Annotated in this window: 99 protein-coding genes, 1 tRNA gene and 2 pseudogenes (2 of these 102 only partly in view); 42 read left to right on the top strand and 60 right to left on the bottom strand. The window is 70.9% G+C overall.

The features are described 5' to 3' along the window. Positions 1-1,817 carry the 5' portion of an APC family permease gene (locus AC57BS_RS19505; RefSeq protein ID WP_496413104.1) on the bottom strand. The gene continues 235 nt to the left of window position 1, outside the view, so the window shows 1,817 of its 2,052 coding nt (coding positions 1-1,817); the start codon lies at positions 1,815-1,817; its stop codon lies beyond the left edge, outside the window. Between the two features lie 56 nt (positions 1,818-1,873). Here AC57BS_RS19505 and AC57BS_RS19500 point away from each other — a divergent pair, with 56 nt between their 5' ends. Then, positions 1,874-2,536 carry a potassium channel family protein gene (locus tag AC57BS_RS19500; RefSeq protein ID WP_496413103.1) on the top strand — a complete coding sequence of 221 codons (663 nt, stop codon included), beginning with the start codon at positions 1,874-1,876 and terminating at the stop codon, positions 2,534-2,536. Between the two features lie 17 nt (positions 2,537-2,553). Next, positions 2,554-3,219 carry a potassium channel family protein gene (locus tag AC57BS_RS19495; RefSeq protein WP_496413102.1) on the top strand — a complete coding sequence of 222 codons (666 nt, stop codon included), beginning with the start codon at positions 2,554-2,556 and terminating at the stop codon, positions 3,217-3,219. Between the two features lie 16 nt (positions 3,220-3,235). Here the strand turns inward: AC57BS_RS19495 and AC57BS_RS19490 are convergent, their stop codons facing one another. Genes AC57BS_RS19490 through dut form a run of 4 tightly spaced genes read right to left on the bottom strand, consistent with a single transcriptional unit; the run spans position 3,236 to position 5,449 of the window. Continuing rightward, a complete protein-coding gene (locus tag AC57BS_RS19490) occupies positions 3,236-3,952 on the bottom strand; it encodes a DUF3159 domain-containing protein (RefSeq protein ID WP_496413101.1) in 717 nt (238 codons plus the stop codon). Beyond that, a complete protein-coding gene (locus AC57BS_RS19485) occupies positions 3,949-4,311 on the bottom strand; it encodes an OB-fold nucleic acid binding domain-containing protein (protein WP_496413100.1) in 363 nt (120 codons plus the stop codon). The genes AC57BS_RS19490 and AC57BS_RS19485 overlap by 4 nt, the downstream gene beginning before the upstream one ends. A gap of 3 nt (positions 4,312-4,314) precedes the next feature. Then, positions 4,315-4,974, bottom strand: a complete 660-nt coding sequence (locus AC57BS_RS19480) for a DUF3710 domain-containing protein (RefSeq protein ID WP_496413099.1) — start codon at positions 4,972-4,974, stop codon at positions 4,315-4,317. Positions 4,975-5,020: 46 nt separating this feature from the next. After that, a complete protein-coding gene (gene dut / locus AC57BS_RS19475; RefSeq protein ID WP_496413233.1) occupies positions 5,021-5,449 on the bottom strand; it encodes a dUTP diphosphatase in 429 nt (142 codons plus the stop codon). A 117-nt stretch (positions 5,450-5,566) separates the two neighbouring features. Between dut and AC57BS_RS19470 the strand changes: the two genes are divergently transcribed. From AC57BS_RS19470 to AC57BS_RS19460, 3 genes are all read left to right on the top strand, one after another. Next, the gene (locus AC57BS_RS19470; RefSeq protein ID WP_496413098.1) at positions 5,567-6,025 is read left to right on the top strand and encodes a DUF3093 domain-containing protein; all 459 of its coding nucleotides are present in this window, start codon (positions 5,567-5,569) and stop codon (positions 6,023-6,025) included. A gap of 9 nt (positions 6,026-6,034) precedes the next feature. Continuing rightward, positions 6,035-6,367, top strand: a complete 333-nt coding sequence (locus AC57BS_RS19465; protein ID WP_496413097.1) for a DUF4235 domain-containing protein — start codon at positions 6,035-6,037, stop codon at positions 6,365-6,367. Between the two features lie 446 nt (positions 6,368-6,813). Then, entirely contained in the window at positions 6,814-7,539 is a 726-nt protein-coding gene (locus tag AC57BS_RS19460) for a helix-turn-helix domain-containing protein (RefSeq protein WP_496413096.1), read from the top strand. Positions 7,540-7,631: 92 nt separating this feature from the next. Here the strand turns inward: AC57BS_RS19460 and AC57BS_RS19455 are convergent, their stop codons facing one another. The 3 genes from AC57BS_RS19455 to AC57BS_RS19445 all read right to left on the bottom strand — a co-directional run bounded on the left by AC57BS_RS19455 (position 7,632) and on the right by AC57BS_RS19445 (position 10,043). Continuing rightward, on the bottom strand, positions 7,632-7,922 hold the full coding sequence (locus tag AC57BS_RS19455; protein WP_056600397.1) for a DUF4193 domain-containing protein: 291 nt from the start codon (positions 7,920-7,922) through the stop codon (positions 7,632-7,634). A gap of 202 nt (positions 7,923-8,124) precedes the next feature. Next, entirely contained in the window at positions 8,125-8,934 is an 810-nt protein-coding gene (locus AC57BS_RS19450) for an inositol monophosphatase family protein (protein WP_496413095.1), read from the bottom strand. Next, the gene (locus AC57BS_RS19445; RefSeq protein WP_496413094.1) at positions 8,931-10,043 is read right to left on the bottom strand and encodes a ferrochelatase; all 1,113 of its coding nucleotides are present in this window, start codon (positions 10,041-10,043) and stop codon (positions 8,931-8,933) included. The genes AC57BS_RS19450 and AC57BS_RS19445 overlap by 4 nt, the downstream gene beginning before the upstream one ends. Before the next feature lie 24 nt (positions 10,044-10,067). Between AC57BS_RS19445 and AC57BS_RS19440 the strand changes: the two genes are divergently transcribed. Both AC57BS_RS19440 and AC57BS_RS19435 read left to right on the top strand, forming a co-directional pair. Further along, entirely contained in the window at positions 10,068-11,258 is a 1,191-nt protein-coding gene (locus AC57BS_RS19440) for an MFS transporter (protein ID WP_496413093.1), read from the top strand. 9 nt (positions 11,259-11,267) lie between these two features. Further along, complete coding sequence (locus tag AC57BS_RS19435; RefSeq protein ID WP_496413092.1) at positions 11,268-12,590, top strand: D-arabinono-1,4-lactone oxidase; 1,323 nt, start codon at positions 11,268-11,270, stop codon at positions 12,588-12,590. 21 nt (positions 12,591-12,611) lie between these two features. On the opposite strand, the gene AC57BS_RS19430 is transcribed toward AC57BS_RS19435, so the two are convergent. After that, on the bottom strand, positions 12,612-13,247 hold the full coding sequence (locus AC57BS_RS19430; protein ID WP_496413091.1) for a trimeric intracellular cation channel family protein: 636 nt from the start codon (positions 13,245-13,247) through the stop codon (positions 12,612-12,614). A gap of 107 nt (positions 13,248-13,354) precedes the next feature. Between AC57BS_RS19430 and sepH the strand changes: the two genes are divergently transcribed. Then, on the top strand, positions 13,355-14,317 hold the full coding sequence (sepH, locus tag AC57BS_RS19425; RefSeq protein WP_496413090.1) for a septation protein SepH: 963 nt from the start codon (positions 13,355-13,357) through the stop codon (positions 14,315-14,317). A 4-nt stretch (positions 14,318-14,321) separates the two neighbouring features. Then, positions 14,322-15,158, top strand: a complete 837-nt coding sequence (locus AC57BS_RS19420; RefSeq protein WP_496413089.1) for an MOSC domain-containing protein — start codon at positions 14,322-14,324, stop codon at positions 15,156-15,158. Here the strand turns inward: AC57BS_RS19420 and AC57BS_RS19415 are convergent, their stop codons facing one another. Next, the gene (locus tag AC57BS_RS19415; protein WP_496413088.1) at positions 15,159-15,986 is read right to left on the bottom strand and encodes a sulfurtransferase; all 828 of its coding nucleotides are present in this window, start codon (positions 15,984-15,986) and stop codon (positions 15,159-15,161) included. It lies immediately after the preceding gene. Between the two features lie 55 nt (positions 15,987-16,041). Here AC57BS_RS19415 and AC57BS_RS19410 point away from each other — a divergent pair, with 55 nt between their 5' ends. After that, positions 16,042-16,704, top strand: a complete 663-nt coding sequence (locus AC57BS_RS19410; protein WP_496413087.1) for a thymidine kinase — start codon at positions 16,042-16,044, stop codon at positions 16,702-16,704. 15 nt (positions 16,705-16,719) lie between these two features. Here the strand turns inward: AC57BS_RS19410 and AC57BS_RS19405 are convergent, their stop codons facing one another. From AC57BS_RS19405 to AC57BS_RS19395, 3 genes are read right to left on the bottom strand one after another with little or no spacing between them, the layout of a single operon-like run. Next, complete coding sequence (locus tag AC57BS_RS19405; protein ID WP_496413086.1) at positions 16,720-17,859, bottom strand: alkaline phosphatase family protein; 1,140 nt, start codon at positions 17,857-17,859, stop codon at positions 16,720-16,722. 9 nt (positions 17,860-17,868) lie between these two features. Next, positions 17,869-18,450, bottom strand: a complete 582-nt coding sequence (locus AC57BS_RS19400; protein ID WP_496413085.1) for a DUF5998 family protein — start codon at positions 18,448-18,450, stop codon at positions 17,869-17,871. A gap of 23 nt (positions 18,451-18,473) precedes the next feature. Further along, positions 18,474-21,197 (bottom strand): bifunctional acetate--CoA ligase family protein/GNAT family N-acetyltransferase, encoded by a 2,724-nt coding sequence (locus tag AC57BS_RS19395; protein WP_496413084.1) that lies wholly within the window; start codon positions 21,195-21,197, stop codon positions 18,474-18,476. A 220-nt stretch (positions 21,198-21,417) separates the two neighbouring features. Between AC57BS_RS19395 and AC57BS_RS19390 the strand changes: the two genes are divergently transcribed. The 5 genes from AC57BS_RS19390 to AC57BS_RS19370 all read left to right on the top strand — a co-directional run bounded on the left by AC57BS_RS19390 (position 21,418) and on the right by AC57BS_RS19370 (position 27,460). After that, positions 21,418-21,867 carry a GIY-YIG nuclease family protein gene (locus tag AC57BS_RS19390; RefSeq protein WP_496413083.1) on the top strand — a complete coding sequence of 150 codons (450 nt, stop codon included), beginning with the start codon at positions 21,418-21,420 and terminating at the stop codon, positions 21,865-21,867. Positions 21,868-21,975: 108 nt separating this feature from the next. Next, the gene (locus AC57BS_RS19385) at positions 21,976-24,465 is read left to right on the top strand and encodes a DNA gyrase/topoisomerase IV subunit A (RefSeq protein ID WP_496413082.1); all 2,490 of its coding nucleotides are present in this window, start codon (positions 21,976-21,978) and stop codon (positions 24,463-24,465) included. Positions 24,466-24,469: 4 nt separating this feature from the next. Then, complete coding sequence (locus AC57BS_RS19380) at positions 24,470-25,183, top strand: LppX_LprAFG lipoprotein (protein WP_496413081.1); 714 nt, start codon at positions 24,470-24,472, stop codon at positions 25,181-25,183. Next, positions 25,180-26,946: an MFS transporter gene (locus tag AC57BS_RS19375; RefSeq protein ID WP_496413080.1), complete on the top strand. Its 1,767-nt coding sequence runs from the start codon at positions 25,180-25,182 to the stop codon at positions 26,944-26,946. Before AC57BS_RS19380 ends, AC57BS_RS19375 begins: the two co-directional genes overlap by 4 nt. Before the next feature lie 19 nt (positions 26,947-26,965). Continuing rightward, complete coding sequence (locus AC57BS_RS19370) at positions 26,966-27,460, top strand: beta-class carbonic anhydrase (RefSeq protein WP_496413079.1); 495 nt, start codon at positions 26,966-26,968, stop codon at positions 27,458-27,460. A 164-nt stretch (positions 27,461-27,624) separates the two neighbouring features. Here the strand turns inward: AC57BS_RS19370 and AC57BS_RS19365 are convergent, their stop codons facing one another. The 4 genes from AC57BS_RS19365 to AC57BS_RS19350 form a co-directional block, all read right to left on the bottom strand. Next, on the bottom strand, positions 27,625-29,139 hold the full coding sequence (locus AC57BS_RS19365) for an aldehyde dehydrogenase family protein (protein ID WP_496413078.1): 1,515 nt from the start codon (positions 29,137-29,139) through the stop codon (positions 27,625-27,627). A 61-nt stretch (positions 29,140-29,200) separates the two neighbouring features. Continuing rightward, on the bottom strand, positions 29,201-30,784 hold the full coding sequence (locus AC57BS_RS19360) for a GMC family oxidoreductase (RefSeq protein WP_496413077.1): 1,584 nt from the start codon (positions 30,782-30,784) through the stop codon (positions 29,201-29,203). Between the two features lie 177 nt (positions 30,785-30,961). Then, on the bottom strand, positions 30,962-31,480 hold the full coding sequence (locus AC57BS_RS19355; RefSeq protein WP_496413232.1) for a GNAT family N-acetyltransferase: 519 nt from the start codon (positions 31,478-31,480) through the stop codon (positions 30,962-30,964). Beyond that, positions 31,480-33,552, bottom strand: coding sequence for a DNA gyrase/topoisomerase IV subunit B (locus AC57BS_RS19350; protein WP_496413076.1), 2,073 nt, complete (start codon positions 33,550-33,552; stop codon positions 31,480-31,482). Before AC57BS_RS19350 ends, AC57BS_RS19355 begins: the two co-directional genes overlap by 1 nt. A gap of 257 nt (positions 33,553-33,809) precedes the next feature. On the opposite strand from AC57BS_RS19350, the gene AC57BS_RS19345 reads away from it, so the two are divergent. The 3 genes from AC57BS_RS19345 to AC57BS_RS19335 all read left to right on the top strand — a co-directional run bounded on the left by AC57BS_RS19345 (position 33,810) and on the right by AC57BS_RS19335 (position 35,468). Beyond that, positions 33,810-34,034 carry a DUF7455 domain-containing protein gene (locus AC57BS_RS19345; protein ID WP_496413075.1) on the top strand — a complete coding sequence of 75 codons (225 nt, stop codon included), beginning with the start codon at positions 33,810-33,812 and terminating at the stop codon, positions 34,032-34,034. Between the two features lie 130 nt (positions 34,035-34,164). Further along, complete coding sequence (locus AC57BS_RS19340) at positions 34,165-34,641, top strand: DUF456 domain-containing protein (RefSeq protein WP_496413074.1); 477 nt, start codon at positions 34,165-34,167, stop codon at positions 34,639-34,641. After that, entirely contained in the window at positions 34,641-35,468 is an 828-nt protein-coding gene (locus tag AC57BS_RS19335; protein WP_496413073.1) for an EamA family transporter, read from the top strand. Before AC57BS_RS19340 ends, AC57BS_RS19335 begins: the two co-directional genes overlap by 1 nt. Positions 35,469-35,472: 4 nt before the next feature. On the opposite strand, the gene AC57BS_RS19330 is transcribed toward AC57BS_RS19335, so the two are convergent. After that, positions 35,473-36,015: a hypothetical protein gene (locus AC57BS_RS19330; RefSeq protein WP_496413072.1), complete on the bottom strand. Its 543-nt coding sequence runs from the start codon at positions 36,013-36,015 to the stop codon at positions 35,473-35,475. 81 nt (positions 36,016-36,096) lie between these two features. On the opposite strand from AC57BS_RS19330, the gene AC57BS_RS19325 reads away from it, so the two are divergent. Further along, entirely contained in the window at positions 36,097-37,254 is a 1,158-nt protein-coding gene (locus tag AC57BS_RS19325; protein ID WP_496413071.1) for a CapA family protein, read from the top strand. Here AC57BS_RS19325 and AC57BS_RS19320 read toward each other — a convergent pair. The 4 genes from AC57BS_RS19320 to AC57BS_RS19305 form a co-directional block, all read right to left on the bottom strand. Beyond that, a complete protein-coding gene (locus AC57BS_RS19320; protein ID WP_496413070.1) occupies positions 37,251-38,240 on the bottom strand; it encodes a M28 family metallopeptidase in 990 nt (329 codons plus the stop codon). The two genes, AC57BS_RS19325 and AC57BS_RS19320, sit on opposite strands and share 4 nt — an antisense overlap. 69 nt (positions 38,241-38,309) lie before the next feature. Next, on the bottom strand, positions 38,310-39,386 hold the full coding sequence (locus AC57BS_RS19315) for an SdrD B-like domain-containing protein (protein ID WP_496413069.1): 1,077 nt from the start codon (positions 39,384-39,386) through the stop codon (positions 38,310-38,312). Between the two features lie 171 nt (positions 39,387-39,557). Further along, complete coding sequence (locus AC57BS_RS19310) at positions 39,558-41,057, bottom strand: RNA polymerase sigma factor (RefSeq protein WP_496413068.1); 1,500 nt, start codon at positions 41,055-41,057, stop codon at positions 39,558-39,560. Between the two features lie 136 nt (positions 41,058-41,193). Next, positions 41,194-41,724: an HhH-GPD-type base excision DNA repair protein gene (locus tag AC57BS_RS19305; protein ID WP_496413067.1), complete on the bottom strand. Its 531-nt coding sequence runs from the start codon at positions 41,722-41,724 to the stop codon at positions 41,194-41,196. Between the two features lie 17 nt (positions 41,725-41,741). Here AC57BS_RS19305 and AC57BS_RS19300 point away from each other — a divergent pair, with 17 nt between their 5' ends. Both AC57BS_RS19300 and AC57BS_RS19295 read left to right on the top strand, forming a co-directional pair. After that, entirely contained in the window at positions 41,742-43,244 is a 1,503-nt protein-coding gene (locus tag AC57BS_RS19300; RefSeq protein ID WP_496413066.1) for a recombinase family protein, read from the top strand. 171 nt (positions 43,245-43,415) lie between these two features. Further along, a complete protein-coding gene (locus AC57BS_RS19295; protein ID WP_496413065.1) occupies positions 43,416-44,090 on the top strand; it encodes a recombinase family protein in 675 nt (224 codons plus the stop codon). A 74-nt stretch (positions 44,091-44,164) separates the two neighbouring features. Here the strand turns inward: AC57BS_RS19295 and AC57BS_RS19290 are convergent, their stop codons facing one another. The 4 genes from AC57BS_RS19290 to AC57BS_RS19275 all read right to left on the bottom strand — a co-directional run bounded on the left by AC57BS_RS19290 (position 44,165) and on the right by AC57BS_RS19275 (position 46,817). Next, on the bottom strand, positions 44,165-44,491 hold the full coding sequence (locus AC57BS_RS19290) for a histone-like nucleoid-structuring protein Lsr2 (protein ID WP_496413064.1): 327 nt from the start codon (positions 44,489-44,491) through the stop codon (positions 44,165-44,167). Positions 44,492-44,764: 273 nt separating this feature from the next. Further along, positions 44,765-45,298, bottom strand: a complete 534-nt coding sequence (locus AC57BS_RS19285) for a Pycsar system effector family protein (protein ID WP_496413063.1) — start codon at positions 45,296-45,298, stop codon at positions 44,765-44,767. An 85-nt stretch (positions 45,299-45,383) separates the two neighbouring features. Continuing rightward, a complete protein-coding gene (locus AC57BS_RS19280) occupies positions 45,384-45,989 on the bottom strand; it encodes a type II CBASS E2 protein (RefSeq protein WP_496413062.1) in 606 nt (201 codons plus the stop codon). A gap of 12 nt (positions 45,990-46,001) precedes the next feature. Further along, complete coding sequence (locus AC57BS_RS19275) at positions 46,002-46,817, bottom strand: adenylate/guanylate cyclase domain-containing protein (protein WP_496413061.1); 816 nt, start codon at positions 46,815-46,817, stop codon at positions 46,002-46,004. Between the two features lie 607 nt (positions 46,818-47,424). Here AC57BS_RS19275 and AC57BS_RS19270 point away from each other — a divergent pair. Next, positions 47,425-48,405, top strand: coding sequence for a hypothetical protein (locus AC57BS_RS19270; RefSeq protein ID WP_496413060.1), 981 nt, complete (start codon positions 47,425-47,427; stop codon positions 48,403-48,405). A gap of 104 nt (positions 48,406-48,509) precedes the next feature. On the opposite strand, the gene AC57BS_RS19265 is transcribed toward AC57BS_RS19270, so the two are convergent. The 4 genes from AC57BS_RS19265 to AC57BS_RS19250 all read right to left on the bottom strand — a co-directional run bounded on the left by AC57BS_RS19265 (position 48,510) and on the right by AC57BS_RS19250 (position 53,294). Then, positions 48,510-49,391 carry a DUF4238 domain-containing protein gene (locus AC57BS_RS19265; protein WP_496413059.1) on the bottom strand — a complete coding sequence of 294 codons (882 nt, stop codon included), beginning with the start codon at positions 49,389-49,391 and terminating at the stop codon, positions 48,510-48,512. Between the two features lie 90 nt (positions 49,392-49,481). Further along, entirely contained in the window at positions 49,482-50,330 is an 849-nt protein-coding gene (locus tag AC57BS_RS19260; protein WP_496413058.1) for a hypothetical protein, read from the bottom strand. Between the two features lie 1,391 nt (positions 50,331-51,721). Next, the gene (locus AC57BS_RS19255; RefSeq protein ID WP_496413057.1) at positions 51,722-52,084 is read right to left on the bottom strand and encodes a recombinase family protein; all 363 of its coding nucleotides are present in this window, start codon (positions 52,082-52,084) and stop codon (positions 51,722-51,724) included. Between the two features lie 907 nt (positions 52,085-52,991). After that, a complete protein-coding gene (locus AC57BS_RS19250) occupies positions 52,992-53,294 on the bottom strand; it encodes a hypothetical protein (RefSeq protein WP_496413056.1) in 303 nt (100 codons plus the stop codon). A gap of 620 nt (positions 53,295-53,914) precedes the next feature. Here AC57BS_RS19250 and AC57BS_RS19245 point away from each other — a divergent pair. After that, a complete protein-coding gene (locus AC57BS_RS19245) occupies positions 53,915-55,000 on the top strand; it encodes a hypothetical protein (protein WP_496413055.1) in 1,086 nt (361 codons plus the stop codon). Here AC57BS_RS19245 and AC57BS_RS19240 read toward each other — a convergent pair. The 4 genes from AC57BS_RS19240 to AC57BS_RS19225 form a co-directional block, all read right to left on the bottom strand. Further along, complete coding sequence (locus tag AC57BS_RS19240; protein ID WP_496413054.1) at positions 54,997-56,502, bottom strand: TRM11 family SAM-dependent methyltransferase; 1,506 nt, start codon at positions 56,500-56,502, stop codon at positions 54,997-54,999. The two genes, AC57BS_RS19245 and AC57BS_RS19240, sit on opposite strands and share 4 nt — an antisense overlap. Position 56,503: 1 nt before the next feature. Next, positions 56,504-57,679 carry a DNA methyltransferase gene (locus AC57BS_RS19235; protein WP_496413053.1) on the bottom strand — a complete coding sequence of 392 codons (1,176 nt, stop codon included), beginning with the start codon at positions 57,677-57,679 and terminating at the stop codon, positions 56,504-56,506. A 297-nt stretch (positions 57,680-57,976) separates the two neighbouring features. Then, positions 57,977-58,546: an HhH-GPD-type base excision DNA repair protein gene (locus tag AC57BS_RS19230; RefSeq protein ID WP_496413052.1), complete on the bottom strand. Its 570-nt coding sequence runs from the start codon at positions 58,544-58,546 to the stop codon at positions 57,977-57,979. A 230-nt stretch (positions 58,547-58,776) separates the two neighbouring features. Then, positions 58,777-59,178 (bottom strand): universal stress protein, encoded by a 402-nt coding sequence (locus AC57BS_RS19225; RefSeq protein ID WP_496413051.1) that lies wholly within the window; start codon positions 59,176-59,178, stop codon positions 58,777-58,779. A gap of 125 nt (positions 59,179-59,303) precedes the next feature. Between AC57BS_RS19225 and AC57BS_RS19220 the strand changes: the two genes are divergently transcribed. Then, on the top strand, positions 59,304-59,774 hold the full coding sequence (locus AC57BS_RS19220) for a hypothetical protein (RefSeq protein ID WP_496413050.1): 471 nt from the start codon (positions 59,304-59,306) through the stop codon (positions 59,772-59,774). Positions 59,775-59,846: 72 nt separating this feature from the next. On the opposite strand, the gene AC57BS_RS19215 is transcribed toward AC57BS_RS19220, so the two are convergent. Both AC57BS_RS19215 and AC57BS_RS19210 read right to left on the bottom strand, forming a co-directional pair. Then, a complete protein-coding gene (locus AC57BS_RS19215) occupies positions 59,847-61,310 on the bottom strand; it encodes a glutamate-cysteine ligase family protein (protein WP_496413049.1) in 1,464 nt (487 codons plus the stop codon). Between the two features lie 53 nt (positions 61,311-61,363). Continuing rightward, complete coding sequence (locus tag AC57BS_RS19210) at positions 61,364-62,359, bottom strand: DUF4192 domain-containing protein (RefSeq protein ID WP_496413048.1); 996 nt, start codon at positions 62,357-62,359, stop codon at positions 61,364-61,366. 187 nt (positions 62,360-62,546) lie between these two features. Here AC57BS_RS19210 and AC57BS_RS19205 point away from each other — a divergent pair, with 187 nt between their 5' ends. Together AC57BS_RS19205 and AC57BS_RS19200 are read left to right on the top strand one after the other, a co-directional pair. Next, positions 62,547-63,848, top strand: a complete 1,302-nt coding sequence (locus AC57BS_RS19205) for a DNA polymerase IV (RefSeq protein ID WP_496413231.1) — start codon at positions 62,547-62,549, stop codon at positions 63,846-63,848. A 631-nt stretch (positions 63,849-64,479) separates the two neighbouring features. Further along, entirely contained in the window at positions 64,480-65,445 is a 966-nt protein-coding gene (locus AC57BS_RS19200) for a sigma-70 family RNA polymerase sigma factor (protein WP_496413047.1), read from the top strand. A 7-nt stretch (positions 65,446-65,452) separates the two neighbouring features. Here the strand turns inward: AC57BS_RS19200 and AC57BS_RS19195 are convergent, their stop codons facing one another. From AC57BS_RS19195 to AC57BS_RS19180, 4 genes are all read right to left on the bottom strand, one after another. After that, entirely contained in the window at positions 65,453-66,772 is a 1,320-nt protein-coding gene (locus AC57BS_RS19195; protein ID WP_496413046.1) for a glycoside hydrolase family 3 protein, read from the bottom strand. 40 nt (positions 66,773-66,812) lie between these two features. Beyond that, the gene (coaE, locus tag AC57BS_RS19190) at positions 66,813-67,409 is read right to left on the bottom strand and encodes a dephospho-CoA kinase (protein ID WP_496413045.1); all 597 of its coding nucleotides are present in this window, start codon (positions 67,407-67,409) and stop codon (positions 66,813-66,815) included. Positions 67,410-67,425: 16 nt separating this feature from the next. After that, a complete protein-coding gene (locus AC57BS_RS19185) occupies positions 67,426-68,703 on the bottom strand; it encodes an aspartate aminotransferase type Ic (RefSeq protein ID WP_496413044.1) in 1,278 nt (425 codons plus the stop codon). Between the two features lie 135 nt (positions 68,704-68,838). Beyond that, the gene (locus AC57BS_RS19180) at positions 68,839-69,801 is read right to left on the bottom strand and encodes a GlxA family transcriptional regulator (RefSeq protein ID WP_496413043.1); all 963 of its coding nucleotides are present in this window, start codon (positions 69,799-69,801) and stop codon (positions 68,839-68,841) included. A gap of 93 nt (positions 69,802-69,894) precedes the next feature. Between AC57BS_RS19180 and AC57BS_RS19175 the strand changes: the two genes are divergently transcribed. The 3 genes from AC57BS_RS19175 (at position 69,895) to AC57BS_RS19165 (ending at position 73,503) form a co-directional block, all read left to right on the top strand. Continuing rightward, entirely contained in the window at positions 69,895-70,053 is a 159-nt protein-coding gene (locus tag AC57BS_RS19175; RefSeq protein WP_496413042.1) for a hypothetical protein, read from the top strand. Between the two features lie 64 nt (positions 70,054-70,117). Further along, positions 70,118-71,410: a class I adenylate-forming enzyme family protein gene (locus tag AC57BS_RS19170; RefSeq protein WP_496413041.1), complete on the top strand. Its 1,293-nt coding sequence runs from the start codon at positions 70,118-70,120 to the stop codon at positions 71,408-71,410. A gap of 131 nt (positions 71,411-71,541) precedes the next feature. Then, positions 71,542-73,503, top strand: a complete 1,962-nt coding sequence (locus AC57BS_RS19165) for a GTP-binding protein (protein WP_496413040.1) — start codon at positions 71,542-71,544, stop codon at positions 73,501-73,503. A 43-nt stretch (positions 73,504-73,546) separates the two neighbouring features. Here the strand turns inward: AC57BS_RS19165 and AC57BS_RS19160 are convergent, their stop codons facing one another. The 3 genes from AC57BS_RS19160 to AC57BS_RS19150 form a co-directional block, all read right to left on the bottom strand. Then, positions 73,547-74,389, bottom strand: a complete 843-nt coding sequence (locus AC57BS_RS19160; protein WP_496413039.1) for a patatin-like phospholipase family protein — start codon at positions 74,387-74,389, stop codon at positions 73,547-73,549. Between the two features lie 112 nt (positions 74,390-74,501). Next, on the bottom strand, positions 74,502-75,983 hold the full coding sequence (gene rpsA / locus AC57BS_RS19155) for a 30S ribosomal protein S1 (RefSeq protein WP_496413038.1): 1,482 nt from the start codon (positions 75,981-75,983) through the stop codon (positions 74,502-74,504). Positions 75,984-76,214: 231 nt separating this feature from the next. Next, complete coding sequence (locus tag AC57BS_RS19150) at positions 76,215-77,117, bottom strand: phosphotransferase family protein (protein ID WP_496413037.1); 903 nt, start codon at positions 77,115-77,117, stop codon at positions 76,215-76,217. A gap of 66 nt (positions 77,118-77,183) precedes the next feature. On the opposite strand from AC57BS_RS19150, the gene AC57BS_RS19145 reads away from it, so the two are divergent. Further along, on the top strand, positions 77,184-78,002 hold the full coding sequence (locus AC57BS_RS19145; RefSeq protein WP_496413036.1) for a class I SAM-dependent methyltransferase: 819 nt from the start codon (positions 77,184-77,186) through the stop codon (positions 78,000-78,002). A 26-nt stretch (positions 78,003-78,028) separates the two neighbouring features. Continuing rightward, positions 78,029-79,300 (top strand): SGNH/GDSL hydrolase family protein, encoded by a 1,272-nt coding sequence (locus AC57BS_RS19140; RefSeq protein ID WP_496413035.1) that lies wholly within the window; start codon positions 78,029-78,031, stop codon positions 79,298-79,300. 30 nt (positions 79,301-79,330) lie between these two features. Here the strand turns inward: AC57BS_RS19140 and pgfA are convergent, their stop codons facing one another. Together pgfA and AC57BS_RS19130 are read right to left on the bottom strand one after the other, a co-directional pair. Beyond that, positions 79,331-80,320 carry a cell envelope lipid trafficking protein PgfA gene (gene pgfA, locus AC57BS_RS19135; protein ID WP_496413034.1) on the bottom strand — a complete coding sequence of 330 codons (990 nt, stop codon included), beginning with the start codon at positions 80,318-80,320 and terminating at the stop codon, positions 79,331-79,333. An 86-nt stretch (positions 80,321-80,406) separates the two neighbouring features. Continuing rightward, positions 80,407-81,138 carry a class I SAM-dependent methyltransferase gene (locus AC57BS_RS19130; protein WP_496413033.1) on the bottom strand — a complete coding sequence of 244 codons (732 nt, stop codon included), beginning with the start codon at positions 81,136-81,138 and terminating at the stop codon, positions 80,407-80,409. Between the two features lie 35 nt (positions 81,139-81,173). Between AC57BS_RS19130 and AC57BS_RS19125 the strand changes: the two are divergent. Continuing rightward, positions 81,174-82,268, top strand: a pseudogene (locus AC57BS_RS19125) (acyltransferase family protein); the annotation flags it as partial. Between the two features lie 20 nt (positions 82,269-82,288). On the opposite strand, the gene AC57BS_RS19120 reads toward AC57BS_RS19125, so the two are convergent. Next, positions 82,289-86,440, bottom strand: coding sequence for an alpha-(1->3)-arabinofuranosyltransferase domain-containing protein (locus AC57BS_RS19120; protein ID WP_496413032.1), 4,152 nt, complete (start codon positions 86,438-86,440; stop codon positions 82,289-82,291). Continuing rightward, complete coding sequence (locus AC57BS_RS19115) at positions 86,437-87,189, bottom strand: class I SAM-dependent methyltransferase (protein WP_496413031.1); 753 nt, start codon at positions 87,187-87,189, stop codon at positions 86,437-86,439. The genes AC57BS_RS19120 and AC57BS_RS19115 overlap by 4 nt, the downstream gene beginning before the upstream one ends. A 16-nt stretch (positions 87,190-87,205) precedes the next feature. On the opposite strand from AC57BS_RS19115, the pseudogene AC57BS_RS19110 reads away from it, so the two are divergent. Then, positions 87,206-88,372 (top strand): annotated as a pseudogene (locus AC57BS_RS19110) (acyltransferase family protein); the annotation flags it as partial. A gap of 65 nt (positions 88,373-88,437) precedes the next feature. Here the strand turns inward: AC57BS_RS19110 and AC57BS_RS19105 are convergent. Together AC57BS_RS19105 and AC57BS_RS19100 are read right to left on the bottom strand one after the other, a co-directional pair. After that, positions 88,438-92,127, bottom strand: coding sequence for an alpha-(1->3)-arabinofuranosyltransferase domain-containing protein (locus AC57BS_RS19105; protein ID WP_496413030.1), 3,690 nt, complete (start codon positions 92,125-92,127; stop codon positions 88,438-88,440). A gap of 47 nt (positions 92,128-92,174) precedes the next feature. Beyond that, positions 92,175-96,293 carry an alpha-(1->3)-arabinofuranosyltransferase domain-containing protein gene (locus AC57BS_RS19100; RefSeq protein ID WP_496413029.1) on the bottom strand — a complete coding sequence of 1,373 codons (4,119 nt, stop codon included), beginning with the start codon at positions 96,291-96,293 and terminating at the stop codon, positions 92,175-92,177. A 101-nt stretch (positions 96,294-96,394) separates the two neighbouring features. On the opposite strand from AC57BS_RS19100, the gene AC57BS_RS19095 reads away from it, so the two are divergent. Then, complete coding sequence (locus tag AC57BS_RS19095) at positions 96,395-97,114, top strand: class I SAM-dependent methyltransferase (protein ID WP_496413028.1); 720 nt, start codon at positions 96,395-96,397, stop codon at positions 97,112-97,114. Here the strand turns inward: AC57BS_RS19095 and AC57BS_RS19090 are convergent. Beyond that, the gene (locus tag AC57BS_RS19090) at positions 97,108-97,920 is read right to left on the bottom strand and encodes a class I SAM-dependent methyltransferase (protein WP_496413027.1); all 813 of its coding nucleotides are present in this window, start codon (positions 97,918-97,920) and stop codon (positions 97,108-97,110) included. The two genes, AC57BS_RS19095 and AC57BS_RS19090, sit on opposite strands and share 7 nt — an antisense overlap. A gap of 78 nt (positions 97,921-97,998) precedes the next feature. Here AC57BS_RS19090 and AC57BS_RS19085 point away from each other — a divergent pair, with 78 nt between their 5' ends. Then, positions 97,999-99,162: a glycosyltransferase family 4 protein gene (locus AC57BS_RS19085; protein ID WP_496413026.1), complete on the top strand. Its 1,164-nt coding sequence runs from the start codon at positions 97,999-98,001 to the stop codon at positions 99,160-99,162. A 78-nt stretch (positions 99,163-99,240) separates the two neighbouring features. Here AC57BS_RS19085 and AC57BS_RS19080 read toward each other — a convergent pair whose 3' ends face one another. Both AC57BS_RS19080 and AC57BS_RS19075 read right to left on the bottom strand, forming a co-directional pair. Continuing rightward, positions 99,241-99,384, bottom strand: a complete 144-nt coding sequence (locus tag AC57BS_RS19080; protein ID WP_224744984.1) for a hypothetical protein — start codon at positions 99,382-99,384, stop codon at positions 99,241-99,243. Between the two features lie 54 nt (positions 99,385-99,438). Beyond that, positions 99,439-101,220, bottom strand: a complete 1,782-nt coding sequence (locus AC57BS_RS19075) for an MmpA family trehalose lipid delivery protein (RefSeq protein WP_496413025.1) — start codon at positions 101,218-101,220, stop codon at positions 99,439-99,441. A 92-nt stretch (positions 101,221-101,312) separates the two neighbouring features. Between AC57BS_RS19075 and AC57BS_RS19070 the strand changes: the two genes are divergently transcribed. Beyond that, positions 101,313-102,578, top strand: a complete 1,266-nt coding sequence (locus AC57BS_RS19070) for a lipopolysaccharide biosynthesis protein (RefSeq protein WP_496413024.1) — start codon at positions 101,313-101,315, stop codon at positions 102,576-102,578. A 104-nt stretch (positions 102,579-102,682) separates the two neighbouring features. Here the strand turns inward: AC57BS_RS19070 and polA are convergent, their stop codons facing one another. Further along, positions 102,683-105,385, bottom strand: a complete 2,703-nt coding sequence (gene polA, locus AC57BS_RS19065) for a DNA polymerase I (protein ID WP_496413023.1) — start codon at positions 105,383-105,385, stop codon at positions 102,683-102,685. A gap of 85 nt (positions 105,386-105,470) precedes the next feature. Here polA and AC57BS_RS19060 point away from each other — a divergent pair, with 85 nt between their 5' ends. Beyond that, entirely contained in the window at positions 105,471-105,938 is a 468-nt protein-coding gene (locus tag AC57BS_RS19060) for a hotdog fold thioesterase (protein WP_496413022.1), read from the top strand. Positions 105,939-105,952: 14 nt separating this feature from the next. Here the strand turns inward: AC57BS_RS19060 and AC57BS_RS19055 are convergent, their stop codons facing one another. Beyond that, positions 105,953-106,522 carry a GNAT family N-acetyltransferase gene (locus AC57BS_RS19055; RefSeq protein WP_496413021.1) on the bottom strand — a complete coding sequence of 190 codons (570 nt, stop codon included), beginning with the start codon at positions 106,520-106,522 and terminating at the stop codon, positions 105,953-105,955. Between the two features lie 213 nt (positions 106,523-106,735). Between AC57BS_RS19055 and AC57BS_RS19050 the strand changes: the two genes are divergently transcribed. Genes AC57BS_RS19050 through AC57BS_RS19040 form a run of 3 tightly spaced genes read left to right on the top strand, consistent with a single transcriptional unit; the run spans position 106,736 to position 109,162 of the window. Next, entirely contained in the window at positions 106,736-107,578 is an 843-nt protein-coding gene (locus AC57BS_RS19050) for a basic amino acid ABC transporter substrate-binding protein (protein ID WP_496413020.1), read from the top strand. Positions 107,579-107,585: 7 nt separating this feature from the next. After that, the gene (locus AC57BS_RS19045; protein WP_496413019.1) at positions 107,586-108,410 is read left to right on the top strand and encodes an amino acid ABC transporter permease; all 825 of its coding nucleotides are present in this window, start codon (positions 107,586-107,588) and stop codon (positions 108,408-108,410) included. Between the two features lie 2 nt (positions 108,411-108,412). Next, positions 108,413-109,162 carry an amino acid ABC transporter ATP-binding protein gene (locus tag AC57BS_RS19040; RefSeq protein ID WP_496413018.1) on the top strand — a complete coding sequence of 250 codons (750 nt, stop codon included), beginning with the start codon at positions 108,413-108,415 and terminating at the stop codon, positions 109,160-109,162. 160 nt (positions 109,163-109,322) lie between these two features. On the opposite strand, the gene AC57BS_RS19035 is transcribed toward AC57BS_RS19040, so the two are convergent. The 6 genes from AC57BS_RS19035 to AC57BS_RS19010 form a co-directional block, all read right to left on the bottom strand. Then, positions 109,323-110,042: an ABC transporter ATP-binding protein gene (locus AC57BS_RS19035; protein ID WP_496413017.1), complete on the bottom strand. Its 720-nt coding sequence runs from the start codon at positions 110,040-110,042 to the stop codon at positions 109,323-109,325. Next, positions 110,032-110,814, bottom strand: coding sequence for an ABC transporter ATP-binding protein (locus tag AC57BS_RS19030; RefSeq protein WP_496413016.1), 783 nt, complete (start codon positions 110,812-110,814; stop codon positions 110,032-110,034). Before AC57BS_RS19030 ends, AC57BS_RS19035 begins: the two co-directional genes overlap by 11 nt. Continuing rightward, the gene (locus AC57BS_RS19025) at positions 110,807-111,940 is read right to left on the bottom strand and encodes a branched-chain amino acid ABC transporter permease (protein ID WP_496413015.1); all 1,134 of its coding nucleotides are present in this window, start codon (positions 111,938-111,940) and stop codon (positions 110,807-110,809) included. The genes AC57BS_RS19030 and AC57BS_RS19025 overlap by 8 nt, the downstream gene beginning before the upstream one ends. Continuing rightward, a complete protein-coding gene (locus tag AC57BS_RS19020; RefSeq protein ID WP_496413014.1) occupies positions 111,937-112,926 on the bottom strand; it encodes a branched-chain amino acid ABC transporter permease in 990 nt (329 codons plus the stop codon). The genes AC57BS_RS19025 and AC57BS_RS19020 overlap by 4 nt, the downstream gene beginning before the upstream one ends. Positions 112,927-113,036: 110 nt before the next feature. Next, a complete protein-coding gene (locus AC57BS_RS19015; protein WP_496413013.1) occupies positions 113,037-114,200 on the bottom strand; it encodes a branched-chain amino acid ABC transporter substrate-binding protein in 1,164 nt (387 codons plus the stop codon). Between the two features lie 235 nt (positions 114,201-114,435). After that, complete coding sequence (locus AC57BS_RS19010; protein ID WP_496413012.1) at positions 114,436-115,065, bottom strand: ANTAR domain-containing response regulator; 630 nt, start codon at positions 115,063-115,065, stop codon at positions 114,436-114,438. 37 nt (positions 115,066-115,102) lie between these two features. Between AC57BS_RS19010 and AC57BS_RS19005 the strand changes: the two genes are divergently transcribed. Both AC57BS_RS19005 and AC57BS_RS19000 read left to right on the top strand, forming a co-directional pair. Beyond that, positions 115,103-115,185, top strand: a tRNA-Leu gene (locus AC57BS_RS19005). A gap of 40 nt (positions 115,186-115,225) precedes the next feature. Further along, on the top strand, positions 115,226-115,343 hold the 5' end (the start) of the coding sequence (locus AC57BS_RS19000; RefSeq protein WP_496413011.1) for a transcriptional regulator. It continues 662 nt past the right edge of the window; the window shows 118 of its 780 coding nt (coding positions 1-118); it begins with the start codon at positions 115,226-115,228; its stop codon lies off the right edge, out of view.

The following is a 115,343-nucleotide window of genomic DNA, read 5'->3' as shown; positions in this document are numbered from 1 at the left end:
TCCGGGATGTAGACCGCCACCACGCCGCGCGGGCTGGCCCGGCGGATCTCCTGGGTGTACTCCACGATCGGGCGCACGACCTCGCGGTAGGGCGAGTGCAGCACCTTGAGCGGGATGTCGAGGTGGCGCTCGTCCCACTCCTCGAGCAGGCGGTTGGTCGCGCGCGGGTCGATGCTCACGTAGATCGCCTCGAGCACGTTGGGCCGGGTGGCGCGGGCGAAGGCGAGCGCGCGCAGCGTCGGCTTGTGCAGCTTGGAGGCCAGGACGATCGCGTGGACGCGCGTCGGCATGACCTTGTCCTGCTCGTCGGCCGCGAGCTCGAGCTCGACGCGCGCGTAGTGGCGTCCGATCGCCTGCATCACCACGAAGAAGAAGCCCATCGCCAGGATCGTGATCCAGGCGCCGGCGAGGAACTTGGTGATCAGCACGATCACCAGCACGACCGCCGTCATCCCGAGGCCGAACGTGTTGATCGCGCGCGAGCGCATCATCCGACGGCGCACGGCGGGGTCGCGCTCGGTGCGCAGGTGCCGCGTCCAGTGGCGGATCATGCCCAGCTGGCTGAGGTTGAACGAGACGAACACGCCCACGATGTAGAGCTGGATGAGCTTGGTGGTCTCCGCGTCGAAGACCCAGATCAGCAGCATCGAGAGGCCGGCGAGGAACACGATGCCGTTGCTGTAGGCGAGGCGGTCACCGCGCGAGCCGAGCGACCGCGGCGCGAGCCCGTCGTGGGCGAGGATCGAGCCGAGCACCGGGAAGCCGTTGAAGGCCGTGTTGGCAGCCAGGACGAGGATGATGCCGGTGACGGTGACAACGAAGTAGAAGCCCGGCGGGAAGTGGTCGAAGACCCCCGCGGCGATCTGCGAGATCACCGGGTGCTGCTCGTAGCCCTCCGGGACCGCTCCGCCGGACGCCGTACGGAGGCGGTCGAGCTCATGCGGGTCGACGTAGCGGATCGTCATCTGCTTGGCGAGCACGATGACGCTCATCATCATCGTGATCGCGATCAGACCGAGCATGAGCAGCGTGGTCGCGGCGTTGCGGCTCTTGGGCTTGCGGAAGGCCGGCACGCCGTTGCTGATCGCCTCGACGCCCGTGAGCGCTGCACAGCCGGAGGAGAACGCACGCGCCAGGAGGAACATCAGGCCGATCTGGGTGAGCGGCTCCTCCCACCCGGGCTGCGGCGCGATCTCGAGGTTCGCGCTCTCCGCATCGGGCAGGTCGCCCGACAGCAGGCGCAGCAGGCCGTACGCGCACATGCCGAGGATCGCCACCATGAACAGGTAGGTCGGCACGGCGAAGAACGAGCCCGACTCGCGCACGCCGCGCAGGTTCATCGCGGTCAGCAGCGCCACCGCGACCACGCCGACCGTGGCCTCGTGCCCGATCAGCAGCGGGATCGCGCCGGCGGCGTACTGGGACGCCGACGAGATCGACACGGCGACGGTGAGCACGTAGTCGACCAGCAGGGCGCTCGCGACGGTCACGCCGGCGTTGCGCCCGAGGTTGACGGTGGCGACCTCGTAGTCACCGCCCCCGGACGGGTAGGCGTGCACGGTCTGGCGGTAGCTGGCGATCACGGTGAGCATCACCACCGCGACGGCGAGGCCGATCTTCCACGACCAGACGTAGGTCGACGCGCCGGCGATGGCCAGCATGATGAAGACCTCGTCGGGGGCGTACGCGACCGAGGAGAGCGCGTCGCTGGCGAACACCGGCAGCGCGATGCGCTTGGGCAGCAGGGTCTCGCCCAGCTGGCTGCTGCGCAGCTTGCGGCCCAGCAGGATCCGCTTGGACACGTCGCCGACACTCACGGGCGGCAAGCCTAGACCCGCAGCGGCAGATATCCCCGCTGGGATACGGTTCCGGTGTGCACGTCGTGATCATGGGCTGTGGCCGCGTCGGGTCGACGCTCGCCCGCAGCCTCGAGGACCGCAACCACACGGTGTCCGTCATCGACAGCGAGCCCGACTCCTTCCGGCGCCTGGGCCCTGAGTTCAACGGCGACAAGGTCACCGGCTACGGCTTCGACCAGCAGGTGCTGGAGAAGGCCGGGATCCGCCGGGCGGACGCTTTCGCCGCGGTCTCCAGCGGTGACAACTCCAACATCATCGCCGCGCGCGTCGCCCGCGAGACGTTCGGCCTGCAGCAGGTCGTCGCCCGCATCTACGACCCGGGCCGCGCCGAGGTCTACCAGCGCCTCGGCATCACGACCGTCGCCACGGTCAAGTGGACCGCCGACCAGATCCTTCGCCGCATCCTGCCCGCCGGCGCCGAGCCCGACTTCCGCGACCCGTCCGGGACCATCCGGGTCGACCACGTGCCGGTGCCCGAGGCGTGGGTCGGCAACCGGACCGTCGAGTTCCAGATGCAGTCCCGCAGCCGGATCGCGTGGATCGACCGGCTCGGCGAGGGCATGCTGCCCACCCGCGAGACGGTCCTGCAGGAGGGCGACATGCTCCACCTCGTCATCCGCGAGGAGAACGCCGCCCACGCGTACGCCGTGCTCGAGGCCGGCCCCGAAGACGACTGAAGGAGCACAGCACACACATGCGCGTCGCCATCGCCGGAGCCGGAGCCGTGGGTCGTTCGATCGCGCGAGAGCTGATCGAGAACGGCCACCAGGTCCTGCTCATCGACAAGAACCCGTCATCGATCCGTCCCGAGCGCGTGCCCAACGCCGAGTGGCTCCTCGCCGACTCCTGCGAGCTGTCCTCCCTCGCGGAGGCCCAGCTCGGCAAGTGCGACGTGGTCATCGCCGCCACCGGCGACGACAAGGCCAACCTCGTGACCTCGCTGCTGGCGAAGACCGAGTTCGGTGTGCCACGCACGGTCGGCCGGGTCAACCACCCCAACAACGAGTGGCTGTTCACCGAGGCCTGGGGGGTCGACGTCAACGTCTCGACGCCGCGCATCATGTCCGCCCTCGTGGAGGAGGCCGTCTCGATCGGCGACCTGGTCCGTCTCTTCACCTTCCGGCAGGGCAACGCCAACCTCGTCGAGCTCACCCTGTCGGCCGACTCGCCCTACGTCGGGACGCCCGCCGGGCTGGTGCCCTTCCCCGAGAACTGCGCGCTCGTGACGATCCTGCGCGACGGTCAGGTCTACACCCCCGAGGCCGAGCAGCCCCTCGAGTCGGGCGACGAGCTGTTGTTCGTGGTGCCGGCCGAGGTCGAGACCGAGCTCGAGCAGCTGCTCTCCCCCGGACACGTCTGAGCGACCGCGGGACTCCTCAGGCCGGGGTGGCGTCCGGCGCGACCGGCGTCTTGTTGCGCGAGAGCAGCCAGACCATGGAGCCCAGCGCCGCGATCTGGAGCGGCCAGCCCAGGACGAGCTTGAGCACGGCCAGGGCCGCGACCGCCGCGTCCGGGTCCATCGAGCCCGAGCTCCCGGCCAGCCAGATGGGCGCCTGGATGACCACCCGGAGAACGCACGGCGCCACCAGCAGCCAGGTGAGCCGGTTGCAGAGCCGCACGATCTGCTTGTCGGAGTGCCAGGCGGTCGGGTCGCCGGTGATGCTGCCGACCATGAACCCGACCAGCGGCCAGCCGATCAGGCAGGTGAAGGCCAGCACCACGGCGTACCCGCCGTTGTAGAGCAGGCCCGGGAGGAAGTAGGCGAGCGCCTGGTCCTGCTCCGACCCGCCGGACGCCGCAGAGCGCTGGACGAAGAACCAGCCGATGCCGATGCCGATCAGCGCGTTGACGACGAACTGCACCGTCGAGCGCTGCACCAGACGGACGAGCAGCAGCACGAGCGCCGCCCCGATGCTCACCGCGAGGGCACGGTCGAGGTCGCGCATCGTCAGCCAAGTGACGGTGAACAGGATCGTGGGCACCGCCGCCTCGGCCATGCCGCGGCGGCCGCCGAGCGCCTTGGAGAGCTGCATGCGCACGACCGCCTCGACGGTGTCCGTCCCGGGCGGGTGGTGGCCGGTGGTGCCGCTCACGGGCGCAGCTCGTAGCGCGGGTTGAACATGATCGGTACGCCGCCCTGGCGCCCGATGCAGCCGGCGACCGTCATGGATCGGCCGGGATCGACGCCGCTGATGCGACGTCGGCCGAGCCACACGACGGTGATCACGCCCGAGCCGTCGTCCAGCTCGGCCTCCAGCGCCGGTACGCCGCCGCGGGGGCGCAGCGTCACGGTGCGGAGGACACCGTTGACGACGACGTGCTCGCGCTCCGGGGCGTCGGCGATGGCCAGTGCCTCCGTCGTCGTGTGCGACTCACGCAGGTCGCGCTGGTGCGCCTCGGAGCTGTCGGCCCACTTCGAGAGGGCCTGCCGCAGCCGGCTCTTCTCGCCCATGGCTCACCTGACCCGGCGGGCGTCGTCCGGCAGGGTGACCGGCAGGGGCTCGCCCACCGGCATCGCCTGCTCGCCGCGGCGTACGACGACCTGTGCGAGCGCGTCCTCCCACTCCGAGGTGGCGTCCGGGTCGAGCGCGGGCCGGCCGAGGAAGGATGCGCGCAGCATCCAGCGGTCACCGTTGATCCCGAGGATGCGCGAGGGCTGGGTCGCGGCCGTGCCGTCGGGCCGCTTCACCGGCATCTGGCAGACCAGCTCGGTCCCCCATCGACCCTCGCGCTCGGTCGCATGACCCCCACGGCGCACCATGTCCGCGGCGATCTGCGGTCGCACGTCGGACCAGAGGTCGCCGTTGCGGGGCGCCGCGAACGCCTGGAACTCGCATGCGCCGTCGGACCCGGCGAGCATCACCGCACGGACCTGACCGGTCTTCTCGTCGACCTGGAGGCGCAGCTCGCGCTCGGCGATCGCCGGCACCAGCAGGGAGCCGAGGTCGGCGCGCTCGATGCCGTCGCCCTCGACCTGGGCGACGTCGAACGGACCCGATGTTCCCGCACTCGCGGTTCCCTCGGCCGCGGCACGGACGCCCTCGTCCGGGGCGCTCCGGTCTGCGGCTTCCTCCGCGGACGCCTGGGCGGCCTCTGCCTTGCGGCGGAACTTCACGTCAGCACTCCTTCGATCAGCGCTCGTCTCGACACGGGCCCCCGGCTCACGCGCGCGAACCGGTACCCGTAGAACCGTAGCCCCCGGCGCCCCGGACCGACTCCGGCAGCACCCCCACCTCGACGAACCGCGCTCGCTCGAACCGCTGGATCACCAGCTGTGCGATCCGGTCGCCGCGCCTGAGCACCACTGGCTCGACGGGATCGTGGTTGATGAGCAGCACCTTGATCTCGCCCCGGTAACCGGCGTCGACCGTGCCAGGCGCGTTGACGATGGACAACCCGTGCAGAGAGGCGAGCCCGGACCGCGGGTGCACCAGCGCGACGTACCCGTCCGGCAGGGCGATCGACAGGCCAGTCGGCACCAGCGCGCGCTCGCCGGGCGCGAGCTCGACGTCGACAGCGGCGTGCAGGTCGGCGCCTGCATCCCCAGGGTGGGCGTACGACGGGACCGGCAGGCCGGGATCGAGTCGCACGACGGCGACGTCGAGGTCGGGAGCGGGGCCGAGATCACGGGCCAGGTCACGGGCGAGGTCGGGCGCTTGGGTTGGGTCGTGGTCGGGCACGAGGACTGAATCTATAGGCTCTGCGCCGTGGACTACGCCGAACGCCTCACCGTTCCGCTGCGCTGGTGGGCGCAGGGCACGATGCTCGTGGCGTCCCTGTGGCTCGCGCTCGTCGTCGCCGTGCCCGAGGCCCTCGCATGGTCGATCAGTGCCGCCGCGCTCGCTCTCATGGTGGCGCTGTTCCTGGCGTACGGGCGCGCCCGGGTCGCCGTGGACGGGACGACCTTCCGCGCCGGGCGTGCCCACATCCCGCTCGACCTCGTGGGCGAGGTCACGGCGCTCGACGCGGCGGGCGTACGCCGTCAGGCCGGTGTGGACGCCGACGCCCGAGCACATCTCGTGCTGCGGCCGTACCTCAAGCGAGGCGTCCGCGTGGACATCGCGGACCCGGCCGACCCGACGCCGTACTGGCTCGTCAGCTGCCGCCGACCCGACGCGCTCGTCTCAGCCTTCGAGGCGGGGCGGGCTCGCCGAACCGCTGGGTAGGGTGACGACATGGCGTCTTCCTCCAAGGACAACAGCAGCAAGTTCTACGCGGCGTTCTCGCTCGCCGCAGCCCTCGGTGCGGCGGCGGTGGCCAAGAAGGGACTGAACTCGACCTGGCGCGCCGCGACCGGCAAGAACCCGCCCGCCAACCCGGCGGACCCCGACGTCAGCCTCGCTGAAGCGATCATGTGGGCCGCGCTCAGCGGGACGCTGATCGGCGTCGCCCGGATGCTGGCGGCGCGACGCGCTGCGCACTACTACACCCGCTCGACCGGCCACCTGCCCCCGCAGCTCCAGAAGGACGACCAGGACGCCTCCAAGGCTCCTGCTCCCCAGTCCTGACCCCGTCCTGATTCAGTCCTGACCGACCCTGGGGTGAGGCTCCGCTCGTACGTCGGAGTCCCGGGGCCCCTGCCCATGATCGGTCACCGCCGTTCGCGGCACCCCGAGACCGCCGGTGCGTCCTGGGCGGCCTCGCGCCCGCCGGCGTCCTGGACGCTCCCTTGCCCGTGAGTCTCTGAGGGACTCACGGTCCGCGCGGGCCTCTGCCGCGGTCCCTTGCCGGTGAGTCTGTAAGCGACTCATGGGCAAGGGCCGCTGGCGCCTTCGCGCGCGGGAGGGGCTGGCGGTGCCGAGGGTGGGCCGTGAAGTGTCCACAGGCGCTGTCCGTGGCGGCGTGTGCGGGGTGGGTGTGGATGACGGGTGCGGGGTGTCGGTCGTGGGGCGTGGGATGGGGGTACGAGGCGCCCCGACGGGCGGGGGCCGTGCGCCGAGAGGGTGGAGCGATCGTGAGCGAGGAGAACGGGGACGACAAGCGCCGGGACGAGCGTGGGGACGAGCGTGGGGCCGAGCCGGTCGGCGCGCCGGTGGGTGGGCCGGAGCGGGATGCGATGGTGAACTGGTCCGAGGCCGAGCGGGAGTGGTGGTGGATGGGGCCGTTCGCGGGCCGGGTGCCGGGGCTGGTGCGTCGGGTCAGACGGATCCTGGATGTCTCGCAGCGGGGGCTGGCGGCGTTGTTGGGGGTCTCGCAGTCGGTGGTGGCGCGGTGGGAGACCGGTCGGACGAGTCCGCGGGCTCGGGTGGTGCAGGAGATGCTGCAGCTGGCGGGGCTGCGGGTGGGGTTCAGTGATGCGGAGACCGGGCAGCGGGTGGAGCCGATGCGTGCCGATGGGGCGCGTACGCATGCGGGGAGCCGGTTCCCTGCGCACGTGGACCTGCGGGCGCGGGGGTGGTGGTTGCCGCGCCGGTTGCGGGCGATGACCTCGATCGAGGCGTGGCAGTGGCTGGATCGCTCACGTGAGCTGCGTGATCCCGCGATCGGGTTCTGCCTGTCACCGCACGACAAGCACCACGAGCGGCAGCGGTGGGGTGTCCCGGTCGACCATCCGGCCGTGCACCAGTTCGCCGCCGAGGTCGAGTGGCGCGAGGAACAGCGCGAACGACGACGCCAGGAGTCCGACGCCAAGAGGTCCGGCGCCTACGCTCGGTCTGAGCGCGGAGAAGGGTGGAGCTGAGCGCACGCGAGATGCGGTGGGGCCCGGGAACGAGACAGCGCCCGGCCCGGAACGGGGCGGGCGCTGATCGCGAGACGGAGGCTGGTGCCTGCTCAGATGCAGTCGCGGCAGATGAGCTTCTTCTCATCGGCCAGCTGCGAGCGGTGGTGCACCAGGAAGCAGCTCATGCAGGTGAACTCGTCGTCCTGACGAGGCATCACCTCGACTGCGAGCTCCTCGTGCGACAGGTCGGCACCCGGGAGCTCGAAGGACTCGGCCGCTTCGGTCTCGTCCTCGTCGACCTTGCCAGAGTTCTTGTCGTGGCGGCGGGCCTTGAGCTCCTCGATGCTCTCCTCGCTCTGGTCCTCCTCGGACTTGCGTGGTGCGTCGTAGTCGGTGGCCATCGGATCCCTCTCCCCTGCATTGGTCACGTGCCAGCCGGATCGCGGCGAGCCGTGTCCATTTGTGCGCGTCGTCGGCGCCAGATTGTGCACCATGAACCGGTTCCTTGGTGAGCCGGTCCGCAACGTGTCGCGTGAACAGTGGGCGACCCCCCGCTATTCCCCGTGGACCGAGGTGATCCGGACCACCTCTCGGGGTGTGTGGTCAGGCGAGGAAGCCAGCCTTCCCGAGTGCATCGACAAAGCTGTCCCAGCCATCGTCCGGGGTGCCCACGACCACGTTGCGAATCGGGTGCGTGCCAAGGGTGAACGTCCCGTCGAGCAGCTCGAACCGCCCGCCTGCCTCGCGGAGGACCAGGCCGCCCGCAGACCAGTCCCAGGGCTGTGGACCGGCCTCCACGTAGCCGTCGCCGCTCCCGTCGGCCACGTGGCACAGGTCGAGCGCGCACGACCCCATCCGGCGGATGTCGCGCACCTCCGGCAACAGCCTGGCCACGCAGCCGGCCTGGTGCTCGCGCACCTCGCGCTGGTAGCCGAAGCCCGTCAGCACGAGGCGCTCGGCCAGCGGCGGTGAGGGTCGTACTGCGATCGCCCGGCCGTCGCGGGTGGCCCCGTGACCCAGCGCCGCGGCGTACTCGACACCCGTCGGGATGGCCACCACCGCACCGGCGACCACCTCACCGTCGACCTCGGCAGCGATCGAGACCGCGCAGTCGGGCAGGCCGTAGAGGTAGTTGACCGTCCCGTCGATCGGGTCGACCACCCACCGCACGCCTGACGTACCGGGGCGGTCGTCGCCCTCCTCGCCGAGGATGGCGTCGTCGGGCCGCAGGGCGGTGATGCGCGAGCGGATGAGGGCCTCGACCGCGCGGTCGGCCTCGGTGACGACGTCGACGGCGCTCGTCTTGGTGTCGGCGACCTCGATCCCCTCGCGCCGCATCTCCCGCGCGAGCTCAGCGCCCTCGTGGGCGAACGATCGGGCGAGGTCGCGCAGCTCGGGTGCGCTCGCGGTCACGAGTCGCGTCCGCACAGGGCCGGGCGCGGCCCGCGCGGGTTCGGGCAGCAGCCGGCACCGCAGAGGTCCGGACCGGGGGGCTGCGACCCCAGCGCCGGGCGTACGGGGGACTCCCCGCGCTCGGCGGCGGCACGCTCGAGCAGGAGCTCGCGGATCATGGCCACGAAGCGCGGGTCCGTCCCTGCAGTCGCCGCGCGCACCGCCTGGAGGCCGAGACGCTCCGCGGTGGCCATGGCCTCGGTGTCGAGGTCGTAGATGACCTCCATGTGGTCGGAGACGAAGCCGATCGGCACCAGCACCACACCGCTCACACCATCGGTGGCGAGCTCCTCGAGGTGGTCGTTGACGTCCGGCTCGAGCCACGGCGTCGACGGCGCACCCGAGCGGGAGCAGTAGACGAGGTCGTGGCGGTGCGCGCGACCCGTCGCCTCACGCACCCGGCGCGCGACCTCGTCGACGGCGCTGCGGTGCTGGCGGACGTAGGCCCCGCGCGGCTGGCCCTCGGGGTCGAGCGAGCCGCTGGTCTCGGCCATCTCGGTCGGGATCGAGTGGGTGACGAAGACCAGTCGCGCCCGGTCGCCCCCGTCGGGGAGCTCCGCGAGCGCCGCGAGACAGGCGTCGACGGCAGGCTCGATGAAGCCGGGGTGGTTGTAGTACTGCCTGAGCTTGTCGAGCCGCGGCGCACCCTCGGTCTGCGCGACGGCGTCGAAGAGGTTCTCGCGGTACTGCCGGCACGACGACCAGGACGAGTAGGCCGAGGTGGCGAAGACCGCGGCGCGCTCCACGCCGTCGGCGGTCATCTGCGCGAGCGTGTCGGCGAGGTAGGGGTCCCAGTTGCGGTTGCCGAAGTAGATCGGCAGGTCGATGCCCTGGGCGGCGAAGTCCTTCTCCAGCTCCGCGATGAGTGCACGGTTCTGGTCGTTGATCGGGCTCTTGCCGCCGAAGAGGAAGTAGTGCTCGCCCACCTGGGCCAACCGCTCGCGGGGGATGCCCCGCCCGCGGGTGACGTTCTCCAGGAACGGCACCACGTCCTCGGGCTTCTCGGGGCCTCCGAAGGAGAGGACCAGGAGCGCGTCGTACGGCTTCACGTCGGGACCCGCAGGATTCATGACGCCAGCGTAGAGGCGCCTACCATGCGCCTGATGCTCGACTCCTACCGCCGGGTGCTGGCGCGCCCGGGCGCCTTCGCGTTCAGCAGCGCCGCACTCGTGGCGCGGCTGCCGATCTCCATGGTCGGGCTCGGGATCGTGCTGCTGGTCGAGGAGCGCACCGGGTCCTACGGCCTGGCCGGCACGGTGGCCGCGGTGTTCGTGCTGGCGGAGGCTGCGTTCGCCGTCCTGCACGGCCGCTGGGTCGACCACTTCGGGCAGTCCCGGGTGCTGCCGCTCGCGATCTCGCTCTTCGGCGCCGGGCTCGCGCTGATGATGCTCGCGGTCGAGCAGGACTGGCCGCGCGCGTGGACGTACGTCTTCGCCGCCCTCGCCGGTGCCTCGCTCCCCCAGGTCGGCGCGAGCGTCCGCACCCGCTGGTCCCACCTGCTCGACGAGCCCGGGGAGAAGCAGACGGCGTTCGCCCTCGAGGCCGTCCTCGACGAGGTCGTCTTCGTCGTCGGACCGGTGCTGGTGACCCTCCTCGCCACCGGCTGGCACCCCGTCGCCGGACTCACGTGCGCCGTGGTGAGCGGCGTGCTGGGCACCTTCGCCCTCGCGGCCCAGCGACGCACCGAGCCGCCCGCCGGACGCAGCTCACCTGCCGGTGCGAGGAGCCCGATGCCGTGGCGCCTCGTCCTGCCACTGGCGCTCGTCTGCCTCACCCTCGGCGCGCTCTTCGGGGCCGCGGAGGTCACCACCGTCGCGTTCGCCGAGGAGCAGGGGCAACGTTGGGTCGCCGGCTGGCTGCTGGCCACCTGGTCCTTCGGCAGCCTCGTCGCCGGGCTGGTCACCGGCGCCGTCGCGTGGCGCAGCGGTCCCGACGTACGCCTGCGCTGGGGCTCCGCGGCGATGGCGCTCGCCATGGCGCCCCTGATGTTCGTCTCCTCGGTCCCGCTGATGGCGGTCGTGCTGCTGGTCGGTGGCCTCGCGATTGCCCCCACCATGATCAGCGCGATGACGATGGTCGAGCAGGGCGTCCCGCCCGGACGCCTCACCGAGGGGATGGCGGTGCTGCACACCGGCATCGTCGCCGGCGTGGCCCCGGGCGCGAGCATCGCCGGGTTCGTGGTCGACCACAGCGGCGCCTCGGCGGCGTACGCCGTCGCGCTGGCGGGCGGCGTCCTGGGCGCACTGGCCGCGCAGACGGCCCGGCCGACGCGCCGGATGCCCTAGCGTGCGGCCATGACCTCCCCCGTGCGCGGCCACCTGTGGCGCAACTGGTCCGGACTCGAGGAGGCGGTGCCCCGCCACGTGGAGACCCCCACGTCGGTGGAGGACGTCGTCGACGCCGTACGCCGGGCGCGCGCCGGTGGCCGCACGGTCAAGATGACCGGCACCGGGCACAGCTTCACCGCGATCGCGGCACCGGAGCACACGCTCCTGCGCCCCGACGGGCTCGCGGGGATCGTGGCGGTCGACCGCAGCGCGATGACGGTCACCGCCCGCGCCGGCACCCCGCTGAAGGACCTCAACCTCGCACTGGAGCGGCTCGGCCTCTCCCTGCACAACATGGGCGACATCGCCGAGCAGACCCTCGCGGGGGCGACCTCGACCGGCACCCACGGCACCGGCGGCACTGCTGCGGGGCTCGCCGCGCAGCTGGCCGGGCTCGAGCTCGTGACCGGCACCGGCGAGGTCGTCCGGGCGTCCGCGACGGAGAACCGCGACGTCTTCGACGTGGCGCGCGTCGGGCTCGGCGCGCTCGGCATCCTGACGAGCCTGACCTTCCACGTCGAGCCGCTCTTCGTCCTCGAGGCGCACGAGCAGCCGATGAGCTGGGACCGCGGGCTCGCGGCGTACGACGACATGGTGGCCGCCGCGCACCACGTCGACCTCTACTGGTTCCCCCACACCGACCGGCTGATGGTGAAGCAGAACGTCCGCACCGACCTCGACCCCGGCGAGCAGCAGCCGCCGTCCCGGGCCGCGGCGTGGTGGGAGGACGAACTCGTGTCCAACGCCGTCTTCGGCGGCCTGTGCCGCCTCGGCGAGCGCGCCCCCGGCCTGGTCCCCCGGATCAACCGCGTCGCGGGTCGCGCGCAGTCCGAGCGCCGCTACAGCGACCTCGCCCACCGGGTCTTCGTGACACCGCGCCGGGTGCGCTTCAGGGAGATGGAGTACGCCGTACCGCGCGAGGTCGGCCTCGACGTGCTGCGCGAGTGCCGCCGCGTCATCGACGCCAGCGACTGGATGATCGCGTTCCCCGTGGAGGTCCGCACCGCCCGGGCCGACGACATCCCCCTGTCCACGTCCTACGGTCGCGAGACGATCTACCTCGCCTTCCACGTCCCGGCCGGCACCGACCACCGCGCCTACTTCGGCGGCCTCGAGCCGATCCTGCGCGACGCCGGCGGGCGACCGCACTGGGGCAAGGTCCACACCCGCACGGCCGCCAACCTCGCGCCGGCGTACGACCGGTTCGGCGACTTCCTCGCCCTGCGCGACCGGCTGGACCCCGACCGGGTCTTCGCCAACGACCACCTGCGCCGGATCCTGGGCGACTGAGGGCACGCGACGACCCAGGGGTCAGACGTTGGCGGGGCCCTTGGGCAGCGGCGCGCGCCAGCCCCGGACCATCGCCAGCAGACGCCACGCGAGGCACGTGGTGAAGCCCGCCGCGGCGACCACCTCGAGAGGGAGGTCGGTGCGGTCCAGGAGCACCGCGACGGCCGCGCCCGCGAGCGCCGGCGTGCCGTAGAGGACGCCCTCGAAGATCACCGGCACGCTGCCCGCCAGGACGTCGCGGATCATCCCGCCGCCGATGCCGGTGACCATGCCCATGAGTGCGGCGGGCAGCGGGTCGAGGCCGTAGTCGACGGCCTTGAGTGCTCCGGTCACGCAGAACAGGGCCAGCCCGAAGGCGTCCAGCAGGGCCACCGGCCGCTCGAGCCGCCCCACGGTGGGGTGGAAGACGAAGGTCAGCAGCCCGGCGGTGACCGGGACGAGGATGTAGCGCCAGTCCGCGAGGGCCGCGGGCGGTGTCGCGCCGATCAGGACGTCGCGGATGAACCCACCGCCCAGCCCCGTGACGCCACCGAGCACGAGCGCGGCGAAGATGTCGAGGTTCTTGCGGACCGCGACCAGCGCACCCGCGACCGCGAAGACGAAGATGCCGACGAGGTCGAGCACGACGAGCGTCGTCGCGAACTCCGTCTCGGGCACGACGGAAGCCTAAGGCGCGCCGCAGGCGTGACGGTCCCCGGGCATCCCGCTGGCGTAGGCTCGACGGGACCACCCGACCCCCGCAACCAGGCAGGAGCCCGCCGTCGATGGCCAAGCTGACGTTCACCGGACGCAGCGGGGACGGCAAGCGCCTGCTGCTGGTGGACGAGTCGGGCCAGGAGCACACCCTGGCGATCGACGCCCGGCTTCGCAGGGCCCTGTCGAGCACGCCCGAGAGCAACGGCCAGTTGGAGATCCCGATGGAATCAACCCTCCGCCCCCGCGACATCCAGATGCGCATCCGCGCGGGCGAGAGCCCCGAGGCGGTGGCGCACGCCGCCGGCACCTCGGTCGAGAAGATCATGCCGTTCGCCGCGCCCGTCCTGGCCGAGCGTGCCCACGTCGCCCAGCGCGCCCAGCTCGCCTCGATGCGCCGCCGCAGCGGCGAGTCCGGTGCCCGCACCCTCGGTGAGGCCGTCAGCGCCCACCTGCGCTCGCACAACGTCGACCCCGACAGCGTCGAGTGGGACTCCTGGCGTCGTGAGGACGGCCGCTGGACGCTCACGGCCCTGTACGACGTGGCCGGCCGGGTCGGCACCGCGACCTTCTCCCACGACCCGCGCGGCAGCTTCGTGACCGTCGACGACGAGGACGCCCGGTGGCTGGTCGGCGACGTCGCACCGCCCGCGCCCGACTCCTCCGTCCCTGCCTCCCCCGCGGCCGACGACCTCGCCGCCGCACGCCAGCGCCGGCTGAGCGCGGTGGGTGGCGACGTACCCCTCGACGACCTGCCCCTCGGTGACGACGCGATCGAGATGGTCTCCGACGACGAGTCGGCCACGGAGACCACGATGGAGCTCCCCGGTGCGGACCTGGGCACCGAGCAGCCGGTGGAGGCCTACCTCGACGAGCAGGACTCGGGCCGGGGCCAGGACGACACCTCGGAGGTGCCGCAGGAGCCGGCCGCGGAGGCTCCCGCCGACCCCAAGCCCAGGACCGCGAAGAAGCGTGGACGCGCCTCGGTGCCGAGCTGGGACGAGATCATGTTCGGTGGCGGCAAGAGCGACTGACGCCTTGCGCCTGCTCCAGATCGACATCCACCCGCTCAAGTCCGGCGCCATCCGCTCGATCCCGTCGACGACCGTGCAGCCGCGCGGGCTGGCCGACGACCGGTCCTGGATGCTCGTGGACGGTGGCGGGCGGCTCGTCTCGGCCCGCGAGGCACCCCGGCTGTTCACGGTCGTCGCGGACACCCCGGGCACCGACCCGACCGTCCCGGCGGGACTGCGCCTGCGCGCGCCGGGGATGCCCGACCTCCTGGTCGCGGTCCCCGACGGCGAGCCGGTCGACGTCCGGCTGTTCTCCCTCGACCTCCGTGCCCGGCCCGCCGGCACCGAGGCCGACGGGTGGCTGCGCGACGTGCTCGGCCGGGACGACGTACGCCTCGTCTGGTGCCACGACCCGTCGCGCCGCACCCTCCAGCCCGGGTTCTCCGAGCCGGGCGACCACACGGCGTTCGCCGACTCGTTCCCGGTGACGATCGCCTCGATCGCCTCCCTCCGGCAGCTCAACGACTGGATCGTCGAGCGGTCGCTCGAGCTCGGCGAGGAGCCGCCGGAGCCGCTGCCGGTCGAGCGTTTCCGCGCCAACCTGGTCGTCGACGGCGACGAGCCGTTCGGCGAGGACCGCTGGTCGCGCGTCGTGGTGGGTGGCGTCGCGTTCCGGGTCGGCAAGCCGGTCGGGCGCTGCATGATGGCCACCATCGATCCCGTGACGCTGACGTCCTCGAAGGAGCCGACCCGCACGCTGGCCCGCCACCGCCTTGTCGACGGCAAGACGCTCTTCGCGGTGCACCTGGTCCCGGAGGCCCCGGGGCGCATCAGCGTCGGCGACGAGGTCCGGGCGGAGTGATCACCCGGTCTCGACGGGCCGCTCAGGGTCGGTGACCCACTCGCTCCAGCTGCCGGGATAGAGCGCGGCCCGGATCCCGGCCAGCTCCATCGCGAGGACGTCGTGGGCGGCGGTCACGCCGGAGCCGCAGTAGGCGGCGACGGTGGTCGCCGAGTCGGCGCCCACCCGGGCGTACGCCTCGCGCAGCCGCTCCGGGGGCAGGAACCGCCCACGGTCGTCGAGGTTGGCCGTGGTCGGCACGTTGACCGCCCCGGGGACGTGGCCGGCGACGGGGTCCACCGGCTCGGTCTCACCGCGGAACCGCTCCGGCGCCCGCGCGTCGACGAGCACGTCGACCCCGAGGACCGCGTCGGGACCGACCGCGGGCATCTGCTTGGCCGGGGAGACGGTGAAGTCACCGGCCTCGGACCCCGTCTCCCCCGTCTCGACCGGGAGGCCCGCGTGGCGCCACGCCGTCCAGCCGCCGTCCAGCACGCGTACGTCGGGGTGGCCGTGGAAACGCAGCAGCCACCACGCCCGCGCAGCGGCCCGTCCCTGCCAGTCGTCGTAGACCACGACCGGACGGTCGGCGCGGACGCCGGCGCGCTGCATCGCCGCCTCGAACCGGGCCTCGTCGGGCAGCGGGTGGCGCCCGCCCGCGCCCGGCGGGTCGGCGAGGTCCTCGTCGAGGTCGACGTACGCCGCTCCCGGCACGTGGCCCGCCGCGTGCTCGCCGCGCCCGGCAGGTCCGCCCATGACGTAGCGCACGTCCAGGACGGTGACCCGGCCCAGCGCGGCGGCAAGCTGGTCGGGGCTGGTCAGGGGTCCTTCACCGAAGTCCTCGTCCACACGCGGCACGGTAGCGGTCGCTCCGGACGGTCCCTGTGACAGGATTCGCCGGGACATGGCTGAACTGCACTTCTTCACCGGCACGATGGACTCCGGCAAGTCGACGCTGGCGCTCCAGACCAACCACAACCACGCCGCCCGCGGACGCGTCGGCCGGATCTTCACCACCCACGACCGCTCCGGGGCGGCCGTCGTCTCGAGCCGGCTGGGCCTCACCCACGACGCGCTCGAGGTCGACGCCGACTTCGACTTCTGGAAGTACGTCGTCGACTCCCTGACCCGCGGCGGCCGGATCGACTACCTCATCTGCGACGAGGCCCAGTTCTACTCCGCCGAGCAGATCGACCAGCTCGCGAAGGTCGTCGACGAGCTCCAGATCGACGTCTTCGCCTTCGGCATCCTCACCGACTTCCGCTCGCTGCTCTTCCCCGGCAGCGCCCGGCTCGTCGAGCTCGCCGACCGGATGAACGTGCTCCAGGTCGAGGCGCTGTGCTGGTGCGGCAAGCGTGCCACCCACAACGCGCGCACCGAGAACGGCGCGATGGTCACCGACGGCGAGGTCATCGTCGTCGGCGACGTCGAGCTGGCCGACGAGCCGGCTGCAGGCCCCCACGACGTGGCCTACGAGGTGCTCTGCCGCCAGCACCACCGCCGCCGCCTCACCGCGGCGCGGGCCAAGGCGGTCAGCCTGGCGCCGGAGCCCCTGCCGTTCGGCTGAGAGCCGACCGGCCGGTCAGCCGACGAGGATGGGGATCAGCATCTCCGTCGACGTCAGCGAGCCGTGGAGCCCGACGAGGGTGTCCTCGTAGGCGAAGTCGCGGGTCGACATGATCGCGGTCTCGCCGTGGCAGGCGACCATCACGTCACCCAGCCGCGGCAGCACGCCGGGCTGCACCGCGCCGAACCAGCCACGGCCGATGGCGTCCTCCCGGGTGAGGACGGTGGCCCGCGCCCCGAGGACCTCGCGCCAGGTGGCGGCCACGTCGTCGACCGCCCCGGCGGCGCAGTAGAGGTGGCGGAAGCGGGCCTCCCCGCCCAGCAGGGCCACCCCGTCGCGCATCCCGTCGACCTCGTCGACGTCGACCCGCGCCTCACGCGGGCTGTCGACCATCCCGTGGTCGGCGACCACCAACAGGCGGGTGGAGGCGGGCAGCGCCTCGCGGAGCTGCTCGGCCTCCGCATCGACCATCGCGAGCTGCTGGAGCCACTGGGTCGAGGCGACGCCGAACTTGTGGCCGGTCCAGTCGAGGTCGGAGTCGTAGACGTAGGTCAGCGACGGCCGGTCGGCCGAGGCGCCCACGGTCGCCGCGATCCGCTCGCCGACGCGGTCGGCGCCGACGTACGTCGCCCCGCGCTGCGACGCGAGCGTGAGGCCGGAGCCGTCGAAGTCGCGCTTGTTGACCGAGGTGACGTGGACGCCGGCATGCGCGAGCCGCCCGAAGGCGGTCGGGTGCGGCTGCCACTCGAGGGGGTCGACGGTCTTGTCCCACCAGAGGTGGTTGAGCAGGCGGTCGGTGCCGGGGATCCGGGCGGTGAAGCCCACCAGGCCGTGCGCGCCCGGGACCAGGCCGGTGCCCAGCGAGGTCAGCGACGTCGCCGTCGTCGACGGGACCCCTGCGGTGCCGGTGGCGGCGCCGTCGAGGAGCGAGGAGAGGTACGGCGCCGCGTGGGCGTGGCGCGCGAGGAGCTCCGCCCCCATGCCGTCGACCAGGAAGACGACGTACGACGGGGCCGGGGGCAGCTCGAACCCTCCGGGGTGGCCCGCGAGGGGTGTGCCGAGCGCCCTCGCGACCGCCGGCACGACGTCGGCCAGCGAGCGCTCGCCGTAGGCCGGCAGGGTGAAGGACGCGGCGTCAGGACCGTTGTCGGTCACCGTCGGGGGTCAGCCGCGCGTGCGCGCCGAGAGCGCGTCGGAGAAGGCGAGCAGCCCGGCCACCGCGTCGGCGCCCTCGGCCGCTGCGGACACCCGCAGCGTGTAGTCGTCGCCCGCCAGGGTGCCGGTGTAGCCGTGGTCGGCGTCGCAGCCGGGGTCCGAGCAGGCAGCCGGCTCGAGGTCGAGCCGTCCCACCCCTCCCCAGCCGATCGTCAGCACGGCCTCGGCCGGCGGGGCGACCCCGGCCGTGGGGTTGGCCACCATCCGCGTGACGACCACGGTGCGGATCGAGGTGAGCGTGACCGCCTCGGTCGTGGTCGAGGTGTAGGGCTCGGGCAGCAGGTCGTCACCAGGGTGCTCGTCGGTGTGGGCGATCACCAGCCGGGTGGGCGTGAGCAGCAGCGCCGTCAGGTGCCGGCGCACCTCCTCGTGGTCGAACGTCGTCTCGTGGTGGACGAAGTAGGAGAGCACCTCCTCGCCGCCGGCGGCGGAGAAGACGCCGTCCGCGACGACCTCGGGGTAGTAGCCGGTGCGGTGGATCGCCTGACGGAGGTCGTGGGAGACGTCCGCGTCACGGGTGGAGCGGGGCATGACCTCAGTCTGTCACGCACGGCTCAGTCGGGCAGCGTGTCCCCGGGCATCGTGCTCAGCCGGCGTACGAACCAGTCCGAGCGCGGGTCCTTCACCGGCTCCACCCGTACGCTCGCGCCGAGCACCGTCGCGCCCTCGGCTCCGGCCAGTACGAGCGGCAGCTGGAGGGCCCGGACCTGCGGGAGGTCGTGCTGGAGCTGGGCCACCTGCCGCACCAGGCGTTCGATCTGGGCGACGTCCACGATCTCGCTGCCGCGGTAGCCGAAGAGCAGCGGGGACGCCTTGATCTCGCGCACCATGTCCTGGGCGTCGTGGTCGGCCAGCGGCGGGATCCGGAACGACCGGTCGCCCAGCAGCTCGGTGAGCGGACCGCCGATGCCGAAGGACAGGACCGGGCCGAAGAGCGGGTCCTCCATGGTCGCGATCGTCACCGGCACGCCCGGAGGCGCGTTGCGCTGCACGACGAAGCCGGCCCGGTCCGGGTCGGTGATGAGCGTGTTGAGCGAGGACCAGGCGTCCGCCATCTCCTCGGGCGTGTCGATGTTGCGCCACACGTGGGCCAGGTCGGGGCGGTCGCGGAGGTGGTCGGCCGTCGCCTTGAGCACCACGTCCCAGCCGAGGGCCTCGCCCGCCGCGGTCGCCTCGTCGAGCGACGCCACGGCGTAGGTGTCCCAGAGGTCGATGCCGTAGGCGCGCAGCAGCCGGTGCTGCTCGTCGAAGTCGAGGTCGCGGCCCTCGGGGTGGCGCATCAGCACCTCGTTGACCAGGTGACGGGCCGCGTCGAGGTCGTTGACCCCGGGCTCGACGACCACGGCCTGCGGCACCCGGACCCACACGGCGTACTCGACGACGTGCGCGAGCGCGCGCACGGCAGCCTCGACCGCCGGGTAGGACGGCACCGACCCGCGGCCCGCGCTCGACCCGGCCACGTCCGGCACGCGCAGCAGCTCGGGCACGCCCTCGGTGCCGAGGAAGGTCGACACCATCGGCTTGTCGGACTGCTCGCCGACGGCGGCGAGCACGTTGGCGACGTCCTCACGGGCTCCGGCGACGTTGAGCGGCGGGATGAAGATCGCGACCACGGCGTCGACCTCGGGGTCGTCGATCGCGGCGTCGAGGGCGTCCTCGAAGTCCTCGGCGGTCGCGTCGGCGCCGAGCGCCTCCTGCCGGTTGACGACGAGGCCGACCGAGTTGGCCGCGTCGGCGGCGAGCAGGCCGAGGGCGTCGGAGTTGCCGACGATGGCGACCCGGCGCCCGCGCGGCAGCGGCTGGTGGGCGAGGAGCTGCGCGACGTCGAACATCTCCTCCAGTGACTCGACCTGGATGATGCCGGCCTGGCGGAACATCGCGTCGACGGCCTCGCCAGGCGCCCCGATCTTGCGCACCGCGTGGCCCATCGGCACACCCTGCGAGCTGCGCCCCGACCGGACCGCGACGATGGGCTTGCGCCGGCTGACGCGACGGGCGATGCGGGAGAACTTGCGCGGGTTGCCGATCGACTCGAGGTAGAGCAGCACCACCTCAGTGGCGTCGTCCTCCTCCCAGTACTGGAGGAGGTCGTTGCCGGAGACGTCCGCGCGGTTGCCGGCGCTGACGAACGTGGTCAGGCCGAGCCCGCGGTTCTGGACCTTCTCCAGGATCGCCGAGCCGAGCGCGCCGGACTGGCAGAAGAAGCCCGCGCGGCCACGCGGCGGCATCACCGACGACAGGGAGGCGTTGAGCTGCACCTCGGGGTCGGTGTTGATGATGCCGAGGGCGTTGGGGCCGATCAGGCGCAGGCCGTAGGAGCGCGACAGGCCGACGAGGCGTCGCTGCCGCATCCGGCCCTCCTCGCCGGTCTCGGCGAAGCCGGACGAGATCACCACGAGGCCGTGGACGCCCTTGGCGGCGCAGTCGAGCACGACGTCCTGCACGGAGTCCGCCGGCACTGCGACGATCGCGACGTCGACGTCGCCGGGGATCTCCCCCACCGACTTCCACGCGGGCATGCCGGACACGGAGTCGGCGCTGGGGTTCACCACGTGGATGCGGCCGGTGAAGTTGCCGAGCACGAGGTGGCGCACGAGCGCCCGTCCGATGGTGTCCTGCCGGCGGCTGGCGCCGATGATCGCGACCGACTTGGGCGAGAAGAACCGCTCGATCGAGGCGTACTCGGCGCGGTGCTCGCGCTGCTCCATCACCCCGATGGCCGTGTCGGTCGGGTCGATGCGGAAGACCAGCTCCATCACGCCGTCCTCGAAGGCGCTCTTGACCTGGTAGCCGGCGTCCTTGAACGTGTGGATCATCGCCTGGTTGTCGGGGAGCACCTCCGCGACGAATTCCTCGATCCCCCGCTCGCGTCCCGCCTGGGCTAGGTGCTCGAGCAGCAGCTGGCCGATCCCCCGGCCCTGGTGCTTGTCCTCGACGAGGAACGCGACCTCGGCGTAGCCCGGCCTGATCGTGTCGTAGCGCCCGACCGCGATCATCTGCCCGGCCACGGTGAGGATCATCGCGACCCGGTCGCTGTGATCGACCTTGGTGAACCGGTCGAGGTCGCGCTCGGAGAGCTCGGGCATCGGCGAGAAGAAGCGGTAGTACTTCGACTGGTCGGAGACCCGGCTGTAGAACTCGACGAGCAGCTCGCGGTCCTCGGGCTGGATCGGCCGGATGTGGGCCGTACGCCCGTCCCGCAGCAGGACGTCCGCCTCCCAGTGCCGGGGCGCGGGCGTCACCCCCACCTCGTCCGTTGCCGCGTCCGCTTCGGTCACGACAGCAATGTATCGGCCCCCGTCGCAGGTCGAGTAGCCGAGCGAGCCGCCGCCATCGGTGGTCGAGTAGCCGAGCGAGGAACGAGCGAGGCGTATCGAGACCCCTCCCCCCAGCGGTGGTCGAGTAGCGGAGCGAGGAACGAGCGAGGCGTATCGAGACCCATCCACAGATGTGGTCGAGGTACTGCCACGCTGGCGCTGCGGACGCCACGCTGGATCGATGACCGCTTACGTCTACATGCTTCGCTGCGCCGACGGCTCGCTCTACGTGGGCAGCACGCGCGACCTGTTCTCGCGCCTCCACCAGCACCAGATCGGGCTCGGTGCGACGTACACCCGTGACCGACGACCGGTGGAGCTCGTCTGGCACGAGGAGCACGAGAACGTCGCGCTGGCTTTCTCCCGCGAGAAGCAGATCCAGAACTGGAGCCGGGTCAAGCGGCTGGCATTGATCGATGGGGACTACGAGGGCCTGCTCGCGCCGCCGACTCCGATAGCCAGGTCTCGATACACCCACTCGCTGGCGCTCGCGGGCACTCGACCACCGAGATCCCATCGGCGCTCGCGGGGACTCGACCACGGAGATCCCATCGGCGCTCACGCACTCGACCACCGAGATCCCATCGGCGCTCGCGGGGAATCGACCACGGTCCCATCGGTGGTCGAGTAGCCGAGCGAGGAACGAGCGAGGCGTATCGAGACCTCCCTACCGACGAGACCACCCTCCCTCGGCGTGCCCCCGGCCGCTGACGCGCCGGCACCGGGGAGAATGCGCCCCATGGCACGACGCACGAAGCAGGAGCCCCTCCCGGACGACTTCGAGGAGCACATCCTCGACACCGACATCCGCGACGAGATGCAGACGTCGTTCCTGGAGTACGCCTACTCGGTCATCTACTCCCGGGCGCTGCCCGACGCGCGCGACGGCCTCAAGCCGGTGCAGCGCCGCATCCTCTACACGATGGACGAGATGTCGCTGCGGCCCGACCGCGGGCACGTCAAGAGCGCCCGCGTCGTCGGCGAGGTGATGGGCCGGCTGCACCCGCACGGCGACGGTGCGATCTACGACGCCCTCGTACGGATGGCGCAGCCGTGGTCGATGCGGCTGCGGACCGTCGACGGGCACGGCAACTTCGGCTCGCCCGACGACTCCCCCGCCGCGATGCGCTACACCGAGTGCCGGATGGCGCCCGCCGCGGTGGCGATGACGGCGTCGATCGACGAGGACACCGTCGACTTCAAGCCCAACTACGACTCCCGCGAGATGGAGCCAGTGGTCCTGCCGGCCGCCATCCCGCACCTGCTGGTCAACGGCTCCGCCGGCATCGCGGTCGGCATGGCGACCAACATCGCCCCGCACAACCTCGTCGAGGTCGTCCAGGCCCTCAAGCACCTGATCACCCACCCCAAGGCCTCGCTGGACGACCTCATGCGGTTCATCCCGGGCCCCGACCTGCCGACCGGCGGCAAGATCGTCGGCCTCGACGGGATCCGCGACGCCTACGAGTCCGGTCGCGGCACGTTCAAGATGCGCGCCACGGCACGGATCGAGTCGGTGACCGCCCGCCGCAAGGGCATCGTCGTCACCGAGCTCCCCTACGGCGTCGGCACCGAGCGGGTGATGGAGCAGATCAAGAAGCTCGTGCTCGCCAAGAAGCTGCAGGGCATCTCCGACATCAAGGACCTCAGCGACCGCGAGCACGGCCTCCGGCTGGTCATCGAGGTCAAGAACGGCTTCGTCCCCGAGGCGATCCTCGAGCAGCTCTACCGCCAGACCGCCCTCGAGGACTCCTTCGGTATCAACGCCGTCGCCCTCGTCGACGGCCAGCCCCGCACTCTGGGCCTCAAGGAGATGCTCGACGTCTTCCTCGCGCATCGCTTCGACGTCGTACGCCGCCGGTCGACGTTCCGTCGCGCCAAGGCCGCCGACCGCCTGCACCTCGTCGACGGCCTCCTCATCGCGATCCTCGACATCGACGAGGTCATCCAGGTGATCCGCGGCTCGGACAACGCGGCCGCCGCCAAGGAGCGGCTCATCGAGATCTTCGAGCTCTCCGAGGTGCAGGCCGACTACATCCTCGACATGCCGCTGCGCCGGCTCACGAAGTTCTCCAAGCTCGAGCTCGAGAAGGAGAAGAGCGAGCTCGAGCGCACGATCGAGTACCTCGACGCGATCCTCGCCGACGAGAAGCTGCTCCGGAAGGTCGTCTCCGACGAGCTCACCGACGTCGCCAAGGAGCACGGCACGCCGCGGCGTACGGTCCTGCTCGGCGCCGCACCGGCCGTCACGGCCGCGACGTCGGTCGAGGTCGCGGACGACCCCTGCTTCGTGCTGCTGTCGTCGACCGGGCTGCTGGCCCGCACGAAGGACGTCCAGCTGCCCGGACGCGGTGGCGACCGCACCAACCACGACGTCACGGTCTCCGCCGTCCGCACGACCAAGCGCGGTGAGATCGGCGTGCTGACCAACCGGGGCCGCCTGGTCCGGCTCTCGGTCCTCGACCTCGGCAACGCGGAGCTCCCGTCGACCGCCAACGACCCGAACCTCCAGGGCACGCTCTCGCTGAGCGAGCTGATCGCCCTCGACAGCGGCGAGCGCGCCCTGGCGCTGACCTCGCTGGCCACCGAGGGCCCGGGCCTCGCGCTCGGCACCCGCGACGGCGTCGTCAAGCGGGTCAACCCCGAGGTGCTCAACCGCGACGAGTGGGAGGTCATCGGGCTCAAGGACGGCGACGAGGTCGTCGGTGCCGTCGAGCTCGTGACGGGCGAGGAGGAGCTCTGCTTCATCTCCTCCGACGCCCAGCTGCTCCACTTCAACGCGTCCGGCGTACGCCCCCAAGGCCGCTCCGGCGGCGGCATGGCCGGCATCAAGCTGGGCGCCGGGCAGCGGGTCGCGTTCTTCGGCGCCTTCGACCCCGACGAGGCCGTGGTGGTCACGGCGTCCGGTTCCTCGACCGCCCTGCCCGGCACGGAGGCCGGCGCCGTGAAGGTGACACCCTTCAGCGAGTACCCCGGCAAGGGCCGTGCGACCGGCGGCGTGCGCAGCCACCGCTTCCTCAAGGGCGAGGACACCCTCGTCACCGCCTGGGCCGGCCCCGGTCCCGCCCGCGCGGCCGCCGCCAGCGGTGCCCCCGTCGAGCTGCCCGAGGCCACCGGCCGCCGCGACGGCTCGGGGGTGCCCGCCCCGCAGCCCATCGCGGCAGTGGCGTCGCCGGTCGCCGCACAGGTGGCGGCGTCGTCGGATGCGCCCACCGCTGTGGAAGGCTGAGTCCATGCGCACCTCCGGACGTCTCGCCACGACCGCGGCGGCGGTCCTCCTGGCCCTCCCGCTGCTGGCCGCCTGCTCCGGCGGGGACGACGGTGGCAACGAGGCGGAGGAGGCGTCGCCCGAGGAGGTCCTCGCCGACGCCGCCACCACCCTGACCGAGACCAGCGGGGTCGCCCTGACGCTCTCGACGGACCAGCTCCCCGAGGGCGTCTCCGGCATCACCCGCGCGGTCGGCACCGTCACCAACGTGCCGGCCTTCGAGGGCTCGATCACGGTCGTGTTCGCCGGCCAGACCGTCGACGTCCCCGTGATCGCCGTCGACGACACGGTCTACGCCCGGCTCCCGTTCACCCCGGGCTACGACAAGGTCAACCCCAAGGAGTACGGCGCCCCCGACCCCTCCGGCCTGATCGGCGACGACGGCTTCGCCGGCCTGCTCGGCCTCACCGAGTCCGCCGAGGCCGGGGAGAGCGTGCGCGGCGGAGCCGACAACACCGAGATCCTCACCACCTACTCCGGCACCGTCCCGGGCGACGCGATGGACGCGATCATCCCGTCGTCGTCGGGCGACTCCTTCGACGTCGAGTGGCAGGTCAGCGACGACGGCGAGCTGCGCAAGGCGACCCTCACCGGCGTGTTCTACCCCCGGGCCGAGCCGATGACCTACACCGTCGACTTCGCCGACTACGGCACCGAGAAGGACATCACCGCGCCGTGAGCGCTCCCCCCGGAGTGGCGGAGGTGTCCCGCACCTCGCGCGTGCTCCTCGCGATGGCGGCGGTCGCCGTCGCGTTCGCAGCGGCCGACACGTACGTCGTGGTGCTCGCGCTGCCCGACATGATGACCGGCGTCGGCGTGCCGATCGACCAGCTCCAGCGGGCCGCGCCGATCGTCAGCGGCTTCCTGCTCGGCTACGTCGCGATGCTCCCGCTCATCGGCCGCATCGCCGACCTGCGCGGCCGGGTGCCCGTGCTGGTGATGGCGCTGGTCCTCTTCGCGCTCGGCTCGCTGATCACGACCGTTGCCTACGACATGCCCAGCATCGTCGCCGGCCGGTTCCTCCAGGGCGTCGGCGGCGGCGGCCTCGTGCCCGCCACCCTCGCGCTCGTCGCCGACCTCTACCCGGTCGAGCGCAGGGGCGTACCCCTCGGCGTCGTCTCGGCCGTCCAGGAGATCGGCTCCGTGCTCGGCCCCCTCTTCGGCGCCGCCGTCCTCGCGTTCTCCGACTGGCGCGCGATCTTCGCCATCAACCTCGCCGTGGGCCTCGTCCTCGCCGCCGCGATCCGCGCCGTCGCTCCTCGCGGCGAGGAGCGCGTACGCCGACGACCGGACGTGGTCGGGATGCTGCTCGCGCTCGCGACCTTCGCGAGCGCGGCGATCGTGTTCCTGCGCCCGGCCGGGCTCATGCGCGACCTCACCTGGGGCCAGCTGTTCATCCCCTTCGCCGGCGACGGTCGCTGGCTGACGCCGATCGGGGCGATCACCACGGGCGCGCTGGTGCTGCTCGTCGCCTGGTGCTGGTTCGCGCCACGCCCGCTCCTCGACCTCCGCGGCTGGAGCCGGGTCCTGGTCGAGGCCGACCTGGCCGGCGCCCTCCTCCTCGCCGCGGCGCTGGGCGGCGTCATCCTCGCCTTCGCCACCGCCGACCCCAAGATCGAGGTCTTTTCGCCCCGCGGTCGGTGGTACCTCCTCGGCGCCGCCGTCGCCGCACTCGCCTTCGCCTGGCACGTACGCCGCGCCGCCAACCCGCTGGTCCCTCGCGGCGCGCTGCGTCGTACGCCGGCCTGGGGCGCGCTGCTCGTCAGCTTCTTCGTCGGCGCCGCACTCATCGCCGCCCTCATCGACATCCCGCTCTTCGCGCGCACGACGGTCTATCCCGACGACCAGCTGCCCGCTGCGCTCGTCCTCGTACGCTTCCTGATCGCACTGCCGGTCGGAGCGGTCGCAGGCGGCTACCTGATCCGCTCCTTCTCCCCCGGCCTCGTCACCGCCGTCGGCATGCTGATGGCGGCGACCGGGTTCGTCCTGATGACACGGTGGGGGCTCACCACGATCGAGGAGCCGATCGCCAACGTGGCGCTCGTCACCGGCGGCCTCGGCTTCGGGCTCGCCCTCGCCCCGGTCAACGCCGCCCTCCTCGCATTCACCGACGACGACGTGCACGGGGTCGCGAGCGCCTTCGTGGTGGTCTCGCGCATGGTGGGGATGCTCGTCGGCATCTCGGCGCTGACCACCATCGGCCTGCGCCGCTACTACTCCGAGCAGCTCGCGGTCCCGCCCGTGCAGGAGGTCTGCGACGGCAAGAGCCGCTGCAAGGAGTTCTCCGACCTGCTGCGCGTCGCCGGGATCGCCCAGGAGCACGCGGTCTTCTGGGGTGCCGCGGGCTGTGCCGTGGTCGCCGCCGTGCTGGCGCTCGTGCTGTTCCGCCAGGTGAAGCCGACCCGTCTGGCTGCGCGAGACGTCTTCACCGGCGGCGCCTGAGGGGCGCTAACCTGCGGGCGTGAGCGACTTCGACGACCTGTTGGCGGCCAACCGCGACTTCGCGGACTCCTTCGACCTCGGCGGCTTCGACGGCAAGGCCCACGCCGGCATCGCCCTGGTGACCTGCATGGACTCGCGCATCGACCCGCTGGGCATGCTCGGGCTCAAGCACGGCGACGCCAAGATCTTCCGCAACCCGGGCGCCCGCGTGACCCCGCAGGCGCTCGAGGCCCTCGTCCTCGGCGTGCACCTGCTCAACGTGCAGCGCGTCCTCGTCGTCCCGCACACCCGCTGTGCGATGGCCTCTGCCTCTGAGACCGACCTCCGTGCCCGCGTGGGCGAGTCCGCCGGCGTCGACGCGAGCTGGCAGTCCTTCGGGGTGGTCACCGACCAGCTCGACCAGCTGCGCCAGGACGTCGCCAAGGTGCGTACGCACCCGCTCATCGGCGAGCGCGCCAAGGTCGGCGGGTTCCTCTACGACGTCGACTCGGGCCTGCTCACCCAGCACGCCTGACTCGTCGCCGGCTACCAGCCGGATGGTCGGGGCCGTAGTCCGTGCGCCGAGCAGCGCAATCGCGGCGTGTCGCCCACGACTCGCCGGTGATCCCCGCTGGGGTCGCCCGAGTCGGCCTCCGGGGCTCGCGAGGATCGCCATTGGCAGACGGTGACCCAGGCGACCTACCTGAGCGTCTGCTTCCCGCCGTGCAGCAGCGTCACCAGCTGGGCCACCTTGCCGTCGGTGGCGGCGTCGCGGGCGAACGACGTCAGGTTCATCACCGGCGCGAACTTCTGGCGCGTCACGGCCTTGGCGTAGGTGAACTCCCGCAGGCCGTCGGGGCCGTGGATGCGGCCGAAGCCCGACTGCCCGACCCCGCCGAAGGGCAGGCCCGGGACGGCCGCGAAGGCGATCACGGAGTTGACCGAGGTCATCCCCGAGCGGATGCGGTGGGCGATCGAGACTCCGTTGCTCTTGGAGAACACGGCGCCCGCGAGGCCGTACTGCGTGGCGTTGGTGAGGCGTACTGCCTCGTCCATGCTCGTGACCGGGTTGATCGCCAGCGTCGGGCCGAAGGTCTCCTCGGTGATCGCCGTGGAGTCCTCCGGGACGTGGGTGAGGATGGTGGGCTGCACGAAACGCTCCCCCACCGCGTCGGGACCGCCGAGGACGACCCGGGCACCGCGGGCGACCGCGTCCTGGATGTGGTCCCTGATCACCGCCAGCTGTGACGGCATGGTGATCGGGCCGATCTTCGCCCCGCTGTCCGCACCCGCGCGGAGCCCCTCGGCCTGGGCGAGGATCTCGGCCACGAAGGCGTCGAAGACCTTCTCGTGGACGTAGACCCGCTCGGTGCCGATGCAGGTCTGGCCGGCGTTGCCCATGCCGCCCCACAGTGCCGCCTCTGCGGCCTTGGCCAGGTCGGCGTCCTCGTCGACGATCAGCGAGTCCTTGCCGCCGGCCTCGATGATGACCGGGGTGAGGTTCTCCGCGCAGGCGGCCATCACCTTCTTGCCAGTGCGCCCGGAGCCGGTGAAGGCGAGCTTGTCGATCCGCGCGCGGCACAGGGCGTCGCCGGTCTCGCCGAGACCCGTCACCACCTGGAGCACGTCACGGCCGTGCACGACCTCGCGGAAGCTGTCGGCGAGCCACTGGCCCACGCCGGGCGTGTGCTCGCTGGGCTTGAACACCACCGAGTTGCCCGCCGCGAGGGCATAGGCGATCGAGCCCATCGGCGTGAAGACCGGGTAGTTCCACGGCCCGATCACGCCGATCACGCCGAGCGGGTGGTAGGCCACGGTGGCCGCCTGGTTCGCCATGAGCAGGCCGGAGGAGACCTTGCGCGCCCCCAGCACCTTCTTCGCGTTCTTCGCCGCCCACGCGATGTGGTCGATCGCGAGCACGATCTCGAGCTGCGCGTCACCGTGGGGCTTGCCGGTCTCGCGGTGGACCAGGTCGGCGAGCTGGGCGATGCGCCGGGTCATCACGCTGCGCCAGGTGAGGAGGTAGTCGGCCCGCTCGTCGAAGGAGAGGTTGCCCCACCAGTCCACGGCGTCCCGGGCGCGGGCCACCGCCGCATCGACCTCGTCGCGACCCATCACGGGGTGCGTGCCGACCAGGTCACCGGTGGCAGGGGCGAGGGAGTCGAAGGTGTCGGACGCGGTGGACGGGGCGGTCGGCTCGAGCGTGGTGCTCATCGGGGTCCCCGCGGCGCTTGCTCGGAGGAGCGGAGCGGAGGAGAGGAACGTCGTGGGGTGATCATCGGGACTCCTTGATGAGGTCGGCGCACTTCTCGCCGATCATGATGGTGGGGGCGTTGGTGTTGCCGCGCGGGACGCGTGGCATGACGGAGGCGTCCGCGACCCGGAGGCCCTCGACCCCGTGGACCCGCAGCTGCGGGTCGACGACACTGCCCTCGACCGTGCCCATCGCGCAGGTCGCGACGGGGTGGTAGAGCGTCTGGCCGAGCCGGCCGATGCCCTCGATGATCTCGTCGTCGCTCGGGTCGGCCGAGGCGGGGATCCACGGCTCGTCGACGTACGTCGCGATGGGGCCCTGGCGCAGGATCTCCAGTGCGGTGCGGAACCCGCCGATCATGGCCTCGAGGTCGGCCCGGTCGTCGAAGTAGCCCGGATCGATCTCCGGGTGCCAGGTGGGGTCGGCCGAGCGCAGCCGCACGTGGCCCGAGCTCTGCACGTTGACCAGCGTCACGGCGGTGGTCAGCGCCCGGCGTACGGGCTCGTGCATGCCGTTGTCGTAGAACCCGGTCGGCGCGACGTGGAGCTGGATGTCGGGCAGCGCCAGGTCGTCGCGCGAGGCGTAGAAGGCACCGGTCTCCGCGACGTTGGAGCTCAGCGGGCCCTTGCCGGTGGCCTTCCACTTCAGCAGGTTGCCCACGCCGAGCATCTCGGCGATGTCGGTGGTGTCCTTGGTGTAGCTGAGGATCCCGGCGACCGGGTGGTCCTGGAGGTTCTGGCCCACGCCGGACGACTCGACCGCCACGTCGATGCCCATCTCGCGCAGGTGCGCCCCCGGCCCGATGCCCGACAGCATCAGCAGCTGGGGGCTGTTGACCGCGCCGCCGCTGAGCACGACCTCGGCGTCGACGCGGGCGACGTGGTCCTCGCCGCCGCGGGTGTACGCCACGCCGACGGCGCGATTGCCCTCGAGCAGGATCCGCGTCACGAAGGCCTCGGTGCGGACCGTGAGGTTCGGGCGCTTGTCGGCCGGGTGGATGTAGGCGTCGGCGACGGACCAGCGCCGCCCCTTCTTGCACGTCACCTGGTAGCGGCCGATGCCGTCCTGCTCGGCGCCGTTGAAGTCGTCGTTGCGCTTGAGCCCCGCGGCGACACCTGCCTCGATGAACGCCGTGCTGAGCTCGTGGTCGTAGGTGCGGTCCTCGACGTGGAGTGGTCCGTCGGTGCCGTGGAAACGGCCGCCGAGGCGGGTGTTGCCCTCGGCCTTCACGAAGTAGGGCAGGACGTCCTCGAAGCCCCAGCCCGAAGCGCCGTAGGCGTCGCGCCACTCGTCGTAGTCGGCGTGGTTGCCGCGGATGTAGATCATCGCGTTCATCGACGAGCAGCCGCCGAGCGCCTTCATGCGCGGCCAGTAGGCCCGGCGCCCGTCGAGGTGCTTCTGGGGCGTGGTCTCGTAGTTCCAGTCCCACCTGGTCTTGAACAGCATCGAGAACGCCAGGGGGATGCGGATGTTGTCGTCGTCGTCCGCCGGACCGGCCTCCAGCAGCAGCACCCGGACGTCCGGATCCTCTGTCAGCCGGGCGGCGACGACGCCGCCGGCGCTGCCCGATCCGATGACGACGTAGTCGAACTTCTCGTCGGGCATCTGCTCCCTCTCGACCGGTTGTGACGCGAGCCACAAACCTACTGAGCGGGTGATCGCGACACAACCACTGTCACGGTCGACCCGGCGCGTCCGACGACCAGAAGTACCGATTGGTCGTAGGTGCCCACGCTCCGAGCACCACGTCGGACCGACCTGAGGTCGTCCGACGCGCCGCGGCTACAGGTGCGCTGGCCGCACCCGCCCCATGATGACCTTCTCCTCGGAAAGCCCCGGGCCGATCACCGCCCAGCCGGCCGACCGGTACAGGCGTCGGGCCGGATCCTCGGGGTCCGCAGAGGTCATGAGGACCCACCGTGGGTGGTCGACGCCGTCCGTGAGCGCCGCGAGGAGTCGCCGTCCGAGGCCCGCTCCGCGCGCTGTCCGATCGACACCGATGCTGACCAGCTCGAAGTGCCCGCCGAGCCAGTCCGAGGCGACGTCTGGATGCAGCACGGTGGCGGCGTTGTCGGTCCACCACTGGCCGTGCTCGCCCGTGTAGCCGTACGCGAAACCGACCAGCGCACCACCGTTCCGCGCGAGCGCAAGCCGGAAACCTGCTCGCGCGGCGTGCCGGTCCCAGACCTGGTCGCGCCATGCGTCCACGTGATCGAAGTCGCCGAAAACACTCCGGTAGACCGGCCAGAGCTCGTGGACCAGGCCCTCGTCGGCTTCGTCGACGACCACCAGGTCGACCATCACGCGTCCAGGGTCTCCACGTCGACCTCGTAGGCCCCCTGCACGATGAACTCCTTGCGCGGGGCGACGTCGGAACCCATCAGCAGGTCGAAGACCTTGCTGGCCTCGTCGACGTCGTCGATGGTGAGCTTGCGGAGCGTACGGTGGCGCGGGTCCATCGTCGTCTCGGCCAGCTGGTCGGCGTCCATCTCGCCGAGGCCCTTGTAGCGCTGGACCGGGTCCTTCCAGCGGACGTTCTTCTTCTTCAGCTCGGCGAGCTTGCGCTGCAGCTCGTCGTCGGAATAGGTGTAGATGTACTTGTCCATCCCCTTCTTGGGGTTGGACAGCTCGATGCGGTGCAGCGGCGGCACGGCCGAGAACAGCCGCCCGTCCCGCACCAGCTCGGGCATGTACTTGAAGAACAGCGTCGCGAGCAGGCAGCGGATGTGGGCGCCGTCGGAGTCGGCGTCGGCCATCAGGATGATCCGACCGTAGCGCGCCGCCTCGAGGTCGAACGTACGCCCCGAGCCGGCGCCGACGACCTGGATGATCGAGGCGCACTCGGCGTTCTTGAGCATGTCGCCGACGGTGGCCTTCTGCACGTTGAGGATCTTGCCGCGGATCGGCAGCAGCGCCTGGAACTCGCTGCTGCGGGCGGCCTTGGCGGTGCCCATCGCCGAGTCGCCCTCGACGATGAAGAGCTCGGTGCGCTCGGTGTCGGTGCTGCGGCAGTCGAAGAGCTTGGCAGGCAGCGCGGAGGACTCCAGCGCGTTCTTGCGGCGCTGGTTCTCCTTGTGCTGGCGGGCGGCCAGGCGGGTCTTCGACGCCCCGGCGACCTTCTCCATCAGCAGCTTGGCCTGCGCCTTCTCGGCGCGCTTGGTCGAGGTCAGGAACGACTTGAGCTCGCCGGCCACCACCTTGCGTACGACTCCGCGCGCCGCCGGGGTGCCCAGGATCTCCTTGGTCTGGCCCTCGAACTGCGGCTCGGCCAGGCGTACGGTCACCACCGCCGTCAGGCCCTCGAGCACGTCGTCCTTGATGACGTCGGTGTCGGCGGCCTTGAGGACCTTGGCGGCGCGCATCGCGTCGTTGAAGGTCTTGGTCAGAGCGGCCTCGAACCCGCTGACGTGGGTGCCGCCCTTCGGGGTGGCGATCACGTTGACGAAGGAGCGGACCTCGGTGTCGTAGGCGGTGTCCCAGCGCACGGCGACGTCGACGGTGAGCTCGCGCTCGACCTCCTGCGGCGTCATGTGGCCCTTGTCGTCGAGCAGCGGCACCGTCTCGGTGAAGGTGTCGGTGCCCTGCAGCCGCAGGATGTCGGTCACAGGGTCGCCGTGGGAGAGGAACTCCACGAACTCCGCGATGCCGCCGTCGTGGCGGAACTTCTCCTCGACCATCTCGCCCGAGCGGCGGTCGCGGATGACCAGCTCGAGCCCGGGGACGATGTAGGACGTCTGGCGGGCACGGCCGACGAGGCCGTCCATCTCGAACCGGGCGTCCTTGGTGAAGATCTGGCGGTCCGGCCAGAACCGGATGCGGGTGCCGGTCCTGCCCTTCGCGACCCGCTTGCCCTTGCGGGTCAGGCCGGACCGGGGCGTGAACGGGGCGTCGGGCCCGTCTCCGTCGAAGACGCCGGGCACGCCGCGCTGGAAGGACAGGCCCTGCTGGCTCGGCGAGCGGTCCACGTCGATGTCCATCCGCGACGACAGCGCGTTGACCACCGACAGGCCGACGCCGTGCAGGCCGCCGGTGGCGACGTACGAGCCGCCGCCGAACTTGCCGCCGGCGTGCAGCTTGGTGGCCACGACCTCGACGCCCGACAACCCGGTCTTGGGCTCCTTGTCGGTCGGGATGCCGCGCCCGTCGTCGTAGACCTCGACGGACCCGTCGTCGTGCAGCGTGACCTCGACGAGGTGGGCGACGCCGGCGAGCGCCTCGTCCACGCCGTTGTCGATGATCTCCCACAGGCAGTGCATGAGCCCGCGCGTGTCGGTCGAGCCGATGTACATGCCCGGCCGCTTGCGGACCGCGTCGAGGCCCTCGAGGACCAGGAGGTGAGCTGCGTTGTAGGTGTTGTCTGACGGTGCTGCCACAAGGAGAGAACCTACCCGCGACACGCCGGACGGCGGCGGAGGCACGCCTGCCCCGCGGCGCGCATGAGCGGGTCTAGCGTGGGGCACCCCACAGGTATCGCTTCTGCAACGGTGCGTCCACGGTTGAGGACAACGCCAGCGAGGAGGGATGCGACGTGATTCACTGGATGAGTTCTCGATCTACACCCGCCGGCGGGGAATCTTTGCCCCACTGGCTACGTTGGGCCAGACACCGATGAACAAGAAATGAGGCTGACGTGACCACTGCCACCGCACCCACCCAGGCCGTCCTCACGGCCGGTGACCGCTGCGACCGCTGCGGCGCCCAGGCCTACCTCCGTGTGGAGCTCCAGACCGGCGGCGAGCTGCTGTTCTGCGCGCACCACGCTCGCGAGCACGGCGAGAAGCTTCGCGAGGTCGCTGCCACGGTCCACGACGAGACCCACAAGCTCGAGACCCCCGCCGCGGGCAGCGAGGCCTGACGCACCCCGACCACCCGACTTCCAGAACGGCCCCGGACTCAGCTCTCCGGGGCCGTTCTGCGTCCCGTCCCGGGCCGGTCATTGCCTGTCCGGTCCGGGCCTGTCCCGTCCGTCTGGGAGGCTGTGCCCCGTGAGCGCCACCGAGATCCTCGTCGCCCTCGCGATCGCCGTCGGCGTCGCGGGCGTCATCGTCCCCGTCCTGCCCGGCACCGTGCTGGTCCTGGGCGCGATCCTGGTCTGGGCGGTGCAGGTCGGCACGTCCACCGGTTGGATCGTGTTCGCCGTGGCCACCGTGCTGCTCGCCGCCGGCACGGTCGTGAAGTACCTCGTGCCCGGCCGGCAGCTCAAGTCGTCCGGCGTCCCCAACCGCACGCTGCTCGTCGGCGCCCTCGTGGCCTTCATCGGGTTCTTCCTCATCCCGGTGATCGGGCTGCTCATCGGGTTCGTCCTGGGGGTCTACGTCGCCGAGCGCGCCCGCGTCGGAGCAGCGCTGGCGTGGCCCTCGACCAAGGGCGCCCTCCGGGCCGTCGGCGTGTCGATCCTGATCGAGCTCGTGGCAGTCCTCCTCGCCGCGGGGGCGTGGGCCGTCGGCGTCGTCATCACCTGATGGCGGTCCTGCTCTCCCTCGCCGCCGCCGCGGCCTACGGTCTCTCGGACTTCGTCGGCGGCCTCGCGTCACGGCGTACGTCCGCGTGGCCGGTCGCGTTCGTCGGCGCCCTTGCTGCGTTCGCGGGGGCCGTGGTCCTCGCGCTCGTCACCCACGGATCTCCCAGCAGCGTCGACCTCTGGTGGGGCGCCCTCGCCGGCATCGGCAGCGGCGCCGGCGGCGCCTTCCTCTATCGCGGGCTCGCCGCCGGCCGGATGGGTGTCGTCGCGCCGATCTCAGCCGTGGGAGCCGCCCTGCTGCCCGTGTGCGTGGGCGTCGCCACCGGTGAACGACCCGACCTGCTCGTCTGGCTCGGCATCCTGGCCGCCGTCCCTGGCATCTGGCTGGTGAGCCGCGAGCCCGACGGCGCCGGCAGCCTGGCCGCCGGGATCGTCGACGGTGTCCTCGCCGGCCTCGGCTTCGGGCTGCTCTTCGCCGCGATGGGCCAGGTTCCCGAGTCGGCCGGTTTCGCCCCGCTCGCCGTGGCCCAGGGCGTGGCCGTGGTCGCGGTGGCACTCACCGCGGCAGCGCTGCGGGCTCGCTGGGTCCCGTACGACGCCTCGCAGGCGTGGGGTGCCGCCGCGGGCGTCCTCGCCACCGCGGCGGTCGTCGCGTTCCTGCTCGCGACCCAGACCGGGCTGCTGACCGTCGCGTCCGTGGTGACCTCGCTCTACCCGGCGATCACGATCGGACTCGCCGCCGCGGTGCTGCGCGAGCGGATCCACGCCTCGCAGGCGCTCGGCCTGCTGCTGTGCGGGCTCGCCGTGGGGCTCGTCGCCGCGGCCTGATCGCTCAGGCGCGCAGGCCGGTGGCGATCGGCAGGGTCCAGCGCTTGCGCTTCGGCACCCAGTCACGCACCGGGTGCGAGCCGTCGGCCTGGTCGACCATCTTCACCGAGACTCGCAGCGAGGGCACCCGGTCGAAGCAGTCGCGGCTCAGCACGGCGCGGAAGACCTCCTGGCCCCACTTGGGCCGCGCGGAGTAGTCGCAGCGGACCCGGTCGTCGCTCCCCCGCCAGCCCTCGGCGTCGGTCAGGACGTAGTCGGTGCCGTCCCCGAGGCCGCTGCTCAGCACGTACTCCGGACCCTTGGCGTCGCGATCGGTGTCGAAGAAGACCGACACCCCGGCCGCGCTGGAGCGCATCAGCTCGTTGAAGCGCACCTTGACGAGCACGTTGTCGCTGCCGTGGTTGGCCTCGAGGCCGTAGATGTCGGTGAGCGACGCCTTCGCGTCAGCGGGGTCGTCGATGTTGTAGAACTCCGCTTGCGCGGGCGCGGCGAACAGTGCGGCGAGTGCCAGCGCGGGGACGGCGGCCAGTGAGATCCGAGTTCTCATGTGCCGAGTGTGTCACCGCGCACCCCCGTCCCGTCCACCTACTTGGGGAGGGGTCCACCTCCGCGGTGGCACGATGGCGCCATGCCGGTCAGGGGGTCAGCGGTGCGGGCGGTGGGCCCTGTGGCCGCCGTGGGCCTCGCGGCGACCCTGCTCGCCACGGGGTGCAGCACCCCGGCCGACCCGCCCGCAGCGCCTACCGACCCGACTGCTGCGGCCACGACACCGGCCACGACACCGGCCGACCCGTCCGTCGCCCCGGACCCGCCCGCGCGACGACCGCCCCCGGTCACGATCGCGCTGGCCGGCGACATCCACTTCGAGGGGCCGCTCGCCGCGCGGCTGCGCGAGCCCGCCAGCGCGCTGGGCCCGGCGGCACGTGTGCTCACCGCGGCCGACGTCGCCGTGACCAACCTGGAGACGTCCGTCGGCGCCGGAGGACGACCCGAGCCCGGCAAGAGGTACACCTTCTCGGCCGGCCCCGCCGCCTTCACCGCTCTTGCCGCCGCCGGCGTCGACGTGGCCGCCATGGCCAACAACCACGCGCTGGACTTCGGCCGCGCCCGGCTTCCGTCCACGCTGCGCGCGGCGCGTCGAGCGGCCGCCGCGGACCCGCCCCTCGCCGTCGTCGGCATCGGCGCCGACCACGAGGAGGCGTTCGCGCCCGCCCTGGTCGACGTCGACGGCACCGTCGTGGCGACCGTGGCCGCGTCGGTCGCCGACGCGGATCCCACCGCCGACCCCACCGGGCAGTGGGCCGCCGGTCCGGATCTCCCCGGCGTCGCCGACGCGATGGACCCGCGACGCCTGCTGCGCGCCGTACGCCGGGTCGACACCGTCGCCGACGTCGTCGTCGCCTACCTCCACTGGGGCGTCCAGGGTGAGACGTGCCCGTCCCCGGTCCAGCGCCGGCTGGCTGCGCGCCTCGTCGGCGCCGGGGCGGACGTCGTGGCGGGCAGCCACGCCCACGAGGTCCAGGGCGACGGCCGGCTCGGCGCGGGCTACGTCGCCTACGGTCTCGGCAACTTCGCCTGGTACTCCCCCGGCCCGAGCGGCGTGCTCACGCTCACCGTCCGCCCGCCGATGGAGCCGACCGGTCGCGCGCGTGTCACCGCCTCGCGCTGGTGGCCCGCGACGATCGGCGCGGACGGCCTGCCCGTGGGTGCCTCCGGCAGCGAGGCGGCCGCGTCGGGTGCGCGGCGTACGGCGCTCCGGGCGTGTGCCGGACTGGGCGACCCCTAGCGCGGCGCCAGCCAGGCGAGCACGATCCGACCGACCCGCGCGAGCTGGTCGGCCTGCACGACGGCCGGGACGTCCGCCGACGAGTGGTAGGCGGCGTACGACGTCGACCCGAGCCGGGCCGCCGGAAGCCCGGCGCGGACGAACGACCAGTGGTCGCTGCTGCGCTGCTCGGCCACCGCCAGCGCGGGTACGCCGGCGGAGCGGGCTGCGGCCAGCAGCGCGCGTTGCACCGGGTCGGACGCCGAGGCGGAGCCGACGGGAACAGTGGCGCCCACCCCGACGCGGTCGAGCGACACCATGCCGCGCATGGCGGTGCGCTCGCGACGCCCCATCTCGGCGGCGTAGTGGCGCGAGCCGTAGTGGTGGTCGTCGTCGCTCGGGCCGCGCGGCTCCTCCGCGCCGAAGGCGACCAGCACCACGGGCAGACGGGTCCGTCGCTGCGCGAGCGCCTCGGCGACCGCCAGCAGGACGCCGACGCCGGATGCGTTGTCCTCCGCGCCCGGCGCCTGCGGGACGGTGTCGAGGTGCGCGCCGACGACCAGGTGCGGGCGGGAGGGGTCGAACCCGACCGGCGTCGCCACCACGTTGACGGACCGGCCGGCGGGGACGGGGACACCCCACGACGCCCCCGTCGGCACGTCGAATCGCTGCCACGCCACGTCGTACCCCAGTCCCTCGAGCTCGGCCTGAACCCAGTCGGCGGCTCGGGCGTACGCACGGCCGGTCGCCTCGCGGGGCCCGATCACCCCGGCGAGGTGGCGCACGACCCGGACGGCGGTGGACCGCTCGAAGTCGGCGGGCGCGACCGGCACGGCAGGGTCGGTCGGCTCCGGCACAGGCGTCGGGTCGTCGCTCGGGCTGGTCGTCGGGCTCGCGGACAGTGAGTCCGGCGGTGGCGTGCCGGAGATCTCGGAGGGGTCCGCGGAGCAGCCGGTCAGGACGAGCGCGAAGGACGTCGCGGTGGCGGCACGACGCAGGAGGCCCATCGCCTCACCGTAACCGGGCGGCGAGGTCGGCGCGGAGCGTCAGCGGTCGGTGCGCGGACCGCGGATCGATCAGGCCACGACCTTGGGGGTGCGCCGGCTGATGACGATGATCTTGGCGTCTGCCGTGCGAGCCGTCACCCTTACGCGGATCCGCTTCCCCACGAGAGCAGGGGTGACCCTGAGCCGGTCCCGGGTCGCCTTCTTGATGATGCGCCGGCCGGCCAGCCACCGGTAGGTGACGGACACACCGGGGTCCCGCATCCACGAGCCGCCGGACGCACGCAGGCGCCTGCCGACCTTCGCCCTGCCCGTGATCGCTGGCCGGGTGACGTCTGCCAGCGTGAAGGGGGTGGACGCCACCGGCACGGCCGGGGCCACCGGGACGGTCGGGACCGGGGAGACCGGCGGCGGCACGGGCGAGCCCGGTGCGGGCGTGAGGATGGCGTTCCTGCCGGGCGTGACTGTGTCCTCGAGGACTTCGATGTCGGCGGCCAGGTCGAGGCTCGCCACGTCGTTCCAGAACTCGGGCACGAGCTCGCCCTGCTCCTCGGTGAAACCGATGCGGTAGATGCCGGGTGGAAGGTTGAGTCGGAAGGTCCCGTCGAAGCCGGTCCAGATGAAGCCCTTGAGGCTCCAGGCTCCGTCGACCAGCTGGTAGGCGGAGACCTTGACCGCGTCGGTGGTCCGGAGGCCGTCGACCGTCCCGGTGATGGCGCCGCGGATCGGGCCCGGGACGTAGGGCGCGTTGAGGAACGCGTTGACGTCCTCGATCAGCTCGCCCGGACCCACGACGAGGTCGTCCGCGTCCTGGAGTGAGCTGAAGTTGGACCAGTACTCGTCCTCGTAGACGCCGGTGGGGTCGTCGAACCCGACCCGGTACGTGCCAGGCGCCACGTCACTCAGCTCGTAGTGGCCGAACTCGTCGGTGGTCGTCGTGGCGACCGACTCCCACGACGCGGCGGGATCGGTCCGCGCGTACAGGTCGACCACCACTCCGACGCCGGGCTCTGCCCCGGTGACGAGGACGACACCACGGATGGTGCTGGTGACGACCGCCTGGGCGGCTGCGGCGGGCAGCAGGAGACCGATCAGCAGCAGGAGGAGCGTGGTCAGGGGCAGGGTGGTGGATCGTCGCGTACGGCGCACGGTGGACCTCTCTGGAAGTCCTCCCCCGTGGAGAACGCCTGGCGCAGCATAGTCAGCCGTCGGAGCAATGTGGTGCAGATCGGTGCAGATGGATGCCCCGATACCGTCACAGCGCGGCCAGCAGAAGGCCCCCTGACCCGGATACCAGGTCAGGGGGCCAGCACGCAGGCGTCAGTCCAGGTAGTCGCGCAGGACCTGGGACCGGCTCGGGTGGCGCAGCTTGGACATCGTCTTCGACTCGATCTGGCGGATCCGCTCGCGGGTCACGCCGTAGACCTTGCCGATCTCGTCGAGCGTCTTGGGCTGGCCGTCCGTGAGGCCGAACCGCATCGACACCACCCCCGCCTCACGCTCGGACAGGGTGTCGAGCACCGCGTGCAGCTGCTCCTGGAGCAGGGTGAACGAGACCGCGTCAGCCGGGACGATGGCCTCGGAGTCCTCGATCAGGTCACCGAACTCGGAGTCACCGTCCTCGCCGAGCGGGGTGTGCAGCGAGATGGGCTCGCGGCCGTACTTCTGGACCTCGATGACCTTCTCGGGGGTCATGTCGAGCTCCTTGGCGAGCTCCTCGGGCGTGGGCTCGCGGCCCAGGTCCTGCAGCATCTGGCGCTGGACACGGGCGAGCTTGTTGATGACCTCGACCATGTGGACCGGGATGCGGATCGTGCGCGCCTGGTCGGCCATGGCGCGGGTGATCGCCTGACGGATCCACCAGGTGGCATAGGTCGAGAACTTGTAGCCCTTGGTGTAGTCGAACTTCTCGACCGCACGGATCAGGCCGAGGTTGCCCTCCTGGATCAGGTCGAGGAAGAGCATGCCGCGACCGGTGTAGCGCTTGGCCAGCGAGACGACGAGACGCAGGTTGGCCTCGAGCAGGTGGTTCTTCGCCCGGCGACCGTCCTCAGCGATCCACTCGTACTCCTCGAGCATCTTGGGGCTGATCCGGCCACCCTTGCCGAGCTTCTCCTCCGAGAAGAGGCCGGCCTCGATGCGCTTGGCGAGCTCGACCTCCATCTCGGCGTTGAGGAGGGGGACCTTGCCGATCTGCTTGAGGTAGTCCTTGACCGGGTCGGCGGTGGCGCCGGCCACCATGACCTGCTGCTCGGGCTCGTCGGTCTCGTCGGCCGCGGAGACGGTGAAGGCCTGCTTCTCGTCCTCCTTGATCGTCGGGTCCTTGGCCACGTCCTTCTCGAAGACCTCGTCGGGGATGTCCGGGAGCAGCTTCTTGCCGTCGGGTCCCACAGCGGGCGCCGCGACGGCGCCCAGGTCGACGGCCTCGTCGGAGGCCGCGGACTTCGAGGCGGCGGCCTTCTTGGTCGCCGCCTTCTTCGCGGGGGCCGCCTTCTTCGCGGGCGCCTTCGTGGCGGGAGCCTCAGCAGCAGCCGTCTTCCTGGCCGGTGCCTTCTTGGCGGCCGACGAGGTCGCGGCTCGCTTGCTGGTGGCGGCCACCGCGCGCAGGCTCGTGGCATCGATCTGCACCGAGATGCCGAGCCCGCTGAGGTGCACCAGGAGCGCCTTCAGGTGCCGGGGCTCGACGCCGGCCTCGTCACTGGCACGCCGTACGTCCTCGGGGGACACGGTGCCGGCAGGGGTCGCGGCGGCGATCAGAGCGGCGATGGAGGGGTGCGACAGCACCTCGGCGGGGAGCAACTTGCGTGCGTGTGAAGACACGAACACCTCTCGTCCAGCAACTTCGGGGCGCGGCGAGGCCCGGTGACGTCAAGAGCCGCGTCGCCATTCTGCCACGACCGTCCTGACGTTCCCGCACCCGCCTGCTCGCACGGCGCGTACGCCGCGGCGCGGGCGGTCAGCCGGCGCTCTTCGCCGCTGCCGACCCGGCCTTCTTGGCCTTCTTGAAGTCGCGCACCTTCTGCAGCGACTCGGCGTCCACCACGTCGGCGACCGAGCGGTGGCCCTCCAGGGCGTAGTCGCCCACCACGGCCTCCCAGCCGTCCGGGCGGACACCGGCCTGCTTGGCGAGCAGGGCGACGAAGATCTGCGCCTTCTGCTTGCCGAAGCCCGGCAGCGCCATCACGCGCCTGAGGAGGTCCTTGCCGTCGGCGGCCTCGGTCCAGATCCGCGCGGCGTCCCCGCCGTAGGTCTCCTCGACGATGCGGGCCAGCTCCTGCAGGCGGGCAGCCATGGAGCCCGGGAACCGGTGGATGGCCGGCGGGGTCGAGGCCATCGCGGCGAACTGCTCGGGATCGGCCGCGGCGATGGCGTCGGGCTCGACGGTGCCGAACCGGTCGAGCACCTTGGCCGGACCCCGAAAGGCGTGCTCCATGGGGTACTGCTGGTCGCAGCACATTGGTTGACCAAGAACAACGGCGGTGCTCATGTGGCTATTGTCCTCTCATGCCGTCGCCGGAGGGAGTCCCGAGAGTGTGGGGCGGGTACCCCCGCATCAGTGAGGACCCGAACGATGTCCGCTCGGGTGTGACTCGCCAGCGGGAGGACATCACGGACGGTGTAGTGGCGCGGGGCGGTGAACCGTCCGAGATTGTGTGGTTCGAGGAGAACAACACCAGCGCCTACAAGAAGAAGCGCGTGCTCGTCAGCGATGCGATCGGAAACGACTACTATGGCTGGCGTGTCATCCGCCCTCAGTGGCATGAGGCGCTGCACGCTCTCCGCACCGGTCGTATCAACGCGCTCATGGTGTGGGACCTCGACCGACTGGCCCGCGACCCACGCGACCTCGAAGACGCCATCGAGACAGTCGAGCGGTACGGCGCAACCATCATGTCTGCGACCGCCTCCGAGATTGACCTCACCACCGAGTCGGGAGTCCTGACCGCTCGCATCATGGTCGTCATCGCCAACAAGTCGTCTGCTGACACCTCACGTCGCGTGAAGCGGTCCCACCTGGACCGGGCTCGGCAGGGGAAGCCGGTGGGCGGGAATCGTCCGTTCGGGTTCGAGAAGGACAAGATGACCCACAACCCAGTTGAGGTGGCGGTCCTGCGTCAGTTGGTCGATGAGATTCTTACCGGGAAGAGCATCCGGGATGTTGTCGCCGCCCTGAACACCGCCGGAGTGAAGACCACCACTGGGCGGGAGTGGACTGCTCAGACGTTGAAGCAGATGCTCCGCTCCCCCAGACTCGCGGGTTGGCGGGTCCATCAAAGCAAAGTCGCTCTCGACAAAGACGGCGAACCGGTGCGCGGCCTGTGGGACCCGGTGCTCGATCAGGACGTTTGGGACCGGCTGCAACTCATGGTCACCTCGCAGCCGGACACCCGGAAGCGAGTGCCGCGCAGGGATGCACGGCACTACCTCCTGACGGGCATCGTCCGGTGCGGCATCTGCAACGGCCCGCTCTACGGGAACGCTCACACGGGCGGCAAGTTCTACTACGTATGCTCACCGTCCACGCTTCCGACGGACCACGGTCTGGGTGGGTCCGGGCTTGCTATCGACCGGCTCGTGACAGCACAGGTCCTGATGCGTCTACAGCAGATTGACGCGACATCACGAGCAGAGGCTGCCGAGTGGCAGGGCCACGCTCGGATGGCTGAGGTCGCGCAGATGATTCGGGATGCGATGGAGGCCCTCCGTAAGGGCGCCCTGTCCGCGCAGGTGGTGTTCCCGCACGTTGAGGCGCTCGAACGCGAGCAGTCCGAACTGGAAGCGCAGCGAGTGCAATTCCTCGCCGCGTCCCACATAACGCAGAAGGGCCCAGTGTCACCCGACGAGTGGGCGACGCTGAGCCTTGACCAACAGCGCACCTACATCGAGGCGCTGATGAGTGCGGTCATCGTGAAGCCGTCGACGCGGGGCGGTAACCGGTTCGACCCGCAACGACTCGTGTATGTGTGGCGCGAAGCCGTCGCACCTGTTCCGTCACAGCAGGGGTGACCGGCGGCGCAGCCTCGTGCTGCGCGAGGACGAACGCGCGTTCGGCGGGAGTGAGCGGCGCGAGGATGGCGGCGGTTGTGTCGGACATGGGGTGGGTATCGGCGTGATGTAACCGCGACCCGACCGCCTGCATCTCGGGTGGCTGTCGGTGGTGAGTGAGAACGTCCCGCTATGTCAGAAACGACCGATTTCGCCGCCCGTGTCCGCCCGAGCCTCGCTACCGGTTCAGAGCAGCCCGGCGAAAACCCCCGGCGAAACTCGGAGGGGCAGAGGTACGTTTCTGCCGGTTCGTTGATCGGTTACGCCCGCGTGTCCACTTTGGACCAGGTCCTCGACCGGCAACTCGACGCGTTGAACGAGGCAGGATGCGACCGCGTCTTCCAGGACCACGGCATTTCGGGCACCCGAACATCACGTCCGGGACTCGATACGTGTCTCGACTTCCTGCGCCCCGGAGACACGCTCGTCGTTCAGGCGCTCGACCGGCTTGGGCGACGAACGAGCGAACTGTTGCGGCTCGTCGATGAGTTGAGCGAGCGCGGTGTGTCTCTCCGCATCCTGAGCCTCGGCATCGACACGGGCACGCCTGCCGGGCAGATGGTGTTGTCCATCATGGCGGCGTTGGCGCAGATGGAGCGCGACATCCTTGCGGAACGCACCCGTCAGGGCATCAAGGCGGCGCGGGCCCGCGGTCGTGTCGGTGGGCGTCCGCGTGCGCTGACGGATGAGCAGACGCGGGTGGCGGTTGGGTGGCGCGAGGCTGGTCGTTCGTGGACGGAGATTGCTCGGCTGCTGGGTTCGTCTGAGCGGACTGTGCGCCGTCGGGTTGCGGGCATCCAGGTGTAGACGGTTGACGGTTCGACCGTGAAAACCGAACAGCCCCACACCGTCATCGGTGTGGGGCTGTTCGATGTTCGGGGCTAGTGGGCGGCGTTGTAGGCGTCTCGCACGTCGGCGGGGATGCGGCCCTTCTCGGGGACCTCGATGCCCTGCTCCGCAGCCCACGCACGCACGGCGGCTGCCGACGGGCTGGTGGGCGTGGACCGGGAGCGTCGCGGAGGCCCGTTGGTGCGGGACACCTTCCGCGCCGACTCGACGAACGGCTGGATAGCCTTCCGAATCTTCGCGGCGTTCTTTTCGTTCACGTCGATCTCGTAGGTGGTCCCGTCGAGACCGAACACGACGGTCTCGGCTGCCTCGGAACCGTCGATGTCATCGACGAGGAGGATGTCTACCCGCTGGACCATTCTTTGTCCTATCTGTGTCGGGTGAATGGAGGACGGTAACGCCTTCTACCGACAGTGATGGCGCGACTGGGCAGAAACTTGTGACCCGGCGGATTGGTCAGAGATGCGGCCTGCCGTTCAAGCGCAAGTTGTGACACGGTGGCCAGTCGGTCTGACCGCGATATCGGTCACGGTCGAAAGGTTTTGCCAGTGGACGCTGACCACGAGTGCGGAATCTTGCCACTTGAGTTGGCCAGCACCGTTTCAGGGTGACGGTCAGTTGAGGCGACCCGCTCACCGGCGCGTCTCCACGTTGCTGCCTCCGCCGTCGGACGGAGGCGGCGCCTGGGTTGTGGGCGATGTGGTGGCTGCGATGGCGAACGCGACGAGTGCTGCGCCGCTGACGATGACGACGGCGAAGCCCCCGAGAGCCTTGTTGAAGGCTCCGAACTTCTTCTTGGCGAGCCCGGCAAGGTCGGCGACCTGCTGCCAGGCGTCTTCGCGAACGTCGTTCTCCTGTCCGTGGGAGAGGAGCGTGAGTCCGTCGGTTCTGGCGAGGGTGGGCCATGCGAACCGGTTGATGCCGGTGCTTGTTGAGGTGCTGCGCGCGCTGATGGATCCGAGCAACCACAGGAGCGTCCACACGAACGACAGGGTGACTACGGCAAGGAGACCGTAGGTGATCGTGGCCTGCGGATTGCTGAGGTCGGTCGCCGCAGCGATGGTGTCGCCGTTGGTCATGAGCATGGTGAGGATGACGCCGAGGGCGGCGACGAGGATGGTGGCCTTGGTGTCGGCGAAGCGGACCCATTGACCGAGTTGGTCCATCGCCTGGAAGGCTCCGTCGGCGCGTGCGGCGTCGGTCTCAGGCTCTGATGCCGTCGGTGGGGGCGGCGTGGGGGCGATGCGTCTTCTAGGCCACAACGTGGACTCCGTCTACGGGCCACTTGAGGGTAATGCGCCACTCAGTGAAAGCAGCGAGCCAGTGTGCGGCCCAGGCGGTGGCGGTTGCGGCTGTGTGGACGTTTTGGTCCCAGTCGGACTGGTCGGCGATGCAGAGGCTGCCGCTGTCGTAGAGGTGGGGTGAACGGATGAATCGCTTCCCGGCGGCGCGCCCGAGGGGCTGCTTGCTCAGGACTGAGACGAACGGGAGCCCTTCGTCTCTGCGGAGGAACACTCCGATCGTGAAGGCACCGCGTCCGGTGTCGATGTCTCCGACCCAGCACGGAGCGGTGTCGTCGTCTCCCGGGAGGTACTGGAACTGGGGAAAGGCCTGCTTCATGGAGACGATGTGGGTGACGACCTTCACGTCGTCGGTCCACCAGTGGTCGGCGCCGTCATCGACTGGGTCGTCACCACCGTGGAAGGTGTGATTGCTGACCGGGGTGACGGCTCCGTAGGCGGGGTGGGTTAGTCCGACGGCGCTCTTGGTGACGCCGCCGAAGACGACTTGCCCAGAGGTAGTGACGTACCGTTCCGCGCTCAGGCCGAAGTGGCTGAGCAGGGTTGCCATGGTCATGGGGCCGTTCTCCTATCGGGCGCTGATCTGGCTGGTTGGGTGTCCGTGGAGTTGTTCGGTAACGCCGGAGAGGTGGGCCACAGTGGCTTCCCACTTGTAGTCGTAGAAGTAGTAGCGACGGACTTCGTCGCCTCGCGTGTAGCGCTTGGGTGAGAGTGCGTGGTTCGAGAAGTGCGTGACCTCGTTGGGCAGGAGGTTGCGGAGCCCTTCTCCGACGACGATCTGCCAGGAGTCGGCCGTCTTTTCGCATTTGGCGGCGAAGTTGGCGGCGAAGCCGAGGGGGTTGACTTCGCTGCTCGTCCGGCTGCCGGTGCGCACGAAGGTGATGTCTCCGTAGTCGAGTCCTGCTCGTGCCTGGATCCGTTCGAACCCGCGTTGGTCGAGCCAAGGGTTGACCTCGTTACGGACAGCGTTGAGCGCGAACGCTGACGCGCCCAACGCCATGGTTGCGGTGAAGGCTCGGTCCCCCGGGCTGAAGCCAGCGAAGAGGCCGTCGCCGCGTAACCCGAGCGGATGGCCTCCGAACCGCGTCACGACCTCGATGAACCCCGTCAGGACAGCGTGGGCGAGGTCGACGGTCTCGTCTTGGTCGTCCCAGAAGGTGCGGCGCGTGAACTTCGAGAGGTCTAGGAAGACAGCCACCATCGGGGCGGTGGCTCGCTCGCCGATGCCGAGTCTTTCGAAGTCCGGGTGGCCAAGGGAACGCGACTCCAATGCGAGTCCGGCGGAGGCTCGCAGCGAGGCGTGTTCGAAGACGTTGTTGCGGCTGCGGCGGTTGTTGAAGTCATCGCGGACAGTCCGGCCGAACTGTTGAGCGGTGTACGTCATGGCCTGTCCTTCCGACGGGGGCGGATACCGAAGATAGGGACGGCCACCGACAGCCCTTGCGGTCGACACAGGCTGGCTGGGAGCAAGCGACTCGACGCGGTCTGAGCCTCAAGTTCCGCCGAGCCCGGCGTCGGCGTGTCGCGACGGCACGTGAACTGCGCGTCGCTAACGTGCGGTGCACCGCCGGTAAGGCGGGATCCGGGTGTTCCGGGCATGCAGGCTCCCCGAGGCCGTTCGGCGCGGGGAAGAGACGCCTGTGTGTACAAAGCGGATGCGTTGCACCTTCTAGGTGAGCATGTCGTGGTCGCTATTTCCGGGATGACACGCCGTAGGTCGCGATGTTGACGGGCAATCAGAAGACCTCACCGGCCCCTAGGGCGGCGGCAACCGCGACATCCGTCCGGAGAACATCCTTGGCGTGGGCGTCCTGCGTTCCGTAGGGCATGTGTCCATACACGCGCTCGGTGCGGCATGCAGCACTTCTTTCGTGTCAGCGGGCAACAAGGCCACGCGGTACGAGAGGGTGCCAATCAACCGGGTGGCCCCGTCTTGGAAGCGGCTCGGGCGACAATCTGCTTGACCCAGGAGTGATTGAGAGGGGTGTTTGGTGTCGTCATTGGTGCGCTACACGCGAGAGGTCACGACGGTCTTCGACCTCCTGGGTCGCGGTGAGGTCGACCTGACCGCAGCGCTGGGGTGGGCGCTAACTGTCTCACCGGCGCTGCGCCGAGCCCTGTGGAGCCACCTGGACATGCCTGGCGATCCAGACGACGTGGAACTGGCGCTAGAGACCCCGGACGACGCGGGACGCACGGACCTTGAGATGCGGCTGCAGTCGGGAGACACACAGGCCCTCGTTGTGCTGGAAGCGAAGAAGGGCTGGCTTCAGCCTGACGAAGTGCAACTGGGCAAGTACGTCGGACGATTCACCGGCATCGACCACGGCCTCCTAGTCTCCCTCTCCGACTCCTCCGCGCTGTGGGCGGCGCGCGAACTGCCCAAGCAGGTCGCCGGGGTGCCGGTCCGCCACGTGCCGTGGGACGAAGTTCGGACTCTCCTACGAAGCATCTTCTCCTCCGTACGATCTCCGTCGGAGCGGCTGTGGCTGGGACAACTGCGTGACTACCTGAAGGAGGCAACAGCGGTGCGCGCCTACGACTCTCAATGGGTGTACGTGGTGGCCTTGAATGGGAACCCGTTCGGTTCCCACACTTTCATCGAGTGGGTGCGCGACCAGCACATCTACTTCCATCCTTTCGGCAAGGGGTGGCCGAAGCGGCCGCCGATACTGATGGGGTTCCGGTGGAACGGGCGCCTGCAGCAGGTGAACCGAGTCGAAGGGACTCGCATCTTGCCGTCGCTTCAAGACGAATGGCCGGACATGCCTAAGAGTCGCGAACCCAGCAGGCCATACGGTCCGCACGCGGTCTACACGCTCGGGTCGGACCTACGGGTTCATTCGATTCCAACAGGGAAAATCCACTACGCCCGCCGCACGTGGGTGCTACTGGATCAACTGCTTACAGCGCCGACCATCTATGACGCCGAGCAGGCGAGCAAAGCGCTGCAAGCGGACGCCCCCGACTAGGAGTAGTCCCGCCAGGACGTTGCTGGGCGCCGTCCGGTACCGAGCGCTCGGACGCTGCCGACCCCAAGGGGTGTTGAACTGATCTCCGTGACCTACCGCAAGAGTCAGAGAGGGCCTTTGATGAGCATCGGCGCGAGCCAACGCTGGACTTCGAGGTCACGCATGAGCGAAGCGCCCACCTCGGGATTGGTCGGGGTCCAACCTCTTGCGTGGGCGACGAACTCGCGGCTGTTGTAGACCGTCGCTCTATTGAAAGTCTTTGCGTCCAGCCGCTGCGTCTTCTCGTCATGCGTCATCAGCAGACCGAGGCGGGGGGTCAACGGAACTGTTAGGCGCGCCGCCGCGTGCAACGGCACCCCCAGGCCATGACGGGCAAGCGCGGCGTTGTATCCGGGCTCGTTCGGAGGCCGCGTGCCCCAGGAGCACAGTGTTGTATCGCCGATAACAAGCACATCGCTTCGATACCGGACAAGTCTCCACTTGTACGAACTGAGGGTTGACTCGACGTAGTCCCAACGATCCTTGTAATAGGCGCTGGTGTCGTTTCGTAGGCGCCAGGCCGAGAACAACGGCATCAGTGAGACCCTAAGTAGGCCTGACTGGATCTCCGCTTTACTCAGGTCACTTGGCGTCTCAATTTCGCTATGGATGGCGTTGAAGAGGTAGCGGTGTCGCCGCCACTGCAGCGCCAGAAACCATCTGAGAGCGCTGCGGCGCTCTTCGTCCAGCGGTTCACCGTCCACAAGAGCGCCAAGGGAGGCTGCGGCTGCAGCCTCGATCTCGGACATGATGGCCTCATAGCCACTCTGGTCGGTGCTGCCGTCTCTGCGCACAAGAGTGTGGCCGTGGTTGCGATGACCGACATCTCGCACGCTGCTGTTGTAGGTCGAACCGAGCAAGCGGTGCACGGTGAGGCCCTGGTCCTCGTCGCTGAACTCTCGCAAGAGAAACTGCGGGACAAAGTGATGCTTGACCGGCGCCGACACGAGCCTCATGGTAGGCGGCGATCGAGCCCGTCAGGCGCACTACGCTTCACCTGGTTGCGGTTCGCTAACCCTGTCTGTGCAGTGTTCGGGTCAGGACTTCTTGAGGCCATCGTGCGCAGCCGAAGGGCACCGGGCACTCTCGGGCGTTTCCCCGGAGTCGGGCTCGTCCCCGGAGTCGGGCTCGTCCCCGGAGTCGGGCTCGTCCCCGGAGTCCGGGGCAGGACCGGGTTCGCCCTCCCCTTCGTCCTCTGCTTCGTTCCCGGACTCCGATTCGGGCCAGACGTCTGGGGCAGCGCCGAAGGCTCGGTCGGCGGCCTTGATGATTGCGTGGCTTGAGAAGGCATTGGCGGTACCGCCAATGACGGCCCCGATACCAAAGGGAACCACTCTGCCAAGCACGATGATGCCCTCTTTGGTGCCGTACTTCGTTACGAAGTGGCGTCCCAACACATCATTGACTGCCTTGATCTGGTGCTGCGGGATGTTCTTCACAAGTTGACGGCCCCAGTGCTGCCCGGTCCGCTCAGCGACCGTCTCCACTGACTTGGCCCCGGCCTCCCCGAGCATGATGGCCATCACCAGCGTGCGGCGACCTTCGATGTCGTCTACCGACGTGCCCTGGAGTTCCGCCCGGGACAGTACATAGAGTGCCGCGGCGTTGAAGTACCCGATGACCTCGGCCCCAGATAGCGTCAACGCAAGTTTCCTGCTGACCTTCGGTGAGGCCGCAAATGCCCCGACGCCGATTCCCGCGCTAACCGTCGTCGCTCGGAACTCGCGGTTCAGCCGCTTCAGGATCTGCGCTGGCGAGGCACTTGGGCGGTTACGCCGCAGCCGACCGATGTGCCTCTCGACCAGTGGCCCTTGGAGACCAAGCGCTGAGTCGAGTAGAGCGAGGGGGGCGGACTTCGATTCGTCGCGGTCGCCGTCTGCATGCACCTCCGCAGGCTAGCGGGGCCGCAGGCCACCGAGTGGCAGTTCCTCGACACCGGAGTCCATCCGCGGTGGGACGGCCCGCGTCGACGCGGCAATGCGTACACGTCCGATACAGCGTCCGGCGCCGACTTCACTCTTGGGCACGGGCGTCTCCAAGAGCCCCGGGAGTGATTAAACCGGATAGGGACTAAAGCGGCTCGGTAACAAAGACACGTCGTTCAAGCAACTGCGCAGGTACGTCGATGACCTCCGCATGGGCATCGACACGGTACATCTGCGCCTCCGCGACCTCGCCGCTTCTATGGCGCCCGACGACCACACGGTGTGGGGGTGCCGACGGACGCAGTGGGGCAGCGCAGCGGACACGTCATTGGACGGTCGACCGACCAAGAGGTGCGGGCGGGTTTGGGAGTGTGCGCCTTGCGCCGTACCGGGGATGCTGATGCGGCGGGCCGACATCGAGCGAAGACTTGCACTCGCTAGATCGCTGGGCGTGGTCGTTCTCTTTGCGACATTCACTGTCCCGCATCGACTGGGTGACTCTCTGGACACGAGTCTCGACCTACTGACTTCTGCTTACGACCGCATGCTGAACGCGGGCAGACGTGGGCGCGATCTGCGATCGGCAGCGTCGCTGTGGCGCATGGACCGCACACTGCAAGTCGACTGGACAGCCGCCGGTTGGCATCCGCACTTCCACGTGCTGCTCTTCCTTGACCCGGACGATGAGGAACTTACTGGGCAGCAGATGCAGGCGCTGCTTCTACCGGCTTGGAAGGCAGCGGTCGAAGATGAAGCGCGCCGCCAAGGGCGACGGGTCACCGTCAATGCGCACGGACTTGATGTCCGCCCAGTCACCGATGGGCCAGGCCTAGCCCGATACCTCACGAGACTCCCGTCCACTGATCAGGAAACCAGTGGCGGCTTCGCGCTCCTCGCGGCGGTGAACGCACACGGCACGGGCGAGTGCCGCTGCAAGGAGTGCAAGTCCCTATGGCGACGGTGGCGCGAGTACGTGCAATCCATGATTGGACGGAAACGCTATTGGGCTCGGGCGCTCGACGCAGCACTCCACACGCGTCAGTCAGAGCAACTGAAGGAGTTGGGAGCGTCAGCCGATAAGCATGACGGCGGTCATCTCGATGCAGTTGGCCGCGGACCTGGTTCGTCGATGCCCACGCCGTTCCAGCGCCGAAGCCGCCCCGGCCATCGCCGGTCGGGGCGGCGCCCGGCACGCGGGACGCTACTCGCAAGCGGGCAGCCAGAGGCCACCGATCGCGCGCTTAACGAGCGTCCCAAAACCAGTAGTTACTTGGGACAGTGGCTTCGAGGAGGCCCTCCGCGAGACACCGAGTGCCAGAACTCGGTCTCAGAATCGCCGGATACGAGACGCCCTAATCGAGACAGCCTTCGACTGGCACCACCTGCATGTGCCGACAGAGGGACGACCTACTCCACCCAACCATCCGCGCCGCCTGGCCCGCGGTCAGCCCGTCGTCGGACATTGCGCGCCGCGCCATACGGACCTTGGTGGCGACCTCAAGCGGGTCTGGCGCCCGTCGACCAAGACGGACCCCACGTTCGGCTGCGGCCCGCATTCCGGCCTGCACCCGCTCTTGCATCAGTCCTCGTTCATATTCTGCGAGAGTGGCGAACAGGCCCAGCATCAGTCGTCCATGCGTGGTCGAAGGCGAGATGCCATCGCTGATGGACTGGACCCCGATTTCGCGTGCCGCCAGTTGGTCCACGGTGTTCACGACATCAACCAGCGATCTACCAAGGCGATCTAGCCGCCACAAACCAGCGTGCTGCCGGGCCGACGGCGCTGAATCGCGGCGACGAGTCCGGGCCGACTGCTAGCAACGCTCGCACCCGAGATCACGTCCTCAAAGATGCTGTCTCCTGGAACCCCCGCGTCGATAACCGCGCGACGCTGGAGGTCGCTGGACTGGTTCGGCGTGGACGTGCGTAGGGACTCGACAAATGCTTGCGTCGCCATGGCGCCATGGTCTCTGTAGCCACTGACATTCGACGTCCACATCTGTAGACAGAGCGGCGTTCGCTCGGTTGGCCAGATGAGGTCAGATAGGCCCAGTTGCCCGCGCTGGTGGCCGCACAGGGAGCAGATTCCCGGGGGCAGCCTGTGTTGCCCTTCCTTGGAGAACGCTCGCGATGCGGGCCCGTTCCGCCTGCACTCCGGCATTGAACGCAGCCGTCATCTCTGCGGCCTCACGTGACTGTCCGTTGCCCAGGTAGTCGCTGATTAGATCTCTACAGACGTCGGACGCGGGCCTTCCTTCCGAGAGCGCCTGCATCCGCAGACGTCGATGCATCTCCTTGGGAAGGTCCAAGGTGTACCGGACAGCGCCTGACGATGGGGTACTCATATCTGGGCACTAACGACAGGCGCCGTAGGCACGGCACTGCGGCACGGCACTCCGTGCGGTTCGCACGCCCCGGCCCGATTGGGCCTGCGCGCACCACATTAAGTCGCCGACCGATTGCCGCGTGGGGATCGACCGGTGTGAGGCGGGGGCGCGGCAGAGCCTCCAGTTCCCTGAGACGCGGGGTTCGCACCCGTGCGAACCGTGGTGCGCGCCAGCCCCGACCTCTCCGTGCGAACCCCACCGAACGAAAAGAGTCAATGCGGATAGGACCGCTTGCTCACGGCCCGTCGTGTCGGTAGATGCGCACGATGTCGAGTTCGGCGAGCGACTCCAGCAGCGACCACTCGTCCACCGGATCGATGATCCCGAGGTTCGAGGAGGTGCCCACGACGGGCCGTGCGCCTGGAACTGCAGTCCATGTCGAAAGGCAGAGCAGCATCACCGGCGCAGTCCACACATCAGCACCGCTGAACAGATGTCTGGTGGGGAATCCACTGGGGTGATTTGCAGGACGGTGCCGAGGACCGTTCAGCACCTGTCTCTCCCACTCGCAGAGATTGCCCCAGTCGCCGCAGGTCATGGCCCGACTGTTGATTTCCGCTTGAGCGATGACCATCAGTCGGATAGCGACGCTAATACGGGCTACTAGCCTCTGGTGACCAGACATCTGCAAGTAGCCCGGGTCCGCGATAAGAACGGCAACTAGGTCCGACACCGTGTCGGCCCAGCCGTACTCATTCCCTCCTGGCAGAAGGATGGCCCACGGGAATTGCGACCCGTCCGAGCGGACCGGCCCTTGTGCACTCTCGCAGCCGCGAGAGACCCGACTGATGACGTACACCAAGCCCACACCTCCTGTCCGCACAATCTAGAGTCAGCCACCGACACGACCCTGTAGCGCATCCGCTAGATCAGGAAGCATGACCCCTTCACGACGCGACCTCCCTGACGTACTTGGTCTGGCTGCCCTGGCGCGCTGGACTGGCATCCCGGTGCCGGACCTCGTGTCTGAACTGTCGGCGGCTCGACTACCCGCACCCGACGGCATGCAAGGTGCTGAGCCGTATTGGCTAAGCATGACGGTCCTCAAGCGATGGCCCTCCCCCGGTAGCGGCCGCTGATCAGCAGCACATCACGAACTCCCGGGACACGGACGGCCAGGCCGCGATCTAATGCGCAGGTGCATCTAGGACATCACCCATGAACGAGTTCGTGCTCCAGCCGGGCCTCTACGCATCGGGGACCAGCACCAGCCTGTTCGAAGTGCTCAGCGGGGTCTGGCCAAAGTCTGGCGAGCCCGAGGCAGACACGATCTACATCGTGTCCGGATTTGGGTCGTTCAACGGAGGGGTCTCGTTTTTCGAGCGCTTGCGGAGCCACGTGGAGGACGGGGGCAAGGTCAGGGCCGTGTTTGGCGGCTCTCGGAGCACGAACGTAACGAGTCTCCAACTCACCGACGAACTCCTCGGCCTTGGCGCCGAAGTGCACGTCGTGAACCGGCGATACATGATGCACTCGAAGTTGTACGGAAAGCGCCTAACCACTGGAGACGAACGACTGATCGTCACCTCGGGCAACTTCACCGGGCCGGGCATCGCTCGCAACATTGAGAGCCTGGTGTCGCTCGATGCGCCTACTACGTCGGCGCTGGGCTTCGACTGGAACGACCTCTTCTCTGCCTTGCTGACCTCCGGCCTTGAGGTCTTCACCCTCAACGGCGCGGCCCCAGACGACCCCCGGTGGTCGCTGCTCTACGACGAGTCGAAGCGATCGTCGCGCAAGCCCGCCCCAGAGGACGACGAAGATGTATTCGAATCTCTCATCATGACGTTGTCCCACTCCGACACTGCCCGCATCATGGCCGACGCCGGGACTAACGCATCGAAGGGGACGCAGTACTTCTGGCTTAGCAAGGACTCCTACGCGTTCTTCCCTCCCCTGACCATCAGAAACAAGTCGGGCGACAAGGCCACGTACTCATGCCTGATCGACGTGACCTTCGTCGACCTCGGGATCACGTCTGAGCAGAGGGTCACCTATGAGGCAGAGAACAACCTCGACTTCCGACTGGGCACAGCGCCACTGAGGAACACCAAACTGGCCGAGCGCGACGACATCATGGTGCTGAGTCGCCGCGGCGAAAGGGCCTACGACCTGCGTATCGTCAAGGCTGGCACGGCCGAATACTTTGCCCTAAGCATCCACGCGACGGCTCACATTGGCGCCCAAGGTAAGCGATACGGATTCGCCCTGAACAAGACCGTCGACGAGATCCTCAAGCCCTAGCGATTCACAGTCAGAACGATGGCTTCTTCGGTGTGCGTTGAGTTCTTCGAATGCATCGCGAAGCGCTTCCACGCCTGAAGGGGAATTAGTTCGCTGTACTCGAAACCGCGAAGTGCAGCGAGATGTCCAAGTAGGTCTGGGGTAGCGATCGTCGTTTGATGGTCCCCACTACCCGTTCGGTTGGCGCCTACAACCATGACGACGTGCTCGCCAGGCCTCATTGACGCTGACAGCGCCGCCATCGTCTCGCCCATGTGCGAGAAGTACCGGTACAGGAGCGACGGAACCGCAAGTCGCCGGAACCCAGCACCCGTCCCCTTGTTGATGGCCTCGATCCGATCGAGCAGATCCATGATCACAGGCGGCAGGAGCGATGCGTTCTCTTGTCGAGCCTGATCCCAGTTCCGTGACGCCCGCGTGGTCCACTCCCGGCTGCCGGTTAGGTCCTGCTCGATCCCGCGAATGTGACCCGCCGGGGCCAGCCCGAGAAGAACGATCGACAGACGGTCGGTGTCGATGTAGGGCAACGCCGTCGCGTAAGGCGGGGAGGTGACGGCCAACCGCCGTCCATGTCCCCACGCATCCTTCACCGTGGCTTGGTCTCTTGACGACCCAAGGATGACTTCAGCGCGGAACGCCTCAACATCAATCGGAGTCGCCCGCTCCAACTCGACCAGAGCACGCCGTCCCCGCTCCGCGGAATCAGCGAAGAGTTCGGCAACACTGGGCGGCTCCCAATCGGGTCCCCGGCGCCTCACCCTTAGGTCTTCCGGCAACTGCCAGGACACCTCGCGGACGACATTCGATAGGCACAGTTCCGCGACTTGGCCGACGACCGTCTCCTCGTCCCTACAGACTTCTAGGGCCGCCCACAGCGCACTCAGCACTTGTGGTGGGAACCACTTGGTCAGGTAGTCCCCATCGACGTCGGAGAGATCGCCTGGCGCTTGCACTGGAGAGCCGTGCTGCGCGTCCTTCATCGCGACTCTCATGGCATCCGCAACGTCGTCGAAGCGGGCGACGAGGCCGCTCTCACCAGCCAGGGCCTGGGTGGCTACCTTGACGGCCGACATCCAAGCAGCGAGGGGGTTCTGATCAATCCCTGCGACCGAGAGCCCGAGTCGCATTCCTTCGATGAGGGCGGTGCCCGATCCGCAGAAGGGGTCCAACAGCGTCTCCGCCGCAGGGTCAACCGCGTTGATCAACGCGCGGGCAAGTTGTGGATTGAACTTGCCCTTGTATTCGTGGAGGCCATGAACGTGGAAGCGCGTGGCCTGTCGGGCACTTCTTGAACCCCGTTCGTAGTGGTGCAGCGACTCTGTGGCCGATTGTGAGGTCGTAACACCGTCGACCTCCGACAGGTACGTCGACCGCGCAGCGAGCATCTGCGAGGCGTCTTGTCCCGTGGCCTGGGCGTGGCTCACGAGCGCAGAGACTTCGCGCTTGGAAAGGCGGGTTTCGTACTCAAAGAGGTTGTAGCCAACGGCCTTGATGTCGGGCACTTCAGGCTCCGAAGACGAGTACATGTTCAGTGCGCCGCCCCCGACTGTGAGCCCGATTGAACGAACTCTTTCCCGTTGCGATGCCGCGAGAACCTGCATACACCACCGAGAACCCAGTGGACGTCGCCACGTCGCAAAGCAGGGTCCCGTTGTCCACTGCCCGCCCACCAATGACGCTGTCTCCAACGACAACAGCGACGTGTCCAGATGACCTCACCACTCGCCGCAGGCCAGTGAACACCTCAGCCATCTGGTTGGCGAAGTCCACCTCGGTTAGACCGTTCTTCTTCGAGTAGAAGGGGCGAGCACCAATCTCCTTCTGGCGCACGTCTACGGCGTCGAAACCCAGCCAGTACATCCGGTACTTGTGGTACAGCCAGTACTCGTAGGCGTTCGGGTATGGAGGCGAGAAGCACGCCAAACTGACCGCCTCGGTGGGAACCGGCGCCAAGTCACGCGCGTCGCGCATGAGCACCTGCGTCGTTACGTCGCCACCGTTGAAAGCATTGTTATTGCGCAGCCACGACACCGTCTTGCGAAGCGAGCGTTCTAGCGCGGCGGCGACGCTCTCTTGGTCCCCAGCCTTATCAATGGCTGCGTACCGGGTGTCGGAGTCTTGTCGAGAGACTCGCACCGTGGCGGCAGATACGGCCGCCGCGACGCGATCGTGCCATGGGTCGGTAACAGGAATCGAGCGTACGTATCGGATCGCTCCTGACAGCGCTACTTGTGCGTAATCAGGGAACCAGTGGTCGACTCTCGGGATATCTGCGAACTCCTCGCCCAGAGCGAGCGCCTCGCGGGCGGCCGCGCGTAGACCAGCCAGGTGGTGATCGACGTCTTGCTCGTCGTGGGACTGCCACGGAGTCGTCCGAACGCGGCTAATCAGACAGGCCACTGGGTTGATGTCGACACCGATCGACCCCAAACCGCGTCTGCGTGCCTCAGCCAAGGTCGTGCCCGAGCCACAGAAGGGATCAAGCACCAGCCCGTCAGCGATGCCGACTAGATCCATGATCTGACGTGGCAGGGCCGGAATGTATCTGGCCGGATAGGGATGAAACTGACCCTCGGTTCGCGGCTCAGTGGCAAACGACCAGTCGGCCGCTCCGAAGGAGCCAGCAAGCGACACAGCGTCCAGACCCGTCGCATCTGCCTGGACTTCCAGTGACGTCATGTACTGCGCTCCTCCGTACTGCTGCGGCTGTTCCGGTCACTCTAGGTTGGCCCTCGGACATAGCGTCGATGCACACGCGGGGCCTGGCAGTCCCGACCGCGGAGTCGAGAGCGCCCCTTCGTGGGCGCCGCCCTGCAGCCCATCCTCGCACCTCGCCGCGAGGCTCTGCGTAGGTGGAGTCAGTAGTCGACTGAGAGTCAGCCAGGAGCCAAGCAGGACTGCGCGCCTGCAGCGATTAGCCAAGTGCTGGTCGAAGAAGGCGACAGTCCATGGAGCGCAGACTCCGCTGTGGACGAATCAGCCCGTCGCAGACTTTGCTCCCGCCTTTGCAGCCTGCTTGTACTCACGGACCTTGCCCAGCGAGTCCGCGTCCACGACGTCGGCGACCGACCGGTATCCGTCGAGGGCATAATCCCCCGCCGCCACCTCCCAGCCGACTGGGCGAACCCCCAGTTGCTTGGCAAGCAGCGCTACAAAGATCTGCGCCTTCTGCCTCCCGAAGCCAGGCAGGGCCTGGATCCGCTTGAGCAGATCCGCTCCGGTCGCGGCCTCGTTCCACAGGCGGGTTGTGTCACCAGAGTAGGTGTCTTCGACAATCTGGGCGATGTCCTGCAACTTGGTTGCCATGGCACCCGGAAACCGGTGAACGGCAGGCGTCTCGGAGCAGACAGCCTTGAACTCCTCAGCCCCCATCGCTGCAATCCGGGCGGGGTCGAGGTGGCCGAGACGTGTCAGCAACTTCCATCCACCACGAAAGGCATGTTCCATCCCATACTGCTGATCAAGCGCCATGCCGAAAAGAACCGCTAGTGGGTACTCGTCGAGCACGGCGTCAGCGTCGGGGAGGTTGGCGATCTGGAAGCCCATGCCCCCATCCTCGCTCAGACTGCTCGGCGCGTCTCGCACCGTCGGCTTACTTAGTGGCTAAAACATGTGCTGGTCCAGCATCATGCCGACCAGCAGCGCGAACGCGGAGTCGTCGAGAACCTTGTCGGCGGCGGGGTCGCCGGTGATCTGGAAGCCCATGGGGACATCCTGCCCGACGCGCGGCTCCGCGGCGTGGGCTGCTGCCTTCTACTGGGCTTCTGCTCGGCCTGCTACTGGGCCTTGACCGCCAGGACCGGGCACGGGGCGTCGAGCAGCACGCGCTGGGCGTTGCTGCCGAGGATCAGCTTGCCGACCGGCGAGCGGCGGCGCAGGCCGATGACGAGCAGCTCGGCGCTGTTGGCCTCGGCGATGCTGATCAGGTCCTCGGCCGGCTCGAACCCGCGTACGAGCTGGCGGATGTCGTGCTCGACACCCGCCTCCTCGAGCCTCGCCTTGATGGCAGCGAGGTCGTCGTCCGCGGCCCTGGCCGCCGAGCCGTCGAACTCCTGGCCTCCCCGATGGGAGTTCACCACGACCAGCTTGCTGCCGCGCAGCTTGGCCTCGTTGATGCCAGCAGCGAGGGCTGCTTCGCCCTCCGGCTTGGGGACGTATCCGACGACGACAGTGCCCATGGTGTCTCCTCTCGGGGCCGCGGCGGCTCGCCGTCGGCCTGTTGGCACCGTAACGGAAAACACACGACCGTGTGCAGCCTGTGGAGGAGCGCGTCGCGCGCGTCGCGCTGCGGCACGCTGGAGCCGTGGCTCCCCAGCTCGCAGGCCCGTACGCGCTCCAGGCTCCCGTCGACCGCTACACGCACGCCGTGCTGCGCGCCGCGACTCTCGAGCTCGTCCGCGCCGAGCGACGTCGTCGGTTCCCGCCCACGGTGCACGCCGGCGTGCCGGGACGGTGCGTCCTCCACACCGACGACCCTCCCGTGGCCGACCCGGGCCTTCGCGCCGACGTGGCGCTGGCGATGCTGCGCAGGTCGGCCTCGCTCGCGGCGCGCCCGGTGTTGTGGCTGACCCGTCCGGGCGAGCTCAGCCCGCACGACGACGACCTGCGCTGGCTCGGCCCCACGGCCTGGGCGAGCCAGGCGCTCGGCGTCCACGTCGGCCTCGTCGTGGTGACCCGCCGGGGCTGGTTCGACCCGGTCAGCGACGTACGCCGCGAGTGGCGCCGGCTGCGCCCGAAGCCCGGCGCGGTCCCCCTGGCACCGCGCGATCGGTGAGCCAGACAGGTTCTGCCGGCTCGGAACCTGCGTCACGCACCGCTCGGGCACGCGACCAGCGAGCGAGCCGGGTCAGTCCCAGGCGTGCACGGGCTCGTTGCTGTGCATGCGGTCGCGGTAGTCGAGCAACGTCGCCCGCAGCGCGTCGTAGCGGTCCTCTCCCCCGCGCGCACGCACCCGGTCGACGAACCACCCGGCGCCGCTGGCCTCGGCCTGGCACCGCTGCTCGATGATCCCGAGGTAGCGGTCGCTCTGCTCGCTCGGCACGCCCCACGAGTCGAGCCCGGCGCGCGCCATCGGCAGCAGGCGACGCAGCACGAGCTCGGTGGCGCGGACCTGCCCGATGCCCGGCCAGTAGACCTGGGCGTCGACGCCCGTCTGGGCCGCGACGTGGAAGTTCTCCTCCGCGGCGGAGAACGACATCTGCGACCAGAGCGGGCGCTCGCTCTCCACGAGGTAGCGGATCAGGCCGAACCACAGCGCCGCGTTGGCGATCGTGTCGGCGACCGTCGGCCCGGCGGCGAGCAGGCGGTTCTCGACCCGCAGGTGCGGCATCCCCTGGGAGATGTCGTAGACCGGTCGGTTCCAGCGGTAGATCGTGCCGTTGTGCAGCTTGAGCTCGTGGAGCGCCGGGGTGCCGCCCGACTCGAGGACCTCGAGGGGGTCCTCGTCGTCCGTCACGGGCAGCAGCGCCGGGAAGTAACGGACGTTCTCCTCGAAGAGGTCGAACACCGAGGTGATCCAGCGCTCGCCGAACCACACGCGGGGGCGTACGCCCTGCGCCTTGAGCTCCTCGCTCCTGGTGTCGGTGGCCTGCTCGAACAGCGGGATGCGCGTCTCGCGCCAGAGCTCCTTGCCGAGGAGGTAGGGCGAGTTGGCCGACACGGCGAGCTGCACACCCGCGATCGACTGGGCGGCGTTCCAGTAGGCGGCGAACTGGTCCGGCGAGGTCTGGACGTGGAACTGGGTGCTCGTGCACGCCGCCTCGGGGACGATCGAGTCGGCCGTCGTGGTGAGCCGCTCCTTGCCGGAGATGCTGATCGTGATGTCCTCGCCGCGGGCGTTGAGGATCTGCTCGGAGAGCAACGCGTAGCGCGGGTTGGAGCTCAGCGAGTCACGGGTCATGTGGCCCTCGGCCAGCGTCGGCAGGATGCCGATCATCACCTGGTGGGCCCCCACCCGGGAGCCCTTCTCCTCGGCCTCGTTGAGCGAGTGGCGCAGGCTCTCCTCGAAGGTCGCCAGCCCGCCCTCGCGCAGCTTGGCGGGCGCCAGGTTGATCTCGATGTTGAACTGGCCGAGCTCGGTCTGGAAGTCGGGGTCGGCGATGGCCTCGAGGACCTCGGCGTTCTTCAGGGCCGGGTCGCCCGCGTCGTCGATGAGGTTGAGCTCCATCTCGAGGCCGGTCATGGGGTCGTCGGTGTCGAAGGCGGCCTCCCGGAGCATCCGGGCGAACACGTCGAGGTTGCGACGCACCTTCTCGCGGTGGCGCGTCCGGTCGGCCCGACTGAACTCCTGCTGCGCGACCTCTTCTCCCATGTCGGCACCCTAGTCACGCCCGGACCCCGCGGGAACCGCCCGACGGGCTGGTCTCACGCGGCCGGGTCCCCGCCGGCAGCCAGCCGCGGCTGGAGGGCGGTCCACTCGTCCGGCGAGGTCGCCGACTCCAGCAGCTGGACCACGAGGTCGGCGAGGGAGTGGGTGGGCTCGGCCTCCCGGCACCGGTCGACGGCGCACCACGCCAGCGCCCCGTCCCCGAGGAGCCAGGCCGCGAAGGCCAGGACGGCGGCGGGCCCGGCGACGTGCGGGCCCGGGAGCCGGCGCACGGCGTCGGACCACAGCTCCACCGCCCGGCGCGCGTCACCGCGGGTGAGCCACACCCAGGCCTCGTCCCGGCGGGCGCCGGACGGAAGGGTGCGGGCGACCGCGGCCAGCTCGCCGGTCGAGAACGGGGTGCCGCTGCCCACGTGGCGGCGCACGAGGCTCGCCAGCGCCCCCGCCGGGAGCGCGCTCGCCCCCGCGAGGAGGGGCTCGGTCGCGCGGATCGCCCCGCCGTCGGGTGCGAGGGTGGCTCGGAGCGCCTCCCGGCTGGCGTGCGTGACGCGCCCGTCGAACACGCCCTGCGCCGTGAACGGGTGCTCGGCTCGGGCGAACGGCACGCCGCGGTAGGCGGCGAGGGGCGCCCCGGGCAGCACGGCGTACCAGTGGTCGTCGTGCACCCGGAGCACCTCGTGCACCGAGATGCCGGCGGCGGTGAGCTCCTCGTGGAGCGCCCACGCGGCCTCGTCGGCGACCGTGGTGTCGTCGTCGTAGATCACCACGACCACGTCGCGGACGCCGTTGCGCCGGGCGGGACGCAGCAGCGCCTCCACCACGTCGTCGACGTCGTCGGGGTCGTGGGGCAGGTCGACCCGGGCGCTCATGCCGCCCGGCGAGCCGACGCTGATGACCACCACCGACCGCTCCGGGACGAACCCGAGGGCGAGCGGCACGAAGGCGGCGATGTCGTCGGGCGTACGGGCGTGCAGCCGGGTGACGGGCGAGGGCGAGGTGGCGGGCGGGGTCGGGGTGTGCTCGTGGGATTCCATGGCGGGGAGGCTTCCCAGCGCCACCGACGGCACATGCCGACCTGCGCGACAGCCTGTGGACAAACCGCCGCGACGGTGCCCTGTGGACGGTTCGTGGCCCACGAACCACCCACTCGCCCCGGCGTACGGGTGCTGTGCGTGAGAATGGATGGGTGACGCAGCCCTCCGGATCCCGGGTCCCCGGCTGATGCGCAGCACCGCGTCGGTCCTGCACCTGGACCTGGACGCCTTCTTCGCCGCCGTCGAGCAGCGTGACAAGCCGTCGCTGCGGGGCAAGCCGGTGATCGTCGGCGGGACGGGTGGGCGGGGCGTGGTGTCCACCGCGTCGTACGAGGCGCGCCGCTACGGCGTCGGGTCGGCGATGTCAGGACGCGAGGCGCGGGCTCGCTGCCCCCATGCCGCCTTCCTCAGCGGGCGGTTCCACGCCTACCGCGCGACGAGCAAGCTCGTCATGGAAGTGCTGCGCGACCTGTCCCCGCTCGTGGAGCCGCTGTCGCTGGACGAGGCGTTCGTCGACCTCGCCGCCGCCGACCTCCCGGACCTCGAGGTCGCGACGGTCACCGAGGTGGGCGAGCGGCTGCGCGCCAGGGTGCACGAGGTCACCGGCGGCCTGACGGCGACGGTGGGCATCGCGTCGTCCAAGTTCCTCGCCAAGGTCGCCAGCGAGCTGGACAAGCCCGACGGGATGACGGTGGTCCCGCCGGGGACCGAGCTCGACCTGCTCCGACCGATGAAGGTCAACGTGATCCCCGGTGTCGGACCGGCGACAGCCGAGAGGCTGCGCCGTGCGGGCATCCACACGATCGCCGAGCTCGAGCTGGTCACCGAGGACGAGCTCGTCCGGCTCCTCGGCCAGGCGCAGGGCCACGGGCTGTGGCAGCTGGCACGCGCGCAGGACTCGCGCCCCGTCGTCGCCGAGCGCGAGGCCAAGTCGGTCAGCGTGGAGGGCACGTACGACTCCGACCTGACCGACCGCCGGTTGATGGAGGGCTTGCTGACCCGCCAGGCGCGGGAGGTCGGGACACGGCTGCGCAAGAACGGGCTCTCCGGTCGCACGGTCACCATCAAGGTGCGACTCCACGACTTCACCACCCTCAGCCGCTCGAGCACCCTCTCCAGCCCGACCGACGACGGCGGCAGCATCGGTCGGATAGCCCGCTCCCTGCTCGGCGACCTCGACACCACGGGCGGCGTGCGACTGCTCGGGGTGGGCGTGTCCGGCCTCGCCGACTGGGTGCAGGAGGACCTCTTCGGCGAGACCGCGGACGAGGAGGAGGTGGAGGTGGTGCTCCCCGAGCCGCCTCGGCGCACGTGGCCGCCGGGCGCCGACGTGGTCCACAACGACCTCGGACCGGGCTGGGTGTGGGGGTCGGGCGCAGGGGTCGTGACCGTGCGGTTCGAGACCGCGGAGACCCCGCCCGGACCGGTGCGCAGCTTCCGCGCCGACGACCCCGCGCTGCACCGCTTCGAGCCGCCCACCGAGGACTGACGGGCCGCCGCCGACGGCGACGTACGTCACCCGTTGTTCACCAGCGGCGACTTGCGGTGTGGCGGACGGATTTGGCAGCCTCGTGGGCGCAGGAATGGGTGAGGGGCTCCCGGTGGTATGAGCACCAGGAGCCCCTCGCTGCGGTCGGGGATGGTGACGTCCGACCCATCGGACCGGCGCCCGGCCCCCGCCGACCCCGTCACCGGGCCTGCGCGGCGAGCAAGTCGCCGGGTGGGGCTGTTCTTCCGATCCGATCCCCGACCCCGCCGAAGCGGTGCCGGTAGGGAGAGTTCTATGCCTCCCGGGCGCCGCCCGCAAGGCCTTGGCCCCACAAACCTCCGGTCCCACAGGCTTCCCCACAGAAGAGGGCCGGTGCTCCACAGGGCCGGGCGTTCCGTCCACAGGGTCGGGGCACCCCTGTGGACGTACGGCCAGGCTCGTCCGGGTATGGGCGCGGGTCGAGCGGGGAACCCCTGAGAAGTCCCTGAGAGTTGGCCGATCGTGCAACTCCCGGGGGAACTGGCTCGTCAAGGCAGGTGAAGGCACCAATCCGAACGGGAATCCCGCAGCGGACACAGGCGTTGGAAGAAATGTGCGACACGGGGTGGTCGTACGAGAGCAGGAGGACGAGATGAGCACCGCACAGGCCAAGCGCACCACCAGCACCACTCGTGAGATCGAGGGCCGCGACAGCGTGGGCCTCTACCTCGACGAGATCGCTCGCACCCCGCTCCTCGACGCCGAGACCGAGGTCGAGCTGTCCAAGACCATCGAGGCGGGCCTCCTGGCCCAGCACCTCCTCGACACCGGCCGCGTCGGCCGGCGCAAGGGTGGAGCCCCGATGAGCGCCAACGAGGCCGAGCTGGAGTGGCTCGCCGAGCAGGGCCGGCTCGCCGTCGACCGGTTCATCGAGGCCAACCTGCGCCTGGTGGTGTCGATCGCCCGCAAGTACGGCCGCTCCCAGATGCCGATGCTCGACCTGATCCAGGAGGGCAACACCGGCCTGATCCGCGCGGTCGAGAAGTTCGACTACACCAAGGGCTACAAGTTCTCGACCTACGCCACCTGGTGGGTGCGCCAGGCGATCACCCGCGGCATCGCGCAGCAGGCCCGCGTCGTACGCCTCCCGGTCCACGTCGTCGAGGAGCTCAACCAGGTCGGCAGCGCGCGGCGCACCCTCGAGCGCCAGCTCGGGCGCGACCCCGAGCCCGAGGAGATCGCCACCGAACTCGGCATGGAGCTCGACCGGGTCCTCGACCTGATGAGCTGGGGTCGCGACCACGTCTCGCTGGACACGCCGGTCGACGAGGACGGCGACACGTCACTGGGCGACCTGATGGCCCAGGAGACCGCACCCGGGCCGGACCTCAACTACCTCGACGCCGAGGCCCGTCAGCGGCTCGAGGACCTGGTCGGGATCCTCGACGAGCGGTCGGCCGACATCGTCCGCGCGCGCTACGGCCTGGCCGACGGACGCCAGCACAAGCTCGCCGACATCGGTGCCCGCCACGGCATCTCGGCCGAGCGGGTGCGCCAGCTCGAGCGCGAGGCGCTGCAAAAGCTCCGCCGCGCCGGCGACCCCGACCTCGCGGCCTGACGAGGTCTCAGTACGCCGCGGACTCCAGGTCCGCGCTCGCGGCCCGTGCCCTGTCGACCACGTCGGCGGGCACGGGCCGTTGTGCTGCGATCCGTGCCTGCCACATCTGCAGGGCCACCACCCGGGCGGCCGCCTCCTCGACGCGCGCCCGCGAGACGAGCCCGGAGTCGAGGGCGTCGACGACGATCTGGTGCGTGGTCGCGTTGTCCACCGGCATCAGGAGCAGGTCCGCCCCGGCCTGGAGCGCCTGCAGTGCCGGTGTCGGTCGCCCGCCGACGGCGCCCATCCCCATCGAGTCGGTGATCGCGACGCCCTGGAACCCGAGGTCGTCGCGCAGCAGGTCGTAGACCTCGGGCGCCATGGACGCCGGGACGCCGGGCGCGATGTCGGTGAGGTCGAGGTGGCTCATCATGACCGCGGGAGCCTGCTGGCGGACGGCGGACTCGAAGGGAGGCAGGTCGTGCGCCGACAGCTCCTCGAGGGTCGCGTCGAGCACGGGAAGCGTGTCGTGGCTGTCGCTGGTCGCGCCGCCGTGGCCCGGGAAGTGCTTGACCGTCGAGACGATGCCCGCCTCGTCGTAGCCCTTGACCGCCGCGCCGACCGCCTGGGAGGCCAGGGCGGGGTCCATCGACGGCGAACGCGCGCCGATCGTGGGGTCGGCGGCGCCGATGGTCACGTCGGCGACCGGCGCGAACACCCAGGTGAAGCCCAGCCCGCGCAGCTCGAGCCCCGTCGTGAGGGCGGCGGCACGGGTGACCCGGCGACCGAGCTTCGGGTCGGCGGCGATGGCCAGTCCGGCAGAGGCGAAGTGCGGGAACTCGGTGGCGATGCCGCGCAGGTGGGAGACGTAGCCGCCCTCCTGGTCGACGCCGATGACCGGGGGGAAGTCCCGGCCGTCGGCGGCCGCGGCGCGCGACACCGCGGCGGTCATGTCGAGCACCTGCTGCTGGTCGACGACGTTGGCACCGGTGACCGAGACGCCGGCCAGGTGCAGCTCGCGCACCATCCGCGCCGGCTCCTCGGGGTCCGTGCCGTGGAACCGGCCGACGATCACCCCGCCGGCCAGCTGCTCGGGTGTCCACGTGGCGACGAGCTCGCGTGCCTCCTCGAGCTCACCGACGGTCGGGCCCCAGGAGGTGGGCGTGTCCGGGTCCTCGGTCTCCTCCGCCTCGGGCGAAGCGGGCTCGCCGGGCGCGGTGGTGGCGGAGGACGAGGGCGTCGAGGTGGCCGGCGCCGCGTCGTCGGGCGTCGAGCCGAGGCCGGCGCAGCCGCTGACGAGCAGGACACCCGTCGCGATCACGGCCAGTCGGGGTCGGATCGGAAGCACTCGTGGAGGTTACCGGCCGCACCCCCACGACCCGGAAACGTCAGGCCCGTCCGGCCAGCTCGACGTACACGTCCTCGACGCGCCGGCGCAGCGCGTCGAGCGATCCGGTGTTGTCGATGACGTGGGTCGCGATCGCCAGCCGGTCCTCGCGCGAGGCCTGGGCGGCGATGCGCGACTCCGCGTCCTCCCGGGTCCACCCGCGGTCCTCGACCATCCGGCTCACCTGCACGTCGGTCGGGACGTCCACGACGACGACCGCGTCGAACTGGCCCGCCCGCCCGACCTCGGCGAGCAGCGGGATGTCGTGCACCACCACGGCCCCGGGGGCCGCTGCGGCCTCGAGCTCGTCGCTGCGCCGGTGGACCAGTGGGTGGATGATCGCCTCGAGGCGCTTGCGTGCCGCCGGGTCGGCGAAGACCAGGGCTCCCACCGCCGGTCTGTCGAGGTCGCCGTCGGCGGTCAGCACCTGCGGCCCGAACTCGGCGACGACGGCGTCGAGGCCGGGCGTGCCGCGCGCGACGACCTCGCGTGCGATCAGGTCGGCGTCGATGACGACCGCCCCGAGCTCGGCGAGGATGGCCGAGACGGTGCTCTTGCCCGAGGCGATGCCCCCGGTCAGTCCGACACGAACGGTCACTGGTCCTCCCCCGGGGTCAGGCGGCGGCCTTCTCCGCGGCCGCCAGCAGCACGCACGTCGCCACGGCCTCCATGGCCTCGGTGACCTCCGCGAGGGGCGGCATCGTGGGCGCCAGCCGGATGTTGGTGTCGTCCGGGTCCTGCTTGTAGGGGAACGACGACCCGGCGGGCGTCAGTGCGATGCCGGCCTCCTTGGCGAGCGCAACGACGCGGCTGGCGGTGCCCGGCACCACGTCGAGGTTGACGAAGTAGCCGCCGGTCGGGGTGTTCCAGGTCGCCACGCCGCGGCCGCCGAGGCGCTCGGTCAGCACCCGGTCCACCTCGGCGAACTTCGGCGCGATGATCTCGCGGTGCTTCGCCATGTGGTCGCGCACGCCCTGCGGGGACCCGAAGAACTCGGCGTGGCGCAGGTGGTTGACCTTGTCGGGACCGATCGACCCGTTGCCGAGGTGCCCGAGGTACCAGGCGACGTTGCCGGACGACGCGGCCAGGAACGCCACGCCCGCCCCGGCATAGGAGATCTTCGAGGTCGAGGCGAACATGATCGGGCGGTCCGGGTGACCCCCGGCCGACGCGAGGGTGAGGATGTCGGCGCTCTTGGCCTCGTCCTCGGTGAGGTGGTGCAGGGCGTAGGCGTTGTCCCAGAAGATCTTGAAGTCCGGCGCCGCCGTCGGCATCGCGGCCAGCCGGGCGGCCACGTCCTGGCTGCAGGTCGCGCCCGTCGGGTTCGCGTACGTCGGCACGATCCACATGCCCTTGATGCTCGGGTCGTCGGCGACGAGGGCGGCGACGGCGTCGACGTCGGGGCCGTCGTCGTGCATCGGGACCGTCACCATCTCGATGCCGAGGCTCTCGAGCAGCGTGAAGTGGCGGTCGTAGCCCGGGACCGGGCACACGAACCGGACCTTCTCCTCCTTGCTCCACGGGCGCTCGGAGTCGACCGCGCCGAAGAGCATCATCCAGACCAGGCAGTCGCGCATCATCGACAGGCTGGAGTTGCCGCCGGCCACCACCTGGTCAGGCTCGACCCACAGCAGCTCGGCGAACATCTCCCGCAGCTCGCGCAGGCCCTCGAGCCCGCCGTAGTTGCGTACGTCGACGCCGTTGGCGTCCTTGGTGGAGGTCGGGAGCCGGAGCAGGTCGTCGGCGAGGTCGAGCTGCTGGGCCGACGGCTTGCCGCGCGTGAGGTCCAGCTTGAGCCCCCGGGCCTTGAGCTGCTCGTAGGCAGCCCGCTGCTCCTCGAGCAGGGCGGCGAGGTCGTCGGCGGACAGGTCGGCCAGCGCAGTCGCGTTCACGGCCCCCAGCCTAGAGGTCGCCCGGCGCTGGGACTGCGGCCGTTCCGCTCGTGGAACGACCTGTGGCAGCTCAGTGGGGAAGGTCGTCCTCGACATGTCGCGACGATCATCCCCGCTGTGGGGTCGAGCCGACCCTCAGGCCGTCATCCGGAAGGTGCGCCGGTACTCCTGCGGGCTGACCCCGCGCGAGCGGCCGAAGTGGTGGCGCAGCGTGGCGGCGTTGCCGAAGCCGACCTCGGACGCCACCCAGTCGACGGAGTGGTCGGTCTGCTCGAGCAGCTCCTGCGCCGCCCGGACGCGCTCACCGAGGATCCAGCTGTAGGGCGTCGTGCCGGTCTCCTCCTTGAAGCGCCGGGCGAACGTGCGCGCCGACATGTGCATCTGCCTGGCCAGCGTCTCGACGTCGAGGTCCTCGCCCAGGTGCTCGCTGATCCAGGCCAGCAACGGAGCCAGGGCCTCCGACTCGCACACCGGGACCGGTCGGGCGATGAACTGGGCTTGGCCGCCGTCGCGGTGCGGGGGCACGACCATGCGACGGGCCGTCGTCGCCGCGACCTTGGCCCCGAACTGCTGGCGCATCACGTGCAGCGCCGCGTCGAGCGCCGCCGCCGAGCCGGCGCCTGTCACGATCGACCCGTCCTGCACGTAGAGCACGTCGCGGTCGACGATCGCCTCCGGGTAGCGCTCCGCGAGCTCGGCGGCGTAGCGCCAGTGCGTGGTGCACCGGCGCCCGTCGAGGAGCCCCGCCTCGCCGAGCATGAAGGTGGCCGAGCAGTGCGCGAAGAGCATCGCCCCGCGCTCGTGCGTGGCACGCAGGAGCTCGGAGACCTCGGGCGGTGACTCGAGGTGGTTGCTCTTGGGGGCCAGGCAGACGAGGTCGGCGTCCGCCGCCGCGTCGAGCCCGTGCTCGACGACGAGGTCGAAGCCCGCGCGGGTGCGCAGGCGACCCGGCGTGGGGGTGACGACCGTGAAGTCGAAGACCGGGTTGTCGTCCTCGGGATGGTAGGGCTCCGCCCACACCTCGCACAGCGCTCCGAGGCCGAACGGCTCGGGCTGCTCCTGGACGACGACGGCGACCTTCTTCATGGGGCCCTTCATGGGCTCACCCTGCACCACCAGTGGCAGTAAATCAACCAACCCTGTCATTCCTGCCACTGGTGGCAGGAACTAAATGAGCGAATGATTACTGCCATGAACACCATCATCCTCCTTCTTGCCCTGACCACCGCCGTCGTGCTGCTCGTCGACTACGCCCGGCGCGACGACTTCGCCGGCCCGTCGTCCACCACCCACCCGATCGACGACCTCGGCCCGGTCGACGAGCGGCACCACCGCGTCCCGCGCAGCTGACCGCATCCTGGCACGCCCCCGACCGGCCCTACGTCGGCCTCGGGCGCCGGGCACAATCGCGGGCATGACAACGGTCGACGAGCCCTCGCGCCTGCCCGCGGAGTCCCGGGTCGCGCTGCTCGTCCCCGGCTCGGCGGCGTACGTCGACCTGGTGCTGACGCTGCTCGCCGACGGCGACTTCCCGGTCCCTCTGGACCCGGCCCTCACCCGGCCCGAGCGCGAGCGCGTGCTCGCCCCCATCGAGCCCGACCTGGTGGTGACGACCCAAGAGCAGGTCGGCGACCTCCTCGCCGCTCGACCCGGACGCTCGAGATCGCTCCCCCTCGGACGGCCGATCCACTGCACCAGCGGCACCACAGGAACACCGAAGGGCGTCTGGTCCGGCCTGCTCCCCCAGGTCGACGCAGCGGCCCTGGTCGCCGAGGAACGCGACCTCTGGGGGTTCTGCGCCGAGGACGTGAACCTGGTCCTCAGCCCGCTGCACCACTCGGCGCCCCTGCGCTTCGCCATGGGGACGCTGTTGGCGGGCGGCCGGATCGTGGTGCCGGGGAAGTTCGACCCGGAGGCGATCACCCGAGCCATCGCCGAGGACCGGCCGACCACGATGTTCTGCGTGCCGACGCACCTCCAGCGGCTCTTCGCGCACTGGGACGCCGTGGGCGTGCCCGACCTGACGTCCTTCCGCCTCGTCGCGCATGCAGGGGCTCCGTGCCCGGTCGCCGTGAAGCAGCGGCTGGTCGAGCTGTTCCCCGCCGGCTCGACGTGGGAGTTCTATGGCTCGACCGAGGGCCAGTTCACGGCCTGCCGGTCCGAGGAGTGGCAGGAGCGTCCCGGCACCGTCGGACGGGCGCGGCCCGGCCGGACCCTGTCCATCGACGACGACGGCCGGATCTGGTGCGCCGTCCCGCGGCACGCACGCTTCACCTACCTCGGGGCTCCGGAGCAGACCGCGGCCGCGTGGCGCGACACCCCGGCGGGGCCGGCCTTCACCGTCGGCGACGTCGGCCGGATCGACGACGACGGCTACGTCCACCTCGACGGGCGGCGTACGGACCTCATCATCTCCGGCGGCGTCAACGTCTATCCGCTGGAGGTGGAGAACGCCCTGCGCGAGGTGCCCGGCGTCATCGACGTCGCCGTGTACGGAGTCGCGGACCCGCAGTGGGGGCAGCGCGTGTGTGCCGCCGTGGTCGGCGACGTGGCGCCCGAGACCCTCGCCGCCCACGCAAGGCGGGTGCTCGCGCCGGCCAAGCGCCCGAAGGACTACACGCTCGTCCCCGCCCTCCCGATGACGGCCACCGGGAAGGTGCGGCGTGCCGCGCTCCCCACCATTGTGGTGAACGCAGGTCGACTCTAAAGCGGGTGCGCGGCAACGGGTCGTCGTGCGATCGTCGTGGCACGCCCGGCCGAGCGGCCACGACCCAGGAGCAGACATGCGAGCAGCCCCCACGCCCCGGACCTCTTTCCGTCCAGCCGTGGAGCTGCCTCGTGACCTCGCCCCCGTCCACTCTCAACCTCGGCATCGTCGCCCATGTTGATGCCGGCAAGACCAGCCTGACCGAGCGCCTGCTGTTCGAGGCAGGTGCCATCGAGACGCCCGGTAGCGTCGATGCCGGGACGACCCGCACCGACTCGCTCGACCTCGAGCGTCGTCGCGGCATCACCATCCGGGCTGCGGTGACGTCGTTCACCCTCGACGACCTGGTCGTCAACCTCCTCGACACCCCCGGCCACCCCGACTTCATCGCCGAGGTCGAGCGCTCGCTCGGTGTCCTCGACGCGGCCGTCCTGGTGCTGTCCGCGGTGGAAGGTGTCCAGCCGCAGACCGTGGTGATCTGGCGGGCGCTCCAGCGAATCGGCGTGCCCACCCTGATGTTCGTGAACAAGGTCGACCGCTCGGACGCTGACGTGGAGGGCGTTCTCGACCAGGTGCGCCGGCGCCTCACGCCGTACGTCGTGTCGTTGGCGCAGGTGCACCGCGCCGGTGCCCGCGACGCCCGGGTGACCGGCGTGCCGTTGACGCGCGAGGACGTGGTGGTGGCGCTCGCCGAGGGCGACGACCGGGTGCTCGACGACTGGGCCTCCGGCCGTCCGGTCAGCGTCGCAGCTGCCCGCGCGGCCCTGCGTCGAGGGCTGCGGACCGGGGCGCTGACCCCGGTGCTGTGCGGCTCGGCCATCACTGGCGCCGGGCTCCCGCTGCTGCGAGACGCCTTGGTCACCCTGCTCCCCCGGCACTCGCCGCCGCTGGGTGAGCAGGCCGCCACGGTCTTCGCCGTCGACCGCGACGAGCGCGGACGCCGGGCGTGGGTGCGGCTGTGGTCGGGCGAGCTGCGGGTCCGCGACCGGGTGGCGTTCGGCGCCGCGGAGCCGGCCCGGGTGACCGAGGTGGCGGTGTCGACACCGGACGGACTCCGCCCGGGAGTGGCGGGCGCCGGCCAGATCGCCGTCGTCCGCGGACCGTCGGCGCGGATCGGCGACGGCGTGGGCCGACCACCGTCGCGCCGTGTGCACCGGCTCGCCCCGGCCTCGCTGCAGGCCCTCGTCGAGCCGGTCGACCCGACCCGTCGCACGGCGCTCTACGCGGGCCTCGCCGAGCTCGCCGACGAGGACCCGCTGATCGACCTGCGGCTCGACGAGGTGGACGGTGAGGCGGCCGTGAGCCTGCACGGCGAGGTGCAGAAGGAGGTGCTGGCCGCCCTGCTCGAGGAGCGCTACGGCGTCGCCGTGCGCTTCCTCGACACCTCGACGGTGTGCCTCGAACGGGTGGTCGGAGCAGGAGCGGCAGGCGACCGCATCGGAGCCGGCGGCAACCCCTACCTCGCTGGTCTCGGGCTGCGGGTGCAGGCGGCGCCGGTGGGGCACGGCGTCGAGTTCTCCCCCGGCGTGGAGCGCGGCAACCTGCCGCCCGCGTTCGTCGCCGCGACCGAGGAGGGCGTACGCACCGGACTGCGGCAGGGCCCGCACGGCTGGGAGGTCACCGACTGCGTGGTCACGATGACGGCCTCGGCCTACTACCCGCGGCAGAGCCGACCGCACCAGAGGTTCGACAAGTCCATGTCGACGGTCGCTGCGGACTTCCGCCACCTCGCGCCCGTGGTCCTCGCCGCCGCGCTCCACGAGGCAGGCACGCGCGTGTGCCGCCCGGTCGACCGGTTCGAGCTCGACCTGCCCGCGCCGGCGTTCCCGGTGGTCACAGCACTGCTGGGCCGGCTCGGGGCCGCCCTGTTGGAGACCTCGACCGACGGTGGCTACACGCGCCTGGTGGGGCACCTGCCGTCGGAGGTCGTGCCGGACGTCGCGTCGAGGCTGCCCGACCTGACCGGCGGCGAGGGGGTGCTGGTGACCGCACTGGACCACCACGCGCCGGTGCACGGGCCACCGCCTCGACGGCGCCGCCGCGGCCCCGACCCGCTCGACCGGCCGGCATGGTTCCGCGGCGTCCCGAGGTGACGGCCGTTCGGGTCACTGCCATCCCGGCGACACACGAGGATGGTCACGCCTCCCAGACCCCGCGGACCCCGTCGACCACGTCGCGCGCCTGTCGCAGCCCGGCCTCGGCCGCCACCGCGCGCTTGGCCGGGTCGAGCAGGTTGCGGCCGAAGGCGGCCAGCGCCTCGGCGTCCGGCGTCACCACCGACCACACGCGCGGTGCGATCCGCTCCAGCTGCGCGCGGATCGACGCCTTCTTGCTGATCGCGCGCGGGAGCGGGGCCAGCACGACGACGCGCTTGGCTCCGCGGGCGACGTCGACGTTGGCCGTCGACCGCATCCCGCCGTCCATGTAGGTGCGGCCGGCCACCTCGACGGGCGGCCACACCGTCGGGACCGCGCAGCTCGCGGCGACGGCCGACACGAGGTCGACGCCCGACTCCGGGGTGAAGACGGTGAACTCGCCGCTGACGGTGTCGACGGCCGTGATCCGCAGGTCCCGGTCGGGCCATCCGTGCACCGGCAGGCGCGAGCGGATCACGCCCTCGCGGTCGGCTGACCCGGGCGCGTGCGCAGCCCGGGCCACCCGCCCCACGCGCGCGAGCTTCGTACGGCCGCTGCCGGGCAGGGCGTACGGAGGCACGAGCTTCAGCGCCGCGATCCGCGACAACCGGCCACCGATCTCGGCGTCGGCGGGCTCGAGCTGTGTGGCGTAGAGGTCGGCGAGCGGCAGGCCGTTGGTGACCTGGGCGCCGACCACCGAACCGGCGGACGTGCCCACGACGATGTCGGCCTCCGTCACGTGCACCTCCGCGTCGGCGAGCCCGGCGAGGATGCCGAGCTGCCACGCGATGCCGGTGATCCCACCGCCGCCGAGGACCAGTGCCGTGCTGCCGCGATCTGCCATGCGCAAGTTCTACCCGACCGGCACCAGTCGAGCCGGTGCCCGGACACGACGACGGCCCGCCGGGTGTCCCGGCGGGCCGTCGTGTCGTGCGTCAGATCAGTGCGTCAGCCGATCAGGCCTGGCCACCGGTCAGCTTCTCGCGAAGCGCCTGCAGCGCCTCGTCGGACGCCAGCGAGCCGCCGGTGTCGCCACCGGTCTCGACCTCGGTGTCGCCACCGGAGGAGTAGGACGTGGCCTCGCCGGCCTCGGCCTCGGCGACCTTGGCGTCCGCCTGCTGCTTGACGTGCTGCTCCCAGCGGGCGTGCGCCTTGGCGTACTGGTCCTCCCAGACCGCGCGCTGCTCGTCGAAGCCCTCGAGCCACTCGCCCGTCTCGGGGTCGAAGCCCTCGGGGTAGACGTAGTTGCCCTGCTCGTCGTAGGTCGCGGTCATGCCGTAGAGCGTGGGGTCGAACTCCTCCACGTCGGCGGCGGCCGCGGTCTCGTTGGCCTGCTTGAGCGACAGCGAGATCCGGCGACGCTCGAGGTCGATGTCGATGATCTTGACCATGACGTCGTCGTTGACCTGGACGACCTGCTCGGGGATCTCGACGTGACGCTCGGCGAGCTCGGAGATGTGCACCAGGCCCTCGATGCCCTCCTCGACGCGGACGAATGAGCCGAAGGGCACCAGCTTGGTGACCTTGCCCGGCACGATCTGGCCGATCTGGTGGGTGCGGGCGAAGTGCTGCCACGGGTCCTCCTGCGTCGCCTTCAGCGACAGGGAGACACGCTCGCGGTCCATGTCGACGTCGAGGACCTCGACGGTGACCTCGTCGCCCACGGCGACGACCTCGGACGGGTGGTCGATGTGCTTCCAGGACAGCTCGGAGACGTGGACCAGGCCGTCGACGCCACCGAGGTCCACGAAGGCACCGAAGTTGACGATCGAGGACACGACACCCTTGCGGATCTGGCCCTTCTGGAGCTGGGTGAGGAAGCCGTGGCGGACCTCGGACTGCGTCTGCTCGAGCCAGGCACGGCGCGACAGGACCACATTGTTGCGGTTCTTGTCGAGCTCGATGATCTTCGCCTCGAGCGTCTGGCCGACGTAGGGCTGCAGGTCGCGCACGCGGCGCATCTCCACCAGCGAGGCGGGCAGGAAGCCGCGCAGGCCGATGTCGAGGATGAGGCCGCCCTTGACGACCTCGATGACGGTGCCCTCGACGACGCCGTCCTCCTCCTTGACCTGCTCGATGGTGCCCCAGGCACGCTCGTACTGAGCACGCTTCTTGGACAGGATCAGACGGCCTTCCTTGTCCTCCTTCTGGAGGACCAGGGCCTCGACCTTGTCGCCCACGGAAACGACCTCGTTGGGGTCGACGTCGTGCTTGATCGACAGCTCGCGCGAGGGGATGACGCCCTCGGTCTTGTAGCCGATGTCGAGGAGGACCTCGTCACGGTCCACCTTGACGATGGTGCCGTCGACGATGTCACCGTCGTTGAAGTACTTGATGGTCGCGTCGATTGCCGCGAGGAAGTCCTCTTCGGACCCGATGTCGTTGACGGCCACCTGGGGCGCGTCGTAGTCCGGAAGAGTGGAGAGCGTGCTCGTCATATGGGAAGTGATTCCTTGGATGGATGGAGTCGTGCGGACGCGCACGATCGTCTGTTTCACTGGCACTCGTCGGTGACGGATCACTGACGCGAGCTCGGCGAGCACGGGTTCGCTCGGTATGGAAGCCGGGCAGACGACTGGCGCAACTCCCAAGACTACGCGCCCGCGCGGGCGTACGTCCAACCGGCGGAGCACGCCGGACACCCGCTCGTCGCCACGCTCAGGCCACGCTCAACCGCCGGACGGCCACGCGTGCACGTCACCGGCCTCGGCGACCGCGCGGAGCAGCCCCTCGGCCCGGTCCGCGACGGGGTTCTCGCCCGCCCGTGCGGCGAGGTCCACCAGCGCCCACAGGTCGGCCGACCGTGCGCCGTCGAGCAGGGTCGCGGCCTCGCCACCGCGCAACGACACCCACCCCTCGAGGACCGCGGAGACGTACGCCGGGTGGCGCTCGAACCGCAGCAGGTTGCCCAGGTCGGTCCAGGGGTGGCCCGCGTGGGCGTACTCCCAGTCGAGCACCGCGGTGACCTCGAGGGTGGCGGGGTCGACCAGGACGTTCTTGGGGTTCAGGTCGCCATGGACCAGGCAGGCGCGGGCCACGCCGTCCAGCAGGTCCTGCGCCCGGCGGCACACCCGTGACAGGGCGCGCCGTCGCACCTCGGGCCAGTCGGGCAGACGCGTGGCGGCCCATGCGACGAGGTCGTCGTCGGGGAACCGGCCCAGGCCCAGGTCGGCGTCGACGAACGGGCCCGGACGCAGCATCGGCATCCCCGCCAGGCCGGCCGCGACCGCTCCCAGCGCCCGCCCGAGGCGCTGCAGCCCGTCGGTGTCGGCGTCGGAGGCCAGGCGCTCGACGACGACATCCCCGCGCTCACCGGGGAGGAAGGAGGTCACCAGCAGGCCCGGGGTCCCCGCGGCCGCGAGAGGGCGGCGTACCTCGAGCACGTCCGGCACCGGCAGCAGCCCCCGCACCAGGTGCAGCACGGACTGGTCGACCTCGGGTGCCTGGCCCCCGCGCGCGTCGTCGGGCGCGTAGAGGCGGACGACGACCCGCTCGCCACCGGCCTCGCCGAGGAAGGTCCGACCCGAGTGGCCTCCGGCCAGTGGCGTCAGCGACGGCGCGGACTCGCTCATCCGCCCATCGTGGCACGCGTGGGCAGTGCGCCGGCACCGCCATGTCCGCGCACTACGCTCACGAACGTGCAGGATCACCAACCGCAGTCGGTCCGCGTCGAGCGCAGGGCGGTCTCCGAGCAGGAGTCACGCCGGGCCAACGGCCCCGACTGGGACCGCTACGCCGACGAGTACCAGGCCACCCACGGCGCCTTCCTCGGCGACTCCGGGTTCGTCTGGGGTCCGGAGGGCCACACCGAGGACGAGCTCCAGGTGCTCGGCGACGTGGCGGGTCTCGACGTGCTCGAGGTGGGCAGCGGAGCCGGTCAGTGCTCACGGTGGGTACGCACCCACGGCGGCCGCGGAGTCGGGCTCGACCTCTCGCACCGCCAGCTCCAGCACTCCCTGCGGCTCGACGCGGAGACCGGGGTCGCGGTGCCCTCGGTGCGGGGCACGGCCACCGCGCTCCCCTTCGCCGCGGCCTGCTTCGACGTCGTCTTCTGCTCCTTCGGCGCGCTCCAGTTCATCAGCGACATCGACGTCGCCGTCGCCGAGGTGGCGCGGGTGCTGCGCCCGGGCGGCCGCTTCGCGTTCTCCGTCACCCACCCGACCCGGTGGATGTTCCCCGACGACCCCGGCGAGCCCGGGCTCACCGCGACCCAGTCCTACTGGGACCGCACGCCCTACGTCGAGATCGACGACGCCACCGGGGTGGTCTCCTACGTCGAGCACCACCGCACCCTCGGCGACTGGGTGCGCCTCCTCGCCGGCCACGACTTCCGGCTGACGGACCTCGTCGAGCCCGAGTGGCCCGAGGACCACGACCGCGTCTGGGGCGGGTGGTCACGCACCCGGGGGCTGCTGACCCCGGGGACGGCGATCTTCGTGGCCGAGCTCGCCCGCTGACCGGAGCAGAGAGGTACGTTGCGCGGGTGCCTCCCACACGACCGTCGACCCGCACCACCAGGTGGTGGCGCGTCGCGCCCGCGAGCGTGCTCGTCGTCGTGTCCGGCGCGGCGGCACAGCTGACCGCAGCACAGCTGCCGGCCGCCGCGTCGGCCTCCCCGGCCACACCTGTCGTCCCCGTACGCGCCGCGCGGGCCGTCGATCATGATGACGACGGGCTGTCCGACCGTCGCGAGCTCGGCGCCAGCGCCCTCCGGCAGCCCGACCTCGTCCCCCTCACCGTCGCCCTGGCCCAGCGGCGCGTCCGGAGTGTCCGGGTGCTCTTCCTGGGGTCGTCGACCACGGCGGGGATAGGCGCCAGCACCCGGGCGACGCGGTACGTCGACCAGGTCGTGGCCGGCCTGCAGACGATATTTCCCTCCGGCACCGGTGCCGTCGCGCCGGTGCGCGACCTCCGGCGCAGCACGCTCCGTCCCGACCGCTCACCGGGGGTGCAGGGCGTCAACGGCGGCATGGGCGGGGCGACCGCCGAGACCTACTTCACCGACGCCCACGCCTATGCCGTACGCCTCCTGCAACCGACGTGCGTCGTGCACCAGATCGGCTCGAACGACACGGTCGAGCACGTCCCCGTCGCCACCTTCCGCGCGCGGGTGGAGGCCGTGGTCCGGCGCATCGACTCCCTGACCGAGCGTGCGCCGTGCCACGTGCTGGTGCAGCCCGTGCGCCGCTACCAGGTCAGCGTGGACACGTGGGCCGCCTACGGCGAGGCCCTGCGACAGACGGCACTGGACCACCGCCGGGTGGCGTACGTCGACGCGGGCGCCGCGTTCGAGGAGCGCGACGCCCTCGGCGCCGACCCCTTCGACCTGATCGGCAGCGACGCGGTGCACCTCACCGACACCGGGCACACGGTGCTGGCCGGCACGGTGCTGGATGCGCTGCCGCTCACCCGCGACGGCCTCGGATCAGGCACTGACCCGCGCGACTCCGACACGGACGGCGACGGCTTGACCGACGGGCGCGAGGTCCGTGGCCAGGTCATCCGCCAGCGGGTCGTGCGCTGCGGGGGTCGGGTCCTGTCGCGGCTCCGCTCGCGCAGCCTGCCGTACGTCCGGGACACCGATGGTGACGGCATCGGGGACCAGCGCGAGGCCGCGGGCTACCGGCTCCGCGACGGCCGCTCGGTGCGCTCCGACCCCGACGAGCCCGACACCGACGGCGACGGGCGTACGGACGGCCGGGAGGCTGCGGCGCCGGGTGGCGACCCCACCACGTGCAGACGGCCGGCGGGATGACCCGCCGGCCGTCGTGCACGTCGATCGGCGTCAGCCCGCGTGCGCGGACCCGTCGCGCCGGCGGCGCATGAGCAGGAGCCCCGCGACCAGCAGCAGGAGGCCGAGCACGCCGCCGATGATCGGCACCCAGATGCGGATCGCCTTGAGCTGGGTCGACAGGGACGAGTAGGTGTCGACGTTGTCGGTGATCGTCTCGGGGTTGTAGCCGATGACCACGTCCGTGAGCGTGGCGACCTGCTCGCCCTCGTACTCGGCGACGACCAGCTGGTCCTCCTGGCCGCGGATGATCACACCGGTCTCGGGCTCGATCCAGAGGGTCCGGGTGTTGGAGTAGACGCGGTCGAGGCTGACGTCACCCTCCTCGTCGATGCCGAAGATGGACGCGGGCGCGTTGATGGTGGCGACCGTCGTCGCGGGGATCACCTGCTCGAAGCGGTAGACCTCGAGGCCCTCGATCGACTCGACCTCCTGGAACTCGATGTCCGGCGCCTCCCCGAGCGAGCCGTCCCAGAACTGGTAGGTCTTCTGCTCGGTCTGGAACGGGAACTTGAAGTAGAGGCCCTCGAAGGCGGTCGCCTGCGGCTGCTCGACACCGCGGTCGTCGGCGGTCGTGCTGCTGAACGTCTCGCAGCACACGACGGTCTCACCGGTGTGCCGGTCGAACGCGACGCGGTCGTGCGTGCCGGACCGGGGCGGGTTGTCGGCGTCGATCTCGGCGCCGGGCTCGTCGGTGTAGACCAGGGTCTCCCACACGGCGATGTCACGACCCAGCTCGTCGCTGGCCTCCTCGGAGGCCTCGACGTCTCCCACCACGTTGCGCGTCGACACCAGGTCGACGGTGATCTCCTGCTGGGTGGCGATGTCGAAGATGGTCGCCTCCGGCCCCTCCGAGACCGACACGGTGTCCTGGTCCAGCGGCACGACGGCCAACTGGTCGTAGGCGTAGAACCGGGCCAGGAGTGCGACCCCCAGGACGAACACGCCCAGCCCAGTCAAAATGACGCCCAGCTTCTTTCCCACCCTGCGCTCCTCTGTGTTGGTGGTCACGCGACGCGCGAACGTTACCAGTCAGTCACCTCGTCGGCACCAGTCTTGCGAGGACTGGGTCACGGCGCGTCGAACTCGGCCACGACGACCGCGTGCGCGGTGTAGAGCAGGCGGTCGTAGGGCGTTCCCCAGACCTCCTCCAGCGGCACCTCGCGCCACACGTTGCGCGACGGCTCGCGCCGCAGCGCACGCATGCGCGTCGCCCCGAGCGAGCCGTCGCGGAACCGGGCGTCGAGCGCCGGGTTGTAGCCGACCGGGTGGGTCACCCAGAGCAGGCCGCCCGGGGCCACGTGCGCCCGCAGGCGCTCCACGGCACGCACCGGCTTGTCCTCGTCGAGCACGTCCTCGTCGAGGCCGACGTGCTCGAGCGTCGAGATCGCCAGCACCAAGTCGAAGTGCCGCCCGAGGTCGAGGTCGGCGACGTCCTCGTTGATCACGCCCGGTGCGGCCTCGTACTTGTCGACCACCGTGTGGTCCACGGGTGCGTAGTGCCCGAGCACGTTGCCGATCTCGAGCACCGACGCGTCCCGACGACGGTCGAGGACCTCGAGGGCCAGGGCGACCTCGACGGCACGCTCGTTGAGCCACGTGTAGTGGTAGTCGTGGACGAAGTAGGGGACGTCGCGCCCCTCCCACTCGAAGGTTCCGTGGTCCCGCCCTCCGGCCGGGCGTCCGCGGAGCCAGTCCCAGCCCCACCGCGCACACGAGCGCACCACCACGAGGAACCCTCGGTCGCGGGAGAAGGACGCCACCCGGGACAGCACGGAGCCGGCTCGTCTCAGCAGCAACATGCGCGAACAGTAGTGGCGCGTGCGACACTCCCCCCATGGTGGGCCCAGACCGGACGGCAGCCGCGGTCGCCTTCCCCGCGCTCGACTCCCTGCGAGCGGTCGCGGCGATCGCCGTCCTCGCCACGCACGCGGCCTTCTGGGCCGGCGCCTACGCACGTCCGGTGTGGGGCACCCCCCTGTCGCGCCTCGACGTCGGCGTGGCGGTGTTCTTCGTGCTCTCCGGCTTCCTGCTCTCGCGTCCCTGGATCGCGCGCCACCGTGCCGGTTTCCCACCGCCGTCGACGCTGCACTACCTCTGGAAGCGTGCGCTGCGGCTGGTGCCCGTGTACGTCGTGACGGTCGTGGCCGCCCTCACGCTCCTCCCGGGCAACCGTGACGCCGGCGCCGGCCAGTGGCTGACCACGCTGCTGCTCGGCGACATCTATGTCGACGACCAGCTGCCCGACGGGCTGACCCAGATGTGGAGCCTGTCCACCGAGGTCGCGTTCTACGTGGCGCTGCCCGGCCTGATGTGGCTGGCGCTCACCCGCGTCCGGCGCCGCGGGCGTGACCGTCTCTGGCTCGTCGTCGCAGGCATGACGCTGGTGAACGTCGTCTGGCTCATGGACCTCTCCGTGCGGTGGGACGGCGGCGGGACGATGATCCGGCTGTGGCTGCCGTCCTACCTCGTCTGGTTCGCGGTGGGCATCGTGCTGGCGTCCTGCGACGTACGCTCCCGCGACGACGCCGGCGGCACGGACCGGCTCACGGACCGCGTCACCGCCGTCCTGCGCGAGATGGGTCGCTCCCCCGGACTGTGCTGGCTCGCCGCGGCCGCCCTGCTCGTCATCGCCTCCACCCCGCTCGCCGGGCCGGCGGACCTCACGCCGACCACCCTGGGCGCGGCGCTGACGAAGAACCTGCTCTACGCCGCCATCGCCGGCCTCGTCATCCTGCCGGGCGTCTTCGCGCCGCCGGAGGGACGCTTCGTGCGCGTGCTGTCGCTGCCGGCGTTGCGCCACGTCGGCCACCTGTCGTACGGCATCTTCTGCGTGCACCTGATCCTGCTGGAGCTCATCGCCGACTGGCGCGACATGCCGCTCTTCGAGGGCCGCGGGCTCGAGCTCTTCGTGCTGACCCTCGCGGCGTCACTGGTGGTGTCGGAGGTGCTTCACCGCCTGGTGGAGCGACCGTCCCTCCGCCTGCGCAACGTCTGGGGGCGCGGGTCCACGTCCGCGACCACGAGCGCACCGAGCGCCAGCGCCACCAACAGCTGGGGGCCGGCCAGTGCCCCGGCCCAGCCGTCCGCCGAGCCGAGCGGGCGCCACCAGTAGACGACCGCGGCGGCGACCAGCGGCGTCGTCGCGGCCCAGACCACCGCGGGTGCGGCCACCCACCTACGGGCTGCCAGCACCGCGGCTGCGCCGAGGAGCCCGCAGGCGACGCCCCACCAGCCGCCGACCAGCCCGAGCGCGAGCAGGCCCGCGGCCGGGACCACCCACACCGCCACCCGGGTGCCGACGGGTGGCGCCGGGTGCGGGGCGCGACGGCGTACGAGTCCCGCGCCGAGCGCGAGCAGGACCAGCAGCACCGCTCCCGTCCCCAGCGCCAGGCGGTAGGTCAGGTCGGGCGCGTAGCGCAGCTCGAGGGTCCCGACCCCCTCCGGCACCTGCCACGCCTGCTGCCACCCGTCCACCACCAGCGGGACGGCGGTCGTGCCGTCGGGCAGCTCCGCCTCCCAGCCGGCGTTGACGTTGTGGCGCAGCGCGACGACGCCGCCACCCGCGTCGAGGTCGACCGTCCCCGAGACCGGGGTGTCCGAGCGGAGCGTCGCCGCCGCGGCACTGCCGACCTCGCCCGCTCCCGGCAGGGAGAGCGTCACCGTCACGGGACGGAAGGCGGGAGCCGGCGTGGCCACCACGCGGGTCTCGTCACCCGCCAGCGCCACCGTGGCCGGCCCGCACGCGCGTGCCGGGACCTGCTCACCGTCGAAGAGCTGGCGGGGAGACGCCGTCACGCTGCTCGCGAGGAGGTCGTCGCCGACCCGCAGGGTGGGGCCGAACCCGCAGCCGATGTCGACGGGCGCCTCGGACAGCTGGAGCGGGAGCAGTCCGACGCCCGGCAGGCGCAGCTCGCTCACCCCCACACCCAGCGGCGTCACCTCGCCACGTGCCGAGCGACTGTCGGTCTCGACCCAGTCGAGCACCCGGACGTCGAGGCGGCTGGCGCGGAACGGCTCGACAGATGCGTAGCCGGACCGGTCGAGCCGGACGACCTGCCGGCCGCCGGGGTGGACCAGCTCGATCCTCGTGGCCTGCGAAGCCGGCGCCTGCCGGTCGAGCACCAGCCGGATGCCCCGCACCGGCCGCTCGCCGATCCAGTTGACGCTGAGGGTGGGGTCCGGGTCGTCCGGCTCGGCGACCCAGGTGGTGCCGGTCGACCCGTCGATCGCGGCCACCGCGGAGGCGCGGGCGTCGTCCACCGCCGCGGAGGAGGCGCGCACGTTGACCAGCTGGTCCCTCATCATCAGCCCGGTCAGCGCGTCGCCCGCGACCGGCCGTACGTCGAGCGCCACGCCGTAGTCGGCGCCGGTCCCCAGCCGCACCGTCCGGTCGATGACTCCGCCGTCCTCGTCGCCGCGCGCCCGCCCGGCTGCGCAGCGCACGTCGTCGTCCACCCGTACGCAGGCGTCGCTCGTGGCGCCCGAGGTGAGGAGGACGTGCTCGGGTGCGCCCCGCGCCGCGGGGACCTCCGGGAGCACCAGCGTCCGGTCGACGTCCAGCCCTTCCGCACGGACCTCGGCGATCGCGAGCTCGTCGGCCGGACCGTCCGCGTCGGCGCTCCGGATCCGCAGCCGCGTCGTCTCACCGTCGGGCAGCGCCACGACCACGGCCTCGCCGGCCGGCGCGCGTACCTCGGGCGACGTGCCGGCGTCGGTCTCCACGACGACCGTGGCCGCGCGGGTCGCCCCGGTGTCCCCCGCGACGACGGTGAGCCCAGCGAGGTCGAGCGGCTCCTCGAGCACGACCTCCACCCACGGGTCGTCGCCGGTGCGGGGCCGTCCGGACTCCCACTGGGTCTCGGGACGGCCGTCGAAGGCGGCGTAGGGCAGGGTCTCGGGCAGCACCGGCCCGGTGGTGTCGGCGAAGGCGCGGGAGCCGGAGGCGTCGACGGAGCGGGCGCCCAGGATGCGGGCCGTGGTCTCCCACCTGGCCTCGTCCTCCCGGACGTAGTCGCGGGCCGGGGCGGCGCGCCGGCCGTCGTCGGATGGCTCCAGGGTCGCTGACCGCCCGTCGTGCACCCGGGCGAACGTCGCCTCGCGCCTGCGCAGGCCGTCGGTGAGCAGCAGCGGGCCTTGCGCGTCCTCCGGGGCGTCGGCGGCCAGGAAGGCCGGCTCGTCCCCGAGCAGGCCGGCGTCGAGGAGATCCAGCAGGCTCTCCGGTCCACCGACCACCACCGGCGGGTCCGCACCGCTCACCGCGCTCCGGGCGCCGGAGACCTCGTAGATCTCGACGGCCGGGTAGGCGGTGCGCCAGCCGTCCTCGACGATGACCGGGGTCTCGTCGTCCGTCTCCAGCCGGACCCGGCCACCGAGCTCCGGGCCGAAGTCGGCCACCTTCACGATGCCGGGCGATCCCTCCAGCGCCTGGTGGACGAGGACGGGGACGGGCACGTCGTCGCTGGGACGCAGGTCGTTGCGCACGACCAGCAGGCCCACGCCCGCACGGGCCAGGAAGGGCGCCAGCCCGGCCGACGGCTGACCGGTGGCGAGCCGCTCCTCCACGGCGTCCAGCATCCTGATGTTGCCGGGCGGCGCGAGCGGCACGGCGTTGCGCACCGCCCAGCCCGACACGCCGTACGCCTGGACGGGCTCGTCCTCAGGGGTCCCCCACAGATAGGTGGCGAAGCTGGAGCCCGGCACGAGCAGCGCGGTCCCGCGGTCGGGGTCCTGCGCGCCCTCGCGCTCGAGCCACGACACCGCGCGCTCCCAGTAGCCCGGGACCGACTCGAAGTCCTGCGCCGGCGCGAGCCGCCCCGCCAGAGCGGGGCTCGCCACGCCCGCCACGGCGACCGTCGCCAGCACGAGCAGGCCGACGTACGCCACCCGCTGGCCGTCCTGGAGCCGCTCGCGCCACGCCCTGCCGGGGGCAGCCTCGGTGAGTCCCGCCGCGGCTGCTCCGAGGACGTGCGCGAGGCCGAGGACCAGCGGCAGCCGCACGACGGGCTCGAACTTGTGCACGTTGCGCAGCGGTGCGAGCGCGCCGTCCAGCCAGGAGCGTTCGGTGGCTGCGAGCCAGCCGTGCACGGACCCGGAGTGGCCGAGCGACACCAGGACGAGCCCGCCCAGCAGGCCCAGGACGAGGAAGCGGCGGTGCGGGTTGCTGCGCAGGGACAGGCCGACGAAGCCGAGGACGAGGAGCACCGCGCCGTTGACAGCGACGTAGCCGGTCGTGATGAGGTCGTTGCCGGCCTGCCACGTCGCGTCGACGTAGGGCACCCAGTGGGACGTGCCCCGCAGCACGTCGAAGGGGGTGGTGGGGAAGGTGGTGACGGCGGCCGTCTCGATGAAGTCGAGGAACGGCGGGCTGTAGCTCCCCAGCAGCAGGAGCGGCACCAGCCACCACAGGGTGCCGAGCACCACCAGGGCCGGCCACCACAGGAGCAGGGTCCGCCTGCGCGGTCCGGGCGCGCGGGTGAGCAGCCACACGACCCCGAGCGGGAGGACGGCGGCGGTGGCGGCGGCGTTCACCCCACCCACGGCCGCGACGCCGAGCGCCGACAGCGCTGCTGCCCGCCGCGGGGACCCCCTCCTGCAGCCCACCACCAGCGGGACGAGCACCCACGGTGCGAGGGCCATCGGCCAGGCCTCGATGGAGATCGGCCCGAGAGTCGTGAGGATGCGCGGCGACAGCGCGTAGGCGAAGCCCGCCACCAGCCGGGCGGTCGGGGTGCCGAGACCGAGGACGGCGCACAGCTTGACCACGCCCAGGAAGGCGACCACCAGCAGCAGCGACCACCACGCCCTCTGCACGGCCCACGCCGGGACCGAGGCGAGGTCGCCCAGCCAGAAGAACGGGCCCATCGGGAAGAGATAGCCGTACGCCTGGTTCTGGACCTGCCCGAACCCGCCGGTCGGGTCCCACATGTGCAGCGCGCGGGCGAGCATCGCGGCGGGATCCGCGACGAGGTCGAACTTGGTGTCGCTGACGAGCTTGCCGGGCCGTTGCGCGAAGGCCAGCGCCACGAGGGCCAGGCAGCACACGGACAGCCGGAACCGCCAGGTGACCGCCGAGGGCTGCTGCTGCGTGGGGGTGACGGTCATCGCCGGCGCAGGACGATGACCAGGTTCCAGGTCACGATCTCGCGCAGCACCGGCACCGAGGAGAGCCAGCGCGTCGCGGCGGGGTTGTAGCGCGGGATGACGTCCAGCACCTCGGCGCCGGTCTGGGCACGGGCCCACTCCCGGCCCGCGCGCACGGTCACCGCGTAGAGGGACTCGCCGAACCTGTTCTTCGGCTCGTGGCCGTGCTTGCGCCGGTAGCGACGCCGGGCGCGGCGCCCTCCGAGGTAGTGCCACGGTGACGTCTCGTGCCCTCCCCACGGCCCGAACCAGACCGTGTAGGAGATGAAGGTGAGTCCTCCGGGCCGCGTCACGCGCACCATCTCGTCCGCCATCCGCCAGGGGTCGCTGACGTGCTCGAGCACGTTGGAGGAGTAGCAGATGTCGAAGGTGCCGTCGGCGAAGGGCAGCTGCATGCCGCTCCCCAGCACGGTGCGGGGCGCGATCCCGCCGAGGCCGGACAGCTCACCGACGTCGGCGTCGAGGGCGAAGTAGGTCGCTCCGGCTCCCTCGAAGGCGGTGCGGAAGTAGCCCGGTCCCCCGCCGACATCGAGCATGCGCGCACCGGCGAGGTCGGCGTACTGCGAGACGTGGCCGACCGCGTCGTCGGCGAGCTCGCCGTAGAAGACGTCGGGCTGCGTCTGCTCGACCCGGAACGCGCGGAAGAGCCGGACCGAGCGGCGCAGCGTGGGTGCCCAGGCCGAGGGTCGTGGGGCGGACGGCTGCGGCACGCGGCGACTGTAGTCGATGGGTGCGGGTCGCGAGAGGCGAACGGACGCTGACGCGCGGCTGCCCCCGCGTGATCTAATCGCCCGCGTGGCAGCGAGCACCGCGGTGGAGTGGGAGGACACCCCCGCCGACGAGGCGCGAGCCCGGCGTGCAGCCGAGATCGCCAGCCTGACCGGGCTCCGCGGGTTCGCGGCGCTGATGGTCGTCCTGATCCACACCTCGGGACGCACGGAGTTCGACTGGCTCGGGCTCCCGACGTACGGACCCGTGAGCCTCTTCGTGATCTCCGGCTTCCTCCTGTACCGGCCGTGGGCGCGCTGGAGCCTGGGGCTGGCAGGGCGGCCCGCGCTGGGGACGTTCGTGCTGCGGCGGGTGACGCGCATCTTCCCGGCCTACTGGGTCGTGCTGCTGGTCGTGGCAGTCGTCATCCCGGAGTCGCGACCTGTGGACGCGACCGGATGGTGGCGTGCCCTCTCCCTGACCTGGATCTACGACGCAGAGCCGATGCGCGAGGCCATGCTCCACACCTGGAGCCTCGCCACCGAGGTCTCCTGGTACGTCGCCCTCCCGATCATGGGCTGGCTCGGGGGGCGCCTGGCGCGGCGCTACTCGGGCATCACGTCGTTCTGGATCTGTGTGTCGTCGCTCGCTCTGTCCGTGCCGGTGTCGATCGGGTGGCGGCTGTGGACGACCGATGCCGACCTGGCCGGGCAGCTCACCTACCCCTACTGGCTGCCGTCGTTCCTCTTCTGCTTCGCCGGTGGCGCACTGGTCGCCGTCCTCGTCGAGGCCCATCGCGCCTCGATCGTCTCCCTCTCCGGGATCCGGTCGTTCTGCGCCGACCGCTGGGCACCCGTGGTGGTCGCCCTGTGCCTGGTCGTCCTGGCCACCTCGTCGCTCGGTGGACCGACCGGGTTCGTCCCCGTGTCGTTCTCCGAGGAGCAGGTCCGCACCTGGTCGGCCGCCCTCATCGCCCTGGTGCTGCTGTGCGTCGTCGTCCTCGGTCCCAGCCCGGCTCCGACGAACCGCCTCCTGAGCACCCGCTGGTTCGTGGCGGTCGGCCGCTGGTCCTACGGGATCTACCTGTGGCACGTGCCGGTGATCGTCGTGCTCGAGCGCGACATCACGTTCCCCGACGGGACCATCGGCCTGCTGTGGCGCCTCGCGTGGGTGCTGGGGATCTCGATCCCGCTGGGCGCGGCGACCTACGCGTGGGTGGAGCGACCCACCATGGCCTGGGCGCGCCGCTCCTACCGCGGGATGCCCGGGCGACGCGTCCTCGAGCGGGACGAGACCGCCAGCAGCAGCACCGCGACCCAGCCGAGGGCCGCGACGCCCGCCGCCATCCGCAGCTCCTCGACCGAGGAGTAACGCAGCCTCACCCGGCTTGACCCGTCGGGTGCCCGCCAGGCCTGTGCCCACCCGTCGACCGTCAGGGAGGGCAGCGCGCGCCCGTCGGCGACGGCGGTCCACCCCTTCCCGGCGGGCACGGCGAGCACGATGGTGGCGGGACCGTCGACGTCGATCTCCGCGCCCCCGGCGCCTCCTGTCGCGCCGATGGTGCCGACAGGCACGCCGGCAGAGGCGAACCCCTCCGTCGAGAGGTCGTCCACGGTCCCGAAGGGACCACCGGGGGGCGACAGCACCATACCGAGGGGGATCCACGAGAAGGACGGGTCGATGCGCACGTCGACCTCGCCCGCGCGGAGCACGGGTCGCTCGCACAGCGTGGCCGTCACGACGGCGGCCTCCACGACCTGGCGCGCGGAGGCACTCACGGCGGTCTGGTAGGACTCGCCGCCGACGGAGACGTCAGGTCCCGATCCGCACGGCAGCTCGTCGACCTCGTCCGCCTCCCAGGCGACGTCGGGGCCCCCGATCACCTCCACCTCCGACACCGTCATCGGCACCGGGCGGGACGCGACGGTGAGGGAGTCGAGCGAGGTCTGCTGCGTCTCCGCCTCGAACGTCACCGAGAGCGACCGGGTCCGTACGGGCGGCAGCTCGACGACGCCGTCGTCGCCGATCTCGCCCGTGGCGGTCTCCGTGCTGTCGCCGTAGGAGACGACGACGTGGGTCGGCCGGGTCGACAGCTGGCGCTCGGCCGTGGTCACCCGCAGGCCGCTGACGCGGGTGGGGCGGTCCCAGCTCAGCTCCAGGGAGGGCGCCGCGTCGTCCGCGGCCGGACGCCAGGCGGTCGCCGGGTCGGCGTCCGCGGCCGCCTGCGGGCCGGACACCAGGTCGGGCGAGGCGGAGCTCGAGCCCGTGGCGATGATTGTCGGTCGCGCCAGCTGAGCGGCCAGGTCGCTGGACTGGCTGCTGTCAGCGGCGCGCATCCAGACCCGTCCGGCGACCTCGCCGCCCCGCTCGGTGCGCAGCACCCGCGTGAGCTGTCCGGCGTCGGGGCCGTCGACCGTCACGCCCCGGTTGCACACGGTCTCGCTCGCTGCAGGGTCTCCGGACCCACCGATGGGATAGGACGGCACACACGTGGCGAAGCTGGGTGGGCGCGCAGCGAGGACCCAGGTGTCGGCCTCCTGCCCGTCGACCACCAGGGCCTGCCGCACCGCGAGGCCGGGGAGCGTGAGCTCGGAGATCCCGAAGCTGCGCGCGGCGTCGGGCGTGCCGCTGACGGCCGTGGCCACGACCCGCAGGCGCTCCGTACGGCCCGCCGCGCCGATGCCGACGAGCCCGTCCGGCGGGACGTCGACCTCCGTCGTGCCCGCGTCCGACTCCAGCCGGACACGGGTGACCAGGGAGGAGGAGAAGGGGTTCTGCACGACCTGCAGCGTGCCGCCGGTCAGGTCGGTCGCTCCGTCGAAGGCGATCTCCCACCACTGACCCACCAGCGTGCCCCGACGCGACTGCCAGGCTGTGAACGCGTTGCCGTCCACGGCAGCAGACGGGACCGCGCCGGTGCGTCGTCGGGATCCGTCGAGGTCGGCGGCGGAGGACGAGGCCCGCACCTCCTGCGCTCCGCTCAGGACGCTGGACGCGGTCGGTTCCGCGGCAGCGCCCGACGGGCGCACGGTCCTCGACTCGGCGTCCGACAGGACGGGGCCGTAGGGGTCGGACGACAGGCGCTGGTCGACGTCCTGCCTGCGGGCGCTGTCGGACACGATGCTCGCCGCTCCCCCGCGAGCCGGGCCGAGCGCCAGCGGGGAATCGGGTGCGAGTCCGGCGTCGGCCAGGTCTGCGACCACGCCCGGGTCACCCGACACCGTCAGCAGCTCGCCGTCGAGGACGGCGCCGTCCGACGCCTGGTCGACGGCCCAGATCTCCAGGGACCCGACCGGGTCCCGGACGCCGAGGTCCACGATCCCGGGCGCGCCCTGCTCCGCTCCTCCGGGCTGGACGACGTCCACCCGCGAGGCACCTTGCCGCACCAGCGCGTGGCGTACGAGCGCGAGTGGTCGGTCACGGTCGGCCGCCGGTGACACGTCGTTGCGCAGGAGGACGTAGGACACGCCCAGGTGGCGGAGGGCTGCTCCGGTCCCAGCGCCGTCGTGCCCGCGGCTGAGCCGTCCCACGGCGCTGTCGAGGGCCGCGGTCGCGCCGGGCCCGGACAACGGAAGGGTGTCGCGGGAGATCCAGGGACGGTCGCCCAGCGCGTCCGTCACGGCCGGTTCCACCCTGCCGTCCGCCACCGCCGGTAGCACGAGCACTCGGCCAGGGGGCGCGGTGGCTGACCACGCCGCCACCTGCGCCCACACCGAGGGGTCCGTCGCGACGGGCTCGGCGGTCTCCTCCTGCGCCACGAGCACGGGTCCGACCACGGCGACGGCGAGCACCGCCACCGCTGCCACGACCACACCGGTCTCCCGAGAGGGCTGCCAGGCCGCCCCGGCACGGGGCAGCCGCGCCAGCAGGTGGTCGACGAGCGGGGTCCAGGCGAGCAGTGCTGCCAGGCCCACCCAGCCGGCCAGGACGACCCACGGCGTGCCGACGACGTCGGTCGCCGTGACTGCCGATGCCGGCAGCGGCAGCCATGCCGGCCACCCCCCGGACGCAGCGCCGAGGACGATCGCTGCGCCGGCCAGGGCGAGCAGCGCACTCGCCACGACGAGGTCGCCGGCGACGCGGAACGCGATGGCGCAACCGACCACCCCCAGCGGTGCGAGCACGACCAGCACCGCCCACCATCCGCCTCCGGGCAGGCCCAGGGAGTCGGACAGGGCCGAGGTGGACAGCTCCGTGCGGGAGAGGCCCGAGACGTCGGTGGCGTACGCCGCCTCCCAGACGTAGGCCGCGACCCACCACGACGAGGAGGCGACGGCCAGCACCGACCACCTGAGGAGCTGTCGGACCCCCCGCGGTCGCCGGGAGGTGACGACAGCTGCCAGGGCGCCCGCGGCGAGCGCGGCGACGGCCCACGGCGGCGTACCGGCTCCGGCCAGGCCGAGCCAGACCGACGAGCGCGCCGCAGCGCGCCAGCCGTCCTCCCGGCGGACGAGGGGCCCGAGCACCCACGGCAGGAGGGCCACGACGAGAGCGTCGCCCGGGGAGTGCTGCACGGTCGTCACGAGCACGGGCGCGCAGGCGAAGAGCGCGGCGCCGACCCAGGGAGTCCACGGCTCGTCGGCGTCGTCGTGCCGGATCGTTTCGGCCGGGGCCTGCGCTCGCGCCAGCCGGACCGCGCCCACGACCGCCAGCACGAGGACGAGGACGCTCCACGTGGCTCGGGCGCCCACCGGTGGCAGGCGCAGGACGTCGGCCAGCCAGAAGAACGCCGCGACGGGAACCTCCCGCAGCCCCTGTGCGGTGGCGTCGCCCAGCGTGCCCGACACGGTCCACCCGTCCGCCGCACTGCGAAGTGCGCCTGCCGGGTCGGCGGCGATCCGGGCGTACGCGCCGGCCAGGGGTTGCGTCGCACTCACCCGGACCGCGACGGCTGCAGCGAGCGCTGACACCACCAGGGTCCGCACACCGGCGACGGTCAACGCTGGTCCTTCCCCTCTTCGGCTCGGCTGCCCCGGATCCGTACCTGTCACGGCCGGGCGAGCACCCGGCCGCACACGGCTCCCACCGCCAGCGCCACGACGACGTCGGAGCCTACCGGTGGGACGACCACCGCGGACGTCGACAACGCGATCACGCCGGCGAAGAGGAGGGCCCCGACGCAGGCCGCCCCGAGCCTGGCGTCGACGAGCCGGTCGTCGCCGAGCCGGGCGTGGCCCGGGCGGACGTCCGGGCGCTGCCGGGTGAGCCACCCGGCGAGCGCCCCGACGGCGAGCGGGAGCGAGACGAGTGCAAGGACGGCGAGGGCGGGCACGCGCGACCAGGGCCGGGTGCGGCGCCAGCCGGACCGCCGCTCGGTGGATGCGTCGACGTCTACCGGTTCGTGGACTGCCAGCCTCTCGTCTGCGTGGGAGCGCCCGGCGCGACGCGACAGCAGGCCCATGGCAAGTAGGGCCACGGCGAGCAGGAGCAGCACGCCGACGAGTGCGAGGCCGCCCACGATCGCGACCCGGAACGGCACCTGCGGGGCGTAGTCGAGCGAGACGACTCCCGTCGTCCCGGCCGGGACGACGAAGCCCTGGCGCCAGCCGTCCAGGACGACCGGCGACAGGTCCGTCCCGTCGATGCTCGCCGTCCACCCCCGGTTGAAGCTCTCGGTCACCCCGAGCACCGACTCCGAGGACGACCAGACCTTGACCTCGCGATGGGTGGAGGACCACGACTGCACGCTCGGCGGCACCACCGACGCAGACGCCGCCGGCGGGGACGGGGCCAGCACCAGGCTCGAGGTGACGAACCCCTCGGGGTTCACGACCCGGATGCGGTGCTTGCCGGGCGTCAGGGTGATCGACCGCTTCCCGCACGGGATGACGGCCAGGCTCCGTCCCGACCGGATGTCGCTGAGGGTGCCGCTGATGCGGGTCTGCACGATGCGCCCGCCCACCTCGACGGTGGGCCCGAAGCCGCACGCCGTGCCGGTCGGCGTGCCCGGGTCGGGCCGGTGCTGCAGGTCCTCGATCCCGGCCACGTCGAGCTCGCCGATCCCGACGCCGTCGAGGCCGGCCTGGCCGTAGGCCGTCACCCGCAGCCGGTTGGTCCGCACCGGCTGCATGACCCCCGCCTGGGCGCCCTGCGTCGCCACGAGCTGGGGATCCCCGGTTCCGGGACCGGCCTCGACCACGACGAACTCGGGCAGGTCGCCCGGCTGGTCGGGTGAGCTGGTCACCTCGATCCGTGACACGGTCCGCCGCGGACCCCAGGTGAGCTGGAGGGCGGCTGCGGGGTCGCCGGGAGCCGAGGTCCACCCGGTCTCCGGCCTCCCGTCCAGCGCGCCGGCCGCGCTCACCGCGGGGTCGCCGCCGTAGGTGGAGGTGGCGATCACGCTCACGAGGTCGTCCGACAGCGGCGCGAAGAGGCCGGCGAGGGACGGACCGTGCGTCGCGAGGGCGTGACCCTTGAGGGTCCACTCGCCGCTCTCCTCCACGGTGATCGTGCGGTCGAAGCCCGGCGTCTCGGACGTCTCCCGCTGCCAGGCCAGCTCGCACCCGACGACGCGGTCGTCCTCGGCCACCGCACACGCGCGGCGAGGGACCTCGCTGGTCAGGAAGACCGAGGTGTCCGACGACACCGGACCCGGCACGACCAGCGACCGGCTGACGTCGCGACCTGCGATGCGTACGTCGGAGAGTCGCACCTGGCCGCGGTCGACAGCGGCGCCCAGGACGGTGATCCGCAGCGTGCTGGCGGCGTCGTCGTCGACGCGGACGTCCGGGACAGCGCCGTTAGGCTCCACCTCGGCCACCATCGACCGGTCCTCCGTGGAGATCCGGACCGACCTCACGGGCGCACCCGAGAAGGTGTCGAACGCCAGGGACACGTCGCTCACCGGGGTGGGGTCGTCGAACGTGACCTCGATCCACTGCCCCTGCGGTCGTGACAGCGGTGCACTGCCCCACGCGGTGTAGATGGAGCGGTCGAACGCCGAGTAGGGGTGCTGCTCGGGTCGCACCGGCCCGAGGATGTCGGCGTAGCCCGCCGAGCTCGAGGCCGCGATCGCGGACACCCCGTCGTACGCCGCGGTCGTCCTCGTTGTTGGCATGGCCCTGTCGCTGTGGTCGTGGGCGAGGCGGTCGACGCGGTAGTCCTCAGCGGACGTCATCACGCCGGAGCGCGGGTCGTGGACGCGGCCGAAGCTGCGCTCCACACGTCGCAGGCTGTCGGTGACGACGTCGGGGTTCTCCTCCCCCACGGCCAGGACGGCCGCCTGGTCGTCCCGCACGAGACCGGCCGCGCGGAGGTCGGGCACGATCTCCGGTGCACCGTCGACCACCACCCGGTCGTCCCACTCCTGGAGGTCGACCCGTGGCTCGCCGTCGTGGCGGAGCTCGAACACCTCGACGGCGGCGGCTCCGCCTTCCGTGCCGCCGAAGGACGCGGCCAGGCGGGCGCCGGAGACGTTGCCGATCGCAGCGCGCACCAGCTCTGCCTCGGGGGCGTCGACCTCCTCGGCATCGAGGTCGTTGCGCACGACCACGTGCGTGGCGCCGAGCGCCTCGAGTGCGGCCGCGAGGTGCTTCTGGGGACGTGGATCGGCCACCGACTGCTCGACGGAGTCGAGGAGGCGCAGGGTGCCCGCCGGCGCCACCGTGACCTGCGCCCTCGCCATCCAGGGCGAGGGGTCGAGCACCTGGATCGGCTCGTCGATGGTCCGTCCCCAGGTCTGGACGGCGAATCCGGCGCCGGGGAGCACGATCGTGCGTGTCGTACCGGGCTGGTCGTCCAGGAAGGCGACCGCGTCGCGCCAGGGCGCTGCGATGTCGTCGAATCCCCCCTTGGAGCGCAGTGACCCCGCGGCGGCAGGGCCGGCGGCAGCCAGGACGAGGAGGGTGACCCCGGCGAGTGCGATCCCTCGAGTCGGGACCGGAGCCGACCCAGCGCTCCGGCGCCATGTGCGCGGCACGGCGGAGGTGACGAAGGCTGCCAGGCCCAGGCTCAACGGCAGGCGGACCACCGGGTCGAACTTGTGGATGTTGCGCAACGGGGCGAGCCAGGTGTCGAGGGCGTGCAGCCAGGGGTCGGCGAGGACCGATCCGGCCCAGCCACCGGTCCCGGCCGTGAGCACCCCGAGGCCGACGAGGACCGACACGGCCAGGACCCGCCGCTGCCACAAGTCGCGCTGCAGCAGGCCGACCAGTCCGATGCCGGCCACCAGCACGGTCGGCACCAGCAGCCACCGGGAGGAGGCCAGCTCGTAGCCACCTTCCCAGCCGATCTGCCCGCCGCCGGGGAAGAAGGCCACCCAGTGGCTGGTGCCGCGCAAGGACGAGAGCCAGCCCGTCGACCCAGCGGTGTTGTTCGCGGACTCGATGAAGTCCAGGAACGGAGGCGCGTAGGAGCCGAGCAGCAGGAGTGGGACGACCCACCACAACGACGCGAGCACGACCAGCGAGCCCCACGCCGCGAGGTGGGTGGCCCGCTGGCGCAGCGACCGCCCCGAGGCGAGGAGCAGCAGCAACGCCGGCAGCACCAGGCAGGCCACGACGAGGGTCGCGTTCTGGCCGCCCATCACCGGCACCGTGGCCGCCGAGAGGACGAAGGCCACCCACCCGCGCATCCGGCCGCGCAGGAAGAGCACCAGCGGAAGCACCGTCCACGGCAGCACCGCGGCGGGCAGGGTCTCGCCGCTGAGTCCGCCCACGGTCGTCAGCACCCGCGGGGAGAGCATGTAGGCGAGGCCTGCGAGCACGGCGCCGACCGGCCCGATGCCGGGCCAGCTCGCTGCGAGCCGCCGGGCGCCCTCGTACGCCAGCAGCATCACCAGCGCCGACCACAGGCGCTGCCACACCCACATCGGTGCCCCGAGCAGGTCGCCGAGCAGGAAGGCGGGACCCATCGGGAAGAGGTAGCCGGACGCCTGGTTCTGCAGCCCGCCCAGCGCCCAGTCCGCGTTCCACAGGTCCGCGCTGCGCACGAGCAGGTCCAGCGGGTCCAGCTGGAGGTCCAGCTTGGTGTCGAAGGTGATGCGGCCCGGCTGCTGCACGAGGTTCAGCACGAGCACCGACACGACGACGACGAGGTGCACGCCCCACAGCCACGGGAGGCGGAGCGGAGGCCATCGGCGGACCGGGGCAGTGGAGCCGTCGGTCACTGGGACTGCCTTCCGTGTTGATCCGTCCGGGCGGCGCAGAGTCTATATTCTGCGTCCGTACCACGGCCCAGCCGCGCCGTTCCACGTCCGAGGGACTTCACATGACCAATTGCCGACCCGCCGAGTTCGACGCGACGTGGACCGTCGCCTCGACGATCCCCGGGTGGCTGACGGAGGCCCAGGCACGGCTGCTCTTCGACACCGCACAGGAGCTGTCCGAGCGCCCGCTGATCGTCGAGATCGGCAGCCACCAGGGCAAGTCCACGGTGGTCCTGGCCTCCGCCGCCCGCGCGATCGGCGGCCGGGTGGTGGCCGTCGACCCCTTCGTCGACGGCCGGCTCTTCGGCGGCGCGTCCACGCGCACCAAGTTCGAGGGCAACGTGGCGGCGGCCGAGCTGAGCGACGTCGTCGAGCTGCTCCCCGACTACAGCACCCGCGCCCGTACGACGTGGGCCCGCGACATCGACTACCTCTACATCGACGGCAAGCACGACTACTGGACGCTGAGCGACGACCTCAAGTGGGCGCGCCACCTCCCGCAGGGCGCGCCGATCCTCGTCCACGACTGCTACTCCTCCATCGGGGTCACCCTCGGGGTCCTGGCCAAGGTCCTCCCGTCGCGGACCATCCGCTACGAGCGCCGCGCCGGCTCGCTGGCCCTCTTCCGGGTCGGCCGTCCGACTCTCCGGGACCGGCTGCGGATCCTGCGCGAGGTCCCGTGGTGGCTGCGCAACGTCGCCGTCAAGGTGCTCCTGCGACTGCGGTTGCGGACCGTCGCGGCGCGGGTCTTCGGGCACGAGGGCCCGTACGACCCCTACTGAGACTCGTCGAGCCGGTAGATCCTGCGCTCGAGCATCTCCCCGGGTCGCGCGTGCTCGGGCTTCACCACCGCGTCGAACGGGATGCGGCGATCGCGGCGACGGTGGCGCGTGGGCCACGTCCAGGCGGCCGTGAGCGCCTGCGCCGCGACGGCCTCCCAGCCGCGCTGGTGGCCCGGGGCCCGCATGGCCCGGTCGTAGAACTCGGGGTCGAGCTCGCCCTCGGTCCGCAGGTCGACCGACCCGGTCCAGTGGTACTGGATCACGCGGTGCTCGAACCGACGGTTGAGCACGGCGTCGAGCTCGTCGCGCACTCCGGCCCGCTCGATGTAGCCGTGGATCTCGGCGTCGAACCACGGCGCCTGCTTGGCGGTGAGCACCAGCGTCGGGCCCGATGCCCCGCCCTCCAGCCGGCACCACCACACGTGGCTCGGGAAGTCGACGATCTTGGCGCTCGCCGCCTCGGGGACCTCGATGTAGCCCGCACGCGCCACGCGGGTCAGCTCGGCGGCGACGGCGACCGGGTCGGCCACGTGCTCCAGCAGGTTGGAGCAGATCGCGTAGTCGAACGCCCCGTCCCGAAACGGCATGTCCGCCGCGTCGGCGTCGAAGAGCGGCCGGCTCACCCGGGCCGCCGCGCGCCCCGAGCGCTGCGCGGCGTGCTCGGCCCCGGTGTAGCGGTCGAGGAGCACGTCCGCCCGCCACGAGGGCTTGTCGCCGCTGCCGACGTCGAGCACGAGTGCGTCGTCGTCGACCGGCACGGCGATGCGTCGCTGGTGGAAGACGCGCAGCGCCTCGAGTGGTGCCATGGTCGAGGAGTATGGCAGGGGCTCCGCCAAGTCGGCGGAGCACGGGACGCAAACCGAACCGGCGGGTAACCTAGCGTCATGCAGGGAGCGAACCCCGCGTCCCTCGAGGGACGCCACGTCGTGCTGTTCAACTGGCGCGACACCCAGAACCCCGAGGGCGGCGGGTCGGAGCGCTACGTCGAGGCGATGGCCCGCGGCCTCGTCGAGCGCGGCGCCCGCGCCACGATCTTCTGCGCCGCGCACGACAGCGCGCCCGCGGACGAGGTGGTCGACGGCGTGCGCTTCGTACGCCGCGGCGACCACCTCGCGATCTACCTCATCGGTGCCCTGAGACTGCTGCTGCGCCGCTTCGGCAAGGTCGACCTGGTGGTCGACGTGCAGAACGGCCTGCCCTTCTTCACCCGGTTCGCGACCCGTGCTCCCGTCGTCGTCCTCGTCCACCACGTGCACCGCGAGCAGTGGCCGGTGGTCTTCCCCGGCCTCCTAGGGCGCGTCGGCTGGTGGATCGAGCGCGTCGTGGCGCCCCGCGTCTACCGCAGGTCGCAGTACGTCGCGGTGTCCCGTGCCACGCGCGCCGAGCTCATCGCCCTGGGCATCGGGCGCGAACGCATCGCGGTGGTGCACAACGGCACTGCTCCGCCCCCCGCGACGCACGTCGCCCGCAGCGCCACCCCCACCCTCTGCGTGCTGGGTCGACTGGTGCCGCACAAGCAGGTCGAGCACGCCATCGACGCCATCGTGGCACTGCGCGCCGACCACCCCCAGGCCTCGCTGGTCGTCGTCGGCAACGGCTGGTGGGACGACTCCCTCCGCACGTACGTCGAGGAGCGGGGCGCCGGCGACACGGTCACGTTCACCGGCCACGTCACCGAGCAGGAGAAGCACGACATCCTCGCGCGCTCGTGGCTCATGGTGCTGCCCTCGCTGAAGGAGGGCTGGGGCATCGTGATCGGCGAGGCCGGCAGCCACGGCGTGCCCACCGTCGCCTACGCCTCCGCCGGGGGCACCCGCGAGTCGATCGCGGACGGCATCTCAGGCCTGCTCGTCGACACGCCCGAGGAGCTGACCGAGACCGTACGGCGCCTCGTGGCCGACGACGCGGAGCGCAGGCGGCTCGGCAAGGGCGCCCGCGAGATGTCGCACACCTTCTCGTGGGCCCACTCGCAGGAGTCGTTCGCCCACGTCCTCGCGGACGTGCTCGCTGGACGGCTGGTCGCCGTCGAGGACCCTGACGGTCCCTGAGCGCTTCCCCGCGCCCGGGCAACACGAAGCACCGCCGCGGTCACCTGTCGGTGCGCGGCGGTGTCGGCTTTGGGCTGGTTACTCGGCGACCTGGTTGGTGCCGTAGTCCATGACGTTCTGGTCGGGCTGCGACGGCGCGCTGCTAACCGTGTTCACCACGCCTACGGTGGTGAGCCCGGCGAGCACGAAGCCCACAACGACCGCCACGATTCCACCGATCATTCGCTGCACGTCAAATTCTCCAGTTCACTAGACCGAGAGCACGGTAGCACCTCGTCAGGTGTCCCGATGCAATCGGCGCGAGCTCGTGCGCTTCTTTGCCAACCCCAGGGCGGCCGCTGCCACCGCGGCCGCGGCCACCGACCACGCGAGCACCAGCAGGACGAGGAGGGGCAGCCTGTCGGCCGGGCTGCGTGACGCATCACCCTCGGGCGGCTGCAGCGCCCACACCGTGAGCAGGCTCCCCCGGTGCAGCACCTCCGCGCCGGAGAGGTCGACGTCGGTGCCGTAGCGGTCGTCGTCGACCCCTTCCGCAGCGAGGGCGTCCGCCGCGGCTGCGTCAGCGACGACCCACCCGACGCCCTCGTCGGCCAGTGCCTGCTCCAGCTCCTCGCCGTCCAGCGTCGCGAGGTGCTGCACCACGCGCCGCGCCCGGAGGTCTTCGCCCGCTATCTCGCGCCCCGACACGACGAGCGTGTCGCTGGCGAGGTAGTCGGCGGGGAAGTAGCGCCCGAGCGGGTCCAGCGTCCGCCTGCCGTCGTTCCAGGCGGGCCTCCGGTAGGACGTGAACGGCAGGAGCAGGACGTCGCCCCCCTGATCGGCGCTGCGACTCGTCTCGAGTGCCTGCCTGGCCGTGGCGTACTCCTCGGGGAAGGACACGGCGTCCAGCCGGCCGGAGAGACCGAGTGCGCCGTCGGGCATCAGCGCGACAGGGGCGAGGACGAGGGCGGTGCCCAGCGACACCCCGAGCGCCCGCGTCGGCACCGCCGCCAGCCGTGCGACCCCGTAGCCGAAGAGCAGCGCCTGGAGCGGTGCCGCCAGTGCCAGGAAGCGTGTCCCGTCGCGCAGCAGGCCGGCACCGGGAACGTGTGCCACCAACCATCCCACGCCCCCCGGCGCCGCGGCGCCCGCCACGGCCAGGACCAGGCCGAGGACGGCCGGGACCACCAGGGCCACCACGTCTGCTCGTGCAGCGCGTCGGCGCCACGGACGTACGCCGACCACGCAGACGACCACCACCAGCGCGAGGGCGGCAACACCCACCCACGTCGTACGGGAGGCCGGGACCACCTCGGCGTTCCAGATGCCGCCGAGACCGAGCACCGCCGCCCACGGGGGCAGCACGCCCTCCCCCTGCGCGGCGAAGAGGGCCACGGCGGCGGGGTCGCTCACCGTCCCCGACCCGTGGATGGCGCCGGCCACGATCCACGGCGCGTTCACCGCGGCCACCGCTCCGGTCGTCCACAGCAGGGGCCGAGCCGACTCCCGGCCGGAAGCCGCCACGCCGGCCACCGCCAGCACGCCCGCGACGAGACCGCCGACCGGGCTCAGGCTCGCGAAGGCGAGCCAGAGGACGAGCTGCGGAAGGGCGGCGCGCTCGCGCGCCGCCAGGCGTCGAGCGCACAGGTGGATCCACGGCAGGCTGGCGTAGGTCATCAGGAGCGGCCAGTGACCGATCCCCAGTCGCTCGACGACGAAGGGGTTCCAGACGTAGAGGGTGGCCGCGGCCAGCGGGCCGACGAGCCCCGGTCCGCCGACCAGCCGCGCGGCGCCCGTCCCGGCCAGGACCAGGGCGCCGAGCAGGACCGCCTTCTGCAGGAGCATGCCCGCCACGACCTCGTCCAGCAGCGCGACCACGAGGTCCGAGGGCACTGCCCGCGGCAGGCTCGACCCGGTCCCCCAGAAGTCCCCGCGCATCGACAGGTCCGGCACCCAGACCATGTCGTAGGTCAGGACGTACCCCGGCCCCAGCGCGCCACCCAGCATCAGCACGGCCAGGAGCAGCGACCACAGCGACGGAGCGACGCGCAGGCCCACAGCACCGATCCGTCCCCGCACGAGAGCACAGCCTAGGTGCTCCGCTCCGGTCCGCCCCGCGATGCCGCCGAGCGCGCCGCCGGTTCCCGGCTCGCGGTGCGGTTGCACCTAGGATGCGGCGGGTGACGGCCCCGAGAAGCGCGCGCTCCCGGCGCTCCTTCGACGGAAGCGCCGTCGCCGTGGCCACCAGCGTGATGAACGTGGCGACCTACGGCTTCACCATCATCGCGGCGCGTGTCATCGGCCCCAGCGAGTACGGCGCCTTTGCTGCCTGCCTCAGCTTCCTGCTCGTGGTGCAGGTCGGAGCACTCGGCCTGCAGGCGACGGCGGCCCGGCGCATCGCGCTCGACCGGGGACACGTCGCCGCCATCGAGAAGGCGATCCTGAGGCTGACGGCCAGGGTGTCACTCGTCGTCGGCCTGGTCATGCTGGCGCTGGTGCCCGTGATCAACCGGCTGCTCAACCTCGACGACATCCTCACCGCCACCATCGTGGCGCTCACCGTGGTCCCGTTGACCCTCGCCGGCGGCCAGGCGGGGGTGCTCCAGGGCGAGCGCCGGTGGCGTGCCCTCGCCGTGTTCTACCTCGCGGGCGGCATCCCGAGGCTCGTCGTCGGCACCTCGCTCATCCTCTGGCGACCCGACGCGACGACCGCGCTGCTCGGCGTCGGCATCGGCTTCCTGTTCCCGGTGGCCGTCGGCGCGTGGTTCCTGCGGCACCGGCGTACGCCGCCGGAGCAGGTGCCCGGTGAGCACTCGGCGCGCGCGATGCTCGTGGAGAGCGTGCTCAACGCCCAGGTGCTCCTCGCCTTCTTCGCCCTCTCCAGTGCGGACATCGTGATGGCCCGGCACGTGCTCACCGAGCACGACGCCGGCCTCTACGCGGCGGGCCTGATCATGACCAAGGTGATGCTGTTCCTGCCGCAGTTCATCGTGGTGATCGCGTTCCCCGACATGGCCACCCCCGAGAACCGGAAGCGAGCGTTGCGCCACAGCCTGTTGGCGGTCGCCGGGCTGGGGCTGACGTTCGTGCTCGCGGCCCGGGTGCTGTCCGGCCTCGCGATGGTGTTCGTGGGCGGCGACGAGTTCGGCGAGGTCGAGGACCTGCTCTGGGTGTTCGCGGTCCTGGGCACGGTGCTGGCGATGCTGCAGCTCCAGGTGTACGCCGTGCTGGCCCGGCAGGGGCGCCGCACCGTGCTGCTGGTGTGGGCGGCCCTGGCCGTCGTGGTCGCGCTCGGCCTCCGCACCGACTCGGTCATCGGCCTGGTGGGGGTCGTGGTCGCCGTCGATGCCATCCTGCTCGTGGTGCTCACCCTCGCGAGCCTCCGCCTCGCCAGGACCGCTCCCCCGCCGCCGGTCACCTCGCAGCTGCCGACCTGACGTCGGACGACCTCGCCTCGGCAGGCTCGACCGCCGCGTGGCTGCTGTCGAGCCGAGGACCACCACGCGAGCACGTGCGGCGGACCTGGACCCACAGCGCCCGCTCAGTGAGCGGCGTCGTGCCAGCTGCGTCCGGTTCCGATCGACACGTCGAGCGGCACGGCCAGGTCGGCGGCCCCGCCCATCTCGGCGCGCACCAGGGAGGCGAGCGCGTCGCCCTCGCCCGGCGCCACCTCGAAGACGAGCTCGTCGTGGACCTGGAGCAGCATCCGCGAGCGCAGGCCCTGCTCGGCGAGTGCCCGCTCGACGCCGAGCATGGCGACCTTGACCAGGTCGGCGGCCGAGCCCTGGATCGGCGCGTTGAGCGCCATCCGCTCGGCCATCTCGCGGCGCTGGCGGTTGTCGCTGGTGAGGTCGGGCAGGTAGCGGCGCCGACCGAGGATGGTCTCGGTGAACCCCGAGCGGCGGGCCTCGTCGACGATGCCGCCGAGGTAGTCCCGCACGCCACCGAAGGTCTCGAAGTACTCGTCCATCAGGCCGCGCGCCTCTGAGGTGTCGATGCGCAGCTGCTGCGACAGGCCGAAGGCGGACAGGCCGTAGGCGAGGCCGTAGTTCATCGCCTTGATCTTGGCGCGCTGCTCCACGCTGACGTCGGCCGCGTCGACGCCGAAGACCCGGGCGGCGGTGATCGAGTGGAAGTCCTGCCCGGAGCGGAAGGCCTCGATGAGGAGCGCGTCCTCCGAGAGGTGGGCCATGATCCGCATCTCGACCTGGCTGTAGTCGGCGGTCATCAGCGACTCGCCGCCCTCGCCCACCACGAACCCCTCCCGGATCCGGCGGCCGGCCTCGGTGCGGATCGGGATGTTCTGGAGGTTGGGGTCGGTGCTCGAGAGCCGCCCGGTCGCGGCGATGATTTGGTTGTAGGTCGTGTGGATGCGACCGTCCGGGGCCACCGTCTTGAGCAGGCCCTCGACCGTCTGGCGCAGCCGGATCACGTCGCGGTGGCGCAGCAGGTGCTGGAGGAAGGGGTGCTCGGTCTTCTCGAAGAGCTGCTGGAGCGCGTCGGCATCGGTCGTGTACCCGGTCTTGGTGCGCTTGGTCTTCGGCATGTCGAGCTCGTCGAACAGCACGACCTGCAGCTGCTTGGGCGAGCCGAGGTTGATCTCCTTGCCGATGACGTCATAGGCGTCGGTGGCGGCCGCGCGCACCTGCTCGCCGAACTCCGACTCGAGACCCTCGAGGTAGTCGGTGTCGACCGCGATGCCGACCTGCTCCATGCGGACCAGCGTCCCGATGAGCGGCAGCTCCACGTCGCGCAGCAGCTGGGTGCCGCCATGCTCCTCGACGGCGCCGTCGAGGGCGTCGGCGAGGTCGAGCACCGCCCGGGCGGTGAGCATCGCGCTGTCGCTCGCGGTGGTGTCCTCCATCGCGTCGAAGCTGAGCTGGTCGGCGTCGGCGGAGTCCTGGCGCAGCTCGCGCTTGAGGTAGCGCAGGGTGAGGTCGGCGAGGGCGTACGAGCGCTGGTCGGGCTGGACGAGGTAGGCGGCGAGGGCGGTGTCGACCTCGAGGCCGGCGAGCTCCCACCCGCGTGCGGCCAGCGCCAGGCTCGGTCCGTTGGCGTCGTGCACGGCCTTGGGTCGCCCGGGGTCGGCGAGCCAGGTGGCCACGGCGGCGTCGTCGTCGGGCTCGAGGTCCGCGGCGTCGATCCACGCCGCCTGGCCCTCCCGCGTCGCGACGGCGATCGAGTGCAGGTCGCCCGTGCCGGCTCGCCACGTGCCCTGGACGGCGACGCCGACGCGCGTGCCGGCGGGCGCGTGCTCGTCCAGCCAGGCCGCGGCCTCGCCGGCGGCCAGGCGCCGGCCGTCGAGCTCGAACCCGGCCTCGGCCTCGACGGCCTCGTCAGGGTCGGGGTCGATGGTGTCGAGGAGGCGGGTGCGCAGCTCGCCGCGGAACTCGAGCTCGTCGAGCAGCTCGAGACCTGCCGTACGGTCCCAGGGCTGGCGCGCCAGTCCGTCGGGGCGTACGGGGAGGGTGAGGTCGCGGACGAGGGCGTTGAGGCGGCGGTTGCGGATGACGTCGCCGAGGTGGGCGCGCAGCGCCTCACCCTTCTTGCCGGTGATCTCGTCGGCACGCGCGATCACGTTGTCGAGGCCGTCGAACTGGTTGATCCACTTCGCGGCATAGCCCTGCCCGACGCCCGGGACGCCCGGGAGGTTGTCGGAGGTCTCGCCGACGATGGCGGCGAGCTCGGGATAGCGGTGCGGCGGCACGCCGTACTTCTCCTCCACCGCCGCCGGCGTCAGTCGGGCCAGGTCGCTCACGCCGCGCATCGTGTAGAGGACGGTGGAGTCCTCGGTGACGAGCTGGATGGAGTCGCGGTCGCCGGTCATGATCAGCACCTGCATGCCCTCGGCGAGCGCCTGGGTCGCCAGCGTGGCGATGATGTCGTCGGCCTCGTAGCCATCCATCGACAGGTGCTGGATGTGCAGCGCGTCGAGGACGCGGCGGATCAGCGGCAGCTGGCTGCCGAACTCGTCGGGGGTCTTGTTGCGCTTGGCCTTGTACTCGCTGTACTCCTCGAGCCGGAAGGTCTGGCGCGACTTGTCGAACGCGACCGCCACGTGCGTGGGGGCCTCGTCGCGCAGCACGTTGACCAGCATCGAGGTGAAGCCGTAGACGGCGTTGGTGTGCTGGCCGGAGGCGGTCGCGAAGTTCTCCACCGGCAGGGCGAAGAAGGCCCGGTAGGCCAACGAGTGGCCGTCCAGCAGCAGGAGGCGGGGGCGCGTCGTCTCGCTCGTCTCAGGCACCCGCCGACTCTATCCGCCGCCACCGACACCACGGCGCCCGGGAACCCGCTCGTGACGCGCGGGGACCCTCCGCAAGAATGAGGCCATGAGCACGCCACCCGAGTCCCGTCCCGAGTCCCGTCCCGAGTCTCTGGCCCAGCTGAGCGTCGAGGAGCTGATCGCCTTCATGCCGGAGGGCAACGGGCGCCTCAACGACAAGATGGGGGTCGAGCTCGTCGAGGTCTCCGCGGAGCGGGTCGTGGCGACCATGCCGGTCGAGGGCAACACCCAGCCGTACGGCCTCCTGCACGGCGGCGCCTCGGTGGTGCTCGCGGAGACCCTGGGATCACTCGGGTCGGCGGTCCACGCCTACCCCGCCAAGATCGCGGTGGGCGTCGACATCAACGCCACGCACCACCGCGCCGCCACGTCGGGGACGGTCACCGGCGTGGCGACCGCGATCCACCTGGGTCGCTCCTCGACGTCGTACGACATCGTGATCAGCGACGAGCAGGGCCGGCGCGTGTGCACCTCGCGGATCACCTGCGCGCTGCTGGACGCTCCGAAGGCCTGACCAGTCGGTCGGGCTCAGCCGGGGACGCGCTCGCGCCGGATCCGTCGCGCGGCCAGGACGCGGTCGATCCGCTGCCGGCTCGTCGCAGCAGGTGTCACCTGGCGCGCCTGCGGCAGCCGGGAGCGTACGGCGCTCGTGGTGGCCGCGCGCAGCGTCGCCTGCGGGGCGAACGACAGCCGCGCCATGAAGCGGTTGGCGTCACGCGCCTCGGCGGCCGCGGCGGTCTGGACGTGGGTGATCCCGTGCTGCTCGGCGAAGCGGCAGGCCGCCTCCATGAGTGCACTGCCGACGCCCTTGCGGCGGAACTGCGCGAACACGTGGGGCGAGACCGCGAGGACGGCGGGCTCGAGGTTGAGCGGGGTGAACGTGGTCGCCTCGAGGTAGACCGCGCCGGCCACCTCTCCGTCGACCTCGGCCACGGCGAGCAGGCGGGCGTCGGAGGTGTCCGCCTCGGCGACCACGCGCGCCACGTCGGCGAGCTGCTCGTCGAGATCACCCTTGCGCAGGATGTCGCTCCACAGCTCCCGCAGCGAGGCGACGTCCGTCGACCCTGCTGCGCGTACGGTCACCGGCGTCCGACTCATCGACCCACCTCTTGCTCGAGCACGCTCCGTGGCCCCCCGCCGCTCCTGATACGGCACCACACCCGGGCGAGAGTACGCCCAAGCCGTCCCGCGCGCCACGCCGAGGTGCGGCCGCTGGGGATGGCAGGGCCGCCGCGGGCGAATGTAACGGCCGGATGACGATGCCTCGCGCGTCGCAGCCCTCCCCCGGAGCCGTGCACTACGCTCCCCGGCATGTCATCCAGCACCCTCCCGCGCCCGCGCGGCATCATCCGGAGCTCGATCGCTCTCGCGTCCACCCTGGCCCTCGCCACGGTCCTCACGGCGTGCGGCTCCGACGACAGCGGCGGCTCAGCCGGCGACAGCGGCTCCGGCGACGAGTCCGGCCTCACGACCGTCTCCAGCGGCACCCTGACGGTCTGCTCCGACGTCCCGTACCCCCCGTTCGAGGACTTCGACGACACCTCGGAGTCGGGCTTCAAGGGCTTCGACATCGACATCGTCCAGGCGATCGCCGACGGTCTCGAGCTCGAGCTCGCCGTCAAGGACTCCTCCTTCGACGCGCTCCAGAGCGGTCAGGCCCTCAACGCCGCCCAGTGCGACATCGCCGCCAGCGCGATGACCATCACCGAGGAGCGGAAGGCCGCCCTCGACTTCTCCGACGGCTACTACGACTCCCAGCAGTCGCTGCTGGTGACCGAGGGCTCCGACATCGCCTCGATCGACGACCTCGACGGCGTGAAGGTCGGCGTCCAGCAGGGCACCACCGGCAAGGCCTACGCCGAGGAGAACGCGAGCGGCGCGGACATCGTGTCCTTCCCCAGCGACGCCGAGATGTTCCAGGCGATCAAGGCCGGCCAGGTCGAGGCGCTGCTGCAGGACCTTCCGGTCAACATCAACCACCAGGACCAGGGTGGCTTCTCCGTCGTCGAGACCTACTCGACCGACGAGTCCTACGGCCTCGCGATGAAGAAGGGCAACACCGAGTTGGTCGACGCGGTCAACGAGCAGCTCTCCGAGATGCGTGACGACGGCACCTACGACGAGATCTACAACACCTACTTCGCGACCGAGTGACCTGCGCGTGGCTCTGAAGCGCTCGACGCGTCGCACCCTCAGCAGGGCGGTCCTCTACGCCGTCCTGCTGGGGGTGTTGCTCCTGGTCGGCCTGAGTGCCGACTGGGCCACCATCCGCGCCAACTTCTTCGCCCCGGCCGGCATCGGCAACCCGTTCACGGGCGACTGGGGCACCTGGCCCGACCTGATCACGGTCGGCGTCAAGAACTCCCTGATCTACACCGCGATCGCCTTCGGGGCGGGGCTGGTGCTCGGGGTCGTGCTCGCCCTGATGCGGCTCTCCCCCGTTGCGGCCTACCGCTGGCTCGCGACCGCCTACATCGAGTTCTTCCGTGGCCTGCCCGTCCTGCTGGTCGTCCTCGTGATGGCGTTCGGAATCCCGATCGCCTTCAACGGATGGACCCCGCCGGGCGGCACCGTCGGCGCCGGCGTCGTCGGCCTGATCCTGGTCGCTGCCGCCTACATGGCCGAGACCATCCGGGCCGGCATCCAGGCCGTGCCGAAGGGCCAGACCGAGGCCGCGCGCTCGCTCGGCATGAGCGCGGGACGCACCACGGTCACCGTGGTGCTCCCCCAGGCGTTCCGGATCGTGATCCCGCCGCTGACCAACGAGTTCGTCCTGCTCATCAAGGACACCGCGCTGCTGTTCGTGATCGGCTTCGCCGCCGACCAGCGTGAGCTGACCACGATCGCCCGTGACTTCATGGCCTCGAGCGCAACCGCCGGGACGGCGACCAGCCTGATCCAGGCCTCGATCCTCTACCTCCTGATCACCCTGCCGCTCACCCGACTGGTGTCGTGGCTCGAGCACAAGCAGCAGAAGGCCCGGTGACCATGACCACGAGCGTCCAGGCGGCTCCCGCCATCCAGATCCGTGACCTGCACAAGTCCTTCGGGTCCAACAAGGTCCTCGAGGGCATCGACTTCCACGTCGACAACGGCGAGGTCGTCTGCGTGATCGGCCCGTCGGGCTCGGGCAAGTCGACGCTGCTGCGCTGCGTGAACCGCCTCGAGGAGCCCGACAGCGGGCAGATCCTGGTCGAGGGGGTCGACATCATCGACCCCGAGACCGACCTCGACGCCATCCGCTCGCGCATCGGCATGGTCTTCCAGCAGTTCAACCTCTTCCCCCACATGAACGTGCTGCGCAACCTCACGGTGGCGCAGCAGAAGGTGAAGGGGCGGTCCAAGAAGGAGGCCATCGAGGTCGCCCGGGCCAACCTCGAGAAGGTCGGGCTGAGCGGTCGCGAGAACGTCTACCCCGCTCACCTGTCGGGCGGCCAGCAGCAGCGCGTGGCGATCGCGCGTGCCCTGTCGATGGACCCCGACATGATGCTCTTCGACGAGCCGACGTCGGCGCTCGACCCCGAGCTGGTCGGCGACGTGCTCGAGGTGATGAAGACCCTCGCCGGCGAGGGCATGACCATGATGGTCGTGACCCACGAGATGGGCTTCGCCCGCGAGGTGGGCGACAAGCTCGTCTTCATGGACGGCGGCGTCATCGTCGAGGAGGGCGACCCGCGCGAGGTGCTGGCCAACCCGCAGCACGAGCGGACCCAGGCGTTCCTCTCCAAGGTCCTGTGACCGGGACGCGCCAGCGGACCGAGATCACAGGAGGTCGAGCAAGCGGCACGGCTGAGCCTGCGAAGCCGTGACCCGCGTGTCGAGACCCTGACCGATCGATGCATGGACAGGGCCCAGCCGGATCGGCTGGGCCCTGTTGCGTGAACGGGTCGGCGTCGACTCAGATGTCCCCGCCGAGGTAGGCGGCCTTCACCGAGTCGTCACCGGCGAGCTCGCTGCCCTTGCCCGAGCGGACGATCTCGCCCGTCTCGAGGATGTGGGCGTCGTCCGCGGCCTTGAGCGCCTGCGCGGCGTTCTGCTCGACCAGCAGCACCGTGGTGCCCTGCGCGTTGATCTCCTTGATGATCGAGAAGATCTGCGCGATCAGCTTGGGCGCCAGACCCATCGACGGCTCGTCGAGCAGCAGCAGCCGCGGACGCGCCATCAGCGCGCGACCGATCGCCAGCATCTGCTGCTCGCCACCCGACATGGTGCCGGCGGACTGGTTGATCCGCTCGGACAGACGCGGGAAGAGCGTCAGCACCCGGTCCATGTCCTCCTGGTAGGCCTTGCTCTTGCGGTCGCTGCGCACGAAGGCGCCCATGTCGAGGTTCTCGCGCACGGTCATGCCGACGAAGCAGCGGCGTCCCTCGGGCGACTGGCTGATGCCCAGCTTCACCCGGTCGTACGGCTGCGAGTGGGTGATGTCCTTGCCGTCGAACTTCACCGAGCCGGCCCGCACCTTGCGGATGCCCGAGAGCGTCTTCAGGGTCGTCGTCTTGCCGGCGCCGTTGGCGCCGATCAGGGTCGTGACGCTGCCCTCCGGCACGTTGAAGCTGATGTCACGGATGGCTTCGATGTGCCCGTAGTTGACACACAGCCCCTCCACCTCAAGAAGCATCTTCTTCCTCCACTCCGAGGTAGGCGGCGATCACCGCAGGGTTGTCGCGGATCTCCGCCGGGGCGCCCTCGGCGATCTTCTTGCCGAACTCGAGCACCACGATCCGGTCGGTCACGCCCATCACCAGGCGCATGTCGTGCTCGATGAGCAGCACGGTGAACCCCCGGTCGCGGACCTTGCGGATCAGGTCCATCAGGATCCGCTTCTCCTGGGGGTTGAAGCCGGCCGCCGGCTCGTCGAGACAGATCAGCTTGGGCTGCGTCGCCATGGCGCGCGCGATCTCGAGCCGGCGCTGGTCACCGTAGGACAGGTTGGCCGCCAGCTCGTCGGCCTGCTTGGCCAGGCCCATGAAGCGCAGCAGCTCCATCGCCATGTCGTGGCCGGCAGCCTCCTCGCGGCGGTGCTTCGGCAGCCGGAAGAGGGCGCTGAACATGCCGGTGGAGTGCTGCGCGTCCGCGCCCACCAGGACGTTCTCGAGCGCGGTCATCGTCGGGAACAGGCGGATGTTCTGGAACGTCCGGGCGATCCCGGCCTGGGTGATCTCGAACCTCTTCTTGCCGGCCAGGGACTCACCGTTGAACCGGATGGTCCCGGAGGTCGGCTTGTAGACGCCGGTGATGGCGTTGAAGCAGGTCGTCTTGCCGGCCCCGTTGGGGCCGATGAGGCCGAGGATCTCGCCCTCCTTGATGTCGAAGCTGACGTTGTCGAGCGCCGTCAGACCGCCGAACTTCAGGGTGAGCTGGTCCACCTCGAGGATGCGTGAGTCAGGCACGTGCCTTCTCCTCTCCATCGGTTCCCACTTCCAGTTCCTCGAGCTCGTGCTCCAGCTGCTTGGCCCTGACGGTCCGCTTCGGCGGGAACAGTCCCTCCGGTCGCAGGATCGCGAGCGCCACGAGGGCGAGCCCGAACACCAGCACGCGGAAGTCGTCGAACTCGCGGAAGCGCTGCGGCAGGTACGCCACCAGGGTCGCGCCCACCAGGACGCCCCAGCGGTTGCCCTGTCCACCCACCACGACGGCGGCCAGGAACAGGATCGAGAAGAGCAGGAGGAACGAGTCGGGATTGATGAAGTTCTGGCGGCTGGCGTAGAGCGCACCCGCGAGACCGCCGATGAAGGCGCCGGTCGCGAAGGCGAGGAGCTTGAACCGGAAGGTGGGCACGCCCATCAGCTCGGCGGCGTCCTCGTCCTCCCGCGTCGCCTCCCAGGCCCGGCCGACCCGGCTGTTCTTGATGAGGTAGTCGGCGAACAGCATGATGATGACGACGGTGAGGCCCAACCAGTAGTACGGGATCTGGTCCAGCACGCCGAACACGAGGAACTTCGTGCTGTCGTTGAAGTCGAGGAGGGGCACGCCGGAGTCCCAGTTGAGGTGCGGGATCTCGAAGAGCCCTTCGGTCCCCCCGACGCTCGGCGGGCGGGCGATGTTGCTGATGCCCTTCCGCTCGCCCAGCCACTCGGTGTTGACCGCGACCAGGCGGATGATCTCGCCGAAGCCCAGCGTGACGATCGCGAGGTAGTCGCCGCGTACGCGCAGCGTCGGCGCACCGAGCAGGACCCCCGAGATGGTGCTGGCGAGCACCGCGATCGGGAGCGCGAAGAGCAGCGGCCAGTTGGCGTGGAACGACGTGAGGATGGCGGCGGTGTACGCGCCGACGGCGTAGAAGCCGACGTAACCGAGGTCGAGCAGTCCGGCGTACCCGACCACGATGTTGAGGCCGAGTGCGACCAGGCAGTACATCGTCACCACGAAGAGGACGCCACCGAAGTCGACTCCGGGGGTGGTGATGAAGGGCGGCTCCAGCAGCGGCAGGGCGTAGGCGAGGAGCGCGAGGAGCACCCACACCGTGATCTTGACCGGCTTGGGGAGCTTCGACAGTGACAGCTTGAGCTTGCTCATGCGCGGGCCTTTCCGAGCGACTCACCCAACAGGCCCGTGGGCCGGAAGAGCAGGATGACCACCAGCAGGACGAAGGCGACCACGTGGCGCCACTCCGTGCCGAGCAGCGCCGATCCCCAGATCTCGGCCACCCCGAGGACCAGGCCGCCGAGGAGGGCGCCACGCAGGTTGCCGATGCCACCGAGGACGGCGGCGGTGAACGCCTTGACGCCGAGCAGGAAGCCGACGTCGAACTTCGTCGTCTCGATCTTGAGCATGTAGAGGAACGCCGCGACACCGGCCATCAGGCCGCCGATGAGGAAGGTCATCTGGATGGTGCGCGTGGGGTTCACACCCATCATGGAGGCGGTCTCGGGGTCCTGGGCCGTCGCGCGGATGCCCTTGCCCAGCTTGGACCGACGGACGAACTGGTCGACGACGACCATCATCGCGACGGCGGAGAAGATGACCAGCAGGTCGATGCTCGACACGTTGATCCCCGCGATGTCCCAGCGCGGTGCGTCGACGACGCCGGCGATGCTGTTGTTGATGCGGGCCTTGCCGACGTAGTCCGAGAGGTCGTCGTCGAGGCCGACCCACCCCGCGACCCTGTCACGCAGGCCCATCAGCTCGGCGAGAACGAAGCTCGCGCCGATGGCCGAGATGAGCGCGATGAGCCGTGGCGCGTTGCGGTTGATCAGTGGTCGGTAGGCGACCCGTTCGAGGATCAGGGCGACGACGGCCGACATCGCCATCGCCGCCACCAGGGAGGCGAGGAGGATGGCGATGAGCTTCGCACCGTTGGCATCAGCCCCGCCGAGCGCCATCACCGTCCACAACATGGCGAAGGTGCCGTACATGAAGACTTCGGAGTGGGCGAAGTTGATCAGCTGCAGGACGCCGTAGACCATCGTGTAGCCGAGCGCGATCAGCGCGTAGATCGCGCCGAACGCCAGCCCGGAGAGTGTCAGTCCGGGCAAGTTGTTGAAGAAGAACTCGAAGTTCACGCAAGGCCTCCTGGCCGGGGGTCAGCCATCGGATCGTGGACAGTGGCGCGGCCGGGGAGGAAGTCCCCGGCCGCGCCTGTTGCCATGCTGTGACGACTCAGTCGTCTATGTCAGCCGATCTCGCCGTCGGGGACGATCTCGCCGCCCTCGACCTTGTAGGCGTAGACCTTGACGTCGGCCGGCTCGCCCGTCTCGTCGAACGACAGCTGCTTGGTGATGCCGGCCTCGTCGTACCCGTTGACGAACTCCAGCATCGCCTCGCGGTCGCTGATGCCCTCGCCGATGCCGTCGAGGAAGATCGTCGCGGCGTCGTACGCCTCGGCCGCGTAGGTGCCGGCGGCCTCGCCGAACTCCTCCTCGTAGGCGCTGGCGAAGTCGGCCACGGCCGGGTCGGTGTCGGGGATGCACGGGCAGGTGATGATGCTGCCCTCGGCTGCGTCACCGGCGTCGAGGAAAGCCGGGTCCTTCACGCCGTCGGCCACGACGAACGTGCCCTCGAAGCCACCCTGGCGGAGCTGGCCGATGAGGATCGTCGCCTCGGCGTAGTAGCCACCGAAGAAGACCGCGTCGGCCTCCGAGTCGACGACCTTGGAGACGGTCGCAGCGAAGTCGGTGTCACCGACCTGGATGGTGTCCGTGCCGGCGACGGCGTCGGCGCCGAGGTCCTCCTCGACGATGCCGGCCAGGCCGGCGCCGTACTCGGAGGCGTCATCGATGACGAAGGTGCTCTCGGCCTGCAGCGTGTCCTTGATGTAGGCGGCAGCAGCCGGGCCCTGGGTCGCGTCGTTGCCGAGCGCGCGGTGGAAGGTGTCCCAGCCGTTCTCGGACAGCGCGGGGTTGGTGGCCGACGGGCTCACCGTCGGGACACCGGCCTCGGCGAAGATCGGGCCGGCGGCCGCGGACTCACCGGAGAACGCGGGACCGACGACGCCGATGATCGACTCGTCGCCGGCGATCTCGGTCGCCAGTGCGGGGGCCTCGTCGGGCGAGCCCTGCGAGTCGTAGTTGACCAGCTCGACCTCGCAGTCGGCGTCCTCGTTGTACTGCGAGACGGCCAGCTCGGCACCCTGGATGATCGGCTTGCCGAGACCGGCTGCGGGGCCGGTCTCCGGGCCGAAGAAGGCCAGCTTCAGGTCGCAGGCAGCCTCGCCGCCGCCACCGCCGCTGCTGCCCCCGTCGTCGCCGCTGTCCTCGGTCGTGCCACAGGCGGTCAGCACCAAACCGGCCACCGCCGCGACCGCGACGGCCTGCCAGGACTTGGATGAGCGGATCATGGATCCCTCCGTAGTTCTAAGTGGGCTGTCCACCTCGGCAGCCTCGTGCCGGGAACCTAACACTCGGAATGTGGCACGGGACACGGTTGAGCGCCCGCAGGTTCGTGCCGTTGCCGTTTCGTGACCAAGTGGTCTGCACCGGAAACGCGGGCGTTGCTCGGCATGCCATCCACGCTTCCGTCCGGCCTGTGCCCCGATGTGCCGTCGGATCTGCGGCGACGGGTGCCGGACGCCGTCAGGAAGGCCCGTCTGCGCCCAGCCCGGCGACGCCGTGCTCCACGACCCCGTCGGCCACCTGCTTCATCGACAGGCGCAGGTCCATCGCGGTCTTCTGGATCCAGCGGAACGCATCGGGCTCGCTCAGTCCGAGCTTCTCCTGGAGCACGCTCTTGGCGCGGTCGACCGACTTGCGGGTGGCGAGCGACTCCTGGAGGTCGGAGACCTCGCGCTCCAGCACCGCGATCTCGGCGTACCGGCTCACGGCCATCTCGATCGCGGGCACCAGGTCGCCGCGCTGGAACGGCTTCACGAGGTAGGCCATCGCGCCGGCGTCGCGAGCCCGCGCGACGAGGTCGCGCTGCGAGAACGCCGTCAGGATCACGACCGGCGCGATCCGCTCGCCCGCGATCGCCTCCGCGGCCGCGATGCCGTCGAGCACGGGCATCTTGACGTCGAGGATCACCAGGTCGGGCCGCAGCTCGCGGGCCAGCTCGACGGCCTTCTGGCCGTCCCCGGCCTGCCCGACGACCTCGTAGCCCTCCTCGCCGAGCATCTCGGCGAGGTCCATGCGGATGAGGGCCTCGTCCTCGGCGATCACGACACGGCGTACGTCGTGGGCGGGAGTGGCGTCAGCAGGCTGGGTCACGACGGCAAGGCTAGTTCCGCTACCGTTTGCCCACCTAGCCGGGTTGGCGGAATGGCAGACGCGGTGGTCTCAAACACCACTGCCCGCAAGGGCGTGTGGGTTCGACTCCCACACCCGGCACCGAGACGCCCTTGTCGGTGCATCCAGGCATCCTCACGACATGCCGCACGTACGTCCGCAGTCCGTGGTGGACTCCGCACTCCGGTGCTCCGACGACGGCATGCGGGACGCCGACAACGCAGCGCTGCACGGCGTCGTGACCAAGACGATCCGTCGCT

This window comes from Nocardioides sp. BGA-UO-ETr-FS32 (genome assembly GCF_059567905.1).
This window is presented reverse-complemented; position numbering and strand designations above follow the sequence as displayed.

Coding starts and splice junctions, on each gene's coding strand:
- AC57BS_RS19335 (WP_496413073.1), top strand. CDS start 34,641: ATGGCGGTCCTGCTCTCCCTCGCCGCCGCCGCGGCCTACGGTCTCTCG.
- AC57BS_RS19390 (WP_496413083.1), top strand. CDS start 21,418: ATGACCGCTTACGTCTACATGCTTCGCTGCGCCGACGGCTCGCTCTAC.
- AC57BS_RS19385 (WP_496413082.1), top strand. CDS start 21,976: ATGGCACGACGCACGAAGCAGGAGCCCCTCCCGGACGACTTCGAGGAG.
- AC57BS_RS19200 (WP_496413047.1), top strand. CDS start 64,480: ATGAGCACCGCACAGGCCAAGCGCACCACCAGCACCACTCGTGAGATC.
- AC57BS_RS19485 (WP_496413100.1), bottom strand. CDS start 4,311: ATGGGCGAGAAGAGCCGGCTGCGGCAGGCCCTCTCGAAGTGGGCCGAC.
- AC57BS_RS19445 (WP_496413094.1), bottom strand. CDS start 10,043: ATGAATCCTGCGGGTCCCGACGTGAAGCCGTACGACGCGCTCCTGGTC.
- AC57BS_RS19055 (WP_496413021.1), bottom strand. CDS start 106,522: ATGAGTCGGACGCCGGTGACCGTACGCGCAGCAGGGTCGACGGACGTC.
- AC57BS_RS19290 (WP_496413064.1), bottom strand. CDS start 44,491: ATGGTCCAGCGGGTAGACATCCTCCTCGTCGATGACATCGACGGTTCC.
- AC57BS_RS19180 (WP_496413043.1), bottom strand. CDS start 69,801: ATGAAGGGCCCCATGAAGAAGGTCGCCGTCGTCGTCCAGGAGCAGCCC.
- AC57BS_RS19225 (WP_496413051.1), bottom strand. CDS start 59,178: ATGGGCACTGTCGTCGTCGGATACGTCCCCAAGCCGGAGGGCGAAGCA.
- AC57BS_RS19275 (WP_496413061.1), bottom strand. CDS start 46,817: ATGACGTACACCGCTCAACAGTTCGGCCGGACTGTCCGCGATGACTTC.
- AC57BS_RS19080 (WP_224744984.1), bottom strand. CDS start 99,384: ATGATCGGTGGAATCGTGGCGGTCGTTGTGGGCTTCGTGCTCGCCGGG.
- AC57BS_RS19440 (WP_496413093.1), top strand. CDS start 10,068: ATGCGCCTGATGCTCGACTCCTACCGCCGGGTGCTGGCGCGCCCGGGC.
- AC57BS_RS19120 (WP_496413032.1), bottom strand. CDS start 86,440: ATGACCGTCACCCCCACGCAGCAGCAGCCCTCGGCGGTCACCTGGCGG.
- rpsA (WP_496413038.1), bottom strand. CDS start 75,983: ATGACGAGCACGCTCTCCACTCTTCCGGACTACGACGCGCCCCAGGTG.
- AC57BS_RS19400 (WP_496413085.1), bottom strand. CDS start 18,450: ATGCCCCGCTCCACCCGTGACGCGGACGTCTCCCACGACCTCCGTCAG.
- sepH (WP_496413090.1), top strand. CDS start 13,355: ATGGCCAAGCTGACGTTCACCGGACGCAGCGGGGACGGCAAGCGCCTG.
- AC57BS_RS19320 (WP_496413070.1), bottom strand. CDS start 38,240: ATGGGCCTCCTGCGTCGTGCCGCCACCGCGACGTCCTTCGCGCTCGTC.
- AC57BS_RS19070 (WP_496413024.1), top strand. CDS start 101,313: ATGCGGCGGGTGACGGCCCCGAGAAGCGCGCGCTCCCGGCGCTCCTTC.
- AC57BS_RS19355 (WP_496413232.1), bottom strand. CDS start 31,480: ATGGTCGACCTGGTGGTCGTCGACGAAGCCGACGAGGGCCTGGTCCAC.
- AC57BS_RS19015 (WP_496413013.1), bottom strand. CDS start 114,200: ATGATCCGCTCATCCAAGTCCTGGCAGGCCGTCGCGGTCGCGGCGGTG.
- AC57BS_RS19025 (WP_496413015.1), bottom strand. CDS start 111,940: ATGAGCAAGCTCAAGCTGTCACTGTCGAAGCTCCCCAAGCCGGTCAAG.
- AC57BS_RS19295 (WP_496413065.1), top strand. CDS start 43,416: ATGTCAGAAACGACCGATTTCGCCGCCCGTGTCCGCCCGAGCCTCGCT.
- AC57BS_RS19035 (WP_496413017.1), bottom strand. CDS start 110,042: ATGCTTCTTGAGGTGGAGGGGCTGTGTGTCAACTACGGGCACATCGAA.
- AC57BS_RS19325 (WP_496413071.1), top strand. CDS start 36,097: ATGCCGGTCAGGGGGTCAGCGGTGCGGGCGGTGGGCCCTGTGGCCGCC.
- AC57BS_RS19380 (WP_496413081.1), top strand. CDS start 24,470: ATGCGCACCTCCGGACGTCTCGCCACGACCGCGGCGGCGGTCCTCCTG.
- AC57BS_RS19215 (WP_496413049.1), bottom strand. CDS start 61,310: ATGGGAGAAGAGGTCGCGCAGCAGGAGTTCAGTCGGGCCGACCGGACG.
- AC57BS_RS19465 (WP_496413097.1), top strand. CDS start 6,035: ATGGCGTCTTCCTCCAAGGACAACAGCAGCAAGTTCTACGCGGCGTTC.
- AC57BS_RS19205 (WP_496413231.1), top strand. CDS start 62,547: ATGCGCAGCACCGCGTCGGTCCTGCACCTGGACCTGGACGCCTTCTTC.
- AC57BS_RS19060 (WP_496413022.1), top strand. CDS start 105,471: ATGAGCACGCCACCCGAGTCCCGTCCCGAGTCCCGTCCCGAGTCTCTG.
- AC57BS_RS19050 (WP_496413020.1), top strand. CDS start 106,736: ATGTCATCCAGCACCCTCCCGCGCCCGCGCGGCATCATCCGGAGCTCG.
- AC57BS_RS19280 (WP_496413062.1), bottom strand. CDS start 45,989: ATGACCATGGCAACCCTGCTCAGCCACTTCGGCCTGAGCGCGGAACGG.
- AC57BS_RS19360 (WP_496413077.1), bottom strand. CDS start 30,784: ATGCCCGACGAGAAGTTCGACTACGTCGTCATCGGATCGGGCAGCGCC.
- AC57BS_RS19410 (WP_496413087.1), top strand. CDS start 16,042: ATGGCTGAACTGCACTTCTTCACCGGCACGATGGACTCCGGCAAGTCG.
- AC57BS_RS19130 (WP_496413033.1), bottom strand. CDS start 81,138: ATGTTGCTGCTGAGACGAGCCGGCTCCGTGCTGTCCCGGGTGGCGTCC.
- AC57BS_RS19160 (WP_496413039.1), bottom strand. CDS start 74,389: ATGGCAGATCGCGGCAGCACGGCACTGGTCCTCGGCGGCGGTGGGATC.
- AC57BS_RS19230 (WP_496413052.1), bottom strand. CDS start 58,546: ATGGGCTTCCAGATCGCCAACCTCCCCGACGCTGACGCCGTGCTCGAC.
- AC57BS_RS19175 (WP_496413042.1), top strand. CDS start 69,895: ATGAACACCATCATCCTCCTTCTTGCCCTGACCACCGCCGTCGTGCTG.
- AC57BS_RS19330 (WP_496413072.1), bottom strand. CDS start 36,015: ATGAGAACTCGGATCTCACTGGCCGCCGTCCCCGCGCTGGCACTCGCC.
- AC57BS_RS19170 (WP_496413041.1), top strand. CDS start 70,118: ATGACAACGGTCGACGAGCCCTCGCGCCTGCCCGCGGAGTCCCGGGTC.
- AC57BS_RS19090 (WP_496413027.1), bottom strand. CDS start 97,920: ATGGCACCACTCGAGGCGCTGCGCGTCTTCCACCAGCGACGCATCGCC.
- AC57BS_RS19495 (WP_496413102.1), top strand. CDS start 2,554: ATGCGCGTCGCCATCGCCGGAGCCGGAGCCGTGGGTCGTTCGATCGCG.
- AC57BS_RS19245 (WP_496413055.1), top strand. CDS start 53,915: ATGAACGAGTTCGTGCTCCAGCCGGGCCTCTACGCATCGGGGACCAGC.
- AC57BS_RS19300 (WP_496413066.1), top strand. CDS start 41,742: ATGCCGTCGCCGGAGGGAGTCCCGAGAGTGTGGGGCGGGTACCCCCGC.
- AC57BS_RS19305 (WP_496413067.1), bottom strand. CDS start 41,724: ATGAGCACCGCCGTTGTTCTTGGTCAACCAATGTGCTGCGACCAGCAG.
- AC57BS_RS19150 (WP_496413037.1), bottom strand. CDS start 77,117: ATGAGCGAGTCCGCGCCGTCGCTGACGCCACTGGCCGGAGGCCACTCG.
- AC57BS_RS19435 (WP_496413092.1), top strand. CDS start 11,268: ATGACCTCCCCCGTGCGCGGCCACCTGTGGCGCAACTGGTCCGGACTC.
- AC57BS_RS19235 (WP_496413053.1), bottom strand. CDS start 57,679: ATGACGTCACTGGAAGTCCAGGCAGATGCGACGGGTCTGGACGCTGTG.
- AC57BS_RS19455 (WP_056600397.1), bottom strand. CDS start 7,922: ATGGCCACCGACTACGACGCACCACGCAAGTCCGAGGAGGACCAGAGC.
- AC57BS_RS19285 (WP_496413063.1), bottom strand. CDS start 45,298: ATGGACCAACTCGGTCAATGGGTCCGCTTCGCCGACACCAAGGCCACC.
- AC57BS_RS19250 (WP_496413056.1), bottom strand. CDS start 53,294: ATGACCTGCGGCGACTGGGGCAATCTCTGCGAGTGGGAGAGACAGGTG.
- AC57BS_RS19365 (WP_496413078.1), bottom strand. CDS start 29,139: ATGAGCACCACGCTCGAGCCGACCGCCCCGTCCACCGCGTCCGACACC.
- AC57BS_RS19040 (WP_496413018.1), top strand. CDS start 108,413: ATGACCACGAGCGTCCAGGCGGCTCCCGCCATCCAGATCCGTGACCTG.
- AC57BS_RS19095 (WP_496413028.1), top strand. CDS start 96,395: ATGACCAATTGCCGACCCGCCGAGTTCGACGCGACGTGGACCGTCGCC.
- AC57BS_RS19085 (WP_496413026.1), top strand. CDS start 97,999: ATGCAGGGAGCGAACCCCGCGTCCCTCGAGGGACGCCACGTCGTGCTG.
- AC57BS_RS19210 (WP_496413048.1), bottom strand. CDS start 62,359: ATGGAATCCCACGAGCACACCCCGACCCCGCCCGCCACCTCGCCCTCG.